The 115343-nt window shown below is 68.8% G+C and carries 100 protein-coding genes (1 of these 100 running past the window's edge); 52 read left to right on the forward strand and 48 right to left on the reverse strand.

Features of this window, described 5'->3' with window-relative positions:
- Positions 1-367: 367 nt before the first annotated feature.
- Entirely contained in the window at positions 368-1762 is a 1395-nt protein-coding gene (locus E6O51_RS08835; protein WP_136384627.1) for a hypothetical protein, read from the reverse strand.
- A 141-nt stretch (positions 1763-1903) separates the two neighbouring features.
- On the opposite strand from E6O51_RS08835, the gene E6O51_RS08840 reads away from it, so the two are divergent.
- Together E6O51_RS08840 and E6O51_RS08845 are read left to right on the forward strand one after the other, a co-directional pair.
- Positions 1904-2698: a thymidylate synthase gene (locus tag E6O51_RS08840; RefSeq protein WP_136384628.1), complete on the forward strand. Its 795-nt coding sequence runs from the start codon at positions 1904-1906 to the stop codon at positions 2696-2698.
- Positions 2695-3201, forward strand: a complete 507-nt coding sequence (locus E6O51_RS08845) for a dihydrofolate reductase (RefSeq protein ID WP_136384629.1) — start codon at positions 2695-2697, stop codon at positions 3199-3201. The genes E6O51_RS08840 and E6O51_RS08845 overlap by 4 nt, the downstream gene beginning before the upstream one ends.
- 51 nt (positions 3202-3252) lie before the next feature.
- Here the strand turns inward: E6O51_RS08845 and E6O51_RS08850 are convergent, their stop codons facing one another.
- The 3 genes from E6O51_RS08850 to apbC all read right to left on the reverse strand — a co-directional run bounded on the left by E6O51_RS08850 (position 3253) and on the right by apbC (position 7413).
- Positions 3253-5502 carry an arginine/lysine/ornithine decarboxylase gene (locus E6O51_RS08850; protein WP_136384630.1) on the reverse strand — a complete coding sequence of 750 codons (2250 nt, stop codon included), beginning with the start codon at positions 5500-5502 and terminating at the stop codon, positions 3253-3255.
- A 143-nt stretch (positions 5503-5645) separates the two neighbouring features.
- On the reverse strand, positions 5646-6212 hold the full coding sequence (gene dcd, locus E6O51_RS08855; protein ID WP_136384631.1) for a dCTP deaminase: 567 nt from the start codon (positions 6210-6212) through the stop codon (positions 5646-5648).
- 109 nt (positions 6213-6321) lie between these two features.
- A complete protein-coding gene (apbC, locus tag E6O51_RS08860) occupies positions 6322-7413 on the reverse strand; it encodes an iron-sulfur cluster carrier protein ApbC (RefSeq protein ID WP_136384632.1) in 1092 nt (363 codons plus the stop codon).
- A 159-nt stretch (positions 7414-7572) separates the two neighbouring features.
- Here apbC and E6O51_RS08865 point away from each other — a divergent pair, with 159 nt between their 5' ends.
- The 4 genes from E6O51_RS08865 (at position 7573) to E6O51_RS08880 (ending at position 12497) form a co-directional block, all read left to right on the forward strand.
- Positions 7573-8133 (forward strand): OmpA family protein, encoded by a 561-nt coding sequence (locus E6O51_RS08865; protein WP_136384633.1) that lies wholly within the window; start codon positions 7573-7575, stop codon positions 8131-8133.
- A 77-nt stretch (positions 8134-8210) separates the two neighbouring features.
- Complete coding sequence (metG, locus tag E6O51_RS08870; protein WP_136384634.1) at positions 8211-10361, forward strand: methionine--tRNA ligase; 2151 nt, start codon at positions 8211-8213, stop codon at positions 10359-10361.
- Positions 10362-10510: 149 nt separating this feature from the next.
- On the forward strand, positions 10511-12202 hold the full coding sequence (locus tag E6O51_RS08875; protein ID WP_136384843.1) for a SulP family inorganic anion transporter: 1692 nt from the start codon (positions 10511-10513) through the stop codon (positions 12200-12202).
- Entirely contained in the window at positions 12195-12497 is a 303-nt protein-coding gene (locus tag E6O51_RS08880; protein ID WP_136384635.1) for an acylphosphatase, read from the forward strand. Before E6O51_RS08875 ends, E6O51_RS08880 begins: the two co-directional genes overlap by 8 nt.
- Before the next feature lie 15 nt (positions 12498-12512).
- Here E6O51_RS08880 and E6O51_RS08885 read toward each other — a convergent pair whose 3' ends face one another.
- Entirely contained in the window at positions 12513-12761 is a 249-nt protein-coding gene (locus tag E6O51_RS08885; RefSeq protein WP_136384636.1) for a hypothetical protein, read from the reverse strand.
- A gap of 86 nt (positions 12762-12847) precedes the next feature.
- On the reverse strand, positions 12848-14929 hold the full coding sequence (locus E6O51_RS08890; RefSeq protein WP_136384637.1) for an LTA synthase family protein: 2082 nt from the start codon (positions 14927-14929) through the stop codon (positions 12848-12850).
- Between the two features lie 209 nt (positions 14930-15138).
- Here E6O51_RS08890 and E6O51_RS08895 point away from each other — a divergent pair, with 209 nt between their 5' ends.
- The 5 genes from E6O51_RS08895 (at position 15139) to E6O51_RS08915 (ending at position 19347) form a co-directional block, all read left to right on the forward strand.
- A complete protein-coding gene (locus tag E6O51_RS08895; protein WP_136384638.1) occupies positions 15139-15810 on the forward strand; it encodes a response regulator transcription factor in 672 nt (223 codons plus the stop codon).
- An 88-nt stretch (positions 15811-15898) separates the two neighbouring features.
- Complete coding sequence (locus E6O51_RS08900; RefSeq protein WP_211091370.1) at positions 15899-16588, forward strand: class I SAM-dependent methyltransferase; 690 nt, start codon at positions 15899-15901, stop codon at positions 16586-16588.
- Positions 16589-16698: 110 nt separating this feature from the next.
- Positions 16699-17391 (forward strand): class I SAM-dependent methyltransferase, encoded by a 693-nt coding sequence (locus E6O51_RS08905; protein ID WP_136384639.1) that lies wholly within the window; start codon positions 16699-16701, stop codon positions 17389-17391.
- Positions 17372-18052, forward strand: coding sequence for a lipopolysaccharide kinase InaA family protein (locus E6O51_RS08910; RefSeq protein ID WP_136384640.1), 681 nt, complete (start codon positions 17372-17374; stop codon positions 18050-18052). The genes E6O51_RS08905 and E6O51_RS08910 overlap by 20 nt, the downstream gene beginning before the upstream one ends.
- Positions 18053-18066: 14 nt before the next feature.
- Positions 18067-19347, forward strand: a complete 1281-nt coding sequence (locus E6O51_RS08915; protein WP_136384641.1) for a HAMP domain-containing sensor histidine kinase — start codon at positions 18067-18069, stop codon at positions 19345-19347.
- Here the strand turns inward: E6O51_RS08915 and dnaE are convergent.
- The 4 genes from dnaE to E6O51_RS08935 all read right to left on the reverse strand — a co-directional run bounded on the left by dnaE (position 19338) and on the right by E6O51_RS08935 (position 28011).
- Positions 19338-22847 carry a DNA polymerase III subunit alpha gene (dnaE, locus tag E6O51_RS08920; protein WP_136384642.1) on the reverse strand — a complete coding sequence of 1170 codons (3510 nt, stop codon included), beginning with the start codon at positions 22845-22847 and terminating at the stop codon, positions 19338-19340. The two genes, E6O51_RS08915 and dnaE, sit on opposite strands and share 10 nt — an antisense overlap.
- A gap of 115 nt (positions 22848-22962) precedes the next feature.
- Positions 22963-24441 carry a mechanosensitive ion channel gene (locus E6O51_RS08925; protein WP_136384643.1) on the reverse strand — a complete coding sequence of 493 codons (1479 nt, stop codon included), beginning with the start codon at positions 24439-24441 and terminating at the stop codon, positions 22963-22965.
- A 192-nt stretch (positions 24442-24633) separates the two neighbouring features.
- Positions 24634-25608: a quinone oxidoreductase family protein gene (locus E6O51_RS08930; RefSeq protein WP_136384644.1), complete on the reverse strand. Its 975-nt coding sequence runs from the start codon at positions 25606-25608 to the stop codon at positions 24634-24636.
- Between the two features lie 105 nt (positions 25609-25713).
- Positions 25714-28011, reverse strand: a complete 2298-nt coding sequence (locus E6O51_RS08935; RefSeq protein ID WP_136384645.1) for an NADP-dependent malic enzyme — start codon at positions 28009-28011, stop codon at positions 25714-25716.
- A gap of 287 nt (positions 28012-28298) precedes the next feature.
- Between E6O51_RS08935 and E6O51_RS08940 the strand changes: the two genes are divergently transcribed.
- A complete protein-coding gene (locus tag E6O51_RS08940; RefSeq protein WP_136384646.1) occupies positions 28299-29078 on the forward strand; it encodes a ParA family protein in 780 nt (259 codons plus the stop codon).
- 3 nt (positions 29079-29081) lie between these two features.
- Here E6O51_RS08940 and E6O51_RS08945 read toward each other — a convergent pair whose 3' ends face one another.
- Positions 29082-31283 carry a UvrD-helicase domain-containing protein gene (locus tag E6O51_RS08945; protein ID WP_136384647.1) on the reverse strand — a complete coding sequence of 734 codons (2202 nt, stop codon included), beginning with the start codon at positions 31281-31283 and terminating at the stop codon, positions 29082-29084.
- A gap of 315 nt (positions 31284-31598) precedes the next feature.
- Here E6O51_RS08945 and E6O51_RS08950 point away from each other — a divergent pair, with 315 nt between their 5' ends.
- The 8 genes from E6O51_RS08950 to E6O51_RS08985 all read left to right on the forward strand — a co-directional run bounded on the left by E6O51_RS08950 (position 31599) and on the right by E6O51_RS08985 (position 39682).
- Positions 31599-31925 carry a hypothetical protein gene (locus tag E6O51_RS08950; RefSeq protein ID WP_136384648.1) on the forward strand — a complete coding sequence of 109 codons (327 nt, stop codon included), beginning with the start codon at positions 31599-31601 and terminating at the stop codon, positions 31923-31925.
- A gap of 208 nt (positions 31926-32133) precedes the next feature.
- The gene (gene leuS / locus E6O51_RS08955) at positions 32134-34767 is read left to right on the forward strand and encodes a leucine--tRNA ligase (protein WP_136384649.1); all 2634 of its coding nucleotides are present in this window, start codon (positions 32134-32136) and stop codon (positions 34765-34767) included.
- A gap of 11 nt (positions 34768-34778) precedes the next feature.
- A complete protein-coding gene (locus E6O51_RS08960) occupies positions 34779-35285 on the forward strand; it encodes an LPS-assembly lipoprotein LptE (RefSeq protein WP_136384650.1) in 507 nt (168 codons plus the stop codon).
- On the forward strand, positions 35282-36289 hold the full coding sequence (gene holA, locus E6O51_RS08965; protein WP_136384651.1) for a DNA polymerase III subunit delta: 1008 nt from the start codon (positions 35282-35284) through the stop codon (positions 36287-36289). Before E6O51_RS08960 ends, holA begins: the two co-directional genes overlap by 4 nt.
- Before the next feature lie 86 nt (positions 36290-36375).
- Positions 36376-37653, forward strand: a complete 1278-nt coding sequence (locus tag E6O51_RS08970) for a glutamate-5-semialdehyde dehydrogenase (RefSeq protein WP_136384652.1) — start codon at positions 36376-36378, stop codon at positions 37651-37653.
- Positions 37654-37675: 22 nt separating this feature from the next.
- Positions 37676-38590, forward strand: a complete 915-nt coding sequence (xerD, locus tag E6O51_RS08975) for a site-specific tyrosine recombinase XerD (protein ID WP_136384653.1) — start codon at positions 37676-37678, stop codon at positions 38588-38590.
- Positions 38591-38679: 89 nt separating this feature from the next.
- On the forward strand, positions 38680-39168 hold the full coding sequence (ybaK, locus tag E6O51_RS08980; RefSeq protein ID WP_136384654.1) for a Cys-tRNA(Pro) deacylase: 489 nt from the start codon (positions 38680-38682) through the stop codon (positions 39166-39168).
- Between the two features lie 136 nt (positions 39169-39304).
- Entirely contained in the window at positions 39305-39682 is a 378-nt protein-coding gene (locus E6O51_RS08985; RefSeq protein WP_136384655.1) for an H-NS histone family protein, read from the forward strand.
- 77 nt (positions 39683-39759) lie between these two features.
- Here the strand turns inward: E6O51_RS08985 and folB are convergent, their stop codons facing one another.
- A complete protein-coding gene (gene folB, locus E6O51_RS08990) occupies positions 39760-40137 on the reverse strand; it encodes a dihydroneopterin aldolase (RefSeq protein WP_136384656.1) in 378 nt (125 codons plus the stop codon).
- A gap of 97 nt (positions 40138-40234) precedes the next feature.
- On the opposite strand from folB, the gene plsY reads away from it, so the two are divergent.
- Entirely contained in the window at positions 40235-40837 is a 603-nt protein-coding gene (plsY, locus tag E6O51_RS08995) for a glycerol-3-phosphate 1-O-acyltransferase PlsY (RefSeq protein ID WP_136384657.1), read from the forward strand.
- A gap of 13 nt (positions 40838-40850) precedes the next feature.
- On the opposite strand, the gene tsaD is transcribed toward plsY, so the two are convergent.
- On the reverse strand, positions 40851-41873 hold the full coding sequence (tsaD, locus tag E6O51_RS09000; protein WP_136384658.1) for a tRNA (adenosine(37)-N6)-threonylcarbamoyltransferase complex transferase subunit TsaD: 1023 nt from the start codon (positions 41871-41873) through the stop codon (positions 40851-40853).
- 137 nt (positions 41874-42010) lie between these two features.
- Here tsaD and E6O51_RS09005 point away from each other — a divergent pair, with 137 nt between their 5' ends.
- Complete coding sequence (locus E6O51_RS09005) at positions 42011-43048, forward strand: HD domain-containing phosphohydrolase (protein WP_136384845.1); 1038 nt, start codon at positions 42011-42013, stop codon at positions 43046-43048.
- Positions 43049-43059: 11 nt separating this feature from the next.
- Here the strand turns inward: E6O51_RS09005 and gloA are convergent, their stop codons facing one another.
- The 5 genes from gloA to ffh are packed head-to-tail and all read right to left on the reverse strand — an operon-like array spanning position 43060 to position 47137.
- Positions 43060-43443 carry a lactoylglutathione lyase gene (gene gloA / locus E6O51_RS09010; protein ID WP_136384659.1) on the reverse strand — a complete coding sequence of 128 codons (384 nt, stop codon included), beginning with the start codon at positions 43441-43443 and terminating at the stop codon, positions 43060-43062.
- Positions 43444-43448: 5 nt separating this feature from the next.
- Entirely contained in the window at positions 43449-44246 is a 798-nt protein-coding gene (locus tag E6O51_RS09015) for a M48 family metallopeptidase (RefSeq protein WP_408003405.1), read from the reverse strand.
- The gene (locus E6O51_RS09020) at positions 44228-44977 is read right to left on the reverse strand and encodes a competence/damage-inducible protein A (RefSeq protein WP_136384660.1); all 750 of its coding nucleotides are present in this window, start codon (positions 44975-44977) and stop codon (positions 44228-44230) included. The genes E6O51_RS09015 and E6O51_RS09020 overlap by 19 nt, the downstream gene beginning before the upstream one ends.
- Positions 44977-45756 carry an EI24 domain-containing protein gene (locus tag E6O51_RS09025; RefSeq protein WP_136384661.1) on the reverse strand — a complete coding sequence of 260 codons (780 nt, stop codon included), beginning with the start codon at positions 45754-45756 and terminating at the stop codon, positions 44977-44979. The genes E6O51_RS09020 and E6O51_RS09025 overlap by 1 nt, the downstream gene beginning before the upstream one ends.
- A 19-nt stretch (positions 45757-45775) precedes the next feature.
- Entirely contained in the window at positions 45776-47137 is a 1362-nt protein-coding gene (ffh, locus tag E6O51_RS09030; protein ID WP_136384662.1) for a signal recognition particle protein, read from the reverse strand.
- Between the two features lie 42 nt (positions 47138-47179).
- Here ffh and E6O51_RS09035 point away from each other — a divergent pair, with 42 nt between their 5' ends.
- From E6O51_RS09035 to E6O51_RS09110, 16 genes are all read left to right on the forward strand, one after another.
- Entirely contained in the window at positions 47180-48010 is an 831-nt protein-coding gene (locus E6O51_RS09035; RefSeq protein ID WP_136384663.1) for a cytochrome C assembly family protein, read from the forward strand.
- A gap of 126 nt (positions 48011-48136) precedes the next feature.
- The gene (gene pilB, locus E6O51_RS09040) at positions 48137-49855 is read left to right on the forward strand and encodes a type IV-A pilus assembly ATPase PilB (protein ID WP_136384664.1); all 1719 of its coding nucleotides are present in this window, start codon (positions 48137-48139) and stop codon (positions 49853-49855) included.
- 16 nt (positions 49856-49871) lie between these two features.
- Positions 49872-51107, forward strand: a complete 1236-nt coding sequence (locus E6O51_RS09045; protein WP_136384665.1) for a type II secretion system F family protein — start codon at positions 49872-49874, stop codon at positions 51105-51107.
- A gap of 54 nt (positions 51108-51161) precedes the next feature.
- Positions 51162-52013, forward strand: coding sequence for a prepilin peptidase (locus E6O51_RS09050; protein WP_136384666.1), 852 nt, complete (start codon positions 51162-51164; stop codon positions 52011-52013).
- 137 nt (positions 52014-52150) lie between these two features.
- Positions 52151-52405 carry an FmdB family zinc ribbon protein gene (locus E6O51_RS09055; protein WP_136384667.1) on the forward strand — a complete coding sequence of 85 codons (255 nt, stop codon included), beginning with the start codon at positions 52151-52153 and terminating at the stop codon, positions 52403-52405.
- Between the two features lie 12 nt (positions 52406-52417).
- A complete protein-coding gene (locus E6O51_RS09060; RefSeq protein ID WP_136384668.1) occupies positions 52418-53044 on the forward strand; it encodes a DUF502 domain-containing protein in 627 nt (208 codons plus the stop codon).
- Between the two features lie 60 nt (positions 53045-53104).
- Positions 53105-54916 (forward strand): aspartate--tRNA ligase, encoded by a 1812-nt coding sequence (gene aspS, locus E6O51_RS09065; protein WP_136384669.1) that lies wholly within the window; start codon positions 53105-53107, stop codon positions 54914-54916.
- 144 nt (positions 54917-55060) lie between these two features.
- Positions 55061-56710, forward strand: a complete 1650-nt coding sequence (locus tag E6O51_RS09070; protein ID WP_136384670.1) for a response regulator — start codon at positions 55061-55063, stop codon at positions 56708-56710.
- 27 nt (positions 56711-56737) lie between these two features.
- Entirely contained in the window at positions 56738-57085 is a 348-nt protein-coding gene (locus E6O51_RS09075; protein ID WP_136384671.1) for a ribonuclease domain-containing protein, read from the forward strand.
- Positions 57082-57483 (forward strand): barstar family protein, encoded by a 402-nt coding sequence (locus tag E6O51_RS09080; RefSeq protein WP_136384672.1) that lies wholly within the window; start codon positions 57082-57084, stop codon positions 57481-57483. Before E6O51_RS09075 ends, E6O51_RS09080 begins: the two co-directional genes overlap by 4 nt.
- Positions 57484-57589: 106 nt before the next feature.
- The gene (locus E6O51_RS09085) at positions 57590-58006 is read left to right on the forward strand and encodes an Hsp20/alpha crystallin family protein (protein ID WP_136384673.1); all 417 of its coding nucleotides are present in this window, start codon (positions 57590-57592) and stop codon (positions 58004-58006) included.
- A 122-nt stretch (positions 58007-58128) separates the two neighbouring features.
- The gene (gene argB, locus E6O51_RS09090; protein WP_136384674.1) at positions 58129-59037 is read left to right on the forward strand and encodes an acetylglutamate kinase; all 909 of its coding nucleotides are present in this window, start codon (positions 58129-58131) and stop codon (positions 59035-59037) included.
- A 13-nt stretch (positions 59038-59050) separates the two neighbouring features.
- Positions 59051-60229 (forward strand): right-handed parallel beta-helix repeat-containing protein, encoded by a 1179-nt coding sequence (locus E6O51_RS09095; RefSeq protein WP_136384675.1) that lies wholly within the window; start codon positions 59051-59053, stop codon positions 60227-60229.
- 101 nt (positions 60230-60330) lie between these two features.
- Complete coding sequence (locus tag E6O51_RS09100; protein ID WP_136384676.1) at positions 60331-61911, forward strand: acyl-CoA ligase (AMP-forming), exosortase A system-associated; 1581 nt, start codon at positions 60331-60333, stop codon at positions 61909-61911.
- 22 nt (positions 61912-61933) lie between these two features.
- Positions 61934-63757, forward strand: coding sequence for an asparagine synthetase B family protein (locus tag E6O51_RS09105; RefSeq protein ID WP_136384677.1), 1824 nt, complete (start codon positions 61934-61936; stop codon positions 63755-63757).
- Complete coding sequence (locus E6O51_RS09110; RefSeq protein ID WP_230976744.1) at positions 63754-65004, forward strand: pyridoxal-dependent decarboxylase, exosortase A system-associated; 1251 nt, start codon at positions 63754-63756, stop codon at positions 65002-65004. The genes E6O51_RS09105 and E6O51_RS09110 overlap by 4 nt, the downstream gene beginning before the upstream one ends.
- Before the next feature lie 113 nt (positions 65005-65117).
- Here the strand turns inward: E6O51_RS09110 and E6O51_RS09115 are convergent, their stop codons facing one another.
- On the reverse strand, positions 65118-65783 hold the full coding sequence (locus E6O51_RS09115; RefSeq protein ID WP_136384678.1) for a tetratricopeptide repeat protein: 666 nt from the start codon (positions 65781-65783) through the stop codon (positions 65118-65120).
- Positions 65784-65915: 132 nt separating this feature from the next.
- On the opposite strand from E6O51_RS09115, the gene E6O51_RS09120 reads away from it, so the two are divergent.
- From E6O51_RS09120 to E6O51_RS21840, 4 genes are read left to right on the forward strand one after another with little or no spacing between them, the layout of a single operon-like run.
- The gene (locus E6O51_RS09120; protein ID WP_136384679.1) at positions 65916-67286 is read left to right on the forward strand and encodes a phenylacetate--CoA ligase family protein; all 1371 of its coding nucleotides are present in this window, start codon (positions 65916-65918) and stop codon (positions 67284-67286) included.
- Positions 67283-68248 (forward strand): polysaccharide deacetylase family protein, encoded by a 966-nt coding sequence (locus tag E6O51_RS09125; protein ID WP_136384680.1) that lies wholly within the window; start codon positions 67283-67285, stop codon positions 68246-68248. Before E6O51_RS09120 ends, E6O51_RS09125 begins: the two co-directional genes overlap by 4 nt.
- Positions 68249-68271: 23 nt before the next feature.
- Positions 68272-70026, forward strand: a complete 1755-nt coding sequence (locus E6O51_RS21835; RefSeq protein WP_168735234.1) for a hypothetical protein — start codon at positions 68272-68274, stop codon at positions 70024-70026.
- Positions 70014-70976, forward strand: a complete 963-nt coding sequence (locus E6O51_RS21840) for a glycosyltransferase family 2 protein (RefSeq protein ID WP_168735235.1) — start codon at positions 70014-70016, stop codon at positions 70974-70976. Before E6O51_RS21835 ends, E6O51_RS21840 begins: the two co-directional genes overlap by 13 nt.
- A gap of 184 nt (positions 70977-71160) precedes the next feature.
- Here E6O51_RS21840 and E6O51_RS09135 read toward each other — a convergent pair whose 3' ends face one another.
- Genes E6O51_RS09135 through E6O51_RS09170 form a run of 8 tightly spaced genes read right to left on the reverse strand, consistent with a single transcriptional unit; the run spans position 71161 to position 78914 of the window.
- On the reverse strand, positions 71161-72219 hold the full coding sequence (locus E6O51_RS09135) for a hypothetical protein (protein WP_136384682.1): 1059 nt from the start codon (positions 72217-72219) through the stop codon (positions 71161-71163).
- Positions 72220-72224: 5 nt separating this feature from the next.
- Positions 72225-73730, reverse strand: coding sequence for a lipopolysaccharide biosynthesis protein (locus E6O51_RS09140; RefSeq protein WP_136384683.1), 1506 nt, complete (start codon positions 73728-73730; stop codon positions 72225-72227).
- Positions 73731-73770: 40 nt separating this feature from the next.
- Positions 73771-74832, reverse strand: a complete 1062-nt coding sequence (locus tag E6O51_RS09145) for a sugar-transfer associated ATP-grasp domain-containing protein (RefSeq protein WP_136384684.1) — start codon at positions 74830-74832, stop codon at positions 73771-73773.
- A 28-nt stretch (positions 74833-74860) separates the two neighbouring features.
- Complete coding sequence (locus E6O51_RS09150) at positions 74861-75946, reverse strand: sugar-transfer associated ATP-grasp domain-containing protein (protein ID WP_136384685.1); 1086 nt, start codon at positions 75944-75946, stop codon at positions 74861-74863.
- Between the two features lie 6 nt (positions 75947-75952).
- Complete coding sequence (locus tag E6O51_RS09155; protein ID WP_211091371.1) at positions 75953-76903, reverse strand: glycosyltransferase family 2 protein; 951 nt, start codon at positions 76901-76903, stop codon at positions 75953-75955.
- 11 nt (positions 76904-76914) lie between these two features.
- Positions 76915-77823, reverse strand: a complete 909-nt coding sequence (locus E6O51_RS09160; protein ID WP_136384687.1) for a hydrolase 1, exosortase A system-associated — start codon at positions 77821-77823, stop codon at positions 76915-76917.
- Positions 77820-78659 carry a hydrolase 2, exosortase A system-associated gene (locus E6O51_RS09165; protein ID WP_136384688.1) on the reverse strand — a complete coding sequence of 280 codons (840 nt, stop codon included), beginning with the start codon at positions 78657-78659 and terminating at the stop codon, positions 77820-77822. Before E6O51_RS09165 ends, E6O51_RS09160 begins: the two co-directional genes overlap by 4 nt.
- A gap of 6 nt (positions 78660-78665) precedes the next feature.
- The gene (locus tag E6O51_RS09170) at positions 78666-78914 is read right to left on the reverse strand and encodes an acyl carrier protein (RefSeq protein WP_136384689.1); all 249 of its coding nucleotides are present in this window, start codon (positions 78912-78914) and stop codon (positions 78666-78668) included.
- A gap of 105 nt (positions 78915-79019) precedes the next feature.
- Between E6O51_RS09170 and E6O51_RS09175 the strand changes: the two genes are divergently transcribed.
- The 8 genes from E6O51_RS09175 to E6O51_RS09210 all read left to right on the forward strand — a co-directional run bounded on the left by E6O51_RS09175 (position 79020) and on the right by E6O51_RS09210 (position 87059).
- A complete protein-coding gene (locus E6O51_RS09175) occupies positions 79020-80183 on the forward strand; it encodes a carboxylate--amine ligase (protein ID WP_136384690.1) in 1164 nt (387 codons plus the stop codon).
- Positions 80184-80189: 6 nt separating this feature from the next.
- The gene (locus E6O51_RS09180) at positions 80190-81053 is read left to right on the forward strand and encodes a hypothetical protein (RefSeq protein WP_136384691.1); all 864 of its coding nucleotides are present in this window, start codon (positions 80190-80192) and stop codon (positions 81051-81053) included.
- 1 nt (position 81054) lies between these two features.
- Complete coding sequence (locus E6O51_RS09185) at positions 81055-82119, forward strand: polysaccharide deacetylase family protein (protein ID WP_136384692.1); 1065 nt, start codon at positions 81055-81057, stop codon at positions 82117-82119.
- Positions 82116-82730, forward strand: a complete 615-nt coding sequence (locus E6O51_RS09190; protein ID WP_136384693.1) for an arsenate-mycothiol transferase ArsC — start codon at positions 82116-82118, stop codon at positions 82728-82730. The genes E6O51_RS09185 and E6O51_RS09190 overlap by 4 nt, the downstream gene beginning before the upstream one ends.
- The gene (locus E6O51_RS09195; protein ID WP_136384694.1) at positions 82727-83686 is read left to right on the forward strand and encodes a polysaccharide deacetylase family protein; all 960 of its coding nucleotides are present in this window, start codon (positions 82727-82729) and stop codon (positions 83684-83686) included. The genes E6O51_RS09190 and E6O51_RS09195 overlap by 4 nt, the downstream gene beginning before the upstream one ends.
- A gap of 12 nt (positions 83687-83698) precedes the next feature.
- The gene (locus tag E6O51_RS09200; protein ID WP_136384695.1) at positions 83699-84925 is read left to right on the forward strand and encodes a carboxylate--amine ligase; all 1227 of its coding nucleotides are present in this window, start codon (positions 83699-83701) and stop codon (positions 84923-84925) included.
- Between the two features lie 179 nt (positions 84926-85104).
- Positions 85105-86277, forward strand: coding sequence for an OpgC family protein (locus tag E6O51_RS09205; protein ID WP_136384696.1), 1173 nt, complete (start codon positions 85105-85107; stop codon positions 86275-86277).
- On the forward strand, positions 86274-87059 hold the full coding sequence (locus tag E6O51_RS09210) for an SGNH/GDSL hydrolase family protein (protein ID WP_136384697.1): 786 nt from the start codon (positions 86274-86276) through the stop codon (positions 87057-87059). Before E6O51_RS09205 ends, E6O51_RS09210 begins: the two co-directional genes overlap by 4 nt.
- 9 nt (positions 87060-87068) lie before the next feature.
- On the opposite strand, the gene E6O51_RS09215 is transcribed toward E6O51_RS09210, so the two are convergent.
- The 19 genes from E6O51_RS09215 to E6O51_RS09305 all read right to left on the reverse strand — a co-directional run bounded on the left by E6O51_RS09215 (position 87069) and on the right by E6O51_RS09305 (position 111752).
- Complete coding sequence (locus tag E6O51_RS09215; RefSeq protein WP_136384698.1) at positions 87069-88547, reverse strand: polysaccharide lyase; 1479 nt, start codon at positions 88545-88547, stop codon at positions 87069-87071.
- A gap of 31 nt (positions 88548-88578) precedes the next feature.
- A complete protein-coding gene (locus E6O51_RS09220) occupies positions 88579-89976 on the reverse strand; it encodes a putative O-glycosylation ligase, exosortase A system-associated (RefSeq protein WP_230976745.1) in 1398 nt (465 codons plus the stop codon).
- Between the two features lie 12 nt (positions 89977-89988).
- On the reverse strand, positions 89989-91131 hold the full coding sequence (locus E6O51_RS09225; protein WP_230976746.1) for a glycosyltransferase family 4 protein: 1143 nt from the start codon (positions 91129-91131) through the stop codon (positions 89989-89991).
- A complete protein-coding gene (locus E6O51_RS09230; protein ID WP_136384699.1) occupies positions 91128-92138 on the reverse strand; it encodes a transglutaminase domain-containing protein in 1011 nt (336 codons plus the stop codon). The genes E6O51_RS09225 and E6O51_RS09230 overlap by 4 nt, the downstream gene beginning before the upstream one ends.
- Positions 92135-93463, reverse strand: a complete 1329-nt coding sequence (locus tag E6O51_RS09235; protein WP_136384700.1) for a nucleotide sugar dehydrogenase — start codon at positions 93461-93463, stop codon at positions 92135-92137. Before E6O51_RS09235 ends, E6O51_RS09230 begins: the two co-directional genes overlap by 4 nt.
- 90 nt (positions 93464-93553) lie before the next feature.
- Entirely contained in the window at positions 93554-94768 is a 1215-nt protein-coding gene (locus tag E6O51_RS09240) for a TIGR03087 family PEP-CTERM/XrtA system glycosyltransferase (protein WP_136384701.1), read from the reverse strand.
- Positions 94765-96690 carry an asparagine synthase (glutamine-hydrolyzing) gene (gene asnB / locus E6O51_RS09245; RefSeq protein WP_136384702.1) on the reverse strand — a complete coding sequence of 642 codons (1926 nt, stop codon included), beginning with the start codon at positions 96688-96690 and terminating at the stop codon, positions 94765-94767. The genes E6O51_RS09240 and asnB overlap by 4 nt, the downstream gene beginning before the upstream one ends.
- A 2-nt stretch (positions 96691-96692) precedes the next feature.
- Positions 96693-97910, reverse strand: coding sequence for a TIGR04063 family PEP-CTERM/XrtA system glycosyltransferase (locus tag E6O51_RS09250; protein WP_136384703.1), 1218 nt, complete (start codon positions 97908-97910; stop codon positions 96693-96695).
- Between the two features lie 3 nt (positions 97911-97913).
- Complete coding sequence (locus tag E6O51_RS09255; protein ID WP_136384704.1) at positions 97914-99848, reverse strand: XrtA/PEP-CTERM system amidotransferase; 1935 nt, start codon at positions 99846-99848, stop codon at positions 97914-97916.
- 14 nt (positions 99849-99862) lie between these two features.
- Positions 99863-101029 (reverse strand): TIGR03088 family PEP-CTERM/XrtA system glycosyltransferase, encoded by a 1167-nt coding sequence (locus E6O51_RS09260; protein ID WP_136384705.1) that lies wholly within the window; start codon positions 101027-101029, stop codon positions 99863-99865.
- The gene (xrtA, locus tag E6O51_RS09265) at positions 101026-102567 is read right to left on the reverse strand and encodes an exosortase A (protein WP_136384706.1); all 1542 of its coding nucleotides are present in this window, start codon (positions 102565-102567) and stop codon (positions 101026-101028) included. Before xrtA ends, E6O51_RS09260 begins: the two co-directional genes overlap by 4 nt.
- Before the next feature lie 10 nt (positions 102568-102577).
- A complete protein-coding gene (locus E6O51_RS09270; RefSeq protein WP_136384707.1) occupies positions 102578-103618 on the reverse strand; it encodes a FemAB family XrtA/PEP-CTERM system-associated protein in 1041 nt (346 codons plus the stop codon).
- A 9-nt stretch (positions 103619-103627) separates the two neighbouring features.
- Entirely contained in the window at positions 103628-104470 is an 843-nt protein-coding gene (locus E6O51_RS09275; RefSeq protein ID WP_136384708.1) for an XrtA system polysaccharide deacetylase, read from the reverse strand.
- Positions 104471-105622 (reverse strand): non-hydrolyzing UDP-N-acetylglucosamine 2-epimerase, encoded by a 1152-nt coding sequence (gene wecB, locus E6O51_RS09280; RefSeq protein ID WP_136384709.1) that lies wholly within the window; start codon positions 105620-105622, stop codon positions 104471-104473.
- The gene (locus tag E6O51_RS09285) at positions 105612-106736 is read right to left on the reverse strand and encodes an XrtA/PEP-CTERM system-associated ATPase (protein ID WP_136384710.1); all 1125 of its coding nucleotides are present in this window, start codon (positions 106734-106736) and stop codon (positions 105612-105614) included. Before E6O51_RS09285 ends, wecB begins: the two co-directional genes overlap by 11 nt.
- Positions 106737-106791: 55 nt before the next feature.
- On the reverse strand, positions 106792-108318 hold the full coding sequence (locus E6O51_RS09290; RefSeq protein ID WP_168735236.1) for a TIGR03016 family PEP-CTERM system-associated outer membrane protein: 1527 nt from the start codon (positions 108316-108318) through the stop codon (positions 106792-106794).
- On the reverse strand, positions 108308-109252 hold the full coding sequence (locus tag E6O51_RS09295; protein ID WP_136384712.1) for an XrtA-associated tyrosine autokinase: 945 nt from the start codon (positions 109250-109252) through the stop codon (positions 108308-108310). The genes E6O51_RS09290 and E6O51_RS09295 overlap by 11 nt, the downstream gene beginning before the upstream one ends.
- A 305-nt stretch (positions 109253-109557) precedes the next feature.
- Positions 109558-111102 carry an XrtA system polysaccharide chain length determinant gene (locus E6O51_RS09300; RefSeq protein WP_136384713.1) on the reverse strand — a complete coding sequence of 515 codons (1545 nt, stop codon included), beginning with the start codon at positions 111100-111102 and terminating at the stop codon, positions 109558-109560.
- Between the two features lie 53 nt (positions 111103-111155).
- On the reverse strand, positions 111156-111752 hold the full coding sequence (locus E6O51_RS09305) for an XrtA/PEP-CTERM system exopolysaccharide export protein (protein ID WP_230976755.1): 597 nt from the start codon (positions 111750-111752) through the stop codon (positions 111156-111158).
- A gap of 207 nt (positions 111753-111959) precedes the next feature.
- Here E6O51_RS09305 and E6O51_RS09310 point away from each other — a divergent pair, with 207 nt between their 5' ends.
- A complete protein-coding gene (locus E6O51_RS09310) occupies positions 111960-112721 on the forward strand; it encodes an N-acyl amino acid synthase FeeM domain-containing protein (protein ID WP_136384714.1) in 762 nt (253 codons plus the stop codon).
- A gap of 13 nt (positions 112722-112734) precedes the next feature.
- On the opposite strand, the gene E6O51_RS09315 is transcribed toward E6O51_RS09310, so the two are convergent.
- Complete coding sequence (locus E6O51_RS09315) at positions 112735-114060, reverse strand: DUF1302 family protein (protein WP_211091372.1); 1326 nt, start codon at positions 114058-114060, stop codon at positions 112735-112737.
- Between the two features lie 14 nt (positions 114061-114074).
- Positions 114075-114821, reverse strand: coding sequence for an ABC transporter ATP-binding protein (locus tag E6O51_RS09320; protein ID WP_136384716.1), 747 nt, complete (start codon positions 114819-114821; stop codon positions 114075-114077).
- A 45-nt stretch (positions 114822-114866) separates the two neighbouring features.
- Here E6O51_RS09320 and E6O51_RS09325 point away from each other — a divergent pair, with 45 nt between their 5' ends.
- Positions 114867-115343, forward strand: the 5' portion of a protein-coding gene (locus E6O51_RS09325) for an outer membrane lipoprotein-sorting protein (RefSeq protein WP_136384717.1). 294 nt of this gene lie beyond the right edge of the window; 477 of the gene's 771 nt are visible here — the first part of the coding sequence; it begins with the start codon at positions 114867-114869; its stop codon lies off the right edge, out of view.

Consider the following 115343-nt stretch of genomic DNA (forward strand, 5'->3'; position numbering starts at 1 on the left):
TCGATTGTCCAGGTTTTTAAAGAACCGCTGCGCGGGCAGCGAAGAAGCGAAAGTTTGACCCATACAACTACTCCCGTCAACCCCCTCCAGCGCCCCAACTCACCACCCAGACACCGGAAGTACCGCTTCCTCCCCCACCCCGCTCGCCGCCTCCAGCACCGCCGGAAACCGCACCACAGCGCCAAAGAGGCGCGAATTATAAAGACCTCGAATGGACTGTCAATGCCCCGATGGAAGAAATTTTCCGCCCTCGAAGGAAAACCCCCATGGCGCGCCCCGAAAAGCTCGCAGGATCAAGGAGAAGGGTGCTGCGGCCAACGCTCGCACGAACCACGGTCGGGAGCCGCCTCGCCCCCGACCGCCCCGTTCAAAGCACCTGGTAGACGCGCAATTCGAAATCGCCGCCGCAGGCGACGGCGTCCAAGGGTTTGAGCTTCTGTATCGTGCCCTTGAAGGTGAGGAACAGGGGCACACTGGCGGTCAACGTGTCGAGGGGGGCCAACAGGCGCACGGCCTCCCCTTTCAGGATGGGGTCGCAGAGCAGCACTTCCGCGGCACGGCGGCCGTCATCGACGGATACGACCTCGGGCTTCTGCGACAGCGTCTCGACCCCGACCAGCCGTTCGCTGCCCGCTGCCCGCTTGCGCCGCACGATACCCAGGTGCCAGGTCTCGCTCTCGGCCGCCCGCAGACCGACCAGGTCGCCCGCCTGGACTTCGCCTGCCGCAGCCGCGGACACCAGGGCGCCAACACCGCCGCGGCACACGTCGTGCATGAGCCAGTCGCGTCCGGCCGGACGGGCACCGCTGCCGATCAGCTTCTTCAGCTCTTCGAACCCGCACACAGCGGTCAGCCGCCCGTCGAGCAGATGGCGGCGGAAGCGCCGCACCGGCGGCCGGTCGGACCACTGGCGCAGCAGGGTCTGCACCGCCACGGTCAGCACATCGTCCGTCTGGGCGGCGCCCAATCCGGCCGGCACGACGCCGTGGGCCAGTTGCGCGGCGAGGCCGGCGAGGATTTTCGCCGCCACGCGGGTGGCGAAATAACGCCCGCCCTCGGGCAGATCGCCGCCCTGCACCATGCGCCGCGGCGCAAGGCCGGAAGCCGGCGCGAACAGATAGGGCACGCCGGCCTCCGGTTTGCGCACAAGATCCAGGTGGGGGAGCACCAGGGTGATCAGACGATCGGCCGCGATGACCGAGGCAATGGGCAACTGGTCCAGGCCGCCGCTGAAGTAGGCCAGCGCGCGCAGGCACTCGCGGGCCGCCGCGCTGCGCTCCCCGGCGTGCGCCCACACCGCCCCGAGGGAGCGCCACAACGCGGGATGCTCCGGCCCGCAGGACAGCACCTCCCATTTCACGCGCTGGGCGGCCGCACCCGCCAGCCGCACATCCACCTCGGCGCGCCCGTCTGCGGGCAGATCGTTGGATGCGGACAGGCCGACGTAGGCATCGAGCAGGGCGCCGAACACCGCGCACACTTCGTCGGCAAAGCGCGCCCAGCCGGCCATGCCATGCACGGGAATGCGTTGCGGCTCGGCCAGCACGCGCGCGATGCTGTCGCGTGCATCGTCTTCGAGCTGCTTGATCAGCGCCAGGCGGGCGCCGGCAGGAAGCTGATCCGGCACCGCCAGGCCGCGCAGCGAGGCAGCCACGGCCTGCAGGCCCGCAATGGCGTGACTGACGCCCGGCGCAGCCATCTCCGTGCGCCAGGCGGTCTCATGACGCCCGTCGTTGCCGGCCGGGTGCGTTTCCTTTTCCATCTGCAAGCTCCCCGCATGACGGGTACCGGGTAGACGGCAGGGACCGCCGGCCGGCACGCTGCACCCCAGATTGTCAATCGGGGCAGGTTAGCATGGGCAGACCAAGCTAAAATCGGGACTTCCGCACACAGGAATCAATTCATGCGCCAGTACCTCGAACTCATGCGGCATGTGCTGCAGCACGGTCATCGCAAGACCGACCGCACCGGCACGGGCACCCTGTCGGCATTCGGCTGGCAGATGCGCTTCAACCTGGCGGAGGGCTTCCCGCTGCTGACCACCAAGAAGCTGCATACGCGCTCGATCATCCACGAGCTGCTGTGGTTTCTGCAGGGCGACACCAACATCCGCTACCTGAAGGAGAACGGCGTCTCCATCTGGGACGACTGGGCGGACGAGAACGGCGACCTGGGACCGGTGTACGGCAAGCAGTGGCGGCGCTGGGAGGCCGCCGACGGGCGCACGGTGGACCAGATCGCGCAACTGGTGGAAGGGCTGAAGAAGAATCCCGATTCGCGCCGCCATCTGGTGTCGGCCTGGAATCCGGGCGAGGTGAACAACATGGCGCTGCCGCCCTGCCACGCGCTGTTCCAGTTCTACGTGGCGGACGGCACCCTGTCCTGCCAGCTCTACCAGCGCAGCGCGGACATCTTCCTCGGCGTGCCCTTCAACATCGCCTCCTACGCGCTGCTGACACAGATGGTGGCGCAGGTGTGCGGCTACAAAGCGGGTGACTTCGTGTGGACCGGCGGCGACTGCCACCTCTACCTGAACCATCTGGAGCAGACCCGCCTGCAGCTCGGACGCGAGCCGCGCGCCCTGCCGACCATGCGGCTCAACCCGGACGTGAAGGATCTCTTCGCCTTCCGCTTCGAGGACTTCACGCTGGAAGGCTACGACCCCCATCCCCACATCAAGGCGGAGGTGGCGGTATGAACGGGCGGCCGGAACTGGTGCTGATCGCGGCGGTGGCGCGCAACGGCGTGATCGGGCGCGAGAACGCCCTGCCCTGGCGCCTGAAGGCGGACCTGGCGCACTTCAAGGCCGTCACCACCGGCCACCCGGTGCTGATGGGACGCAAGACCTGGGAATCCCTCGGCCGCCCGCTGCCGGGACGGCGCAACCTGGTGGTGAGCCGCGATCCGGCCTGGCAGGCGGCCGGCGCGGAGCGCTTCCCCAGCCCGGCCGCCGCGCTGGCCGCGGCCAAGGGCGCGGAGAGGGTGTTCGTGATCGGCGGCGCCGACCTCTACCGCCAGCTCATCGACCAGGCCGACACGGTGATGCTCACCGAGGTGTGGGCGGACGTGGAGGGCGATGCCCGTTTTCCCGAATTCGACCGCCCGCAGTTCGAGGAACTGGCGCGCGAGTCGCGCCAGGCCGATGCGGACAACGAGTTCGGCTTCGACTTCGTCACCTACCGCCGCATCCGCGGGGAGTAAATCGAAGGGCCGCACGCGGCGGCCCTTCCCTCTTGCAAGCCTGGACTCCGCTCAGTCCTGGCGCACGCAATCCACGTAGTACTTCAGCTCGCCGTTTTCCTCGCGCACCAGGCCGTGGATGTCGGTCTCGAAGCCGGGGAAGGCGGCGTTGAAGTCGCGGGCGAACTGCAGGTAACGCACGATGGTGGCGTTGAAGCGCTCGCCCGGGATCAGCAGCGGAATGCCCGGCGGATAGGGGGTGACCAGCATCGCGGTGACCCGGCCTTCCAGTTCGTCGATGGGCACGCGTTCGATCTCCCGGTGCGCCATCCTGGCGAAGGCATCGGCCGGCTTCATCGCCGGCACCATGTCCGACAGATACATCTCGGTGGTCAGGCGCGCCACGTCGCGCGCCTTGTAGAAGCTGTGGATGCGTGCGCACAGGTCCTTCAGGCCCACCTTCTCGTAGCGCGGGTGCTTGGCGATGAAATCCGGCATCACGCGCCACAGGGGCTGGTTGCGGTCGTAGTCGTCCTTGAACTGCTGCAGCTCGGTCACCAGGGTGTTCCAGCGCCCCTTGGTGATGCCGATGGTGAACATGATGAAGAAGGAGTAGAGCCCGGTCTTCTCCACGATGATGCCGTGCTCGGCGAGATAGCGGGTGAGGATGCCGGCCGGGATGCCCCAGGCGGCGAAGTCGCCCTCCACGTCCAACCCCGGGGTGATCACCGTGGCCTTGATGGGGTCCAGCATGTTGAAGCCTTCCGCCAGGTCGCCGAAGCCGTGCCAGCGCTCGCCGGCCTTCAGCATCCAGTCCTCGCGACTGCCCATGCCTTCCTCGGCGAGGTATTCCGGCCCCCACACCTTGAACCACCAGTCTTCGGCGCCGAAATCGGTCTCCACCTTGCGCATGGCGCGGCGGAATTCGACCGCTTCCGCAAGGGACTCCTCCACCAGCGCGGGCCCTCCGGGGGGCTCCATCATCGCCGCGGCCACGTCGCAGGAGGCGATGATGGCGTACTGCGGGCTGGTGGAGGTGTGCATCAGATAGGCTTCGTTGAAGATGTCCCGGTCCAGCCTGCGGGTCTGGGAGTCCTGCACCAGAATCTGCGAGGCCTGGCTCAAGCCCGCCAGCAGCTTGTGGGTGGACTGGGTGGAGAACACCATGGACTCCCGGCAGCGCGGACGGTCCGCGCCGATGGCGTGATAGTCGCCGTAGAAGTCGTGGAAGGCCGCGTGGGGCAGCCAGGCCTCATCGAAGTGCAAGGTGTCGATCCGGCCGTCCAGCAATTCCTTGATGGTCTCGACGTTGTACACCACGCCGTCGTAGGTGGACTGGGTGATGGTCAGGATGCGCGGCTTCTTGTTCTTCGCCTCGCGGGCGAAAGGGTTGGCCTCGATCTTCTTCTGGATGTTCTCCATGGAGAACTCGGCCAGCGGAATCGGCCCGATGATGCCGTAGTGGTTGCGCGTCGGCGTCAGGAACACCGGCACCGCACCGGTCATGATGATGGAGTGGAGGATGGACTTGTGGCAGTTGCGGTCCACCACGACGATGTCGCCGGGCGCCACCGTGGTGTGCCACACCATCTTGTTGGACGTGGACGTGCCATTGGTGACGAAGTACAGATGGTCGCAGTTGAAGATGCGCGCGGCGTTGCGCTCGCTGGCCGCCACCGGGCCGGTGTGGTCGAGGAGCTGGCCGAGTTCCTCCACCGCGTTGCACACGTCGGCGCGCAGCATGTTCTCGCCGAAGAACTGGTGGAACATCTGCCCCACCGGGCTCTTCAGGAAGGCCACGCCGCCCGAGTGCCCCGGGCAGTGCCAGGAATAGGAGCCGTCCGCGGCGTAGTGGGTGAGCGCACGGAAGAAGGGCGGGGCCAGGGAATCCAGGTAGTTCCTGGCCTCGCGCACGACGTAGCGGGCGATGAACTCCGGCGTGTCCTCGTACATGTGGATGAAGCCGTGCAGTTCGCGCAGCACGTCGTTCGGGATGTGGCGGCTGGTACGCGTCTCGCCGTGCAGGAAGATGGGGATGTCCGCGTTGCGGAAGCGGATTTCCTCGACGAAGGCACGCAGCCCGGCGATGGCGTTCTCGGCCGCCTCGGGCGAGGAGAACTCCTCGTCGTCGATGGACAGAATGAAGGCCGAGCCGCGGCTCTGCTGCTGGGCGAAGGAGGTCAGGTCCCCGTAGCTGGTGACGCCCAGCACCTCCATGCCCTCGTCCTCGATGGCCTTCGCCAGCACGCGGATACCCAGTCCCGATGCGTTCTCGGAGCGGAAATCCTCGTCGATGATGATGACCGGAAAATGGAAGCGCATCCTTCTCTCCAGCATCTGCCCCAGGGTGCGGAGCAGGAAAGTGGGCATGATACCCGTGTGGTGTTTGCCGTCGCGTTACTGCCGAAAAGCACAAGGGGGCCGAACCGGCCCCCGGATTCCTGCCTGCCGCGGCGCCCGCCCGCTCAAATCTTGGGCAGGGTCACGCCGGTCTGGCCCAGGTACTTGCCGCCCCGGTCCTTGTAGGAAGTTGCGCACACCTCGTCCGACTCGAAGAACAGCATCTGCGCCACGCCCTCGTTGGCGTAGATCTTGGCCGGCAGCGGGGTGGTGTTGGAGAACTCCAGCGTCACGTGGCCTTCCCATTCGGGCTCCAGCGGGGTGACGTTGACGATGATGCCGCAGCGGGCATAGGTGCTCTTGCCCAGGCACACGGTGAGCACGCTGCGCGGGATGCGGAAGTACTCGACGGTGCGCGCCAGGGCGAAGGAGTTGGGCGGGATGATGCACACGTCGCCGGTGAAGTCGACGAAGCTGCGCGCGTCGAAGTCCTTGGGGTCGACGATGGTCGAGTTGATGTTGGTGAATATCTTGAATTCGTTGGCACAGCGCACGTCGTAGCCGTAGCTGGAGGTGCCGTAGGAGACGATCTTGCCGTGCTCGTTGGCACGCACCATCTCGGGCGCGAACGGCGAGATCATGCCGTGCGCTTCTGCCATGCGGCGGATCCACTTGTCGGACTTGATGGACATCGGGCGCGGGTTCCTTGGCTGCGTGCCCGGCACGGGGCCGGCGCTGAAAAATCCGCGTAGTGTAGGGCAAGCGCAGCCGAATCGAAAGCGCTGTTTCAGGCGCCCTCGCTCAGGTGTTCTGCACCACGATGCTGGGGAATTTGTGGGTCATGTCCTTGGCCTTTTCGGCCACGCGCACGGCCACCTTGCGGGCGATCTCGCGGTAGATCGCGGCGATGCGCCCGTCCGGGTCGGCCGCCACGGTGGGGGTGCCGCCGTCGGCCTGTTCGCGGATTTGCAGGTCCAGCGGCAAGGCCCCCAGGAAGGGGATGCCGTAGTCCGCACAGAGCTTCTGCCCGCCGCCGGCGCCGAAGATGCGCTCCTCGTGGCCGCAGTTGGAACAGATGTGGATGCTCATGTTTTCCACCACGCCGACGATGGGCACGCCCACCTTCTCGAACATCTTCAACCCCTTGCGCGCGTCCAGCAGGGCGATGTCCTGGGGCGTGGTGACGATCACCGCGCCGGTCACCGGCACGCTCTGGGACAGGGTGAGCTGGATGTCGCCGGTGCCCGGCGGCATGTCGATGACCAGGTAGTCCAGGTCCTTCCAGTTGGTTTCCTTGAGCAACTGGTTGAGCGCCTGGGTGGCCATCGGCCCGCGCCACACCATGGGCGTCTCCACGTCCACCAGAAAACCGATGGACATGGCCTGGATGCCGTGGGCTTCCAGCGGCTCCATGCTCTTGCCGTCCAGCGACTGGGGGCGCTCGTGGCCGATGCCCAGCATCTGCGGCTGGGACGGACCATAGATGTCCGCATCCAGGATGCCCACGCGCGCGCCCTCGGCGGCCAGCGCCAGCGCCAGGTTGGCCGCGGTGGTGCTCTTGCCCACGCCGCCCTTGCCGGAGGCCACGGCGATGATGTTGCGCACGCCGGGCAGCAGCTTCACACCATGCTGCACCGCGTGGGCGACGATCTTGCTGTGCACCGCCACGTCCACGCCTTCCACGCCCGGCAGCGCGGCCACCGCGTCGGTCAGCAGCTTGCGGATGGGCTCGATCTGGCTCTTCGCCGGGTAGCCCAGTTCCACCTCGAAGCGCACCCGGCTGCCCTCCACCGCCAGGTTGCGGATGCAGCGGGTGGTGACGAAATCCTTGCCGGTGTTCGGATCGAGCACGGACTTCAGGGCTTCGTTGACGGATTCGACGCTTACGCTCATTTGCACTGTCCTCGGAATCTGGAAGGCCCGCCGCGGCGGGCGCGATGCGCACGATGATACCGGAGCGCCGGATGCCGCTCACCCTCTTCGTGGGCAGGGTTTCTTCGTCCGGGGCGCGACGCGGTAACATCCCTCGCCTTGTTTCGACCCTCAGTTCCCATGCCGAATTTCCGCCGCCTGCTCTGTCTCGCCCTGCTGCCCGCCCTGCTCGCCGCCTGTGCCACCCCGCCCCACGCCCCGGCTGCGCCCGCTGCGCGCGGAACCGAGGTCAAACCCCGCCCGGCCATAGACTGGGCGCAAGTCGGCGCCGCGCTGACGCGCGACCTGGGCGCCCTGCCCGGCGTTTCCCTCACGCCCCGCGACGACGGCGCGCTGAAGCTCGCCATTCCGGCGGCCGAGGGTTTCGCCACCGGCGAGGCCGATCTGCGGGCCGGACTCGCCGGCAAGCTCGACCGCATCGCACCCGTGCTGCAGAGCCAGCCCCTGGCGGCCGTCCACGTCATCGGCCACACCGACGGCATGGGCAGCGAGCTTTTCAACCTGCAACTATCCATCGCCCGAGCCGAGGCGGTCATGGAGCACCTGCGCAGCCGCGGCATCGCCCTGCTGCGCCTGTCCGCGGACGGCCGCGGCGAGGCCGAGCCGGTCGCCGACAACGGCACGCCCGAAGGCCGGGCCGCCAACCGGCGGGTCGAACTGATCCTGCGCCCGCTGTATTGAACTGCAGGCAACCGAAAGGGCCGCGGGCGGGCCCCCGCGTTTGTTAAGATTCAACTTTTGGTTGATCCCTCAACATCATGTCCCGCAAGATCCTCGTCACCAACGCCCTGCCCTACGCCAACGGCGACATCCACCTCGGCCACCTGGTGGGCTACATTCAGGCCGACATCTGGGTGCGCTTCCAGCGCATGCGCGGCAACACGGTGCATTACGTGTGCGCGGACGACACCCACGGCACGCCGGTGATGCTGCGCGCCGAGAAGGAAGGCATCACCCCGGAACAGCTCATCGACCGAGTGCACGGCGAGCACCTGCGCGACTTCACCGAATTCGGCGTCGCCTTCGACCACTACCACTCCACCCACAGCACGGAGAACCGCGCCTACGCGGAAGACTTCTACGCCAAGCTGAAGGCGGCCGATTTCATCGACACCCGCGCCATCGAGCAATACTACGATCCGGTCAAGAACATGTTCCTGCCGGACCGCTTCATCAAGGGCGAATGCCCCAAGTGCGGCGCGGCCGACCAGTACGGCGACAACTGCGAGGTGTGCGGCGCGGCCTACGCCCCCACCGAGCTGAAGAACCCCTACTCCGCGGTGTCCGGCGCCAAGCCGGAACTGCGCAGTTCGGAGCACTACTTCTTCCGCCTCTCCGACGAACGCTCGGTGGCCTTCCTGCGCGAATGGACGCGGGGCACCAATGCCGCGGGCCAGCGCCGCCTGCAGGCCGAGGCCGCCAACAAGATGAAGGAATGGCTGGGCGAGGAAGGGGAGAACAAGCTCTCCGACTGGGACATCTCCCGCGACGCGCCCTACTTCGGCTTCGAGATCCCCGGTGCGCCGGGCAAGTACTTCTACGTCTGGCTGGACGCGCCCATCGGCTACCTGGCGAGCTTCCGCCATTACGCGGAGAAGCGCGGGGACGTGGCCGTCGACGACTACACGGACGCCACCCGCGCCGCGGCCGCCGCCACCGAGATGGTGCACTTCATCGGCAAGGACATCCTCTACTTCCACGCCCTGTTCTGGCCCGCCATGCTGCAGTTCGCCGGCTACCGCACGCCCACCCAGCTCTGTGTGAACGGCTTCCTGACCGTGGATGGCGCCAAGATGAGCAAGAGCCGCGGCACCTTCATCACCGCGCGCTCCTACGTGGAGCAGAAGCTGGACCCGGAATGGCTGCGCTACTACTTCGCCAGCAAGTCCAACGGCACCATGGAGGACGTGGACCTCAGCCTGGACGACCTGATCGCCAAGGTGAATTCCGACCTGGTGGGCAAGTACGTGAACATCGCCAGCCGCTGCGCCGGCTTCATCGCCAAGCGCTTCGGCGGCAAGCTGGGCGCCAGCGACCCGCGCGCCACCGGCGAATTCGAGACCGCCTACGAGGCCGCCATCATCGCCCGCGCCTACGAGGAGCGCGACTACGGCCGCGCGCTGCGGGAGATCATGCGCCTGGCGGATCTGGCCAACCAGTACGTGAACGACCACAAGCCGTGGGAACTGGCGAAGCAGGAAGGCGGCGAAGAGCATCTGCACACCGTGTGCAGCACCGCGCTGACCCTGTTCCGCGACCTCACCCTGTACCTGAAGCCGGTGCTGCCGGCGCTGGCGGCCAAGGTGGAGGACTTCCTCGCCATCGAAGCGCTGACCTGGAACGCCGGCTGGCATCCGCTGCCCGCGGGCCACACCATCAGGGACTACCGGCACCTGATGACGCGCGTGGAGCGCAAGCAGATCGACGCGCTGCTGGAAGCCAACCGGGAATCCCTGGCCCCGGCCGAGTCCGCCAAGACTGCCGCGCCCCATTCCCAGCAGCGCCATGCGGAGAAGCAGCAGCACGCCGCCCAGTCTTCCGAGACTGCCTCCGCGCACATTTCCATCGACGACTTCGCGAAGGTGGACCTGCGCATCGCCCGCATCGTGGACGCCCAGCACGTGGAAGGCGCCGACAAGCTGATCCGTCTGCAGCTCGACATCGGCGAGACGGACGAAGCCGGCAACCCGAAGCCGCGCCAGGTGTTCGCCGGCATCAAGTCGGCCTACGACCCGGCCGCGCTGGTCGGGCGGCTCACCGTCATGGTCGCCAACCTCGCGCCGCGCAAGATGAAGTTCGGCCTCTCCGAGGGCATGGTGCTGGCCGCTTCCGATCCCGACGGCCAGACCGGCGGGCTCTACATCCTGTCGCCGGACGCGGGCGCCGAGCCCGGCATGCGGGTCAAATAAACCGCGCGTCAGGCCCCCGTCAGAAACTCGCGCTTTCATGCCTCTGACCGCTTCCAAGCGCTGGATCGCGCATCAGCGTGACGGCTTCGGGCGAATTGCCCGTGCCGTTCCCGCCCGCATGCGCATCCCGCTGGAAGACCTTCGGAGGCATCATGATCTCGTTTCGCCCCAAGCTGCTTGACACCCTGCCCGGCTACGACCGGGCGGGCTTCACCGCCGACCTCTCCGCCGGCATCACCGTGGGCGTGCTGGCGCTGCCGCTCGCCATGGCCTTCGCCATCGCCAGCGGCATGAGCCCGGCGGCCGGCATCTGGACCGCCATCGTCGCCGGCTTCCTGATCTCCGTGCTGGGCGGCTCGCGGGTGCAGATCGGCGGCCCCACCGGCGCCTTCATCCCCATCATCTACGCCATCGTCGCCGACTACGGCGTGCAGAACCTGCTCATCGCCACCATGATGTCCGGCGTGCTGCTGTTCGCCCTGGGGGCGTTCAAGCTCGGCAACATGATCCGCTTCATCCCCCTGTCGGTGGTCATCGGCTTCACCAACGGCATCGCGGTGGTGATCTTCATCTCCCAGATCAAGGACTTCCTCGGCCTGCAGATCGACAACCTGCCGGGCGAGTTCTTCGCCAAGATGGAAACCCTGGCCGGCCACCTACACACCCTCCGCGTGCCCACCGTGCTGCTGGCCGTGGTCTCGCTGGCCGTGCTGCTGGGCTGGAACCGCCTGGCGGCGAAGGTGGCCTGGATGCGGCGCATCCCCGGCCCGCTGGCGGTGCTCATCATCGCCACCGTCTTCAATGCCCTGTTCGCCCTGCCGGTGGACACCATCGGCAGCCGCTTCGGCGGCATCCCCCAGAGCCTGCCGGATTTCGGCCTGCCGGAACTCTCCCTCTCCACGCTGGGCAAGCTGATCGCCCCGGCGGTCACCATCGCCCTGCTGGGCGCCATCGAGTCGCTCCTCTCCGCCCGCGTGGCCGACAGCCAGATCGACGACCGCCACGACCCCAACCAAGAACTGATGGCCCAGGGCATCGCCAACGTGGCCGCGCCGCTGTTCGGCGGCTTCGCCGCCACCGGGGCCATCGCCCGCACCGCCACCAACATCCGCACCGGCGGCCGCACCCCGGTGGCCGGCATCCTGCACGCCGGCGTGCTGCTGGCCGTGGTGCTGGCGCTGGCCCCGCTGGCGAGCGCCATTCCGCTCGCCACCCTGTCGGCCATCGTCGTCGTGGTGTCCATCAACATGGGCGAATGGCACGCCTTCGCGCCCAAGGAACTCGCGCGCTACTCGGTCAATTACCGCACCATCCTGCTCGGCACCTTCTTCGTCACCGTGGTCTTCGACCTGACCCTGGCGGTGGAGCTGGGCATGGTGCTGGCAAGCCTGTTCTTCATCTGGCGCATGTCGGACCTGACCCGCATCGAGCGCATCCCGCTGGAGGACCACTACGGCGTCGCCGCGCTGTCGCGGGAGGACGGCACGCCGCGCATCCTCGCCTATCGTGTATACGGCAGCCTGTTCTTCGGCGCCGCCAACAAGCTGGAAAACCTGCTGCTGACGCAGCACGGCCACCCGGACGTGGTGATCCTGGACATGGAAAAGGTGATCAACATCGACACCACCGGCCTCGACATCCTGCAGACCCTGCACCGCAACCTGGGCAAGCGCGGCGCGGAGTTGATCCTGTGCGACCTCAACGCCCAGCCCGCTTCCCTGGTGCAGCGCTCCGGCTTCTTCGAGCGCCTGGGCGCCGCCAACGTCGCCGCCAACCTCACCGAGGCGCTGATCCGCGCCCAGCGCACCGGCGGCCACGAGCCGGAGGTTTCCTATGCCTGAGGCGGGGGCACCCGGACCGGTGGTCGCCCACCGGCTGCTGATCGTCGGCCGCGTGCAGGGCGTGGGTTACCGCGCCAGCGCCGCCACCGAGGCGCTGCGCCTGGGGCTCGCCGGCTGGGTGCGCAACCGCTTCGACAGCAGCGTCGAGGCCCTGGTCGCCGGGCCGCAGGCGACCGTCGAACAGTTCATAACCTGGGCGCGCCGGGGGCCACGGGCAGCGCGCGTCGACCATGTCGAGATCAGCGCCGCCGAGGCGCCTGCCGACGACACCTTCCGGGTGCTGCCCAGTGCCTGACCGGAAAAGTCCGTCTCAATCCTTCCTGCCGGCCGCGGCTTCGTCCCGCGCCACCGCCTGCAGATCGCGCAGATACCAGGCGGCGTAGCCGAGGCCCGCCAGCGCCACCAGCGCCGTAAACACCAGCGTGCCGTCGAACGGCCTGCCTTCGGCGAGATTGGCCAGCACCACGTAGCCGAGATAGAGCGCGGCGACGAGGCCGCCGAGGATGCGGGTGAGGGCGAAGATCTTGCGCTGGCGCAGGGTGGGCGTGGCTTCGGGCATGAGTGTTTCCGTTGTGAGGATGGCGCGACTGTCGCGGCAGGCCCGATTCTCGCAGAGATCGGCGGCGCCCTGCCACGGCACTCGCCCTACGGAACGTTTGCGACGCCCGCGCTGTTGTCGAGCAGGCTGCGCGTGGCCGTCTGCAGGAAGGACTGCAGCCGCGTTCCCATCGCCGCTTCCGCCGTGGCGTCCCGGATGCGTTCGCTGCCCGGCCGGGCGCCGAGCTGGTAGGCGTAGAGCCGGGGTTCCAGGTCCCTGGGCTGGACGAGAATGCGTCCGCCCTCGACGATGGCCACGGTCTGGTCGCTGCCCGAGGGTTTGATGACGCCGCGGCCCTCGTCGCCCGCCGGCAGGCCGAGCAGGTCGCGTCCCCAGCACTGGTGGCGGACCTCGCCGCCGAGCCGCCCCATGATGGTGGGCACGATGTCGAGCTGGGTACCCACGGTGTCGCGGCGCTCGCCGAAGGTCTCCCGGATGCCGGGGCCGATCAGCAGCAGCGGCACGTGGAAGCGGTGCAGGTCCATCTCCGTCAGTTGCCTGTCGGTGCCGAAGCCGTGGTCGCCCACCACCACGAACAGGGTGTCCCGGAAATAGGGCGACCGGCGTGCCTCATCGAAGAAGCGGCCGAGGGCCCAGTCGGAATAACGCATCGCAGTGAGGTGCTCGTCGAGCGCGCCGTGGCCGGTCACCGGCTCCACCGGCAGCACCGCGGGCAGCGCGTAGGGCGTGTGGTTGGACAGGGACTGCAGCAGCGCGTAGAAGGGCCTCCCGCCGAAGCCCCGGGCCAGTTCGGCAGCGCCGCGCTCGAACATGTCCTGGTCGGACACGCCCCAGGTGGGATCGGAGACGGCCGGGTTCTCGTAGTCGCCGCGGCCGACGAAGCGCGTCATCCCCTGGTTGCTGAAGAAACCGGCCTGGTTGTCCCAGGCGAAGTCGCCGTTGTAGACGTAGAGGTCCTCGTAGCCGCGCGCGCTCAGGAGCTGCGGCAGGCCGGAGAAACGGTGCCCGCCTTCCGGCATCTGCATCAGGTACTCGAAGCCCGGCAGGTTGGGAAAGCAGGCCATGGTGGCGAACATGCCCTGGTGGGTGTGGGTGCCGTTGGAGAAGAAGCGGGTGAACAGCAGCCCCTCCCGTGCCAGGCGGTCGAAGTGGGGCGTGATGCCGTCGGCGTTGCCGAGCGCGCCGACGTAACGGCCGGCGAAGCTTTCGAGCAGGATCACCACCACGTTGCGGACCGGCGGCGTGCCCTGAGCCGAAGGCGTGCCTTGAGCCGGCGGCGTGAAGTCGCGACGCACGGCGGCGACGTCGGCGTCCACCAGGCGGTCGGCCGGCGCCAGCAGCATGTCGCGCACGACGCGCGTCGCCTCGTCCTGCGGCAGCCGGGCTTTCCAGATCTTGTCGCCGGACACGAAGTAGCGCGCTTTGGCCGCGGCGATCAGGGTCAGGCTGCCGTTGAGCCCGAGCTGGTTGGCGAACATGGACTCGGTGGTGTAGGCGTCGCCCCAGCGCAGCGGCGGGCCCTGGCGCAGCGTGCCGCGCGCCGCCGCCACCGCGGCCACCAGGCACAGCGCCAGCGCGAGCCAGCGCCGGCCTGCGGCGGAATGGTCACCGGTGACGGTCGGCCGCGTGCGCGCGTCGATCCACGCGAAGGCCCGGACCATCAGCCACGATCCGACCGCCCACACCAGCAGGTAGCGCAGCACCGGGAAGCCGTGCCAGAGCATGCTCATGACGGTCTGCGGGTCTTCCCCGATGTACTGGAACACCAAGCTGTTCAGGCGCTGGTGGAACTCCCGGTAGAAGTCGAACTCGATGAGGCCGAGGAACAGCGTGACGCTCGCGGCGAACGACAGCCACGCGCGCAACGCCCCGCGCGCCGCCATCGCCCGCAGGCTGCCCAGGGACAGCAGCAGCGGCAGGCAGAGATAGACCGCCAGGCGCAGGTCGAAGCGCAGGCCGTTCCCGAAGGCCTCGACGAAGGCGGCCGCGGGCGCCTCGCCGATCTGGGCACGGTTGTAGGCCAGCAGGCCGAGCCGCAGCAGCGCGTGCATCGCCAGCAGGGCGAGCACCGACAGGCCGGTGAAGGCCAGATGGGCACGGATGCCCGGCGAGAGGATGGCGGCGGAGGCGGTGCGGGGCGGCTCGGCCGCCGCAGTCGGTGCGTACATGCGTTGGGGGCTCCATGGACCCGAATGCCGCGCGCGGCAGGTTCGAGACCGGGAATGCTAGGCAAGCCCCCGTGAATTTTTCGTCAAGGGCCCCGCCGCCGGAAGCCGCCCCGGCCGGAACCCGTTGCGCGCGCTATCATTCGCGCCGGGCACCACCCCCTGCCGCAACCAGGCCCGCCCACGGCGGGCCGCCTTTCACGGGACGATCCATGCGCCTGCTGGTCATAGAGGACAACCGCGACATCCTGGCCAACATGGCCGACTACCTGGGCATGAAGGGCTACGTGGTGGATTGCGCCGCCGACGGCCTCACGGGCCTGCACCTGGCCGCCACCCAGCATTACGACCTGATCGTGCTCGACGTGATGCTGCCGGGCATGGACGGCTTCGCCCTGTGCGAACGCCTGCGCAGCGGCGAGCGCAAGGACGTGCCGGTGATCATGCTGACCGCCCGCGACGCCCTGGACGACCGCCTGCGGGGCTTTCACCTCGGCGCCGACGACTACCTCACCAAGCCTTTCGCGCTGCCCGAACTGGCCGCGCGCATCGAAGCGGTGCTCAAGCGCAGCCACGGTGGCGCACGGCGCGAACTCTCCATCGGCGACCTGCATTACGACCTGGACACGCTGGAGGTGAGCCGCGCCGGCACCGTACTGCACCCGGGCCCCATCGGCCTGAAGCTGCTGGCCGTGCTGATGCGCAAGAGCCCCGCGGTGGTGCGCCGCGAAGTGCTGGAGGAAGCCTTGTGGGGCGACAGCCCGCCCGACAGCGACGCGCTGCGCAGCCACATCCATGCCCTGCGCCAGCAGATCGACAAGCCTTTCGACCGGCCCCTGCTGCACACGGTGCATGGCATCGGCTACCGCCTGGCCGAATCCTGAACGGCTTTCACATTTTTTTCACGTCCTGGCAACCATTCCTTGAACCTGCCCTGATTATTTTAGGGACTCCGCACCCATGGAGTCCGCGATGTCCTATGACATCACCCCCGTCATCGAACTGCCCTTCAGCGCCGCGTATGACGTGCAGCACTCGCGGGCCTGCCTGGAAAAGCACCGCGACGGCCTGCGCCGCCACCTGTCCGACCTGCGCGAACAGCAACTCGCCCGCCGCGCACTGGCCATGGCCGGCGAGCCGCGACAGGTGCTCGACCTGTCCCGCACCGCCGGCCGTTTCTGGAACACCCTGGCCGAGCACCCGACCCGCGAAATCATCGCGGCCGACGACTCGGTACCCGCGCTCGACGTGGCCATGCACTACTACGCACCGCAACTCGGCGGACGCATCCGCCCGCTGCGCACGTCGGCCTTCGCCATCGACCTGCCCGACGGGTCGGTGGACAGCATCTTCTGCATGGACCTGCTGCACCGCGCCGGCGAACCGGACCTCCGCCTGGCGCTGCTGCGGGAACTTCACCGGGTGACGCGGGATACGCTCATCGTCTCCCTGTGGGTGGACGGCAACTACCAGGCCTGGCGCCGGCAGTGCCGGCACAGGCGCCGCCTGCTGGACGGCGAGGAACTCGCCCCCACCCGCTTCGTGCTGCCCCGGGCCACGGCGGATGCGGAATTCGCCGGCGCCGGTTTCCGCATCGTCGGCCATCTCGACTTCCTGCCCCTGCACTCGATGCGGCGCGTCTACGTACTGCGCCGCGCCTGAGCCGCCCGGCGGAAGCCCGGGGCACTTTACGTTTCCTTCACACCCGCACGACTTTTCCTTGACCCGGCCCTGATTACCCTGCGGGGACTCTGCATCGGATGGAGTCCCCCATGTCCCGCAACACCGTCCCGGCCGGCATTGAGCTGCCGTTCAGCGCCAAGTACGACGCCGAGCATTCCCAGGCCTACCACGACAAGCACCACGGCGACCTGCGCCGCCGCCTGTCCAACTGGCGCGATCAGCAACTGGCGCGCCGCGCCCTGGCCCTGGCGGGCGAGCCGCCGCAGGTACTGGATCTGCCCTGCGGCGCAGGGCGCTTCTGGGAAACCCTGGCCGAGCGCCCGGAGCGCCGCATCATCGCCGCCGACAACTCCGCCGCCATGCTGGAGGTGGCGTTGCGCCACTGCCGGCCGGCACTGCTCGAACGCATCCGCCCGCTGCACACCTCGGCCTTCGCCATCGACCTGCCCGACCAGTCGGTGGACAGCATCTTCTGCATGCGCCTGCTGCACCACATCGGCGAGTCCGAACACCGTCTGGCGCTGCTGCGCGAATTCCACCGCGTCACACGGGACACGGCGATCCTGTCCCTGTGGGTGGACGGCAACTACCTGGCCTTGCGGCGCGGACGGCAGGAAGCGCGCAGGCACCGGCACGGCAGGAACGGTTTCCAGAACCGCCACGTGCTGGCGCGCTCGGCGGCGGAAGCCGAGTTCGCCCTTGCCGGCTTCGCCATCGCCGGCCATCTCGACTTCCTGCCCCTGCATTCGATGTGGCGCGTCTATGTACTGCGCCGCGCCTGAGCCGCCGACGGGACTCGCGACACCCGGCAAGGACGGCTTCGAGTACTGGTGGACGCTGCCGGGCAACTGGGTGGAAGAACCCAACGAGCGCCGCAACGGCTGGAGCGGCGTGATCCGCGGCAGGGCCGGAGACGCCCTGGTCTACGTCAAGCGCCAGCGCGGCCACCTGTGCCGCAGCCTGCGCCATCCCCTGGGCTGGCCCACGGCGGGCCGCGAGTGGCACTTCCTGCAGCGCTTGCAGGCGCTGGGCATCGCCGCGCCGCGCCCGCTCTTTCACGCCATGCGGCACACCAGCGCCGGCGTCGAGGCGGTGCTGGCCACCGCGGCGCTGGAAGGCTACCGCGCCATGGGCGAGCTGGGCGACCTGCCGCCCGCCCGGCGCGCCGCCATCGCCGGCGCGCTCGGCCGAGTGCTGGGCCGCCTGCACCGGGCGCGCCTGCAACACGGCTGCCTGTACGACAAACACGTTATGATCCGCGTGCACGGCGACGCCCCGCCCGAGGTCGCGCTGCTGGACCTGGAAAAGATGCGCCGCCGCCTGAGCCGGTGCCGGGCCGCACGCCACGACCTCGCGCAGTTGCGCCGCCACCAGAACCTGTTCGACGATCACGACTGGAAACTGCTGCTCGCCAGCCACGCCCGTGCCCTGGCCGGCCCCTGACCCCTGCCCGCCCGATGAAGGCTTCCCTCTCCCGCCGACTGTTCCGCACCATCTTCGCCGTCGGGCTGATCAACGTGCTGGTCACGCTGATCGCGGTCGAGTTCATCTACGAGGACATGGAGGACACCATCCTGCGCCTGGAACTCGCGCAGGAACGCGCCTACCTGGAACAGGGCATCGGCGAGGCGGGGCGGCAGGGATGGCACTCCTCCCTGCTGACCGCCGTCTACCACCCCGACGGCGCCACCGACGAACTGCCGGAGATCTTCCGCGGCCGGCCGGTGCCCTTCTCCGCCGAGGTCATGATCGGCGACAAGACCTACCTGATCTCCATCGAACGCACCGCAAACCGGGCCGGCGTGCTCTACCTGGCCCAGGACATCAGCCTGCTGGAAAGCCGCGAGGACGTGATGCAGGTCGGCATGACCCTGCTCGGCCTGTGCATGCTGCTGCTCTGTTTCGCCCTCGCCCGCGTCGGCACGCGCCGCATCGCCGGACCGCTGCACGGCCTGAGCCGGCACATCGCACACATCCACCCGGGCACGGCCTTCACCCGCATCACCGCCCACTACGACGACGAGGAACTGGCGGACATCGCCGCCACCCTCAACCACCTGCTCGACACCCTGGAAGCCTACGTGCAGCGGGAGAAGTCGCTGGTCAGCCTGGCCAGCCACGAACTGCGCACGCCGGTGGCGGTGATCGCCGGCGCCCTGGACGTGCTGGAGCAGCGCAACTCCCTGGGCGAGGCGGACCGCCGCACCGTGGCGCGCATCCGCCGCGCGGCGGACGAGATGCGCGCCGACGTGGAAACCCTGCTCAAACTGGCACGCCGCTCGGGCGCGGACGACGAAGCCGAGGACGTCGCGCTGACCGAGAGCGTGCGCGAGGTCGTGACCGAACTGGAAAGCGGCGCCCCCGAGCACGCCGGACGCATCACCTGCTACGCCACCGGTCCCGCGCCGACGGTGCAGGCGGACCCGGCGCTGGTACGCATGCTGCTGCGCAACCTGATCCAGAACGCCATTCGCCACACCCCGGACCGGGTAAACATCCACATCGGCGCGGACAGCCTGCGCATCGTCGACACCGGTGCGGGCCTGCCGGAACACGTGCGCGCCCGGCTTGCGGATGGCAGCGACCGCCGGGTGCCGGAGGACGGCCTGGGGCTCTTCATCGTCCGCCTGATCTGCGAGCGGCTGCAATGGCGGCTGGAAATCCGGCGCAGCGACGAGGGTGGCACGGTCCTCGAACTGCTGTTCGCGCCGCCCGGCGCACCGCCCGTTCAGGGATAGATGACGTCCACCGCCTCGGGCGGCAGCCATTCGCGCAGGCTTTCCAGCAACGCGTCTTCCGGGCGCACCCGCCAGCCCTCGCCGAAGGGCAGGTCGGCCTCGGCCTCCCCGTTGCGGTAGCGCACCCGCACCGTGCAGCCGCCGTCGCGGAAGGGCGCGAGCAGGTTCTGCAGGCGGTCGGCCGCGGCCGCCGCGCCGCCGGCCTCGGGCACTTCGCCGTTGATGCAGATCTGCAGCGCGCGGGCGTGGCGGGCGCGGGCCTCGCCCAGCGTGGCCAGGCGGTCGGCGATGATGCGCACGCCGTTCTCGCCGTTGAAGTCGTCCCGGCTCACCTTGCCTTCGACCACCAGCACCTCGTCGGTGACGATCTTGCCGCGGCTGGCGTCCAGCACCTCGGAATACACGGTGACTTCCCGCGGCTGGGTGCCGTCGTCGAGCTGCACGAAGGCCATCTTGCCCCGGTTGCCCATCTTGGTGCGCACTTCCATCACCACCCCGGCCATGGTCACCGGATCGCGCGAGGGTTCGAGCTGGGCCAGCGTGCGGCGCACGAAGCGGCGCACCTCGGCCTTGAAGGCGTTGAAGGGGTGGCCGGAGAGGAAGAAGCCGATGGCGGTCTTCTCCTCCTTCAGGCGTTCGCGCTCGGACCAGGGCCGCACGCGGGCGAACTCGGGCGCGGCGCCGGCCGCCTCGGGGATCAGGTCGAAGAGCCCGCCCTGCATGGCATTGGCCGCGGCCTGCTCGGCGGCGTCCATGGCCAGGCCCACGGTGGCGAGCATCTGCGCCCGGTCGATGCCGGCATGGCCCGGCAAGGTATCCAGGGCGCCGCCGCGGATCAGCGCCTCCACCACGCGGCGGTTGACCAGGCGGCGGTCCACCCGCGCGCAGAAGTCGAACAGGTCGCGGAAGTCGCCGCCGTCCTTGCGGGCGGCGAGGATGGCACGCACCGCCGGCTCGCCGCAGCCCTTCACCGCGCCCAGGCCGTAGCGGATGGTCTTGCGGTCCACCGGCACGAAGCGGTAGTCGGAGGCGTTCACGTCGGGCGGCAGCACCTGGACGCCGTTGGCCACCGTGTCCTCGTAGAACACCTTGATGGTGTCGGTGTTGTCCAGGTCCGCGGACATGGTGGCGGCCATGAAGGCCGCGCAGTGGTGCGCCTTGAGCCAGGCGGTGTGATAGGTGACGACCGCGTAGGCCGCGGTGTGCGACTTGTTGAAGCCGTACTCCGCGAACTTGGTCATCAGGTCGAAGAGCTGCTCGGCGAGCGCCGGGTCGTAGCCCTTCTGCTTGGCGCCGTCGGCGATGGTGGCGCGGTGCTTGGCCATCTCCTCCGGCTTCTTCTTGCCCATCGCGCGGCGCAGCATGTCGGCGCCGCCCAGGGTGTAGCCGCCGATGATCTGGCTGATCTGCATCACCTGTTCCTGGTACACGATCACGCCGTAGGTCGGTTCCAGGCAGGCTTTCAGGTCGGGATGGAAGTAGTCGATCTCCTGCTGGCCCTTCTTGCGCAGGATGAAGTCGTCCACCATCCCCGAGCCGAGCGGGCCGGGACGGTAGAGGGCGAGCACGGCGATGATGTCCTCGAAGCGGTCGGGCGCGAGCTTCTTCAGGAGCTTCTTCATCCCGTCCGATTCCACCTGGAAGATCGCCGTGGTGTTGGCGTCCTTCAGTATCTGGTAGGCGGCGGGGTCTTCGAAGCCCAGGCTCATCAAATCGGGCCGGCTGCCCTCCTGGCGCTCCACGTATTCCAGCGCCAGCTCGATGATGGTGAGGTTGCGCAGGCCGAGGAAGTCGAACTTGACCAGGCCGACGGCTTCCACGTCGTCCTTGTCGAACTGGGACACGGGCGTGGCGTCGTCGCCGTCGGCGATGTAGAGCGGGCAGAAATCGGTGAGCTTGCCCGGCGCGATCAGCACGCCGCCGGCGTGCATGCCGACGCCGCGGGTCAGGCCCTCCAGCGGCTCGGCCAGCTTCCACAGTTCCTGCACCGATTCGCCGTCGTTGCCGTCGGCCATCATCTCGCCGATCTGCGGCTCCATCTCGTAGGCCTTGGCGAGCGCCACCGGCTTGGCGGTTTCGATGGGGATCAGCTTGGAAAGGCGGTCGCACAGGCCGTAGGGCAGGTCCAGCACGCGGCCCACGTCGCGCACCACCGCCTTGGAGGCCATGGTGCCGAAGGTGGCGATCTGGCTCACCGCGTCCTTGCCGTAGCGCTCGCGCACGTACTCGATGACGCGGTAGCGGTTGTCCTGGCAGAAGTCGATGTCGAAGTCGGGCATGGACACCCGCTCCGGGTTCAGGAAACGCTCGAACAGCAGGGCGTAGGCGAGCGGGTCCAGGTCGGTGATCTTGAGCGAATAAGCCACCAGCGAACCGGCGCCGGACCCCCGCCCCGGACCCACCGGCACGCCGTTGTTCTTGGCCCACTGGATGAAGTCGGCCACGATCAGGAAGTAGCCGGGGAAGCCCATCTGGATGATGGTGTCGGTCTCGAACTTGAGCCGTTCCTCGTAGCGCGGGCGCTGGCGTTCGCGCTCGTCGGCGTCCGGGTAGAGCTGGGCGAGACGCTCTTCCAGGCCCTTTTTCGCCTCCAGCACGAGGAAATCGTCCAGGCTCATGCCGTCCGGGATCGGGAAGAGCGGCAGGAAGTTCTTGCCGAGCTGCACCGTCAGCGAGCAACGACGGGCGATTTCCACCGCGTTCTCCAGCGCCTCGGGGAGGTCGGCGAAGAGCTCGCACATCTCCGCCTGGCTCTTGAAGTACTGCTCCCCGGTGAAGTTCTTCGGCCGCCGCCTGTCGGCCAGCACATAGCCTTCGGCGATACACACCCGGGCCTCGTGGGCGCGGAAGTCCTCCGGCTTGAGGAACTGCACCGGGTGGGTGGCCACCACGGGCAGGCCCAGCCTGCCGGCGAGCTGCACGGCCTGGCGGATGTAGCTTTCCGTGCCGGGGTGTCCGGCGCGCTGCAGTTCGACGTAGAAGGCGCCGGGGAAGAGCCGCGCCCAGTCCGCCGCCAGTTGCTCGGCCAGGGCCGGGTTGCCGTTAGCCAGCGCCACGCCCACGTCGCCCTGCAAGGCGCCGGACAGGCACAGCAACTGACTCGCCGCGCCGCCCTCGAACCATTCCCGGCGCAGTTCGGCGCGGCCGCGGTACTTGTTCTCCAGGTAGGCACGCGTGAGCAGTTCGCAGAGCTGGCCGTAGCCCTCCCGGTTGCGGCAGATCAGCAGCACCCGGCCGGGCTTGTCCCGCTCGGCGTCGTTGGTGATCCAGACGTCCACCCCGATGACGGGTTTCAGACCCCGCCCCCGCGCGCCCTTGTAGAACTTGACCATGCCGAACAGGTTGCCCAGGTCCGAGATGCCCAGCGCCGGCATGCCGTCGGCGGCGGCGGCCTTCAGGGCCTGGTCGATCTGCACGATGCCGTCCACTACCGAGAACTCGGTGTGCATGCGCAGGTGGATGAAGCGGGGTTCGGAGGGACTGGGAAGCGGGGCGTTCATGGGACTGAATTCTACCCGACCCTGCCGGGACCATCTGCTGCACCTCGTGTTTGCCCGGCGCAAAGAACAGGGCCGCCGCGGTTACCCGCGGCGGCCCCGGAATACGGACGGTGCGTCAGTCCTTGGACGCCTTGTCCTTGCGCAGTTGCGCCAGCCAGTACTCCATCTGCCGGCCGGCTGCCTCGCGCCCGCCCAGGCCGAAGGACAGCGCTACCGCCACGGCCACCGCGCCCAGGGTCAGGCCGAAGGCCAGATTGACGATGTCGTCGGCGATGCCCATGGCGCGCAGGCCCATGGCGATGACCAGACCCAGGATGGCCACCCGCGCCACGCCGGCCAGGCCGCTGGTCTGCTCGCCGCTGGCGCGGTTGATGGCGGCGTAGGCGAGATTGGCGAGCCAGAAGCCGATCACCAGGATCACGCCGCCGAGCAGGATGTCGCCGCCGAACTGGATGAACAGGGCCACGATGTCGCTGACCTGATCGAAGCCGAGGCGGTTGGCGGCCTCCACGGTGGCGAACAGCATGGCGAAGAACAGCACCACGCGGCCGGCCAGCACCGAGGCGGTCAGCTCGCCCTTGAAGGCGTGCTCGAAGCCCAGCCGCGCCGGCAGCAGGTCGAAGCCCACGCCCGCCAGCAGCTTGGCCACCAGGCCGGAGGCGAAGCGGGCGACGAACCAGCTCACGGTCAGGATCACCGCGGCGGCCAGGATGTGGGGCACGGCGCCGAAGAACTGCTCCAGCATGCCGATGGCCGGCCCGGACACGGCCTCGATTTCCAGCGCGTCGAGGGCGGCGATCAGCGACGGCACGAAGACCACGATGAACACCAGGATGCCCGCCAGGCGCGACACCTTGACCTCTTCGGCCAGCCCCAGCTTGCCGCCCAGGCGATCCGCGCCGGCCGCGGCGAGCAGGTTGCCCACCAGCCCGCGCAGCACGCTGGCCACCAGCCAGCCGACGAAACCGATCACCGCCGCGGCGAAGATGTTGGGCACCATGCCCAGCGCCTCGTCGATCATGCCCTGCACCGGTTCGAGCAACCCGTGCAACTGGAAGGCGCCCAGGATGGCGGGCAGGAAGAGCAGGATCACCAGCCAGAACAGTACGTTCGCCAGGTTCTTGCTCATGGGTTCCATGCCCGCCTCGGCGGCCAGCCTGTCGTCGATGGAGGTCGCCGCCAGCAGCTTGGCGACGAGGGAGCGCAGCAGCGTCGCGGCGACCCACACCACCAGCGTGAGCGCACTGCCCGCGAGCAGGTGCGGCAGATAGGTGGTGATGCGTTCCAGCAGGGCCGCGAAGGGGGCCGAGACGGTCTGCAGGTCGAGTGCGTTGAGGGCGGCGATCAGCGTCACCAGCAGGATCAGCCAGAACACCGCCAGCGCCCCGGCGTTCTCCAGGTCCAGGGCCTGCCCGGTGCTGTCCGCCAGACGCTGGTTGACACCCAGGATACGCAGCAGGCGGCGCACCGCCGCGCGCAGGCTGACCGCGACGAACCAGCCGAGCGCCAGAATCGCCAGTGCGCCGAAGATGGTCGGCAGGCTACCGCCCAGAGTGGCGCCCAGCGCGCCCCACATCGATTGTTGTTGTTCCATGCCTTGGATCTCCCATGAATACGGACGCCGGCACCCGGGATGGTGTCCGACCGCTGCCTGGGCGGCGCTCGGGAAAACCCCGCCCAGACAACTGCGTATTCATTCTAGGTCCGAAAATGCGCCGGAAATGCTTCGGCCCGATATTTCTGCTGCCATGCAACAAAAAATGCACGCGCCCGGCGGCCGCGGCCGTCAGGGCAGCAGAAGAGTGGAGCCGGTGGTACGCCGCGCTTCCAGGTCGCGATGGGCCTGGGCGGCGTCCTTCAGCGCGTAGCGCTGGTTGACCTCGATCCTGACCTTGCCGGCGGTCGCCACGTCGAACAATTCGGCCGCCATGGCCAGCAGGTCGGCGCGTTTGGCCGTATGGGTAAACAGCGTCGGACGGGTGAGGAACAGGGAGCCCTTCTGCGCCAGCAGGCCGATGTCGAAGGGCGGCACCGGGCCGGAGGCGGCGCCGAACAGCACCAGGGTGCCGAAGGGGCGCAGGCAGCCCAGCGAATCCATGAAGGTGTCGGCGCCGATGGAGTCGTACACCACCGGTACGCCTTCGCCGCCGGTGATCTCGCGCACGCGCCCGGCGAACTTCTCCCGGGTATAGACGATGGGGTGGTCGCAGCCGTGGGCGCGCGCCAGCGCCGCCTTCTCGTCCGAGCCCACGGTGCCGATCACGGTGGCGCCCAGGGCCTTGGCCCATTGGCAGACGATGAGCCCCACTCCACCGGCAGCGGCGTGGATCAGGATGGTGTCGCCGGGCTGCACGCGGTAGGTGCGGCGCAGCAGGTATTGGGCGGTGAGGCCCTGCAGCATCATCGCCGCGCCCTGCTCGAAGGACAGCGCCGCGGGCAGCCGGACCAGGCGGTCGGCGGGGATGTTGCGCAGTTGGGAGTAGGCTCCGAGCGGGCCGCCCGCATAGGCCACGCGATCGCCCACGGCCACGTCGGCGACGCCCTCGCCCACCGCCTCGACCACGCCCGCGCCTTCCAGGCCGATGCCCGAGGGCAGCGGCACCGGGTACAGGCCGGTGCGGTGGTAGGTGTCGATGTAGTTCAGGCCGACGGCGTGGTGGCGGACCTGCGCCTCGCCGGCGGCGGGCGGCGGCACGGCCACCTCGTCCCATTGCAGGACTTCGGGGCCGCCGGCGTGGTGGAAGCGGATCGCATGAGGCATGGGGAGTCTCCTCGGTCAGGGGCTGGTTCCGGGTTTTCGATTATGGTTGCCCGGCCGCGTCCGCCGCCACCCGCGGAAAACCCGCGGGTGGCGGCGGGACGGTCCTCAGCCCTGGGCCTGCCGGCGCTGTTCGGCGGCATCCACCACCGCCACCGCGGTGATGTTCACCAGCCGGCGCACGGTGGCCGACGGGGTGAGGATGTGCACCGGCTGCGCGGCGCCCAGCAGCATGGGTCCCACCGAAACGCCGTCGCCGTTGGCGATCTTCATCAGGTTGAAGGAGATGTTGGCGGCGTCCAGGTTGGGCATGACCAGCAGGTTGGCTTCGCCCTGCAGGGTGGATTCCGGATTCACCTTGGCGCGGATCTCGGTGCTGAGCGCGGCGTCGCCGTGCATCTCGCCGTCGCAGATCAGACCCGGGTCGGTGGCGCGCAGGATGTCGCTGGCCGCGCGCATCTTGCGTGCCGAGGCCGACGAGGAACTGCCGAAGTTGGAATGGGACAGCAGGGCCGCGCGCGGCTCCACGCCGAAGCGGCGCAGCTCGTCGGCGGCCATGCGGGCGATCTCGGCCACTTCCTCGGCGCTCGGGCTCTCGTTCACATAGGTGTCGGTGATCGCCAGCGTGCGCTTGGGCAGCAGCAGGATGTTCATGGCCGCGAACTGCTTGCAGCCGGGCTTCAGCCCGATCACGTCCTGCACCTGCTTGAGGTGGTAGTCGTAGGTGCCGAAGGTGCCGCACACCAGCGCGTCGGCGTCCCCGGTGCGCAGCAGCATGGCACCGATCAGCGTGGTGTCGCGGCGCATCTTGGCCTTGGCGATGTCCGGGGTGACGCCGTCGCGGCTCATGAGGCGGAAGTATTCGTTCCACAGGTCGCGGTAGCGGGGGTCGGATTCGGGATTGACCACCTCGAAGTCGCGCCCCGGCACCAGGGAGAGGCCGATCTTCTTGATACGCATCTCGATCACGCCGGGGCGGCCGATGAGTATCGGACGCGCCAGTCCCTCGTCGATCACCACGCGCACCGCGTGCAGCACGCGCGGGTCCTCGCCTTCGGCGTACACCACACGCTTCTGTTCCATGGGCACGCGCTTGGCGGCCGAGAACACCGGCTTCATGATCACGCCGGACTGGTAGACGAAGTCCGTCAGGCTGGCGGTGTAGGCCTTCAGGTCCTCGATGGGCTTGGTGGCGACGCCGGAATCCATCGCCGCCTTGGCCACCGCCGGCGCCACCGTGACGATGAGGCGCGGATCGAAAGGCTTGGGGATGATGTATTCGGGGCCGAAGGACAGGTCCGCGCCGCCGTAGGCCGAGGCGACCACGTCGCTCTGCTCGGCCTGGGCCAGTTCGGCGATGGCCTTCACGCAGGCGAGCTTCATCTCCTCGTTGATGGTGCTGGCGCCCACGTCCAGCGCGCCGCGGAAGATGAAGGGGAAGCACAGCACGTTGTTCACCTGGTTCGGATAGTCCGAACGGCCGGTGGCGATGATGCAGTCCGGACGGGCGCGCTTGGCGTCTTCCGGCAGGATTTCGGGATTGGGGTTGGCGAGCGCGAAGATCAGCGGCCGGTCGGCCATCTTCTCGACCATCTCGGGCTTGAGCACACCCGCGGTGGACACGCCCAGGAAGACGTCGGCCCCGGCGATGGCGTCACCCAGCGTGCGCGCGGAGGTGTCCTGCGCGTAGCGGGCCTTGTTGGCCTCCATGTTCTCGTCGCGGCCCTTGTAGATCACGCCCTTGGAGTCGCACACGAAGACGTTCTCGCGCTTCAGCCCCAGGCTCACCATCAGGTCCAGGCAGGCGATGGCCGCCGCGCCCGCGCCCGAGCACACCAGCTTGACCTGGCCGATGTCCTTGCCGACGAGCTTGAGGCCGTTGATCAGGCCGGCCGAGGAAATGATCGCGGTGCCGTGCTGGTCGTCGTGGAAGACCGGGATCTTCATGCGCTCGCGCAGCTTCTTCTCGATGTAGAAGCACTCCGGCGCCTTGATGTCCTCCAGGTTCACCCCGCCCAGCGTGGGTTCCAGGGAGGCGATGATGTCGATCAGCTTGTCCGGGTCGTTCTCCGCCAGCTCGATGTCGAACACGTCGATGTTGGCGAACTTCTTGAACAGACACCCCTTGCCTTCCATGACCGGCTTGGCCGCCAGCGGGCCGATGTTGCCCAGGCCCAGCACCGCGGTGCCGTTGGTGACCACGGCCACCAGGTTGCCGCGGCTGGTGAGTTCGCGCGCCTCGCCCGGGTCGGCGACGATGGCGTCGCAGGCCGCGGCCACGCCCGGCGAATAGGCCAGCGCCAGGTCGCGCTGGTTGGTGAGGCCCTTGGTCGGCACGACCGAAATCTTGCCGCGCGTCGGTGCACGGTGATAATCCAACGCCGCGGCGATGAAATCCTGATCCATGATTCTCCCTCTCGGAATAGGTGCGGAAATGCTCGTCAGGCGCAATGGTGGGCACACGGCGGCGCCTCGCCTATTGCGAACATCCGCAGCGTGTTCGGATTTTTGATCGGCGCCGGCTACCCGACGCCCGCCGCGGACCGGGCCGCCCAGGCCCGCATGACGCCGGCTTCGGGGAGTGGGCCAGGGCGTGCATGACTGACGAAACCGAAGTTTAGCGCTGCGCCACGGCGCCGTACAGCGCCGCCCATTTTCGGCATAATCGCACCAGCCAACCGGGAGGGAAGACGATGCGACGCGTGGTATTCAATCAGAAGGGCGGGGTCGGCAAATCCACCATCACCTGCAACCTGGCGGCCATCGGCGCGCACAAGGGTCTGCGCACGCTGGTGGTGGATCTGGACCCGCAGGGCAATTCCACCCAGTACCTGCTCGGCACCGACGGGGCTGAGCTGGATGCGACGCTCGCCGACTTCTTCGACCAGACGCTGAACTTCAAGCTCAACCCCAAGGCAACTTCCGATTTCATCGTCGCCTCGCCCTTCGAGGGCCTGCACGTGATGCCCTCGCATCCGCAACTGGAGGAACTGCAGGGCAAGCTGGAATCGCGCTACAAGATTTACAAGCTGCGCGACGCCCTCGACGAACTGGCCGAGGACTACGACTGCGTGTGGATCGACACCCCGCCGGCGCTCAACTTCTACACCCGCTCGGCGCTGATCGCCGCCAACGCCTGCCTGATCCCCTTCGACTGCGACGACTTCTCCCGCCGCGCGCTGTACGCGCTGCTGGAAAATGTGGAGGAGATCAAGGCCGACCACAACCGGGACCTGAACGTGGAAGGCATCGTGGTGAACCAGTTCCAGCCCCGCGCCAGCCTGCCGCGCAAGGTGGTGGAGGAACTGCTGGCCGAGGGCCTGCCGGTGCTGGCCCCCTACCTGTCGTCCTCGGTCAAGATCAAGGAATCCCACGAGCAAGCGAAACCCATGATCCACCTGGACCCGCGCCACAAGCTGGCGCAGGAATTCCTCGACCTGCACGACAGCCTGGCGCGCCGCTACGGCACCTGAAGCTCAGCAGGGCTCCAGCTTCGCCACTGCCAGCTTCAGCCACTTGATTCCGCTGGCGCCGAAATTGACCTGCACGCAGGCATTCGCGCCGCTGCCTTCGGCGGCGACGATGACCCCCTGGCCGAAACGGGCGTGGGACACCAGTTGCCCGATATGCAGGCCGCCCTCCTCGCGCCGGCTTGGCACGGCGGGCGCGGCCGGCCGGGTGGCGAAGGCGCCCCGCGGCGGCTCGTAATAGCCGCCGAAGCCAGTCGCCGCGTTGCCGCGCGGCTTCGGCGGCGTGAGCCAGCGCGTGAGCGGCTCCGGGATTTCCTCCAGAAAGCGCGAGCGCAGGTTGTAGCGCGCCTGGCCGTGCAGCATGCGGCTCTGGGCGAAGGACAGGTACAGCCGCTTGCGGGCGCGGGTGACCGCCACGTACATCAGCCGGCGCTCCTCCTCCAGCCCCTCGGCTTCCAGGATGCTGTTCTCGTGGGGGAACAGCCCCTCCTCCAGGCCGGAGAGGAACACGGCATCGAACTCCAGGCCCTTGGCCGCATGCACGGTCATCAACTGCACCGCGTCCATGCCTTGCTCGGCCTGGTGCTCGCCGGCCTCCAGCGAGGCGTGGGCGAGGAAGTCCGCCAGCAGCGCGTGGTCTGCGGCCAGCGCCTCGGGGTCGGCCTGGGATTCGGCGACGAAGTTGGCCGCCGCACCGATCAGCTCGTCCAGGTTCTCCAGGCGCTCGCGGCCTTCCTTCTCGGCCTTGTAGTGGTCGCGCAGGCCGGAACGTTCCAGCACGTGATCCACCAGTTCCGGCAACGGCAGGCGGGCGGTTTCGCGGCGCAGATCCTCGATCAGGCGGACGAACTGGGCGAGCGTCGTGCCGGGCTTGCCGGTCAAGTGCGGCACGGTGGCGTACAGGCTGGTGTTGTACGTGCGCGCGGCGTCCTGCAGTACCTCGATGGAGCGCGCACCGATGCCGCGGGTGGGGAAGTTCACCACGCGGGCGAAGGCGGTGTCGTCGTCCGGGTTGGCGATCAGGCGCAGATAGGCCAGCGCGTGCTTGATCTCCTGGCGCTCGAAGAAGCGCAGGCCGCCGTACACCCGGTAGGGGATGCCGGCCGAGAACAGGGCGTGTTCCAGCACCCGCGACTGGGCGTTGGAGCGGTACAGCAGGGCGATGTCGGAGCGCAATGCGCCGTCGCGCACCAGTTGCTGGACTTCCTCCACGATCCAGCGCGCCTCGTCGGCGTCGGAGAAGGCCTCGAACACCCGGATCGGCTCGCCTGCGCCCTGCTCGGTCCACAGGTTCTTGCCCAGCCGCCCGGCGTTGTGGCGGATGATGGCGTTGGCCGCATCCAGGATGTTGCCGTGGGAGCGGTAGTTCTGCTCCAGGCGGATCACGTTGGCCACGTGGAACTCGCGCTCGAAGTCGCGCATGTTGCCCACTTCCGCGCCGCGGAAGCGGTAGATGGACTGGTCGTCGTCGCCCACGCAGAACAGGCAGGCGGGCGGATCGCCCCCGGCGAGCAGCTTCAACCAGCGGTACTGCAGGCGGTTGGTGTCCTGGAATTCATCCACCAGGATGTGGCGGAAACGGCGCTGATAGTGGCGCCGCAGCGGTTCGTTGCGCTCCAGCAGCTCGTAGCTGCGCAACAGCAACTCCGCAAAATCCACAACTGACTCGCGCTGGCACTGTCCCTCATACTCCCGGTAAAGCTCCACCCTGCGCCGGGTGTAGTCGTCCCAGGCCTCGACCGCGTCGGGCCGCAGGCCGGCTTCCTTCTGCGCATTGATGAAGTGCTGCAGTTCGCGTGGCGGGAATTTCTCGTCGTCGATGTTGAGCGTCTTCAGCAGGCGCTTGATGGCGGCGAGTTGGTCGGCCGAGTCGAGGATCTGGAACAACTGGGCCAGCCCGGCGTCCCGGTGGTGGGCGCGCAGCAGGCGGTTGCACAGGCCGTGGAAGGTGCCGATCCACATGCCGCGGGTGTTGATCGGCAGCATGGTGGACAGGCGCGCGAGCATTTCCTTGGCGGCCTTGTTGGTGAAGGTCACCGCGAGGATGGCCGCCGGGTCGCACTGGCCGCTGCTGATCAGCCAGGCGATGCGGGTGGTGAGCACCCGGGTCTTGCCCGAGCCGGCGCCCGCCAGGATGAGCGCGTGTTGCGGCGGCAGGGTGACGGCCTGGAGTTGTGGGTCGTTGAGGTTGGCGAGCAGGTCGGACATCGGGACTCCTTGTGTGGTCCCATTTTACCCGCCCGCGGCAAGCGCCGAGCCCGGCCGCGGAGGAAGGCACCCGCAGGAGACGTTGTTGCAGCGCAACAACAAAAGGCTTGCAGTGGAATGCCTGTTGGGCTATTTTGCGATTGTGCGTAGCAACAATCTGTGACGAACGGAATACTTGTAAACCGGTAATTAAACCTAAAATCAGCTACATAAATTTTCGTTGCAGTGCACACCCCTGACAGATCGCGCCCACCCATGGCCCACAAGGCCCGGCAGGCGCAAGAGGCCGCACAAGGCCGATAGGAGAATGAATCTATGAAGACGCCCAAACTACTTCCGTGGTATGCCCGCAAGGCGGGCGTTTCCGAAGAGCGTGCCGCCGTGCTGTGGCGCAAGGCCGTGCGCAAGGCCACTGCCGAAACCGGCTGGGTCGGCAATTCCGAATACTGGGGCGCGGCCATGGCCAATTTCCAGCGTCTGCTGGAAGAGGAACAGGACACCCTCTGTGCGCCGCGCGTCACGCCGCTGGTGCGCAGCCAGAACCGCATGCTGCGCCTGCCGCTGACCGCCATGGAAGACGTGCTTTGCGCCTTCGCGGCCAGTTGGCAACGCAATCTCGACATTTTCCGCCGGGCCGCCTGACGGCCCCGCAGCGCCGGGCCCGCTGGCCCGGCCACCGTCTCCCTCCTCTCCTTCAATAGGAGTTCGGCATCCGGCGCAATCCGGGTGCCGTTTTTTTTGTGCCCCCGACCGGCGCACCCCTGGCCTGGCGCGGCGGTGTGGCGCTACGTGGGGCACCGCCTTCGCGCTATACTTGCGCGTTCTATTCGCGCCGAACAACAGAGCCCTCATGCAGGACAGATACCAGCCCGCCACGGTCGAAACCGCCGCCCAGCAGCACTGGGAAAACACCCAGGCCTTCCGCGTCGCCGAAGACGCCGGCCGTCCCAAGTACTACTGCCTGTCCATGTTCCCCTACCCGTCGGGCAAGCTGCACATGGGCCACGTGCGCAACTACACCATCGGCGACGTACTGGCACGCTTCCACCGCATGAAGGGCTGCAACGTGCTGCAGCCGATGGGCTGGGACGCCTTCGGCATGCCGGCGGAGAACGCCGCGATCCAGAACAATGTGCCGCCGGCCAAGTGGACCTACGCCAACATCGAGTACATGAAGGGCCAGTTGAAGCGACTCGGCTTCGCCATCGACTGGTCGCGGGAAGTCGCCACCTGCACGCCCGAGTATTACCGCTGGGAGCAGTGGCTGTTCACCCGCCTGTACGAAAAGGGCCTGATCTACAAGAAGCTGGGCACGGTGAACTGGGACCCGGTGGACGAGACCGTGCTCGCCAACGAGCAGGTCATCGACGGCCGCGGCTGGCGCTCCGGCGCGCTGGTGGAAAAGCGCGAAATCCCCATGTACTACATGAAGATCACCGCCTACGCCGACGAACTGCTGGCGGCGCTGGACGATCTGCCCGGCTGGCCGGAGCAGGTCAAGCTGATGCAGAAGAACTGGATTGGCCGCTCCGAAGGCGTGGAAGTGCACTTCCCCTACGACCTGTCCACCATCGGCGCCTCCGGCGTGCTCAAGGTGTTCACCACCCGCGCCGACACGCTGATGGGCGCAACCTACGTGGCCGTGGCCGCCGAACACCCGCTCGCCACCCGGGCCGCGGCCGGCAACGCGGAACTCGCCGCTTTCATCGACGAATGCAAGCACGGCGGCGTGGCCGAGGCCGACCTCGCCACGATGGAAAAGAAGGGCATGCCCACCGGCCTGCGCGTGGTCCATCCCCTCACCGGCGAATACCTGCCGGTGTGGGTCGCCAACTACGTGCTGATGGGTTACGGCGAGGGCGCGGTGATGGCGGTACCCGCCCACGACGAGCGCGATTTCGCCTTCGCCGCCAAGTACGGGCTGCCGATCAGGATGGTGGTGCGCTCCACCCACGACGCCTACGACAACGTCGCCGCCCCGTGGACCGACGCCTATGCCGAGCACGGCAAGCTGGTGAACTCCGGCAAGTACGACGGCCTGCACTTCCAGGACGCGGTGGATGCCATCGCCACCGACCTCGCCGCGAAAAACCTGGGCGCCAAGCGCACCCAGTACCGCCTGCGCGACTGGGGCATCTCGCGCCAGCGCTACTGGGGCTGCCCCATCCCCATGATCCACTGCGAGGACTGCGGCGACGTGCCGGTGCCGGACGAGCAACTGCCGGTGGTGCTGCCCGAGAACGTGGAGATCACCGGGCGCGGCTCGCCGCTGGCGAAGATGCCCGGGTTCTACCGCTGCACCTGCCCGAAATGCGGCAAGCCGGCGCGGCGCGAAACCGACACCATGGACACCTTCGTCGAGTCGTCCTGGTACTTCCTGCGCTACGCCTGCGCCGACAACGCCACGGCGATGGTCGATGCGCGAGTGAATTACTGGGCGCCGGTGGACCAGTACATCGGCGGCATCGAGCACGCCATCCTGCACCTGCTGTACTCGCGCTTCTTCACCCGCGCCATGCGCGACGAAGGGCTGGTGAACGTGTCCGAGCCCTTCACCAACCTGCTCACCCAGGGCATGGTGGTGGCCGAGACCTATTACCGCGACCAGACCGGCGGCAAGAAGCTGTGGATCAACCCGGCCGAGGTCCAGGTGGAACGCGACGACAAGGGCCGCGTCGTGGCCGCGAAGCTTGCCGCCGACGGCCAACCGGTGGTCATCGGCGGCACCGAGAAGATGTCCAAGTCCAAGAACAACGGCGTGGACCCGCAGGCCCTGGTGGACCAGTACGGCGCGGACACCGCGCGCCTGTTCATCATCTTCGCCGCCCCGCCCGACCAGCAGCTCGAATGGTCGGACTCCGGCGTCGAGGGCGCCGCGCGCTTCCTGCGCCGGGTGTGGCAATTCGGCCACGCCTTCGCCAGCGACATCCGCCCGGTGCTGCCCGCCGCCCGCCGGCTCACCGCCGGCAAGCTGCCAGCTCTGCTTGCCGACGTGCGGCGCGAAATCCACACCCATCTGAAGCAGGCCAACTACGACTTCGGCAAGCACCAGTTCAACACCGTGGTCTCCGCGGCGATGAAGATCCTCAACGCGCTGGAGAAGGCCCCGCGGGAAGATGGCACGGAAATGCGAGCCGCCCACGCCGAGGTGGCCGAGGAAGGCTTCGCCATCCTGCTGCGCCTGCTGTCGCCGATCACCCCGCACATCTGCCACGTGTTGTGGCAGGACTGCGGCTTCGGCACCGACATCCTCGCCGCCGCCTGGCCGGAGCCGCTGGAGGCTGCCCTCGCCCAGGATGAGATCGAACTGGTGGTGCAGGTCAACGGCAAACTGCGCGGCAGCATCAAGGTGGCCGCGGATGCGGGCAAAGCCGCCATCGAAACCGCCGCGCTGGCCTCCGAGGCCGCGCAGAAGTTCATGGAAGGCAAGCCGCCGAAGAAGGTGGTCGTCGTGCCCGGCCGTCTGGTCAATATCGTGGTGTGAGGACCCGAACGATGACATCCCTCTCCCGCCGCCGCCTTCTCGCCGCCGCCAGCGTGCTGCTCGCCGGCGGGCTCGCCACCGGCTGCGGCTTCCGCCTGCGCGGCCCGCAACCGCTGGCCTTCTCCACCATCCATCTGGGCATCAGCGAGAACAACGAACTGGGCGCCCTGTTGGCGCGCCGCATCCGCGCCTCCGGTGCCACCGAAGTGGTCGCCGATCCGGCCCAGGCCGAGGCACGCCTGCAGATCCTGCGCAACGCTTCCCTGCGCGAGATTCTCAGCCTGACCGGCGCCGGCAAGGTGCGCGAATACCAGCTCACGCGCGAACTGGGCTTCCAGTTGCTCGACAATCAGGGCAATGCGCTGATCCCGCCCACCATGCTCACGGCGCAGCGGGACTACACTTTCCAGGACGAGCGCATTCTCGCCAAGGAACAGGAAGAAGAGCTGCTGCAGCGCGACATGCAGGAAGAACTCGTGCGCCAGCTCATGCGCCGGCTGGCCGCCGTGCGCCAGTGAACCTGCGCCCGGACCAGTTCGCCGCCCAGTTGGAGCGCCCGCTCGCGCCGCTGTGGCTGCTGCACGGCAACGAGCCGCTGCTGGTCCTCGAAGCCGCCGACGCCATCCGCGCCGCCGCCCGCAAGCAGGGTTACGAGGAACGTGAAACCCTGGTGGTCGGCCAGGGTTTCCGCTGGGACGCCCTGACGCTGGCGGCCGGCAACATGTCGCTCTTCGGCGGCAACAAGCTCATCGACCTGCGCATCCCCACCGGCAAGCCCGGGCGCGACGGTGGCGACGCCCTGCAGCGCCACGCCCGGGCGCTCCCCGAAGGCACGCTGACCCTGATCACCTTGCCCGAACTCGACTGGCAGACACGCAAGAGCGCGTGGTTCACCGCGCTCGCCCAAACCGGCAACGTGCTGGAACTCAACGCCCCGGAACGCGAACGCCTGCCCGAGTGGATCGCCGGCCGGCTCGCCGCCCAGGGCCAGACGGCCGAACGCGAGGCGCTGCAGTTCATCGCCGACCACGTGGAGGGCAATCTCCTCGCCGCCCACCAGGAAATCCGCAAGCTCGGCCTGCTGCACGGCGAAGGCCGGCTGACGCTGGGCGAGGTGCAGGACGCGGTGCTCAACGTGGCCCGCTACGACATCGACAAGCTGCGCCAGGCCGTGCTGGAAGGCGACCCGGCGCGCTGCGTGCGCCTGCTCGAAGGCCTCGCTGGCGAAGGCGCCGCGCCGCCGCTGGTACTGTGGGCGCTGGCCAATGAAATCCGCACCCTGGCCACCCTCAAGGCCGGCCAGGACGCCGGCCAGCCGCTGCCCATGCTGCTGAAGGCCGAGCGCGTGTTCGACGAGCGCCGCAGGCAGGCCGTGACCCGCGCCCTGCCGCGCCTCACCGGCGGCGCCCTGCGGGCCGCGCTGCTGCACGCGGCGCGCATCGACCGCATGATCAAGGGGCTGGTCGCCGGCGACGTGTGGGACGAATTCCTGCAACTCGCCCTGCGCCTCGCGCGGCGCTGAGGTCCGCACGCCAACGCCCACAAACGCGGCGTTCGATGCTCTAATCCTCCTTTGCCTCGGCCACACGCGTTCCCACGATTCCGACGATGGACATCCAGCACTACATGCACACCCTGGGCCGCCAGGCCCGCGCCGCCTCCCGCACCGTGGCCGCCGCTTCCACGGAAGCCAAGAACGCCGCCCTGCAGGCCATGGCCGTGGAGATTCGCGCCCGCCGCGAGGCCCTGCTGGCCGCCAACGCCCGCGACCTGGAGGAAGCCCGCGCCGCCGGCCTGGAGGCCGCGCTGATCGACCGCCTGACCCTGGGCGAGAAGGGCATCGAGGCCATGGCCGCCGGCCTCGAACAGGTCGCCGCCCTGCCCGATCCGGTGGGCGAGATCACCGACGTCAAGCGCCGCCCGTCCGGCATCCAGGTGGGCAAGATGCGCGTGCCGCTGGGCGTCATCGGCATCATCTACGAGGCCCGCCCCAACGTCACCGCGGACGCCGCGGCCCTGTGCCTGAAGGCGGGCAACGCCGCCATCCTGCGCGGCGGCAAGGAGGCCCTGCACAGCAACCAGGCCATCGCCGCCTGCGTGCGCGCGGGGCTCGCCGCCGCCGGCCTGCCCGAATACGCGGTGCAGGTGGTGGACACCACCGACCGCGCCGCCGTCGGTGAACTGATCGCCATGCCCGAGTTCGTGGACGTCATCGTGCCCCGCGGCGGCAAGGGGCTGATCGAGCGCATCTCGCGGGACGCCCGGGTGCCGGTGATCAAGCATCTGGACGGTAATTGCCACGTCTATATCGACGACGAGGCCGACCCCGCCAAGGTCGTGCCCATCGTCGAGAACGCCAAGACCCAGCGCTACGGCACTTGCAACACCGCCGAATCCCTGTTGGTATCCCGCACCGTGGCCGACCTCTTCCTGCCCGAGATCGGCCGCGTACTGGCGGGCAAGGGCGTGGAGATGCGCTGCTGCGCCGAGTCCCTCGCCCTGCTGCGGGAGGCCGGCATCCCTGCCGATCGCCTGCGGGAAGCCACCGAGGCCGACTGGCGCGAGGAATACCTGGCGCCCATCATCGCGGTGAAGCTGGTGGACGGCCTGGATGAGGCCATCGCCCACATCAACACCTACAGCTCCGGCCACACCGAAGCCATCGTCACCGAGAACTACACCAGCGCCATGCGCTTCCTGCGCGAGGTGGATTCCGCCTCGGTGATGGTCAACGCTTCCACCCGTTTCGCCGACGGCTTCGAATACGGCCTGGGTGCGGAGATCGGCATCTCCACGGACAAGATCCACGCCCGCGGCCCGGTGGGCCTGGAAGGGCTGACCAGCCAGAAATGGATCGTCTTCGGCAACGGCGAGGTGCGCCGCTAGACGCGGCTCCCACCGCCCGGCCATGAGCGCCGACGCCGCCCTGCCGGCCGCCGAACGGGCCGAACTGGACGCCTTTTGCGACGCCATGTGGCTGGAGCACGGCTTGGCGCGCAACACCCTGGCCGGCTACCGCAGCGACCTGGCGCTGTTCGCCGTCTGGCTGGCCGAACGGGGCAGCCGTTTGCCCACGGCCACCCACGCCGAGCTGTCGGCCTATCTGGCCGATTTCTACAACCGCTCCAAGCCGGCCAGCCAGCGCCGCCTGCTGTCGGCCTGGCGGCGCTACTACCGGCACCTGCTGGCCAGCGGCCAGCGCAGCGACGACCCCACCACCCTGCTCGACTCACCCCTGCCCGGACAGCGTTTCCCCAAGACCCTGTCCGAGGCCCAGGTGGAATCCCTGCTCGATGCCCCCGACCTGGACACGCCCCAGGGCCTGCGCGACCGCTGCATGCTGGAAGTGCTCTACGCCACTGGGTTGCGTGTGTCCGAACTGGTCGGCCTGCACGGTTTCTCGGTGGGGCTGGCCGAAGGCGTGGTCAGGGTCATGGGCAAGGGCAGCAAGGAACGCCTGGTGCCCCTGGGCGAGGTCGCCGTGGACTGGATCGCCCGCTACACGCGGGAAGCACGCCCGATACTGCTCGCCGGAAAAACCAGCGACCACCTGTTCGTGAACCGTTTCGGCGGCGGTCTGAGCCGGCAGATGTTCTGGCGCATCGTCAAGCGCCATGCGCTGACGGCGGGCATCGCTCCGGAACGCATCTCGCCGCACACGCTGCGCCACGCCTTCGCCACCCACCTGCTCAATCACGGCGCCGACCTGCGCGTGGTGCAGATGCTGCTCGGCCACGCGGACATTTCCACCACCCAGGTCTATACCCACGTCGCACGCGAACGCCTCAAGGCCCTGCACGCCCGCCACCACCCGCGCGGATAATCGCGTAGTGGAAAACCAGCGGCGATATTCGCTGTCGCAGATTCATCGGCCCGGCAGCGTGTACCCGGACCGTAATCAAGGAAACAATCATGAGCAAGAACGATCCGCATGCGCCGGAAACACCCGCCACCCGCTTTCTGCGCCAGCACGGCGTCGCCTTTTCCAATCACCCTTATGCGTACGAGGAACACGGCGGCACGCGCGTATCGGCACGGGAATTGAACGTGCCCGAACATGCCGTGGTGAAAACCCTAGTCATGGAGGATGAAAAGGCCAGCCCCCTGATCGTGCTGATGCACGGCGACATGAAGGTATCGACCAAGGAACTGGCGCGCCAGGCAGGACGCAAGCACATCGAACCGTGCAAGCCGGAGGTGGCCAATCGCCACACCGGTTTCCTGATCGGCGGCACCTCGCCCTTCGGCACCAAGAGGAAGATGCCGGTATTCATGGAAAAGACGATACTCGATCTGCCGCTGGTCTATATAAACGGCGGCCGACGGGGTTTTCTGGTCGGTGTGCACCCGCACGACATCCTGCGCGTGCTGCAGCCGCAGATGGTACAGGTCGGGCAATAATCTTTTTTTCAATAAGAAGGCTTTGTTATCGGGATTGATTGCTGGCAGAATGTGCGGCATCACGCGAATGCATACTTCGGCATTCATTCCGTGGCGGTGATTCCAAATACAACCCGAATCGAATAGAGGAGTAACCATGGAGCTTTCCACACTGTCGCTGACAGAACTGCGCCGCCTGCAAGGCAAGGTTGAAACCGAAATCCGCCGCCGCAGCGATACGGCCCGCCGTGATCTGCTCAAGAAAATCCAGAAGCTGGCGGCCGAAGAAGGCCTGTCGCTGTCCGACGTTCTTCAATCCGGCACGGCCGAGAAGAAGGCCAAGCCCGCGGCGCCGAAGACCCGCCGCGCCGCGAAAGGCGCAGCAAAGAAACCCGTTGCGCGCGTACCGGCGAAATACCGTCATCCGGAAGATGCCGCGCTGACCTGGAGCGGTCGCGGCCGCAAGCCGCTGTGGGTGGAACGCTGGCTGGCCGAAGGCAAGGCGCTCGAAGCGCTGCTCATCCAAGCCGCCTGAGCGCTGGCACACAAGGATGAAGAGGGCGGTGAATCATCACCGCCCTCTTCGCATTCCCGGCGTATGAAGCGCGCGGCTCAGCCGGCCGTATCCGGCAGGGAATGCCCTTCGCGGCCACGCTGGATGAACACGCCCACGCGGCGGACGTCTTTCATCACTCCCATCTTCGCGATACGGATCTTTACCCACGGCGCGCGGAATTCATCGAACAGCAGCTTCACGACGAATTCGCCCAGGGTTTCGATGAGGTTGAAATGGCGCTCGGCCAGCTCGCTGCGGATACGCTCGATCACTTCGGCATAATTGATCGTGTCCGCAATGTCGTCGTGCTCGGCCGCGGCATCCGGAACACCGAAGGTCAGGTTCAGCTCCACCATTTGTGGTGCCGCCTTTTCGCGCGCATAGATGCCGATCCAGGCCCGTACGCGCAATTCTTCGATAAATATGAAATCCATGACGCCAACCCGTTAGAATCCCGCAATCCGCGGTCGATTGTATCCTGATCGGCCCGCTGCACCGGCCCTTCCCGTTTTCCCGAATCCCGTACTTCCGATGGATCTATTCCTGCTGCTCGCCGCTGCCTACCTGCTCGGCTCCGTGCCCTTCGCCATCATTTCCAGCCGCCTGTTCGGCCTTGCCGATCCGCGCAAGTATGGCTCGGGCAATCCCGGCGCCACCAATGTGCTGCGCAGCGGCAACAAGGCCGCGGCGCTGCTGACGCTGGTCGGCGACTGCCTGAAGGGCAGCGCCGCCGTGTGGCTGGCGGGAGCGCTGGGGTTCTCCGGCACCGAGGCGGCCCTTGCCGGGCTGGCGGCCTTCTTCGGCCACGTATTCTCGCTCTTCCTGCGCTTCAACGGCGGCAAGGGCGTGGCCACCGCCCTCGGCGTACTGCTGGGCATCCACCCGTGGCTGGCGCTCGTCTGCCTCGGCGTGTGGCTGGCCACGGCGGTGCTGAGCCGCTATTCGTCGGCCGCCGCGCTCGCCGCCGCGCTCGCCGCCCCGCTGGCCGGCTACCTGTTGCTGGGCACACCGGCCATCGTCGCCACCCTGCTGGTGATGGCCGCCACGCTGATCTGGCGCCACGCAGCGAACATCCGCCGCCTGATCGCCGGTACCGAGGGGCGCATCGGCGATAAATCCGGCAAAGCGGGCTGAGCCCGCGCCACGCTCAGACCGGCTTGACCAGTTCCGTGAGCGGCCAGCGCGGGCGGATGCGGATCTCGCCGTCGCCCGCAACCCGCTCCCCGGCCGCCAGCCGCAACGCGCCGGCAAAAGCGATCATGGCGCCGTTGTCGGTACATAGCTCGGGCTCCGGGTAGTACACCCGCCAGCCACGCCGCCGCGCCGCCTCGTCCAGTTGCGCGCGCAACTGCCGGTTGGCCCCCACCCCGCCGGCCACCACCAGATGCCGCAGACCGGTGCGGCGCAGGGCCGCGAGCGCCTTCCTGACCAGCACCTCGACCACCGCCTGCTGGAAATCGGCGGCCAGATCGACCGCATCCACGGCGTGCCAGCCGGGCGCGGACACCACGTTGAGCACTGCGGTCTTGAGGCCGCTGAAGCTGAAGTCCAGATCCCCCGAGTTGAGCATCGGACGCGGCAGGCGGAAGCGCCCTGTGGTGCCCTGTTCGGCGAGGCGGGCGAGTTGCGGCCCGCCCGGGTAGCCCAGGCCGAGCAGCTTGGCGGTCTTGTCGAAAGCTTCGCCGGCGGCGTCGTCGAGGGATTCGCCGAGCAATTCGTACTCGCCCACGCCGCTCACCCGCATCAACTGGGTATGACCGCCCGACACCAGCAGCGCGACGAAGGGAAACGCGGGCGGATCGGCCGCCAGCAGCGGCGACAGCAGATGGCCTTCCAGGTGATGCACCGGCAGGGCCGGCACGCCCAGCGCCATGGCGAGCGCCTCGGCCATGCCGGCGCCGACCAGCAGCGCGCCGGCCAGTCCGGGCCCGGCCGTGTAGGCGAGCGCATCGAGTTCCCCGAGCGCGCAGCCCGCATCGGCCAGCGTCTCGCGCACCAGCAGCGGCAGGCGGCGGATGTGGTCGCGCGAGGCGAGTTCCGGCACCACGCCGCCGTAGGCCGCGTGCAGGTCGATCTGCGAATGCACGCGATGGCCCAGCAGGCCGCGCTCCGTGTCGTAGAGCGCGACGCCGGTTTCGTCGCAGGAAGACTCGATGCCCAGTACCTTCATGTTCCCAGTCCGTTCGTCGGAGGCGGCATTCTACTGCAGCGCCGCAGGCGTGCCGGCAGCCCGCCGTGTCGCAGTTGGCCCCGGGCGGAATGCAAAGTACCTACAATGCACGACGAGGCAACGCATGGGCCGTGCTGATGAAGATCGCCATCGTCGACGACACCCCCCTCAACCTGGTGCTGATGGAAAAGCTGGTCGGCCATCATCCGGGGTGGACGCCGCTGCCCTTCAGCCTGCCGGAGCAGGCCCTGGCCTGGTGTCTGGCCAACGAGCCGGACCTGATCATCGTCGATTACATGATGCCGGGCCTGGACGGCCTCAGCTTCATCCGCCGCGTGCGCGCCGAGCACGCACGCGACGACGTGCCCATCCTGATGGTCACCGCCAGCGACGAGCGCAAGATCCGCTATGACGCACTGGAGGCCGGCGCCAACGACTTCCTGATCAAGCCCATCGACGCCCACGAGTTCAACCCGCGCGTGCGCAACATGCTGATGCTGCGCGAGGCGCACCTGGCGACCCGGCAGCGGGCCGAAGTCCTGGCCGACGAGGTGCGCCGCGCCACGGCCGAAATCCAGGCGCGCGAACGCGAAACGGTCACCCGGCTGGCGCGCGCCGCGGAGTTCCGCGACCCGGAAACCGGCGCCCACATCCTGCGCATGGGCCACTACTCGGCGCTGATCGCCCGCCACCTGGGCCTGCACCGCGACTACGTGGACGCCATTCTGCTGGCCGCGCCCATGCACGACGTGGGCAAGCTCGGCATCCCGGACTACATCCTGCTCAAGGCCGGCCGCCTGACCCCGGAGGAAACGACGATCATGCGCCGGCACCCGGTCATCGGCTACGACATCCTCAAGGGCTCGGGCTCGGCCATCATCCAGCTCGGCGCCAGCATCGCCCTGTCGCACCACGAGAAATTCGACGGCAGCGGCTATCCGCGCGGACGCGCCGGCACCGACATCCCCCTCGAAGGGCGCATCGTCGCCGTGGCCGACGTGTTCGATGCGCTGACCTCGCCCCGCCCGTACAAGCCCGCGTGGCCGCTCGAACGGGCAGTCGCCTGGCTGAAGGAAGGGCGCGGCGGCCATTTCGAGCCGGCCTGCGTCGATGCGCTGCTCGCCAACTGGGACGAGGTGCTGGCCATCCGCGAACGGTTCGGTGCGGAGAACTGATCCGCGGGCGTTCAGGTGTGTTGGATCAGCTCGATCTTGTAGCCGTCCGGGTCCTCGACGAAGGCGATCACGGTGCTGCCGTGCTTCATCGGCCCGGCTTCGCGCACCACCTTGCCGCCGCGGGCGCGGATCTCGTCACAGGCCTTGTAGGCATCCGGCACCGCCAGCGCGATGTGGCCGAAGGCGTTGCCCAGCTCGTAGGCCGCGGTGTCCCAGTTGTGGGTCAGCTCGATCACCGCGCCGTCGGCCTCGTCCTGGTAGCCGACGAAGGCCAGCGTGAAGCGGCCTTCCGGGTAGTCCTGGCGACGCAGCAGACGCATGCCGAGCACCTCGGCGTAGAAGGCGAGGGAACGCTCCAGGTCGCCGACCCGCAGCATGGTATGGAGAATGCGCATGATGTTCAGTCCTCTTCGGTAATGGCTGTTTCGTCGCCGGCGGCAATCACCGGCAGCGTCGCGGCGGCCTCGCGCAACTGCCGGCGCGCGGCACGCCAGTCCGGGTACAGGGACTCGACCACGGACCAGAAGCGCGGCGAGTGGTTCATTTCCGCCAGGTGGGCGACCTCGTGGGCGACCACGTAATCCACCAGCGCCGGCGCCAGATGGATGAGCCGCCAGTGCAGGCGGATGCCGCTGTGCCGGCTGCAACTGCCCCAGCGCGTGCGCGCCGAACTCAGCCGCACGGTTGGCACCGGCACCCCCAGGCGATGGCAGTATTCCGCGACACGACCGGGGTACCAGGCCAGCGCGCGCCGGCGCAGCGCCCGCTCCAGCGCCGCAGCGGTATCGACCGTGGCCACCGGCAGCAGCAGTTCGTCGATGCCGTCGGGCGCGACGCGCCAGCGCACCGCCCGTCCGCTGCCACCCAGGTTCAGCCGGCAGGGCCGGCCCAGCAGGGGGAATTCAGCGCCGTCGACGGCCTTGAACGGCACAACCGCCGGCCGTGCGGCCAGCGCGTCGAGCTTGTCCAGGAGCCACTGCGTGTGGGTAGCGATGAAGCGCTCGACCTCGGCCGCGGGACAGTGCAGGGGCACCGCCACCTTGACGCCGCGCGCATCCACTTGCAGGGCCAGAGTCCGGCGCGCCGAGCGGCGCAGCGTGTAGCGCACCCGCCGCCCGCCGAGGACGGTTTCGCAGGCTTCCTCGCGCGGCGCCGTCCGCCGCCGCAGCAGACGGCCTATCAGTTGCGCGCCTCCCACGGGTGGCCGCGGCGGTCGAGTTCCGCCTCGATGCGCGCCATGGCCTCCGCCACGCGCGCCGCGGGCCCCTTCATGCCCAGTTCCAGGCTGCGCCGCTCGCCGGGGCCGGCCAGCGTGGGCAGGCTGAACAGGGCGGCGTCGGGGAAATCGGCGGTGATCGCCTGCATCAGGTCGATCAACTGGCCCTCGTAGGCGTCCCACACGGTGATCGCCTGCTCCACGTAGTCGTCCGCGTGGTGCAGGTGGGCGTAGTGGGTGTCCAGCACCCACTCGACCATGGGCCAAGCCATCTGCGGAAAACCGGGTGTGAACCAGTGCCCGCGGATGGCGAAGCCCGGAATGCGGTTGTAGGGGTTGGGGATGATGGCGCTGCCCACCGGGAACACGCCCATCTGCAGGCGCTCAGGCGTGATCTCGGCGCCGAAGCGGGCGCGGATCTCGGCCTCCGCCTCCGGGTGCAGGGCCAGTTCGATACCCAGCGCGGCGGCGGCCGACTGGCGGGTGTGGTCATCCGGCGTGGCGCCGATGCCGCCGAAGCTGAACACCACGTCGCCGGTGGCGAAGGTCTGGCGCAGGGTCTCGGTCAGGGCCGCGCGGTCGTCACCCGCGTAGCGCGCCCAGGCGAGCCTCAAGCCCCGCGCGCCGAGCAGTTCTATCAGCCGGGCCAGATGTTTGTCGCTGCGCCGGCCGGAGAGGATCTCGTCACCGATGATCAGGGCACCGAAGGCCATCATTTGCTCCCGCTGGTGGAGGTCGGCATGGGCAGCGGGTCGAGGATGGACACGCCGCGTTCGGTCCGCTCGCGCCGCAGGGCCTCGAGCAGGTAATGGACGAAGGCCAGGCCGCAGAAGGCCGGCGCCACGATGTTGACGAAGGGCACGTAGGCGAGCAGCGCGCACAGACCGCCCAGCAGCAGCATGGGCGGGCGCAGGTCGCGCCGCAGGGTCTGCATCTCGATCGTGTCTGCATGCAGCATCAGCGCGTCATAGCCGAAGGCTTTCTGGTTGAGCCAAGCCGTCAGCGCCACCGAGGCCACCAGGCCGACGCCGGGAATCAGCCAGAACGGCAGGGACACCAGCAGCCCGACGATGAACAGCACGGCGGCGAGCACCGAGTTCCACGCACTGCCCAGATTGGAGCCGCCGCGGCGGCGTTCGAGCTCACCGTATTCCCGCAAGGCGACCCTCTCCAGAATGATGGGCAGCGCCACCACGCCCACCAGCACCGCCGCAGTGACGTAGATCAGCGGGATGAAGAGCAGGAACACGAGGACCTTGGCAAGCACCAGCAGCACGCCGCCGGCCAGTTCGGATTCACCGATCCAGGGGCCGACCCAGGAGAGGCCCTCAACCCAGGCGACCAGGCTTTCCACCAGGGTGGCCCAGCTCAGAATCCCCACCACCAGCCACAGCACGGCGGCGGCCAGGCCGGGCCAGATCAACTGCCACAGGATGCCGCGCTGCCCCAGGCTGCGCAGGGCGCGGGCGAGCGAGACGAAGATCGGCTGCATGGCGTAAGGGGCGGCCGCGTCAGCGCATCATGCCGCCGGGCAGCACGCCCTTGAGGCTGCGCATCATCTTCTGCATGCCGCCCTTGGAGAACTGCTTCATCATCTTCTGCGTCTGCTCGAACTGGTTGAGCAGGCGGTTGACCTCCTGCACGCTCACCCCGGCGCCGGCGGCGATGCGGCGCTTGCGGCTGGCCTTGAGTATCTCCGGCTTGGTGCGCTCCTGGGGCGTCATGGAATTGATGATGCCCTCGATACGGCCGATGGATTTTTGCTCGGTCCCGCCCTGCAGCTTGCCGGCGGCCTGGGCGAACTGGGCCGGCAGCTTGTCGAGCATGGCGCCGATGCCGCCCATGCTGCGCATCTGGCCGATCTGCTCCTTGAAGTCGTTGAGGTCGAAGCCCTTGCCGGTCTTGAGCTTGTGCGCGAAGGCGCGCGCCTTCTCCTCGTCCACGCCGCGACGCGCCTCCTCCACCAGGCCGAGGATGTCGCCCATGCCGAGGATGCGGCTGGCCATGCGTTCGGGGTGGAACTCCTCCAGCCCGGAGAGCTTCTCGCCCACACCCGCGAACTTGAGCGGCTTGCCGGTGACGTGGCGCACCGAGAGGGCCGCACCGCCGCGCGCATCGCCGTCGAGCTTGGTGAGCACCACGCCGGTGAGCGGCAGCGCCTCGTTGAAGGCGCGGGCGGTATTGACCGCGTCCTGGCCCAGCATGGCGTCCACCACGAACAGGGTTTCCACCGGCTTGACCGCCGCGTGCAGGTCGCGGATCTCGGCCATCATGGCTTCGTCGATGGCGAGCCGGCCGGCGGTGTCCACCAGCAGCACATCGAAGTAGTGGCGGCGGGCGTGGTCGAGGGCGGCCAGCGCGATGTCCACCGGCTTCTGCTCCGGGCTGGACGGGAAGAAGGCGATGCCGGCCTGGCCGGCCACGGTCTTCAACTGCTCGATGGCCGCCGGGCGATAGACGTCGGTGGACACCGCCAGCACCTTCTTCTTCATGCGCTCGTGGAGCAGTTTGCCGAGCTTGCCGGTGGTGGTGGTCTTGCCGGCGCCCTGCAGACCGGCCATCAGGATCACCGCCGGCGGCTGGGTGGCGAGGTCGAGCCCGGTGTGGGTACCGCCCATCAGCGCCTTCAGTTCGTCGTGCACCACGCCGACCAGGGCCTGCCCGGGCGACAGCGAGCCGACGACTTCCTGCCCGACCGCCTTCTCCTTCACCCGCGCGATGAAGTCCTTGACCACCGGCAGGGCGACGTCCGCCTCCAGCAGCGCCATGCGCACTTCGCGCAGGGCGTCCTGGATGTTGTCCTCGGTAAGGCGGGCCTGGCCGCGCAGGGACTTGACGACCTGGGACAGGCGTTGGGTGAGATTGTCGAGCATCGGTGTATGGGGATTTGCGCGTTGGGGTAAACTGCGGATTCTATGGCCTCGATTCTACTTCATCTCGTTCCCGCCTCGCTGTACGGTGCCCTGGGCCTGTATTTCTGGCGCATCTGCTGGGCCGGCAGCGGCGATGCCGCCGTGCGGCAGTGCATGTCCACGCGCGAACGCCTCGTGCTGCTGGCGGCCCTGGTGGTACACGGCGCGGCGCTGCACGCGGCGCTGTTCCCCGGCGGCGAGATGCGCTTCGGCTTCGGCGTGGCGGTGTCGCTGATGATCTGGCTGGCGATCTGCTTCTACTGGGTGGAAACCCTCTACGCCCGCCTGGACGGCCTGCACGCGCTGGCCATGCCCGCGGGCGTGATCGGCGCCCTGCTGCCGGCGCTCTTCCCGGGCGAGCACGTGCTGACCAATGCCGGCTCGCCGGCCTTCCGCGCGCATTTCATCATCGCCATGCTGGCCTACAGCCTGTTCACGCTGGCCGCGCTGCACGCCATGCTGATGGCAGTGGCCGAGCGCCAACTGCACCATGCCCGCTTCACCCGTGCCCTGGCCAACCTGCCGCCGCTGCTCACCATGGAAGCGCTGCTGTTCCGCCTGATCGGCATCGCCTTCGTGCTGCTCACGCTGACCCTGGTTTCCGGCGCCGTTTTCTCCGAGTCGCTGTTCGGCCAGGCCTTCCGCGTCGACCACAAGACCGTTTTCGCCTTCATTTCATGGCTGCTGTTCGGCATCCTGCTGGCCGGACGGCACATCCGCGGCTGGCGCGGGCGAGTGGCGCTGCGCTGGACGCTGGCGGGCTTCGTCACGCTGCTGCTGGCCTATGTGGGCAGCCGTTTCGTCATCGAAGTGCTGCTCGCACGCGCAAACTGAAACCGGCATGCGCGATCGTCCGTGCCGCTTTTTGCGGCAGCGCGCGCGGGACCTCGGCCTGTCGGGCCTTTACAAGGCGGACGGCGGCGTGACAAGATCGAATGTCAGTTAGCTAAGCGCGTTGAAATGGCCGCCAATCCCCAAACTGCCCTGAGCGGGCTCGCCCGCGCCCTGGTCCAGCACGGACGGCTGTCCGAAGCCGACGCGCTGTCCTGTGCCGCCGGCACCGGGAACGGTTCCACCAACGGCTTCCTCATCGAACTCGCCCAGCGCAAGCTCATCAGCACGCGCGAGGTCGCCCGCTTCGCGGCGGAGACCTTCGGCTATCCGCTCCTCGACGTCGCCGCGCTCGACAAGTCCTTCGTCCCGCGCGACGCAATCGACCGCAAGCTCACGGGCAAGCATCAGGTGGTCGCCCTGGGCAAGCGGCAGAACCGCCTGGTGGTGGCGATCGCCGACCCGTCGAACATGCGGGTGCTGGACGAGATCCGCTTCCAGACCGGCCTGCAGGTGGACCTGGTGGTGGCCGAGGCCGACAAGCTGGCCAAGCTGGCCGAATCGTTGTCCGAATCCACCGAGCAGACGCTCAAGGATCTGACTGGCGACGAGTTCGACATGGACATGCTCGACCAGGAGGGAACGACTGAGAGCAGCAGTGACGATGCGGCATCCGAGGTGGACGATGCGCCGGTGGTGCGCTTCATCCAGAAAGTGCTGATCGACGCGATCAACGAAGGCGCCTCGGACATCCATTTCGAACCTTATGAAAAGTACTACCGCATCCGCGTGCGCACCGACGGCGTGCTGCGGGAGATCGCCCAGCCGCCGCTGGTGCTGAAGGAAAAGATCGCCGCCCGCATCAAGGTGATCTCGCGCCTGGACATCTCGGAAAAGCGCGTCCCCCAGGACGGCCGCATGAAGCTGGTGCTGTCCAAGACCAAGGCCATCGACTTCCGGGTATCCACGCTGCCCACGCTGCACGGCGAGAAGATCGTGATGCGTATCCTGGACCCGTCCTCGGCCATGCTGGGCGTGGACGCCCTGGGTTACGAGCCGGACCAGAAGAAGGCGCTGATGGACGCAGTCGAGCGCCCTTACGGCATGATCCTGGTCACCGGCCCGACCGGTTCCGGCAAAACCGTGTCGCTCTACACCTGCCTGAACATCCTCAACAAGGCCGGAGTCAACATCTCGACCGCGGAGGACCCGGCCGAAATCAACCTGCCGGGCATCAACCAGGTCAACGTCAACGACAAGGCCGGCCTCACCTTCGCCGCAGCGCTGCGCGCCTTCCTGCGCCAGGATCCGGACGTGATCATGGTCGGTGAAATCCGCGACCTGGAAACCGCCGAGATCTCTGTCAAGGCCGCCCAGACCGGCCACCTCGTGCTGTCCACGCTGCACACCAACGACGCCCCGACCACGCTCGAACGCCTGAAGAACATGGGGGTGGCGCCCTTCAACATTGCCTCCTCGGTGATCATGATCACCGCCCAGCGCCTGGCCCGTCGCTTATGCACCTGCAAGCAACCGGTAGACATCCCCATCGAGGTGCTGCTGCAGGCCGGCTATTCCGAAGCCGACCTCGACGGCAGTTGGCAACCCTACGGGCCGGTCGGCTGCGAACGCTGCAAGGGCAGCGGCTACAAGGGGCGGGTCGGCATCTACCAGGTGATGCCGATCAGCGAGGACATCGCCCACATCATCATGACCAACGGCAATTCCATGGACATCGCCGAGCAGGCCCAGCGCGAAGGCGTGCGCGATCTGCGCCAGTCGGGACTGTTGAAAGTCAAGCAGGGCGTCACTTCGCTCGAAGAAGTGCTGGCCACGACCAACGAGTAAGACAAGGAACACTGACATGGCGACTGCAACCCAAGCTGGACGCGCCGTACGGACCGGCCCCAAGGAACTGCTCTTCAACTGGGAAGGCAAGGACAAGACGGGGAAGATCGTACGTGGCGAGATGCGTGCCACGGCTCAATCGGTCGTCCAGGCCACCTTGCGCCGCCAGGGGGTGATGGTCACCAAGGTCAAGCAGCAGCGCATGTCGCGGGGTGGCAAGATCACCGATAAGGACATCGCTCTGTTCACCCGCCAGCTCGCCACGATGATGAAGTCCGGCGTACCTTTGCTGCAGGCTTTCGATATCGGCATCAAGGGCTCCGGCAACCCTGCCTTGGCACGCCTGCTGAACGACGTGCGCAACGACGTGGAAACCGGCTCCAACCTGTCGCAGGCATTCAGCAAACACCCCGTCCATTTCGACAAACTTTTCTGCAACCTGGTCGCTGCCGGCGAACAGGCCGGCATCCTGGACAACCTGCTCGACCGCATTGCGACCTACAAGGAAAAGATCCTCGCCATCAAGAGCAAGATCAAATCGGCGCTGTTCTACCCGATCGCGGTGGTGGTGGTGGCCACGCTGGTGATCGCGGTGATGATGCTGTTTGTGATCCCCGAGTTCAAGAACGTATTCGCCAGCTTCGGCGCCGACCTGCCCGCCCCGACGCTGATGGTCATCGCCATGTCGGACTTCTTCGTCGAATACTGGTACGTGATATTCGGCATCATCATCGGCACGGTGCTCGGGATCAGCTATCTGTACAAGCGTTCGACCGGCATGCAGATCGCTGTCGACCGCATGGTGCTCAAGCTTCCGGTGATCGGCGACATCATCCGCAAGGCCACGGTGGCGCGCTGGGCTCGTACGCTGTCTACCATGTTCGCCGCCGGCGTGCCGCTGGTCGAAGCGCTCGATTCGGTGGGCGGCGCTTCGGGCAACTACGTCTATCTGACCGCCACCAAGCAGATCCAGAATGAAGTCAGCACCGGTACCAGCCTGACCGTGGCAATGCAGAACGCCTCTGTATTTCCCACCATGGTGGTACAGATGGTCTCCATCGGCGAAGAATCCGGCCAGCTCGATTCCATGCTCGCCAAAGTCGCCGACTTCTTCGAACAGGAGGTCGACGACGCGGTGGCCGGTCTTTCCCAACTGCTCGAACCGATCATCATGGTCTTCCTCGGTACCGTCATCGGCGGCCTCGTCGTGGCCATGTACCTGCCGATCTTCAAGCTCGGCGCCGTAGTCTGATCGAACCCCACCGCCCGGCGGGATGTCCGCCGGGCGGCTCCTGCGCATCCCCTCATGATCGAATTCCTCCACGCGCCGCTCGCCTTCACGACGGCGGCCGCTCTGCTCGGCCTGTTCGTCGGCAGTTTCCTCAACGTCGTCATCCACCGCCTGCCCCGCATGATGGAACGCGACTGGCAGGCCCAGGCAGCCGAACTGCGCGGCGAGACGCCGCCCGAACAGGAACGCTTCAATCTCGCCACGCCGCGCTCGCGCTGCCCCCACTGCGGCCATCTGATCACGGCGCTGGAGAACATCCCGGTAGTCAGCTACCTGCTGCTGCGCGGGCGCTGCCGCCATTGCGGCGCGCCGATCAGCGGACGCTATCCGGTGGTCGAATCGCTGTCGGCGGTGCTCGCCGGCTATGCCGCCTGGCACTTCGGCTTCGGCCTCGCGGCACTCGGCGCGATCATCTTTCTGTGGATGATGATCGCGCTGGCCTTCATCGACCTGGATACCCAGTTGCTGCCGGACGATCTCACCCTGCCGCTGCTGTGGATCGGCCTCGCCTTCAACCTCGGCGGCACCTTCACCGACCTGCCGAGCGCGGTGATCGGCGCCATGGCCGGCTACCTCGCCCTGTGGTCCGTGTATTGGCTGTTCAAGCTCACCACCGGCAAGGAAGGCATGGGCTACGGCGACTTCAAGCTGCTCGCGGCGATCGGCGCCTGGCTGGGCTGGCAGTTGCTGCCGCTGACCATCCTGTTCTCATCGCTGGTCGGCGCGGCGGTCGGCATCGCCCTGATCGTCTTCGCCCGTCACGGGCGCAGCGTGCCCATCCCCTTCGGCCCCTACCTCGCCGCTGCCGGCATCCTGGCCCTGTTCTGGGGCGAATCCCTCACCCGGCTCTATCTCGGCGCTTTCTGACTGCAGACACCCCGGCTTGAAAGTCGCGCCCTGCGCCCCCAGATCGGCGCGAGGCGGCGCGCGTACGCGCCCCCGGCTTTCTTTTCCCTCATGCTGCATTGCGCTAGACTTACGCGCTTGCCTTTCCGGAGGTCGTCATGCCCATTTACGAATATCGTTGCGAGAGCTGCGGGTTCCAGAAGGAACACATGCAGAAGATGAGCGATGCGCTGCTCACCACCTGCCCGTCCTGCGGCAAGGAAACCTACGTCAAGCTGTTGTCCGCGGCCGGCTTCCAGCTCAAGGGCAAGGGCTGGTACGCCACCGACTTCAAGGGCGGCGGCGCGGCGGCGAAGCCGGCGGAAGCAGCCCCCGGGGGCTGCGGCGGCAACTGTGCCTGCCATCCGCACTGACCGCCCCTCTCCGTGAAGAAGTACTTCATCACCGGTCTGCTGATCTGGATCCCGCTGGTCATCACCTTCATGGTGCTGGCCTGGATCGTAGGCACGCTGGACCGGATCATCGAATGGCTGCCCAACGGCCTGCAGCCGCGGGCTGCACTGGGCTTTCACATCCCCGGCGCAGGGTTGGTGGTCAGCGTGCTGATCGTGCTGGCCACCGGGCTGGTGGCGGCCAACGTGCTCGGCCAGCGCCTGGTCGCCTACTGGGAAGCCCTGCTCGCGCGCATTCCGGTGGTCAAGTCGCTCTACTACGGCGTCAAGCAGGTCTCCGACACCCTCTTCTCCAGCAGCGGCCAGGCCTTCCGCAAGGCCCTGCTGGTGCAGTACCCGCGCCAGGGTTCGTGGACCATCGCCTTCCTGACTGGACGCCCGGGCGGTGACGCCGCCCACCACCTGCACGGCGAATACGTCAGCGTGTACGTGCCGACCACCCCCAACCCGACCTCGGGCTTCTTCCTGATGATGCCCCGGGACGACGTCATCGAACTGGACATGAGCGTGGACGAGGCGCTCAAGTACATCATCTCGATGGGGGTCGTGGCGCCGCCCACGCGCAAGCTCGCCCCGCGTCCCGCCCTGCTCGACGAATGACCTGCGCCGCCCGCGCGGCGCGCCAACCCTGACATTGCCTCTAGCCGGAACACCGACACCATGCGAACCCACTACTGCGGCCAGGTAACCGCCGCCGACCTCGACCAGACCGTCACCCTGTGCGGCTGGGTGCACCGCCGCCGCGACCACGGCGGGGTGATCTTCATCGACCTGCGCGACCGCGAGGGCCTGGTGCAGGTGGTGTGCGATCCGGACCGCCCGGAGATGTTCGCCACCGCCGAATCGGTGCGCAACGAATTCGTGCTGAAGATGAGCGGCCGCGTGCGACGCCGCCCCGCCGGCACCGAGAACCCCAACCTCGTCTCGGGCGAGATCGAGGTGCTGTGCCAGGACATCGAGGTGCTCAACGTGGCGGCCACGCCGCCCTTCCAGCTCGACGACGACAACCTGTCCGAGAACGTGCGCCTGACCCATCGCGTCATCGACCTGCGCCGCCCGCAGATGCAGAAGAATCTGATGCTGCGCTACAAGGTGGCCATGGCCTTCCGCCGCTTCCTCGACGCTGCCGGCTTCATCGACGTGGAAACGCCCATGCTCACCAAGAGCACGCCGGAAGGCGCGCGCGACTACCTGGTGCCCTCCCGCGTGCATCCAGGCCAGTTCTTCGCCCTGCCCCAGTCGCCCCAGCTCTTCAAGCAGTTGCTGATGGTGGCCGGCTACGATCGCTACTACCAGATCACCAAGTGCTTCCGCGACGAGGACCTGCGTGCCGACCGCCAGCCGGAATTCACTCAGGTGGACCTGGAAACCTCCTTCATGGACGAGCATGCCATCACCGCCCTGGTGGAGGAGATGATCCGCTTCGTGTTCCGCGAATCCCTCGCGGTGGAACTGCCCTCCCCCTTCCCGCGCATGACCTACGCCGAGGCCATGCGCCGCTACGGCTCGGACAAGCCCGACCTGCGCGTCACGCTGGAACTCGTGGACGTCACCGACGCGGTGCAGGACGTGGCCTTCAAGGTGTTCTCCGGCCCCGCCACCAGCGGCGGACGCGTGGCGGCCCTGCGCGTGCCTGGCGGCGGCGCGGGCGACAAGGCCCTGACCCGCGGCGAGATCGACGAACTGACCAGGTTCGTCGGCATCTACGGCGCCCGGGGCCTGGCCTACATCAAGGTCAACGACGCCTCCAGTCCCAACGAAGAAGGCCTGCAGTCGCCCATCGTCAAGAACCTGCACGAGACCGCCCTGCGCACCATTCTGGAACGCACCGGCGCGCAATCCGGCGACCTGATCTTCTTCGGCGCCGACAAGACCAAGGTGGTCAACGACGCCCTCGGCGCGCTGCGCGTCAAGCTCGGCCACGAGAAGGGCTACGTCACCGGCGACGCCTGGCGCCCGGTGTGGGTGGTGGACTTCCCCATGTTCGAGTACGACGAGGAAGACAAGCGCTGGGTGGCCTGCCACCACCCCTTCACCAGCCCCAAGGACGGCCATCTCGAACTGCTCGGGAGCAACCCGGGCGAATGCCTGGCCAAGGCCTACGACCTGGCGCTCAACGGCTGGGAGATCGGCGGCGGCTCGGTGCGTATCCACCGCGCCGACGTGCAGGCCCAGGTGTTCGAGGCGCTCAACATCGGACCCGAGGAGCAGCAGGCCAAGTTCGGCTTCCTCCTCGACGCGCTCAAGTACGGCGCGCCGCCCCACGGCGGCCTGGCTTTCGGCCTGGACCGCATCGTCACGCTGATGACCGGCGCAGAATCGATCCGCGACGTGATCGCCTTCCCCAAGACCCAGCGCGCCCAGTGCCTGCTCACCGACGCGCCGTCGGCGGTGGACGAAAAGCAGTTGCGCGAACTGCACGTGCGCCTGCGCCAGAAAGTGGAAACCCAGGTGGAAGTCGCGCGCAACTGAATCCGCTACACACGGATATGGCAAGATGGGCGGACGGACGAACGTCCGCCCTTTTGCCGTTTACCGAAGCCCTTTCTCAAGGGTGGCAGCGGAACGGCCGTTAAACACGGTACTCCGTTCCTCTTGCCCGCCCTACCGCGCACCATGGCCGATCTAGCAAGCGTTTCCGTACTGGTCATCGACGCCAACGCCAACATGCGCAACCAGTTGCGCTCCATGTTGGGGAGCTTCGGCGTCACCCAGGTCCAGTTCGCCCCCAACGCGGCCACGGCCATCCGCAAGCTGCGCGAGGCGCGCTTCGACATCGTGCTGTGCGAGCTCAAGCTGGGCGAGGGCCAGGACGGCCAGCACCTGCTCGAAGACCTGCGCCACAACGACATCATCCCGCTCGCCACGCTGTTCATCATGGTCACCGGCGAGCGCAACTACGAGCGCGTGGTCGGCACCGCCGAGCTGGCCCCCAACGACTACGTGCTCAGGCCGCTGGCGGCCCACGCCCTGCACCACCGCCTGCAGCGCGCCCTCGGCAAGCGCGACGTCTTCCTGCCCGCCTACCGGCGCATCGAGATGGGCGATCCGCTCGGTGCGGTCGAGCTTCTCCGCGCCGCCGAACGGGAACACCCCCGCCATCTGGCCGATCTGCTCCGCCTGCAGGCGGAACTGCACCTGTCCATCGGCCAGACCGACGAAGCCGAGGCTGCCTACGCCAGGGCGCTGCGGGACAAGGACCTGCCCTGGGCCAAGCTCGGCCTCGCGCGCCTCATGATGCTGCGCAAGCGCTACATGGAAGCCGAGGAAGTGCTCACCGGCCTGGTCGCCGAGTACGACAACTACATCGACGCCTACGACCTGCTGGCGCGCTGCCGGGAAGAAGGCGGCCGCCTGAACGAAGCCCGCGACGCCCTGGTGGCGGCCACCAACCGCTCCCCGTACCGCGTCGGACGACTGCGCCACCTGGGCGAGATCGCCCTCGAACTGGGCGACCACAAGCGCGCCGAGCAGACCCTGGCCGAGGTCGTGCGCAAGGGCAAGGCATCCGATTTCCGTGATCCGGAGGACCACGTGCGGCTGGTCCAGGCCCAGCTCGGCCAGGGGCGCAGCGCGGAGGCGCGCGCCACCATCCGCGACCTGGAACGCAGCATGCTCGGCCAGGCCAAGACGCCCATGTGCGCCGCGCTGGCCCGCGCGCTCTACCATACCGGCATCGGCGAACCCGACAAGGCGCGTGCCGTACTGCACGAAGCGGTCGCCACCGGAGCCGACAGCAGTTCCCTGTCCATCGGCCTCAAGCAGGAACTGGTCAAGGCCTGCTTCGACAATGACCTGGAAGCCGAAGGCAGCGAACTGGTGCTCGACATCCTGCGCAACGCCCCCGACGAGCGCACCGTGGAAGTGACCCGCGACGCCCTGCGCGAGCGCGGCCGGGAACTGCTCGCCGAGGAGCTCGAAGGCCGCACGCGCGAGGAGGTGCGCAGCCTGATCGCGCGCGGCGCGGACAAGGCCAAGAGCGGCGACTACGACGGCGCGGTGAGCGAGATGATGAGCGCGGTGCGCAAGATGCCCGGCAATCCGCACGTGCTGTTCAACGCCGCGCTCGCCCTGCTGCGCCACGTGGAGCACCGCGGCTGGAACGAACGCTTCGCCAGCCAGGCGAGCGCGCTGATCGTGCGCGCGCGCCGCTTCGACCCGGCCAGCCCGCGCCTGGCGGCGATCTCCGCCTTCATGCACGGCCTGTTCAAGAAATACGCCATCCAGCCGCGCGAGCGCACGCGCAACGGCTCCGATGCGATCTGAGCGCGCCGCGCCCCGGTAGTTCTCGCCATGAAACGCTGGCTGCTCGTCCTGCTGCTCCCGCTGCTGGCCGCCTGCCTGCCGGCTGCGGACGAGGCCCCACGGGGCGGCGGCCTGCCGTCCGAAGCCCACGCCACGCTCGCGCTGATCCAGGCCGGCGGCCCCTTCCCCTACCGCCAGGACGGCACCGTGTTCCAGAACCGGGAACGCCTGCTGCCGGAACGCCCGCGCGGCTACTACCGGGAATACACCGTGCCCACGCCCGGCGCGCGCGACCGGGGCGCAAGGCGCATCGTCACCGGCGGGCAGCCGCCCGAGGTGTTCTACTACACCACCGACCACTACCGCAGCTTCCGCCCCATCGAGCCCCGCCGATGAATGCCGCCTCCCTCTTCGACGCCGCCGGCGTCCGTCCCCTGCCGCGGGGTGGCCTGCGCGGCCTGGAAGCCGCCGCCCGCGCGGCCGGCGTCCCGCTCCACCGCGTGGAACTGGCCGCCTGCCGCGACAAGGCCGGCCTGCTGCGCGCCATCGCCGCCGCGCTGGCCTTCCCGTCCTGGTTCGGCCACAACTGGGACGCCCTCTCGGACTGCCTGGGCGACCTGTCCTGGCTGCCCGGCGACTGCGTCGCCGTGGCCTTCGCCGGCAGCCGGCCCCTGCGCGCCGCCGCGCCGGAGGACTACCGCAGCGCGCTGGAAATCTTCGCCGAGGCGGCCGCGGAGCTGGCGCGGGACGGCCGTCGCCTGATCCTCTTCGCACCTCTCCCCGCCCGGCCCTGAGCGCTGCCGTCCGGTTCCCGTCGGCCGCTTGAAAACGGTCCGCCCGAACCTATATTCATAGCAGCCCGATCCATCCGACCCACCCAGCGTGAAAGGAGGCATCATCATGGCCAACATCATCAATCGCGATCCCTTCGAGGATCTGCTGCGCGGTTTCTTCGTCCGCCCGGTCGAAGTCGGCAATCTGCAGGCCGAAGCGCCCCAGGTGAAGGTGGACGTGAAGGAAGACAACGACGCCTACCAGGTGCATGCCGAACTGCCCGGCATCAGGAAGGAAGACATCCACGTCAACATCGACGGCCCGGTCGTGTCCATCAGCGCCGAACGCAAGCAGGAGAAGGAAGTCAAGGAAGGCGAGCGCGTGCTGCGCACCGAACGCTACTTCGGCAAGGTCTCGCGCAGCTTCCAGCTCGGCCAGGACATCGACGAGGGGCGCGCCACGGCGAAGTTCAACGAGGGGGTGCTGGAGCTGACCCTGCCCAAGAAGGCCGCCGCCCAGGCCAAGCGCCTGACCATCGATTAGGCCCAGCGCCCGCTTTCACCGGACCTTTCGCCCGACCGGCACCCGCCGGCCGGGCGAAATTCTTTCGGCACGCCCGGCGCGGTAGAATCCGCCGCACATTCCCACCCCAGACGGATGCCCCCATGACCGACTCCACCCGCGCCGACACCAGCAGCGTCACCCCCGCCCTCAAGGCCGCCGTCCTGGCCGAGGCCCTGCCCTACATCAAGCGCTTCTTCGACAAGACCATCGTCATCAAGTACGGCGGCAACGCGATGACCGATCCGCACCTCAAGGACTGCTTCGCCCGCGACGTGGTGCTGCTCAAGCTGGTCGGCCTGAACCCGGTGGTGGTGCACGGCGGCGGCCCGCAGATCGAAAGCCTGCTCACCCGCATCGGCAAGAAGGGCGAATTCGTCCAGGGCATGCGGGTGACCGATGCGGAGACCATGGAAGTGGTGGAGATGGTGCTGGGCGGCCAGGTGAACAAGGAGATCGTCAACCTCATCACCCAGCACGGCGGCAAGGCCGTGGGCCTGACCGGCAAGGACGCCGGCTTCATCCGCGCCAAGAAGCTGCTGATGCAGAAGAAGGACGCCCCGGCGGGCGACGTGGTCGACGTGGGCCAGGTGGGCGAGATCACCGGCATCGACCCCAGCCTGATCGCCTTCCTGGACCAGGGCGACTTCATCCCGGTGATCGCCCCCATCGGCGTGGGCGAGAACGGCGAGACCTACAACATCAACGCCGACGTGGTGGCCGGCAAGCTGGCCGAGATCCTCAAGGCCGAAAAGCTGGTGCTGCTCACCAACACCCCGGGCGTGCTGGACAAGGCCGGCAACCTGCTCACCGGCCTCACCCCGCGCCAGATCGACGAGTTGGTGGAGGACGGCACGCTCTCCGGCGGCATGCTGCCCAAGATCGGCTCGGCACTGGATGCGGCGCGGAACGGCGTGAAATCGGTGCACATCATCGACGGCCGCGTGGAGCACTGCCTGCTGCTGGAAATCCTCACCGACCACGGGGTGGGGACGATGATCAAGAGCAAGTAAGGGCGTGGCAGGCATGGGCAGGAAGCGCCGGGCCTGCCTCGCCTTGCTCTGCGGACTGCTGACCGGCACCTCGGCCGCTGCCGCCGTGCTGGTCGTCGGCCCCGGCGAGGCCATCACCCGCATCGGCGACGCGGCCCGGCTGGCGCAGGACGGCGACACGGTGCTGATCCTCCCCGGCACCTATCGCGGCGACGTGGCGGTGTGGACGCAGAAGCGCCTGGAAATCCGCGGCATGGAACCGCGGCCGGTGCTGGAGGCCGCCGGCAAGAGCGCGGAAGGCAAGGCCATCTGGGTGTTCCGCAACGGCAGCTTCACCGTCTCCAACCTCGAATTCCGCGGCGCGCGGGTGCCGGACGGCAACGGCAACGGCATCCGCTTCGAACGGGGCGAGTTGTCCGTGGAAGACTGCGTGTTCGACGACAACCAGACCGGCATCCTCACCGCCAACTTCAACGACTCCCGCCTCTCCGTGCGCCGCAGCGTCTTCGCCAACGCGCCGCGGGACGCCCGCCTGCCCCATCTGCTGTACGTGGGCCGGATCGCCCATTTCAGCGTGGAAGGCAGCCGTTTCCACAACGGCTTCCGGGGCCACCTCATCAAGTCCCGTGCCCAGGTCAGCGAGATCCGCTACAACCTGATCGTGGACGGTCCCGGCGGCGGCGCTTCCTACGAGATCGACCTGCCCAACGGCGGCGACGCGCTGGTCGTGGGCAACGTCATCGGCCAGAGCGCCGCCACCCAGAACCCGGTGGTGGTCGCCTTCGGCGCGGAAAGCCATGCCTGGCCCGGGAGCCGGCTGCGGCTGGCCCACAACACGCTGCTCACCGAAGGCTGGCGCCCGGCCTGGTTCCTGCGCACCTGGCCCGGCCGGCTGCCCGCCGGCACCACGGTGGAAACCCGCAACAACCTCACGGCCGGCTTCGGCACGCTGACCACGCTGACGCGGGGCACGCATGGCGGCAATGTCCACCTTCCCCCCTGGATTCTCGATCCGGGCACCTTCGACATCACCCTCGGCCAGTCTTCCATCCTGCGCGGCTGGGCCGGCCTGCCGTCCGCGCCTGCCGGCCCCCTGGCCCCCACGGCGGAATTCGCTTTTCCCCTCGGCACCCGCAGGCTGGAAGCTCCCGCGGAATGGGTTTCCGGGGCCTTTCAGAGCACCGAACTGCCGCTGGACGGCAGTTCCGACTGAACGGCCGCAGTCCTGCCGGCCGGATGTCACGGCGATATGCGTGCAAATCCACTAAACTCGCCGCATCCGCAACGACTCTTGTCCACGACCGGCTCCCACGCATGCAGCAGAGCTACGCCCTCCACCACCTGATCGGCGCTTCCGCCGAACGGAACCCGGACGCCGCCGCGCTGACCTTCTCCGGCGTCACGCAGGATTACGGCCAGTTCCACGCATCGGTGCAGTCCTTCGCATCCGGGCTGATCGCCCTCGGCCTCGATCGCGGCGAGCGCGTCGCCATCTACCTGGACAAGCGCTTCGAGACGGTCATCGCCAGCTTCGGCGCCACCGCGGCCGGCGGCGTGTTCGTGCCGGTCAACCCCATCCTCAAGCCCGAGCAGGTGGGCTACATCCTGCGCGACTGCAACGTGCGCGTGCTGGTCACCAGCCCGGAACGCTACGCCCCCCTGCGGGAGACCCTGGCCGCCTGCCACGACCTGCGCCACGTGGTGCTGACCGGCACGCCGGGCGACATGGCCCCGCTGCCCGGCACCTCCGTACACACCTGGACCGACCTGCTCGCCGCGCCGGCGGCGGTGGGCCATCGCATCATCGACACGGACATGGCGGCCATCCTCTACACCTCCGGCAGCACCGGTCGCCCCAAGGGCGTGGTGCTGTCCCACCGCAACATGGTGGCCGGGGCGAAGAGCGTGGCCCAGTACCTGGAAAACCGCGCCGACGACACCCTGCTGGCCGCGCTGCCCCTGTCCTTCGATGCCGGCTTCTCGCAACTGACGACGGCCTTCCATGCCGGCGCGCGGGTGGTGCTGCTCAACTACCTGCTGCCGCGGGACGTGCTCAAGGCCCTGGAACAGGAGCGTGTCACCGGGCTCACCGCCGTGCCGCCCCTGTGGATCCAGCTCTCGCAGCAACAGTGGCCGGCAGGCATCGCCGAACACCTCCGCTACATCGCCAACACCGGCGGGCGCATGCCGCTGGAAACGCTCACCCGGCTGCGCGCCGCCCTGCCGCGCACGCGCCCCTACCTCATGTACGGCCTCACCGAAGCCTTCCGCGCTACCTACCTGCCGCCGGAGGAAGCGGACCGCCGCCCCGACTCCATCGGCAAGGCCATCCCCAACGCGGAAGTGCTGGTGCTGCGGGAGGACGGCACCGAATGCGCACCCAACGAGCCGGGCGAACTGGTGCAGCGTGGCGCGCTGGTGGGCATGGGCTACTGGAACGACCCGGAGAAGACCGCGGAGCGCTACAAGCCGCTGCCCGCGGGCATCGCCGGGCGCGAGACGGGCCTGATGATCCCCGAACTGGCGGTGTTCTCCGGCGACACGGTACGCCGCGACGAGGAAGGCTTCCTGTACTTCATCGGCCGCCGCGACGAGATGATCAAGACCTCCGGCTACCGCGTGAGCCCCAACGAGGTGGAGGAAATCCTCTACGCCACGAAGCTGGTGGGCGAATGCGCCGCCTTCGGCGTCGCCCACGACACCCTGGGGCAGAGCATCGTCGTCATCGCCACGCCACCGGCAGGCGGTACGCTGGACGCCGCGGCCCTCCTCGCCGAATGCCGTGCGCGCATGCCGGCCTACATGGTGCCCGGCCGCATCGACGTGCGCAGCGGCCCCCTGCCCCGCAACCCCAACGGCAAGATCGACCGCAAGACGCTGGCCGGCGAAGTCTGACGCCGGCACCACGGAGACGACTGTGCTCGAACAGTTCAGCGGGATTCTTTACGGCGACACCCCTGCCCCCGATGCGGCAGCCCCCTCGCCCCAGGTGGCCCGCCTCGATTTTCCGGGGGGCACGCTGGCCTTTCGTCCCGGCGTGACGGTCTTCGAAGACGGCGGCGACCTCTGCCTGGCGCTGGGCACGCCCCGCTTCGACGACACGGCCCTGCAACAGACGAACCTCCAGCACGGGGCCGCAGCGGCCTGGGCGCAGGCCTTCCGCCGGCATGGCGACGAGGCTTTGCAGCAGGTGCGGGGCCGCTTCTGCGTGGTGCTGATCCGCGCCGGCGGCCGCGAGGCCCTGCTGGCCACGGACCGCTTCAGCACCTGGCCGATCTGCTACGGGGAACAGGATGGCCGGCTGGCCTTCTCCGACCGGGCCGACACCCTGCCCGGCATCCCCCGGCGTGTGTCTTCCCAGGCCGTGCTCGAATACCTCTTCTTCCACATGATCCCGGCGCCGACGACCATCTTCGCCGGCGTCTCGCGCCTGCCCGCCGGCCACCTGCTGAAATGGCGCAACGGTGAGGCCGAATGCGTGCGCTGGTGGCAGCCGGTCTTCGAAGAACACACGGCGCACGGCTTCGACGACGCCAAGGCCCGTTTCCTGCAAATCGTCGAGGACAGCGTGCGGCGCGAGGCGGAAGGGGCGAACGTGGGCTGCTTCCTGTCCGGCGGCACGGACAGCTCCACCGTGACCGGCATGCTGTGCAAGGTCTGGGGCGAGCCGGCGCGCAGCTACTCCATCGGCTTCGACGCCAGCGGCTACGACGAGATGGAGTACGCCCGCCTCGCCGCCCGGCGTTTCGGCGCCGACCACCAAGAGTACTACGTCACCCCCGACGACTTGGTCGCCGGCATTCCCCGGGTCGCCACCCATTACGACCAGCCCTTCGGCAACTCCTCCGCCCTGCCGGGCTGGATCTGCGCCACCCGCGCCCGGGAGGACGGCATCGGGAAGATGCTCGCCGGCGACGGCGGCGACGAACTCTTCGGCGGCAACAGCCGCTACGCCAAGCAGCGCATCTTCGGCTGGTACGAGGGCATCCCCGGCCCGCTGCGCCGCGGCCTGCTGGAACCGGCCCTGGCCCTGCCGGGCATGGACCGCATCCCGGTGGTGAAAAAGGGCGTCAGCTACGTGGAGCAGGCCCGCGTGCCCATGCCGGACCGCATCCACATGTACAACATGCTGGTGCGTCTGGGCACCGATACGGTGTTCGAGCCGGACTTCCTCGCCCGTGTGGACATCGGCAGCCCCGCCCGCGGCCAGCGCGCGGTGTGGGCGTCCACCGCGGCCCGCTCCCACATCAACCGCATGCTCCACTACGACTGGAAGTACACCCTGGCCGACAACGACCTGCCCAAGGTCATCGGCACCACCGGGCTTGCCGGCATCGACGTGGCCTTCCCGCTGCTCAGCGACGAACTCACCGACTTCTCCCTCACCCTGCCGCCGGCGTGGAAGCTCAAGGGCCTGACCCTGCGCTGGTTCTTCAAGGAAGCCCTGCGCGGTTTCCTGCCCGACGAGATCATCGCCAAGAAGAAACACGGCTTCGGCCTGCCCTTCGGCGTCTGGGCCTGCCGCCACGCCCCCCTCAAGGCGCTCGCCGCCGACGCCCTGGGCGGTTTCAAGGGCCGCGGCATCGTGCGCCCGGCCTTCGTCGACGAACTTCTGTCCACCCACCTGCCGGCCCATCCGGGCTATTACGGCGAAATGGTGTGGATCATGATGATGATGGAGTTCTGGCTGCGCGGGCACGAGACGAACGGCCCACTCCCATGGACGACCCCCTCCCCATGACCAATCCCCTCCCGCCCAAGGCGGCGCCCGCCCACGCCCCCATGACCCGCTTCCCCGTCGCAAATGGCGAACTGCTGGTGGGCGGCATCCCCCTCTCCCGCGTCGCCGCCCGGGTCGGCCGCACCCCGTTCTATGCCTACGACCGCAGCCTGCTCACCGCGCGCGTGGAAGAGCTGCGCGCCGCCCTGCCGCCGGCCGTCAAACTGCACTACGCCATGAAGGCCAACCCCATGCCGGCGCTGGTGTGCCACATGGCCGGACTGGTGGACGGCATCGACGTGGCCTCGGCGGGAGAACTGCGCGTGGCGCTGGACGCGGGCGCCGACCCGCGGGACATCAGCTTCGCCGGCCCCGGCAAGAGCGAGGCGGAACTGCGCCAGGCCGTGGCGGCGGGCATCCTGGTCAACGTGGAATCCTTCCGCGAAGTACCCATCCTGGCCGCCGCGCAGCAGGCCCTGGGCCTGCCGGCGCGGGTCGCGGTGCGCGTCAACCCGGACTTCGAACTCAAGTCCTCGGGCATGAAGATGGGCGGCGGCCCCAAGCAGTTCGGCGTGGATGCGGAAGAAGTGCCCGCGCTGCTGGCCGAAATCGGCCGCGTGGGGCTCGCCTTCGAAGGCTTCCATCTCTTCGCCGGATCGCAGAACCTGAAGCCCGAAGCCATCGCCGAAGCCCAGCAGAAGAGCTTCGCCCTGGCCCTGCGCCTGGCCGAGCACGCCCCGGCAACCGTCAGGACCCTCAACCTGGGGGGCGGCTTCGGCATTCCCTATTTCCCGGGTGAGCAGCCCCTGGACTTGGCGCCCATCGGCGACAACCTCGCCGCGATCGCTGCCGAGGCCGCGGCGAGGCTGCCCCAGGCCGAACTCGTCATCGAACTGGGCCGCTACCTGGTGGGCGAAGCCGGCCTCTACGTCGCCCGCGTGATCGACCGGAAGGTCTCCCGCGGCCACACCTATCTCGTCACCGACGGTGGCCTGCACCACCACCTGTCCGCGTCGGGCAACTTCGGCCAGGTCATCCGCAAGAACTACCCGGTCGTGATCGGCAACCGCATGGGCGCCGAGGCCACGGAAAACGTCTCCGTGGTCGGCCCCCTGTGCACACCCCTGGATCTGCTGGCCGACCGCATGAATCTCGCCGCGGCCCAGCCGGGCGATCTGGTAGTGATCTACCAGTCCGGCGCCTACGGGGCGAGCGCGAGTCCGCAGCAATTCCTCGGCCACCCGCCCGTGACCGAAGTGCTCGTGTGAAGACACCTGTGGGAGCGGGCTTGCCCGCGATAGGGCAGTTCCGGGTGCAAAGGACGCCGCATCGCGGGCAAGCCCGCTCCCACCCCGATGGCTGCCGGCGTTCGATTGCCGCTTCAGTTGGTGGCGGTCTGCTGCTCCGGCTCGCTCCAGCGCCCGGCCCGCTTCAGCTTGTCCCGCAACCCCGGCAGCGAGAATCCGCCCCGGTAGGCGGAATGGGCGCTGGCGAGCGCCTTGTCGAAATCCCCCACCTCGAAGTAGGCCAGCCCCAGGTTGTAGCGCAGGTTGGGGGAGTCGCCGCCGTTCTTCAGCGCCGCCTCGAACTGGGTGACGGCAGCCTGGTGCCTGGCCTTGCGGAACAGGTAGATGCCGTAGGCCATGCGCACCATGGGATCGTCCGGGCGGAAGCGGACGCCGCGCTCGAACCAGCACTCCACCGTGTAGCGCGTGCCTTCGGGGGGATTGCGGCCCGAGCGCATGGACCACTCGGCCATGGTCATCAGCGCCTGGGGATGGTTGGGATAGACGTTGAGCGTATAGGCGATGTCGCCGGCAAGGTTCTTGGTCGAACTCCCCTTGCGCATCATGCGCACGTCCTCGGTGAAGTGCCGCCCCTCGACCATCGCCCTCTTGTCCGCGGTCGTGGTGCGATAGTCGTAGGGTCCGTTCGACGTCTTCGCGAAGGGATCTCCGCAATCCATCTCCTGCGCATGGGCGCCGGCAAGCACGGCCAGCCCGCCGCACACCAGCAATACCCTCGATACATGCCGTCTCAGGTCCATAAGCTCGATCCGTAACACCGGGTTCTTGCCGCAACGTCCGCAAGCGTGCGCTTCGCCACGGGCGGCAGACAAGGAAACATCACACAATAGAGAGCCATTCCGCCACGCTGCCGGCATCCTGACAAAGACGAGATGAGCCTCTACACGCCCATCGTCGCAAACATCCTGTTCCCGCTCCACGAGCGCCTCAAGGGACACGACACGACGCGCATCCTGCGGGAACTGGAGGCGACCCAGTGGTACGCCCCCGACCGGCTGCGCGCCCTGCAGGCCGCACGCCTGAAGGCGCTGCTGCAGGCGGTCGCCGGCAGCGTCCCGTTCTACAGGGACCGCGTGGGCGACCCCGCCGCCGCGGCGAAGACCGATGACCCGCTCGAACTGCTGTCCACGCTCCCCATCGTAGACAAGACCCTCATCCGCAGCCACGCCACGGACTGGTGCGCGCGTGGCGCGGACAGGCTGATCGCCCTGCAGACCAGCGGTTCCTCCGGCGAGCCCCTGCACTTCAGACTCGGCCTGCATCGCATCAGCTTCGACATCGCCGCCAAGTGGCGCGCCACGCGCTGGTGGGACGTGGATGTCGGCGACCGGGAAATGGTGCTGTGGAACTCGGCGCTGGAGAACGACGCCCAAGACCGCGTGCGCCGGTTCCGGGACTGGCTGTTCCGCTCCCGCCTGGTCCCCACCCGCGAGCTCGGCCCTGCCCAATTGGATCGGGTCCTGGACGACATGCGCCGCTTCCGCCCGAAGATGCTGTTCGGCTACCCCTCCGCCCTGGCGCGGCTCGCCTGGCGTGCCCTCGACAAGGGCCGCCCGCTGAACGACGTCGGCGTGCGGGTGGCCTTCTGCACCTCGGAAGTGCTGCGCCCCGAATGGCGGCAGGCCATCCACGAGGCTTTCGGCTGCGGCATCGCCAACGAATACGGCGCCCGCGACGCGGGCTTCATCGCCCGCGAATGCCCCGCGGGCAGCCTGCACGTCACCGCCGAGGAGGTGATCGTCGAGGTCGTGGACGCCCAGGGCAGGCCCGTGCCGCCCGGCGTCGAGGGCGACATCCTGGTCACCAACCTGGTGGGGCCGGAATTCCCCTTCATCCGCTACCGCACCGGCGACCGCGGCCGGCTGGCCGCCACCCCCTGCGCCTGCGGCCGCGGCCTGCCCGTGCTGGAGGAAGTCGCCGGCCGCAGCAACGACGGCCTGGTCGGCGAGAACGGCGCGTGGATCCACGGCAGCGCCATCAACCACCTGATGCGGGAGATACCCGGCCTGAAGGCCTACCGCATCGTCCAGGACGCTCTACAATCCCTGGAAATCCTGCTCGTGCTCGACCAGCCCCTCGCCGAGTCCGTGTCCACCCGGCTCGCGGGCCACGTGCGCCGGCTGCTCGGCCCCGGCACCGGCACCCGCATCCGGCAGGTGGACGACATCCCGCCCCTGGCGAACGGGAAATTCCGCCACATCGTGTGCAAGGTCAGCCCCCAAGACGGACGGCAAACCCCATGAAGCCCCTGCACCCCTTCACCCTCGGCGCCGGCCTCGCGTCCCCGGGCGGCCGGCGCGGCAAGCTCTCCATCCTGATCTTCCACCGCGTCCTGGAGCGGCCCGACCCGCTGCTGTCCGGCCTGCCGGACGTGGCACGCTTCCGCTGGCAGATGAAGCTCCTCGCCGACCACTTCCGCGTGCTGCCCCTGCGGGAAGCGGCCCGGCGGCTGCAGGACGGCAGCCTGCCCGCGCGGGCCGCCTGCATCACCTTCGACGACGGCTACGCCGACAACTACACCACCGCGCTTCCCGCGCTGCAGTCCTTCGGCCTGCCGGCCACCTTCTTCGTCGCCACCGCCTTCCTGGACGGCGGGCGCATGTTCAACGACACCCTGATCGAACTCGCCCGGCGCCTCCCGGAAGGCCGCCACGACTTCGGCGACGAGGGTCTCGGCACGATCGACATCCGCACGCTGGCCGACCGCCGGGCCCTGATCGGCAAACTCATCGGCCACTTCAAATACCAGCCCCCCGCCCAGCGCCTCGCCGCGGCCGAAGCCCTGGCCCGGCGCTTCCGGGTGGACCTGCCCGACGACCTGATGATGAGCACAGACCAGTTGCGCGCGCTGCACCGCAGCCCGGACGTGGAGATCGGCGGCCACACCCGCAGCCATCCCATCCTGACCCGCCTCGACGACGACGAAGCCCTGGACGAGATCCGCGCCGGCAAGGAAAGGCTGGAAACCCTGCTGGAAGCGCCGGTCCGCAGCTTCGCCTACCCCAACGGCCGCCCGGAGAAGGACTACGCCGACCGCCATGCGCAGATGGTCCGCGACTGCGGCTTCGAGCTGGCCGTGAGCACGGCGCCGGTCGCCGCCGCCGGGCGGCACGACCCCTTCCAGCTCCCCCGTTACACGCCGTGGGACAACACCCCGACCCGCTTCATGCTGCGCATGCTTCGCACCCTGGCCGGCGCGCACTGACCATGCCCGGACACATGCCTTCCGTGCCGGCGGCCGTCGACACCCTGCTCGACGGGCTCGCCGCCGCCCTCCGCGCCCACATCGACCCCGAGCGCGGCCTGCTGGACCCCATCCGGCAGGCGCCCACACCGCCCGACCACTACGGCAACACCGCCGCCGCCCTGGCCCTGTTTGTGCGCGGCGCCGACGACTGGCCCCGGGCCCGGCAAGCATTGCAGGCCTGGATCACCACGGACGATGCCCGACTCGGCCATCTGCCCTTCAATCGCCTGCTGCTGGTCCTGCTCGCCCAGGTCATGGAGCAACGCCGCGCCGACGCCAGCGAGCTCGGGCAAGTCCGCGCCGCGATCCGGCGTTGCCGGTTGCGCGCGACCTATCCCTCCAATAACTGGACCCTTCTCGCCCAGACCTGCCGCCTGCTCGAAGCACCGCCCGACAGGCGGGAGCGGGAATCCGCCCGCCTGTGCAAACTGTTCGAACGCTGGACCACGCCCGCGGGCGGGTTCATCGACTTCCCCGAACGGCCGACGGAACACCTCGCCACGCCCCTCGCCTACCACCACAAGGCCCTGTTCCTGGCCGCGCTGGCGAGCCGCTTCCACGACGCCCCCGCCCTCGCCGACCACGCCCGGCGCCTGCTGGACTGGGCCGCCCGGAGCTGGAACCCAGCCGGCTACGCGGGCGGGCTGGGGCGTAGCAACCACGCCCTGTTCGGCGACGCCTGCCTGCTCGCGGCGATGCTCCTGCTCGGCGTACACGAATCCGCACCGGAATCCGTCGCCGCCCTCGCCACCCGCCTGTCCGCCCAGCGGCGCCCCGACGGCCTGCTGTGGCTCACTCCCGGCGGCGCGCAATCGGGCACCGCGAGCTGGGACGGCTACATGCACCTGTCGGTGTACAACGCTTGGGCGGCGGCCGTCGTCGGCATGGCCTGCCATCTCGCGGCGCTGAAACCCCGGACCGGCGACTTCATCTGGCGAAAGCCGGACCCCGGCTGCTTCCACGATGCGCAGGCCGGCCTCCTGTCCTGGCATTCTCCCCGCGGCACCCATGCCCTGCTCACGACCCGGGGCCAGCCGCCCCAGTCCTTCAGCCGCAACGCGGCGGACCTGCGCTACGCGGGCGGCGTGATCCTGCACCTGGCCGGCACCGACGGAGCCCCCCGCGTTCCCCCGCCGCTGCGGCTGAAGAAGGCGAACCTGCTGGCAAACCCGGCATTGGCCGGGTGGACGCCGATCTTCGACGTGGCGGGCGAACTGCATGCCCTGTCGGACTTCGACACGGTGACTGTGACGCCCCTGGAAGACGGCGTGCGCATCGAACTGGAAGGCCAGCCGCGCATCGTCTTCCGCCCGCCCGCCCGCTCCCTGCTGGAACGCGCGATCTCGGCGCTGGACTGGCGCCTGTTCCATGGCCGCTTCGGACGCCATGCAAGCCTCCACCGCAAGGCCGCGGCCGGCCTGCGGGCACGGCTGTCCCTGGACGTGAGCGACGCGCCCGTGCTGCGCATCGCCTCCACGCTGGAAATCGCGGCAGCCCCCGACGCCTCCGCGATCTACCTGAACCCCCTCGGCCACGCGCTGACCGCCCCCCTGCCGGCGGCATCCGGCATCCGCTGCACCCCGTTCCACTCCAGCCTGCCCGACGGGCACGCCTGCGCCGGGGAGCCGATTGCGCTTCAGGCCGGCACGCAATCCTGGTCCTTCGTGCTGCCCCTGGGCGCGGCCCACCCCGAACTCGACGCAGAGCACCCAGGAGTCCCCCCGTGTTCGCCGTAATCATTCCCTACTTCCAGCGCCAGCCGGGCATCCTGGCCCGTACCCTGGAATCGGTCGCCCTGCAGGACGTGGCAGAGCCGGTCCATGTCTATGTGGTCGACGATGAATCGCCCGCTCCGCCCGAGCCCGAAGTCGCCCAGGTGAGTTGGCCGGCCCATTTCAGCGTCCGCATCCTGAAAAAGAGGAACGGCGGCCCGGGCTCGGCGCGCAACCTCGGCCTCGACCATCTGGGTGAGGAACGCTACGTCGCCTTCGTGGATTCGGACGACTGCTGGGCCCCCTATCATCTGAGCGCCGCCAGGTACGCCTTCGACCACGGCTACGACTTCTACACCGCCGACTGGTGCATTGATGACAAGGGCACCCGCGCCCATGGGCATTTCTACGGCGATGCGCTGAAAACCAGAGCCATCGCCGGCGTCGACTGGGCCGTGGAACTGGACGACGACTTGATCAACTACACCGTTTACGGCCCGATCGGCTCGACGTGCTCGATGGTATTGACGCGCGAACTGGTGAGCGGCATCCGTTTCGCCGGCGGGTTGCGCACGGCCGGCGAGGACGGCCTGTTCGCCACCACCATCGCCGCCCGCCGCCCCCGCGTGTTCATCTCGCGCCGCATCGACACGCATCTCGGCCGGGGCGTCAACATCTTCTCCTCGGGCGGCTGGAACTCGCGCCAGAGCCTCATGCGCAGCATCTATTTCCTGCGTTCCCGGCTGCTGATGAAACCCCTGGTCTCCGGCCACCCGGTCGCCGCCGAACGCCTGCAGAAAAAGATCGCCGGCGCCCGGCGCGCAGTGTGGCGGGGGCTGCTGTCCACCCTCAAGCGCCGGGAACTCCCGCCCCGGGAGTTGCTGTCCCTGCTCGCCGCCGACCCGCCCCTGCTGCTCGGTGCCCCGGCACACATCCGCGCGATCCTGCGTAGCCGGGCCGAAGGGGGCCATTAACCCGGCAATCAAATACACGTAATGGTCCGGATGGTTTGTTCCTCCCCCTTCAAGGGGGAGGTCAGGAGGGGGATGGGTTTCGGTTCAGCCCGTCGATAGACCCATCCCCACCCCAGCCCTCCCCTTGAAGGGGAGGGAGCAGCGGCGCCGTACTTCACTTGACATCACCTGATTGATTGCCGGGTTAATGGAACACGCTACGGTGGCGATACACCAACGCCCCGCTCTCGTGCAGCCACAGGATCACGCCGTATTCGTCGATGGGGATGGGCACCATGCCGGCCCCGCCCGGGCTGTAGCCGAAGGGCCAGGTGATGGCGTTCCATTCGGCCGCGAGGCGCCATTCGTCCCGCTCCGGGTCCAGTTCGTACATCACCCTGCCCCCCGACCAGAACACCAGGTAGTTGCCGGAAACCGGGTCGTAGCTCAGGTCGGTGTTCTTGATGAGCATGTCGAAGGGCGCGTCGCGCAGGTGGCGCACCGTCCCCTTGCCGTCGATGAGATCCACCTTGCGCGGGCTGTCGTTGCCGCCGGCCACCAGCATGTCGCCGCGTTTGGCGTTGAAGCGGGCCAGCGAATGGTAGCCGTCCACGGCCGAACGCCCCATACGGGTCCATTCGCCGTCGCGAAAGGCGAACAGATGGCCGCCCCGCCCCAGCGCCACCAGCCTGTCGAGCCCGTAGTGCCATTCCATCGGGACGAACCCGGTCACCGGCGCGCCGGGCAGCGCCTCCCAGCGCTCCTCGTCGATCAGGTAGCGGTAGAGACCCGCCTCCCCGCCCAGCCGGTAATAGTGGCCGCGGCGCCAGTCCAGGGCGGTCCTGCCGTAGATGTGCCCGAACTGCTCGTAGCGCGCCGGCGCATCCCCCTGCCAGCCCAGTTCGAGCCATGCACCGCGGCGCTCGTCGAAGCAGATGAACTTCAGGTAGCGGCGCAGGCCCAGGAAGTACGCCCGCTTGCGCTTCGGGTCCCAGTGTCCCGAATCCGACCAGCCGTGGATCGCCAGGGATTTGCCGTCCTCGGTATCGACCCGCAACAGTTCGCTGAAGCTTCCCGTTCCCGCCGGCAGAGGCGCGTCGAAACGCCGGAAGGTGCCCGCTTCGGTCTGCCGGGCCAGGCTGGCGAGCGCGTCCGGCGCCGCCTCGGCTGCGCCGCCCCCGGCGAAGCACCCGAGCGCAAGCGCCGCCATGCACACGAACCGACGCCAGAACGACCGGGAGCCGCGGCCGGGCCGGGCGTTCATGCCTTTCACTTCGGCAGGATTCTGCGCACCAGCGCAGCGATGCGGGGCCACCGGCCCAGCAGGGCGAGGGCCGAATACTCGATGCCCCGCGGCCTTCCCGCCACCAGCCAGAACGCGCCCAGGGCAACCAGATAGACCAGGGCGCCGAGGGGTACCAGCGCCGCCAATGCCAGCGCCGCCCCGCCTTCGTCCGGCGCAAAGTCCAGACTGCGGCCCACGAGCCATACCGCGAGGCTCATCGCCCCGCAGGCCAGCACCGGCCGCCACACCGTGCCGAGGAAATCGCGCCCGCTCATGGCCACGACCGAACACACCAGATACACGCCCAAGGGCAGGATCACCAGCGACGCGATGACTTTCGCCCACCCCACCATCACCACCTCACCGCCGTTCAGCAGCCAGTAGAAGATCAGCGGGAACATGACGGTCACCTCCAGCAGGCCCAGCGCCGCGAGCCAGGACGGCTTGCCCTTGGCGACGAAAAGCGCGTTCCGGTTGCCCTGTAGCAGCCGGGTGATGCCGTACAGGCCCAGCACCCGGACCAGCGGCACCGCCTCCCCCCAGCGGGGCCCGAGCAGCAGGAGCACCAGCGGCTCGGCGAGCAGGACGAGTCCGACCGTGACCGGCAGCACGATGGTCGCGATGCTCGCCTGGGTGGACAGATAGACGCTGCGCAGGGCTTGCGGATCGTCGACGATCTTCGCGTAGCCGGGGAAAACCGCCCGCATCACCGGCAGGTACAACTGGGTCGTCGGCAAGGATGCCAGCTCGCTGCCCACCCGATAGGCGCCGAGGGCCTGGGCGGGCAGGAACTTGCCGACCACGAAATCGGAGCCGCGCTCGCGGATGAAGGAAATGATGTGGTCGATGGACATCCAGACCGAGAACCCCAGCATTTCGCGCCAGGCCCCCAGGGAGAACCCGGGGCGGTAGGCGTGCATCACGTAGCTCAGCAGCACGCCGACGATGGCCGACGCGAGCATGCCGAAGGCCAGCGCCCAGTAGCTTCGAAAATAGAGGGCCAGCGCCACCGTGGCAACCACGCTGATCAGCTTCTTCATCAACTGGAAGCGGAACTCCTGGTCGAAGCTCAGCTCCTTGCGGAAGTTGACGATGCCGATGTTCTCGAAGGCGCCGACCAGGGAGACGAGGGCGAAAACGTACAGAATCTCCCGGATGCGCGGCTCGTCGTAGAAGGCGGCGACCGCGGGTGCCGACAGGTAGAGGATGAGGGCGGTGGCCCCCTTGAGCAGAATTCCCAGGGTCCACGCCGTGTCGTAATGCACCCGGTCGGCCGCCTTCTTGCGGATCAGGGCTGCATCGAAGCCCAGGAAACCGATCAGCTCCACCAGCGCGTAAAAGGCCAGGGCCATGGCCACGAGGCCGAAATCCTCGGGCAGCAGCAGGCGCGCCAGGACGACGGTGCTGATCAGCCCCAGGCTGCGCTGCAGCAGGCGCAACCCGACCATCCAGGCGGCACCCCTGACGATCTTGGAGGATACGTTCGGCATGTTCTTCTTTCGTCACCCGGTCATCGCGGCCGGGAATCGGTCATTGGGTTTCGAAGCCGGAAAAGAGCGTCCCGTGCGGCACATCGAAATGGGTCGCGCCCCGCTGGTTGGCCTCCACGTTGTATTCCACCACCAGCGGCCCTTCACCGGTCACGGCGATGTCCATGCCGGAGAAACGCGCTCCCGGCAGCACGCGCAGCGCCGTGCAGGCCACCTCGACGCACTCCTTCCAATATGGAATCTGCAATCCCTGCAGGGGTCGCCCGGAATCCGGATGGCACAGGTGCTCGTTGCGTTCCAGGGTCAGGTCCAGCGCACGCACGATCACGCCGCTTTCCAGGTCGATGGCGCAGGCCAGCCCCCCCGCGGCCGTGTTGTCCACCACGCTGCCGACGCGGCCCACGCGCAGGAAGGCACCCACCACGTGTACGCCGCCGCAATCGTGTACGACCCAGATGCGCAGCGTATTCACCGAACTGGGATTCAACTGTGCCAGGGCCTCGTGCTGCGCGATGGTGCGCTCGACGACATACCCCGCCGGGGACGACAGCAGGCGCTGCTCCAGTTCATCGGCACTCACGGCTGCGCCGGAAATCGGGTCCGAGAACAGCAGGCGCTCGCCGTCCACCACCGTATCGAGGGCGAACACGCCCCGCCCGCTGTCGCCTTCGGCCGGCTTGAAGAAGAATCCGCCGCCACCGGCTTCCTTCAGCACGGCTTCCAGTTGCGCGACCGTGGTCAGCGGCCGGCCGGCCACGGCATGGCCCTGCCGTGGATGGAAGAGGCCCATCAGCGGCGTGGTGGGAATCCTCAGCCCCGCCAGCAGACATTTCTCGCTGAGCTTGTTCTGGGAAATCTTGAAATAGGCCGGATCGTTGATGCGATGGACGAAGCGGAGGAATTTGCGCCCGTTCCAGTGCTTCGCCTTTTCCGCAAACGGCAGCTCCGGGCGCCAGAAGCGGGCCATCAGGTAGTAGCCCGGCCCCAGGCCACGGAAGACATAGAGCCAGGCCATCTCCGCGAGCTGGCGGGAGAAGGGCAGCCCGCCCGCACCGGCCTTGCGCGCCATGACGGCCGAGAACGAACGCAACCGGGTCAGCACGATGGGACCGGCTCCGCTTTTCCGGCGCTCATGCCCGTGCCTCCAGAATGGCGGACAGCTCCCTGCGCATGCCCCGCTGTTCGGCGACCTGGTGGAGTTCCACGCCGTAGCCGGCGTTCGCCTCGACGATGAGCGGCCCGCCGTCGGTCAGGGCCACGTCCCAGCCCAGGGTGGGCGCTTCGCGCAAGCCCAGTTGAGTGCGGCGAATCAGGCCGATGGTGTCGTCCCAGAACGGCAGTTGGAAGCCGGAAATCCTGCACCCCGTGTCGGGATGGCGATCCAGGGTCACCATGGTCGGCCAGTCCCGGTGTCGGGACATCACACCGGCGCCCAGCGTCCCGGTTTGCAGATCGACGGGCACAACGAGGTTGCCGCTCGCACCTTCCGAAAAATTGTCGGTGACGCTGTCGCCCACGGGAATCTTCAACAACCCGGCCAACAGATGTACGGTCCCACCCCGCAGCAGGGTCACGATGCGCACCGTCCCCAGCGCCCGCGGCATCAGCCCGGCGGCCAGTTCCGCGCAGGGCCGGATCAGCGGCTGCACCAGCCAGCCCGAATGGCCGGCGGGATGCGCCATGCAGTGCTCGAAGAGATCCGCCGCCGTCCCCTCGCGCCCGGCGAAGCACCAGCCGCTCCCGCGCCGCACGGCGGGAAAGGCGCCATCCCCGTGGGCGCCGTCCACCGTCTTGAAGAACAATCCGTCGGGAAAGCCGTCGGCGGCCCGGCCGAAGGACTCCGCATCCGAAAAGACGGCGAACCCTTCCGCAGACGGCGACGCTCCCGGCCCGGCCAGCACACCCAGGATGGGGATCGTCGGCACCCCGGCCGCCGTCAGCCAGGCATGGAACTGCAGCTTGTCCGTGACCAGCCGCTGCCCCGCGGCGTTCATCCTGCGGGTGCAGGCATTCACCTCGACGCTCTCCACGAAGCTTCCCCAGGCCCCGGCGGGCACCCGGTACAGGGAGAACTGGGCGTAATAGAACGGGCCGAAGCCATGGACGAGCCGGGCGTACAGCACTTGCGCCCAGGCGACCGGGACGGACTTTCCGCCCAGCTTCACGGCATCGGCCACCGCCCGCCGGTAGCCCGCGATGAGGGTGCCCAGGCTCATGGGAGGCTACGCATCCCGCGCCGGACGCAGGGCGCACAGCGCCAGATACAGCCAGGGCTTGAGGCTGAAGGGCTTGAGCTTCACGGCCTCCCGGAACTCGTTGCGGGCCTTGGCCGTGCGGCCCTTGTGGTACCAGCCGTAGCCGGCGCGCACGCGCATGCCGAAAAGCCGGGCGGACAACTCGTCCTGCGAGATCGCCTCCCCGTTCGGGCTCGCCAGCCCCCAGCGCTGCACCGCGGCCTGGATGATCTCCACCGCGTGGTTCGTGCCGGGGCTCCCCCGCCCCCGCGCGGTGGCGCTGGCGTCGTGGCGCCGGTACAGGGCCATCACCGCGCCGAGGCGATGGATTTCCGTCTCCCGCGAAGCGCGCAGCCAGTAGTCGTAATCCTGCCCCAGCCGCAGTTTCTCGTCGTAGCCGCCGATGCGCTCGATCAGGGCGCGGCGCATCACCACGGTGGAGGTCCATACGAAGTTGCTCAGCAGCAGCTTGTGGTAGACCCAGCCGGAGTTCTCCGCCTCGGGCGGGGCTTCGCCCACCGGCGGAAACAGGGTGTCGGGGTCGGGAAAAGAACCGTCCGCATCCGCCGTCCAGAAGGAAAAACCGCCGCACACCAGGCCCAGGTCCGGATGGGCGTCCAGGTAATCGATCTGCGCCTTCAGCTTGCCGGGCAGCCAGACGTCGTCCGCGTCCAGGAAGGCCACGTACTCGCCGCGCGCCTCGCGCATCCCCAGGTTGCGCGCCGTGGCCGCGCCGCCGTTGGCCTTGCGGAACAGGCGCACGTCCGGGAACTCGGCGCCCACGTGGTCGGCGGTGCCGTCGGTGGAGCCGTCGTCCACGACGACGATCTCCAGATTGCCGTAATGCTGCGCATGGATGCTGCGGATCGCCTCGCCGATGTGCTCGCGCACGTTGTACGCGGGGAGGACGACGGAGACGAGGGGTTGCGGTGCGTTCATGGCTTCTGCGCTCATGCTGCGTCCGGCTGCGCGCACGGCTCGCGCAGCGGCGATGGATGCGGCCGGGATGCCGCGACCGTGCCCAGCCACTGCAGCGTGAGGTCGGTCAGGCGGGCATTCCACTCGGGCCGCGAGAAAGTGTGATCGGCCTCGGCGACGACGTGCAGGGCACCGCCGCCCTCTTCCGGGAAGGGCTGCCACGACGGCGTGCTGCGGGCGTGGTGGAGGAACTCCGCCGCCGTGAGGTCGTTGCCGCTCAACACGAACAGCACCTTGCCCTGCAGATGTTGCCAGCCGATGGCCATGCGCTGCTGGAAACCCGCCGGCCTCTTGCCGGCCGGCGACCGCTTCGACGACCGGGCACGCAGCACGCGCCACACCGATGTGGCCGCATCCGCCAGGGAACTCCGCCAGGCGAAATCCCCCGACACCAGCTTGCGCCACAGGGCGGGATCGAACAGACGCCGGGCGTAATAGTGGCTGACGCGTGCCTGGGCCAGCGTGGCTTCGCTGCGCACCCAGGGATTGACCGCGACGATGCCGCCCACGCGGGAATCGGCGGGGGCATACATCAGCGCCGCCGAGGCCCCGTCGCACAGCCCCCACAGCACCACGCCACCGAGTTCCGGGCATTGCCCCAGCAGCGCGTCGATGGCGGCCCGGATGTCCTCGTCCACCGCCTGGAAATCCCGCCGGGGTGCGGCGCTGTCGCCCATGCCCCGGTAGTCGAAGCGCAGGCAGGGGAAACCGGCGCGGGCCAGCTCGCGGCCCAGCAAGGTGAACTGGCGATGGCTGCCGGCCCGGTACTGGGGTCCGCCCACGACGACGACCACGCCCACGCTTGCCGGCTGCACGGGCCGGTGCAGCACGCCCACCAGGAGCTCGCCCGCGCACGGAAAGACGAGGGGTGTCTCGCTCATGCGGGACGCCTCGCCGCATCGATGCCGGCCGCCATCAGCGCCCGCGTGCGGGCGAGCAGTTCGGAGACTTCCTCGATCTCCTGCGTCTGCCAGAAGGGCGGCCCCTCCACGGCGGCGAAGGAAACGGGCACTTCCCGGGCCGTCCACGCTTCATGCAGGCGCGCGAAGGCGGGGGTCGGCTCCAGCGCTCCGGGGGCACCGATGTGCAGCCAATGCACCGCGGGCACTGCCGCGACGGCGCTCAGGGCGGCGTGCTGCATGCCGCCCGCCAGCGCGGGAGAAATGGAATAGCCGGCCACCTCGGCGGGCTCGCCAGCATCGAGCCGCTGTTGGGGCGAACGGGTCTCGTCCACCGCCTTGCCGACGATCCGAGCCGCTTTCCACAGGCGCAGGAACTGTTGCAGATGCTGCTTGCCGCTGGTCACAGGCTGCCACAGCAGCAGGCCGCAGCGCAGATCGAAGCGGCGGACGGCCTCGGCGGCGAGCAGCCCCCCCAGCCGCAGGCCCCACAGCCAGATCTCGCCCACCTCCTGGCCCCGCATCCAGTCCACCGCAAGCTTCACGTCGGCCAGCCAGGCGTCCCAACCTGCGTCGCCGAAGTCGCCGCTGCTGTCGCCGGTGCCGAGGGGGTCGATCTGCATCACCAGCCAGCCGTCGGCGGCCAGCAGGTCGGCCTGCAGCGCCACCATGCGGCGGGACCTGTTCATCTCCTCGCCGAAGGCCGGGATGTGCACCACCCCGCCCTTGCGCTCCACCCCTGCGGGCGGCGCGCGCAGGACGCAGAACCGGAAACCGTCCGGCACCGGCAGGTGAAAAGCCTGGATGCCGGACGTCACCGCAGTTCAGCCGAGCTTGGCGGCCACCGTATCGACCAGCGACCCGACGGTGGCAAAGGATTGGCCATCGATCTCGTCGTCTTCGAACACGACGTCGAAACGCTCCTCGACCGCGGCGATGATCGCCACCACGGCCATGGAATCGAGTTCGGGAATGGCGCCCAGCAGGGGGGACTCGCGCTCCATTCCCGCAGTGCGGCCCTGCAGGCTGAGCGTGTTGTCGAGAATCGTCAGTATCTGTTGTAGCAGGTCCAATGCTGTTCTCTCTTCGTGCCACGGCAACGCATGATTCGTGGATTATATGTGCAGTAGGGGTGCCGTCCTCGTGACAAAATGGGTGCAATGACACGGAACTTGCCCATGATAGATCCTGCCCATCCGCCCGCGGTGGTCGTCGGACTCTGCGCGCATGGCCTCGGCATTGCCCGCGCCCTCCACGGTGCCGGCGTGCCGGTGCATGCCCTTGAAGCCAATCCCCAGCTTCCCGGTTTGCGCACGGCCTGCGCACGCATCCATCCGGTGGCGGACATCAACGGCGAGGGCTTGGTGGATGCGCTGCTGAGGCTCGCCCCGGAACTGGGCGATGCCGGCAGGCCGGTGCTGCTCCTGACCAACGACCGCATGGCCGAGACCATCGGCCGCCACGTGGACGAGATCGAACGGCATTACGTGCTGAGCTGGGGCCACGCCGCCGCGAGGCTGTTGCCCCTGCTGCACAAGCAGCACATCGAGGAACGCTGCGGACAGACCGGCATCGCCTATCCGCGCACGGTCCTGGTAAAGAATCTCGAGCAGCTCGCGCAACAGCTCGCCGGCCTGCGCTTCCCGGTGATCGCCAAACCGGTACGCCCCGTCTCCGCCTTCAAGACCATCGTCGCCCACTCCGCGGCGGAACTGGACGCGGCACGGCCCCGCCTGGCCCAGAGCATGCCGGTGATCGTGCAGGAATTCATCCCCGGGGACGACGGCCACATCCGCTTCGGCGCCCTGTACCTGGACCGCGGCCGGGTCGTCGCCCGCTTCGAGGGCCGCAAGCTGCGCTCGCGCCCCATGGGTCACACCACCATCGCCGTGTCCGAACCGTCCGACGAGGTAAACGAGCTCGCGGTGCGCTTCTTCGAAGGCCTGGAGCTGTCCGGCCCGGTCTCGCTGGAACTCAAGAAGGATGCGGACGGTACCTCCTGGGTCATCGAGCCCACGGTGGGCCGGACGGACTTCTGGGTGGGCCTGTGCATCGCCAACGGCGTGAACCTGCCCCTGATCGAATACCGGGTCGGCGCCGGGCTCGGCGCCCAGGCCGGCACCCAGACGGGCAAGGGCCTGTGGATCAACGGCGAACGCGATCCGGCGGCCCTGGGCTGGCTGCTGCTGCACCATCCCGCCTTCCTGGTGGGACGGCCCATCAAGGGCGTCTATGCGGAACGGACGGACCCCGCCCCCTTCGCCCTCACCGTCCGCCGCCGCCTGCGCAAGCTCCCCGGGCAGGCCCTGCGTGCCGTGCGCCGCCTGCTGCCGGCCCACTGAGCCCCCATGAACGCCCCGCCGTCCCCCGACATTCCTGGCGTGCGCGACCGCGCCGCCAGACTGTGCGAGACGCTCGCTTCCCGTCTCGCCGCGGACTGGCCGGACCTGTGGCAGGCCTGCGAGGCGGGCCGCCCCCTGCCGGCCACCGCAATCCCGCCCGCGGCGGCCGATCCACTCGCCCGCCACGAACTCGCCTCGCTGCTGCGGGAGGCGGGTCCGGAACGCGCCCCCATCGCGCTGCCCGCCTCCGTCACCGCACTCTACGCCGCGGAGCACGAACGCATCCTCGCAGCCCTCGAAGACGAAGGCACCCCGGTGGCCCCCGCCGCCGACCGCTGGAAGAAGAACCACGCCATCCTCACCGGGCAGCTCATCCCGGTGGGCGCGGAATTCGCGCAGCCTGCCTCCGGCATCCCCCGCAGCCTGCTGCTGCGAGGAGGCTTCGCCCAGCAACTGCGGATGCTGCGCACCGTGGCCCTGGAGACGGGCGGTTTCCGCCCCCTGCTGGAACTGCATGCCCATCCGGACAGCCTCGCTACCTTCCACGAGGAAGGCTGGCGCGCCACTTACCATCGCCTCGCCGAAATCCTGCAGCTCAATCCCGCGTACCGGGGTGTCATGGCATCGAGCTGGTTCCGCGATCCCGCGCTGCGGACCATCAGCCCCCGGCTGGGCTATCTCCGCGACTACCCGGAACGGCACGGCGCGCGCATGTTCCTGACCGGGGTGGACAGGGTCGGCACGTCGGGGGCGCTGGCCCGCTCGCCCACGCGGCAGCGGCTGTTCCGGGAAGGCGCCTACGTCCCCCGCATCCACATGATGGTCTGGCCGCGCAAGGCCCTGCTCCGCTGGCACGAGGACGACCGCTGACATGGCCCCCGGACTCAAGGAAACCGCCCTGCGGGCCGCGAAGGCGGCGGGCCTGTTCGGATTCGCCCGCCGGCTGACCGCGGACCGCCTGCGCATCCTGTGCTACCACGGCATCTGGCTGGCCGAGGGGCAGCCCAACCCCTTCAACTTCCTCTACATGCAGCCCGGGCGCTTCGCCCGGCGCCTCGACCTGCTGCGCGCCTGGGGCTATCCCGTGCTGCCCCTGGGCGAGGCCCTGCAGCGGCTGGACCACGGCACGCTGCCGCCCGCCGCGGTGGCGATCACCATCGACGACGGCTGGTACGGCAGCTACCGCCACATGGTGCCGGAACTGGTGCGCCGGGGCCTGCCGGCAACCATCTATCTGACCACCTACCATGCCGAGAAGCAGACCGCGGTGTTCGGCGTCGCCCTGCAGTACCTGCTGCAGACGGGTCCGCAGCGCACCCTGGACTGCGCCCGGCTGCCGCTCCCCTTCGGCGGGCGGGTGGACCTGGACGATGCCACCGCGCGGGAAGAGGTGCAGGCGGCGATCCGCGATCATGCCGCCGCCCATCTCGATGCGGCGCAGCACGACAACCTGCTCGGCTCGGTGGCGGAGGCCCTCGGCACCGACTGGCCGGCCATCCGGGACGGCCGCTTCTTCCACCTGATGAGCCTGGACGAGGCGGCGCAATGCGCTGCCCAAGGCATCGACTTCCAGTTGCACACCCACCGCCACCGGGTCACGGCTGGCGGCAAACCCTGCATCGCCGAGGAGATCGCGGCGAATCGCGCCCGGCTGGCGGCCGTCACCGCCACCGCGGCGACCCACTTCTGCTACCCCAGCGGCGAGTGGGAACCCGAACACCTGCCCCACCTGCGTGCGGCCGGCGTCGTCAGCGCCACCACCACGGACAACGGCCTGTGCGCGCCCGGCCACGAACGCCTGGCCCTGCCGCGCATCCTGGACGGGGACCGCGTCTCCGAACTCGAATTCGAGGCCGAACTCTCCGGCTTCATGGAAATCAAGCGCCTGCTGGCCCCCCGCGCCCGGCGGAAAACGACGGCCCCACGACCCACATGAACGCAATCCCGCCCGGCGTGCGCAGACGGTTCGCGCGCATCCTCCACCTGATCGAGACCAACCACGGCACGCACCGGGGCTGGGTGCGCTACCTGCTGGGGCAGATGGAAGGAGTGTTCGGCCCGCGGGAGCGCTTCCGCCACATCGAGCCGGCCGCGGTGGAACGGCTGGTCTTCGTCTGCCTGGGCAACATCAACCGCAGCGCCTTCGCCCACGCCGTGGCCGCCGCGGGCAAGGCCCGCTGCGCGTCCATCGGGCTCGCCACCACCACCGGCGCCCGCGCCACCGAGATCGCCCGCGGCATCGCGCCGGAGTTCGGCATCTCCCTGGACGGGCACCGGGCCACGGACATCGGCGACTACGAACTGCAGCCCGGCGACCTGCTGCTGGTCATGGAACTGCGCCATGCCCACCGCCTCGCGGCGCGGGGCATCCCACCCCGGCAGATCGCGCTCCTCGGCCACTGGGCGCGGCCCATCCGCTACCACATCCACGACCCCCACACCCTGTCGGTGGAGTACTACCGCAGTTGCTTCGCCGTCATCCAGCCCGCCGTCCGCCGCCTGGTGGCCGAACTGGCCGCGGCCGACAGCCCGAGCACGCGCCCATGAACGTCTTCCTCACCTTCGATATCGAGATCTGGTGCAACGACTGGAACGCGCTGGACGAGCGCTTCCCCGCGGCCTTCGAGCGCTACGTCTACGGGCGCTCGGCGGCGGGGGAATATGCCCTGCCCAGGACGCTGGAACTCCTCGCGGCCCACGGCCTGAAGGGGGTGTTCTTCGTCGAACCCCTGTTCTCGGCCCGCTTCGGCGCCCGCCACCTGGAAACCATCGTCGGCATGATTCAGGACGCCGGGCAGGAAGTGCAGCTCCACCTGCACCCGGAATGGACGGACGAAATCCGCCCCGCCGTCTTCCCGGACAAGCCCTACAAGCGCCAGCATCTCTTCCACTACTCCCTGGACGAGCAGACCCGGCTGATCGCCCTGGGCCTGGACCTGCTGCGCGGGGCCGGCGCCCGGGATGTGAACGCCTTCCGCGCCGGCAGCTTCGGCGCCAACCGGGACACCCTGCTGGCCGCCGAAGCCTGCGGGCTGCGCTACGACTCCAGCCTGAACATGTGTGCCTCCGTTTCCGGCCGGGACATCCGCGACGCCGAGCCCTTCCATTTCCCGCGCCCCCACGGCGCGCTGCAATTGGTGCCCATGACCGTCTTCCGCGACGGCCGCGGCCGGCTGCGCCCGGCCCAGGTGGGCGCCTGCAGCTTCGCGGAGCTGAAGGATGTGCTGGCGGATTCCGCGGCCCGCGGACACGGGTGCGTCACCCTCCTGTCCCACAATTTCGAGATGCTGCGGGCCGGCAGCAGCAAACCCGACAAGGTGGTGGTGTCCCGCTTCGAAGCCCTGTGCCGCCACCTGGCCCGGCACCGGGACACCCTGCCCACGCGGGGCTTTCACGACGCGCTGGAGTGGACGCCGGCACCGCCGGATGGCGCCCTCGCCCGCAGCGGGCGCCTGGCGACCGGGCGGCGCCTCGTGGAGCAGGCGTTGCGCCGGCTGAACTGAACGAGGATTTCCGTGACAACGACGGCCCCGCCCTCCCCGCCCTGCCTCGTGCTGGGCATCGACACCCAGATCGGCCTCGGCGTGATCCGCGAACTGGGCCGGGCCGGCATTCCCGTGATCGGGCTCGCCAATCGCGCCAACTCCATCGGCCTTACGTCCCGCTACCTGCACCGGGGCCTGGTGGCCGGCCCCCGGCGGGACGAAGCGCTGGTGGCACGCATCCGCGCCCTGGGAGAGGAGTACGGCGAGGCGGTCCTGCTGGCCATCTCGGAAACCGACCTCACCTGGCTCATCGCCAACGCCAACCGCCTGGGCAGGGTCCGCGCGGTCACGCCGCCGCCGGAAGCCTTCCGCAGCGTGCTGGACAAAACCCGCACGCTGGAACTTGCCCGGCAGGTGGGCATACGGGTGCCCGTCAGCGTCCATTGCGAGACTCTTGCCGACTGGCAGCGGGCGGCCGCTTCGGTGCGCTACCCGGTGATCGTCAAGTGGGCCGACCCCATGAGCGCCGCCCGGCGGCTGCAGCCCCTGAACCTGAAGCCGCGCAAGCTGGAATACGCCCTGGACGCGGACGCCCTGCTCGCCATCGGCAGGCGCTACGAGGCGGCCGGCGTCTGGCCCCTGGTCCAGGAATACTGCCCGGGGCGCGGCCTGGGGCAGTTCTTCTTCATGCACGAGGGCCGCGCCGTGCGCCGCTTCCAGCACCTGCGCATCGCCGAATGGCCGCCGGAAGGGGGTTTTTCCAGCGTCTGCGACGCGGTGCCCCTGTCGCAGCACGCCGATCTGCAGGAACGCTCCATCGCCCTGCTGCAGGCCCTGGGCTGGGAAGGCGTGGCCATGGTGGAATACCGCCTCGACGAGGCCACCGGCGAGGCGGTGCTGATGGAGATCAACGGGCGCTTCTGGGGCAGCTTTCCCCTCGCGGTCCATGCCGGCGCCGGCTTCGCACTCCTCGCCTACGGCCTGCAGGGCCTGGGCCGCATGCCGGAACTGCCCCCGCTCGCCGACGACCTGCGCTGCCGCATGGGCAGCACGGAACTGAAGCGCCTGGCCCGCATCCTGTTCCAGCCCGGACGCATCGCCGACCCCCATTTCCGCCGCCGCCCGGCCCATGAGGCCTGGCGCTACCTGCGGGATTTCCTGCGCCCGAAGGTGCGCTACTACCTGTGGAGCGGCGACGACCCCCGGCCCTTCTTCGCCGACCTGCGCAACGTCGTGCGGAAACTGCTCCCGTCCTGATTACGTGCCGCGGGGCGACGATGGCAAGCCGCCGGCCTGAATCCGGACGACGCAGTTCTTCTCGAAAAGTGTCGCGGGAACGATGCGGTTCTGAATCATGGTAAAAGGCCCTGTCTGAATGTCCAGGCCGCCAACTCGTTGAACCGGCGGCCGAATGCGCCACCGTCGCGCACCCGCCCATGTTCCGCTCCCCGCCGCTCCCCGCCCCGATCCAGCCCCCCGCCGGCACGCGCGACCTGCGGCTGGACTTCTTCCGCGGCCTGGCGCTGTGGTGGATCTTCCTCGACCACATCCCGGACAACTTCTTCAGCTGGCTGACGGTGCGCAACGTCGGCTTCTCCGACGCCACCGAGATCTTCGTCTTCATCTCCGGCTACGCGGCGGCGCTCGCCTACCGCCGGCCGCTGCAGCAGCAGGGTTTCGGTTTCACCACGCTGCACGTGTGGCGGCGCTGCTGGCAGCTCTACGTCGCCCACCTCATCCTGTTCCTGTTCTACACCGCGCAGATCAGCTACGTCGCCGAGCACTTCGGCAACCCGATGTACATGGACGAGATGAACGTCACGCGGCTGCTCGACGCGCCCCACCTCGCCCTGCTGGAAGCGCTGCTGCTCGAATTCCGGCCGGCCAACATGGACGTGCTGCCGATGTACATCGTGCTGCTGCTCGGCTTCCCGCCCCTGCTGTGGCTGCTGCTGCGGCGGCCGTCGGCGGCGCTGGCGATCTCGCTCGCGCTCTTCGTCGCGGTGCGCTTCACCGAACTCAACCTGCCCGCCTACCCGCCCGGCAACGGCTGGTACTTCAATCCCTTCGCCTGGCAGTTCCTGTTCGTGATCGGCGCCTGGTGCGCCCTCCATCCGGCCGTCGGCAAGTGGCCCGCGGGCTGGCGGCGCGCGGTCGACGTGGCGGCGGCGGTTTACCTCGCCGCCGCCGCGGTCGTCGTCGCCAGTTGGAGCGTCCCCGCGGTCGAGGCCTGGATACCCGGCTGGCTGGCCGACTGGATGTACCCCATCGACAAGACCAGCCTCGACACGCTGCGCCTCGCCCATTTCCTCGCGCTGGCCCACCTCACGCTGCGCTGCGTGCCGCGCGACGCCCACTGGCTCGCCCGGCGCTGGGTGCGGCCGCTGATCGTGTGCGGGCGGCATTCACTGCACGTATTCTGCCTGGGCATCTTCCTGTCCTTCGCCGGCCACCTCGTGCTGATCGAATTCAACGGCAGCGTGGCCGCGCAGTTGGCGGTGAGCGTCGCGGGGATAGCCGCGATGTGCGCGCTCGCGTATGTTCTGAGCTGGTATGGCGGCCGGGTGCGCAGTGCGGCGCTACGGAAACGGGAGCTGGAGGCACGATGAAACGGGTCGGATACGCGGCACGCCCGCGGCGTTTCGTCCATCGGCTGATCGCCGCGGCGCTGGCCTGCGCGCTCGGCGGCGCGCCCGCGTCCGCCGCCGCGGAGGAAGCCGAAGCGCCGCCCTGCGGCGTGCCCGCCGAGCTGCTGCAGCACAACCCGCCGCTCGCCAACAGCGCGCGCGCGCTCGGCGGCGGCAGGCTGACGGTGGTGGTGTGGGGCACGCGCTCATCGACCGACGGCGCCAGCGGCACCAGCCAGGCCTATCCCGCCCATCTGCGCGCCAGCCTCGCGCGGCACTATCCCTCCGCCGACATCCGCGTCGAGGTGGTGTCGCAGCCCGGCCATACCGCCGTGCGGATGCTGCGCAACATCGGCGCGGTGCAGGCGCTGCGGCCCGACCTGGTGATCTGGCAGACCGGCACGGCCGATGCCGTGCGCAACGCCTCGCTGCAGCAGTTCGGCCGTGCGGTGGCGCGCGGCCTGAAGAGCCTGCGCGAGCGCGGCGCCGACGTGATCCTGATGGACATGCAGTACGGCCCCTACACCGAACTGCTGACCAACGCCAAACCCTACCGCGGCTATCTGTGGTGGGTGTCGCGCCGGGAAAACGTCGGGCTGATGCCGCGCTACCAGGTGATGGAGCACTGGTCCGAACAGGGCCGCTTCGACCTCGCCACCGAGGACCGCGACCTCCAGCGCGCCAACGCCGACGCCATCCATGCCTGCCTGGGCGAGACGCTCGGCTGGATGATCGCCGACGCGGTGGAACGGGCGCGCCCCTGATTCAACCTGTCAAGGGTGCCTCGGCGGCCCAATGTACTCCCGGGCGATGACCAGGTTGTCGATGTAGAGCGACATCTCCTGCGGCGTGGGCTTGGTACCGCCGTGGTAGACGTTCAGCCACAGGGTTTCGATCCTGAGATCGGGCACGTCGCGGAAGCGCAGGTCGGTGCGCTCGAAGGCGAGCCGGCCGTCGATCCACGCCCGCAGCACGCCGTCCTTCCTACCCGGCGTGTTCATCCGCACGTACTGCTCCACGCTGTACCAACGGTTCTTCTCCAGCGCCCCGGTCGGCCCCAGGTTCCATCCCCAGGTCGCGCCATAACCGGATTTCTTGTCGGCGTGATAGACATAGGAACCGATGCCCCGCAGCCGGCTCACCGCGGAACCGTGGTCCCGGGCCTGGAAGAAGGTGCCCCGCGCCGACCAGCCGTTGGTGCCGTCGGCGTGCCGCCCGCCCCAGCCGCCGCGGTTGTAGGTTCCCGCAAAGCCGGGCATCTTGCCGCCGGAGATGTGGGGATCCCAGTCGTCGCCGAAACGCAGCGCGTAGCGGAAGTACATCTCCTCCGGCTCCTGCCCGGTCTTTTCCTTGAAGCGGTACAGGGCGTTGAGCCCCAGCAGGCTTCCCTTGGGAACCGTGACTTTGAGCGCCCGGCCGTCGAAGGGCTCGAAGCGGCCCTCCCGCGCAGATCCCGAGAGCGCCGCATGACTGGTCCTGGTGACGCTGGACAGGCGCGACTTCCAGCCGTCGTCCTCGAAGCTCTCGGCGAACACGACGGCGGGATGCCCGGCGATGCCCCGGTCCCCGGGATAGGCGCGGGAGAGGCCGGGCTCCACCTCCTGCTTCTCCGCCCGCGGCAGCAGCGGGCGATAGAGGGCGACCATCGCCCCGCCGCCGTACTGCTTCTGCACGGTCAGCACCAGTTCCGCCTGCTCGATGCCAGCCAGGCCTTCCCGCGGGAAAGGCAGCGCGAGGATGGCGTTGGAGTCGGGGCCCACGGTGATGGTCTTGGCGGTGCCGAGGCTCTTGGTGGTGGTGCAGTTGAGCGTGCTGTCGGCCGTCGGCTCGAATTCGGACGTCCTGCCGCCGGCCTGCCGCAGCACCAGCTTCGGCCGCGCCCCCCGGTCCGCGCTCTCCCGGCTGTGGAAGCGGGCCCGTCCGGATTCGCCGCCGGGCGGCACGGCCAGGAAGACCGCCCCCACCGGCTCCGTTCCCTGCATCCACGCCCGGGCCAGGCGGGTGACGTCGATGCGGACCGTCTGCCCCACGGCGCCGGACGCAACGTAGGTTTCCGCGTAGGCTACCGTGCCGAAGGGTTTCGAATCCGCATCCACCCAGTCCCCGCCCTTGCGCTGCCAGGCCATGTGGGCAGCGGAAACGAAGGCGCCGCAGGTCATGCCGTCCAGCGCATCGGAGATCGGCGCCTGGGCGGCGGCAGCGACCGGCAGCAGCGCCAGCAGGCTTGCGAGAACGGGGGCGCGGGACATCATCGGAGGAAACTCCTGCCGGAAAGGCGGCTGGTTAGCCGGAAACGCCCGGATTCGCCGCCCGCGCCGCCTCCCGGCCGGCGTGCCGGCCTTTGCCGTCGCCCAACCCCGGGCGTTTGGGGACGAGCCTGTCGCCGAAGAACAGGGGAATCTTCATGAAACGGCCGTTGGGCTCGAAGGCGGGCTCCCGCTCCCATCCCCGCGACTGGACCCAGTAGCGGGCGGCGACGGTCAGGGCCATCACGTTGTAGGGCAGGTCGAAGTAGGCCAGGCTCAGGAAGGCGCCGCCGATGGCGAAGCCGACGATGGAAACCTGGACCATGGCCCCCAGGTGCGCGCACCACATCGTTTCCGGCTGCGCCTTGCCGTGCTTGCGCAGCCATCCGGCGCAGCGCCAGACCGAGAACCAGAACAGCAGGTAGATGGTCAGGCCGATGAAACCGTGCTCGCCCAGCATATGGAAATAGATGCTGTGGGCCGAGACGATGAAGGTCGGGTCGGGCGCGTAGGCCGCATAGACGCCGGGGTTGTAGATGCTGAAACCGCCGCCGAGGAAATTGTCCCTGGCGATGTTGTACGCCATCATCCAGGCGTTGATCCGCCCCTGCGCGGAGCGGTCTTCCGGCGCGGCGATGGTTTCCATCCGCTCCCACCAGCGCTCGGGCATCATGGACAGGGCCAGTGCCCCGCAACCCAGGATGACGAGGCCGCTCATGAACTTGTTCCGCCCCCGCCACCACAGCACCGCCAGCATGCCGCTGACGGCCAGCAGGGCGCCGCGGGAGTGCGACCCGAGGATGGACACGCCGCACAGCACCATGCCCGCGGTCATGGCGTATTTCTGCCATTTCTCCATCAGGGTGGTCTGCAGGAAACGCAGCAGCGGCACCGTCATGATCAGGGCCACGGCCAGGGCGTTGTTCTCGAAGATGTAGGAGCCGGGCGGCCCCCACACCCGCGAACCGCCGCCGGTCACCAACGTGAAGATGCCCCCCTTCACGCCGTAGAAGGCGATGGACAGGGCGATCACCCAGGCGAAGACCATCATCTCCCGCTTCGTCCGCAGCAGCATGATGGTGATCAGCACCATCAGGTCGATCTTGAGCACCTTCTGCAACTGGCCGAAGCTCGCTCCGGGATCGAATGCGAACAGCGTGGTCAGGCACATCCAGCCGATCAGGATCGCCAGCCAGACGGTGGGCGCCCCGATGAAGGGGCTGGGGCGTTTTTCCTTCGTCAGCAGCACGCCGATCAGGGTGCACAGGCCCAGATAGGCCGCCACAGGCGCGTCGTACATGAAGCCCCATGCCAGGCGGTGGGGGTTCATCATGCTGATCCAGGTCCACAGCATCGCGCCCACGAAGGGATGCCGCAGGGCGATCAGCCCTCCGGGCATGACGATCAGGAACAGCAGCAGGTCACGCATGGACATCGCAATCCTTCCTCATCCCGTCGATGCCGCCCGCGCGGCGAGCCGGCGATACACCGCAAACCACTTCTCGCGCACGGCCGGCCAGGCGTAGGCGGCCACGGCCTCTCCGCCGGCGGCACGCAGGCGCCCGGCCAGCGCCCGGTCCGCCAGCACCCGCAACGCCTGTTCGCCCAGGGCCTCCGCGTCGCCCACCGGCACCAGCAGCGCCGATACCTCGTGCGCCACCATGTCCGGGATGCCGCCGGCGCGGGTGCTGACCACCGGCACGCCGCTGGCGAGCGCTTCGAGGATGGAGATGGGCATGTTGTCCACCGTGCTGGGATTCAGCATGCAGTCGGCCGAGGCATACAGGGCCGGAATCTCCGCGTTGTCGATGCGACCGGTATAGCGCACGCAGCCCTGCAGGCCAAGTTCGGCCGTGAGCGCCTCCAGCGCCGTGCGCTCCGGGCCGCTGCCGGCCACGGTCAGGCGTGCGCCCGGCCAGGCGCCGCGGACGCGGGCGAAGGCCCGGAGCGCGGTGGGAATGTCGTAGATCGGCTCCAGGTTGCGGGTGACGATCAGGTGGGGCGCGTCGCCGAAATCCCGCGGCGGGGCCGGACCGAAGCGGGACAGATCCACGATGTTGGGCACGATGGCGGCATCCAGCCCGTGGCGCGCGAAAACCCGCTGCAGGAAGGGCGAGGGCGTGACCCGGGCATGGGCCAGGCGCAGCGTGGCCAGCACGTGGCGGGGGGCACGGGAGAAGAAGGCGTCGGCGTTTCCGCCCCGGTAATTGACGATCACGCGCGCACCGCGCAGGCGCCCGATCCAGACGGCGGGTGCGGCGAACAGGTGCCAGGCCCAGCCGGAATTGGCGAGCACGTGCATGACCTGCACGCGCCCCGCCGCGCCCCACAGCCGCGCCAGATAGGGCAGCAGGCGGAACACCGCGCGCAGGCCCGGAACGCGGGCGATCCACTGCGGCGCGTAGGGCGGATTGTTGCGCACCAGCTCGACCTGGACGCCTTCCTGCCGCAGCAGGCGCAGCAGTTGTTCGCACTGGTTGGCCATGCCGCCCGAAGGCGGCGGCAGCGGGCCGACGATGCACACAGGCGGCACCGCCTCGGCCCGGGCTTCGGTGCCGGCCGGCATGGAAAGGGGCGCGGGCGCATTCACGGCTGCCCCCTGCGGCGCACCAGCAGCCAGCCCGCCAGAAAGACGACCGTCGCCCCACCGAGCACGACCACGGCGAGCAGCCGCACGCGTAGCCACCGGATGGCCTCGCGCTGGTCCTGGTTCTCCGGCAGCGCGAGGACGCGAATCTGCGGATGCACGCCTGCCGCCACGCCGCCCAGTTGTTCCAGCGCCCGATGCACACCGCCGAGGGTGCGGACCACGGGCGAGCGGTCGTATTCGAACACGTTGTTGCCCCACCACATGTACCACTCCGGCAGGCCGCGGCGGTAGTAGTCCAGCGCCTTGTCGTCGTGGCGGAAGCCGGGGCTGGCCGTGGGGTCGACGGGCACCAGCTTCAGGTGCGGCGCATCGCGCAGCAGCGCCTCGCGGAAGGCCATGGCCGACAGGGGCGTTCCGGCACCGTCGGTGACGTAGAAGTTGTTGAACACGTCGATCATGACCCATCGCCCGCGCCCGCTGTCCCACACCTCGTTGAAGATGTGGCCGCGGCCGCCGAAGCCGTCGAAGGAGAAGGCCCACGGCCGCGAGAACAGGCCGGCGGCGGTGGCGAGCCCGGTGAAGCTGTCGGCGTAGTCGCCGCAATAGCCTTCGCCGCCCCGGGTGATGCGGGTGTAGGTGTCGGCGAGATCGGCCTGGATCGGCCCGCCGCTGCGCCGGCCGTCGGGCAGCAGGTGGCGGCCGATGGCCAGCGCGGTGGCCCAGTCGTCCTGCCTCCCCTCGTCGCCCGTCACCTTCAGCCCGTGGCGGGCGACGGTGTCGGCGTAGAGAGGCAGCGGCGGAGTCGTTTCCAGCGCGAAATCCGCGGGGACGGCGGCCGGCGTCCACTCATGGACCGCCGGCTCCGCCTGCACCAGCAGGGCGTTGCGCATGCGCACCAGTTCGGCGGAATCCCGCAGGTGGGGCAGCAGCGAGGCGGCTACGGTCAGCGCCACGACCGCGCTTGCCCAGGACAGCCGCAGCCAGAGCCGGGCCGCGCCGGATTTCACCAGCAGAGCCCCTCCACCTGCGCCCGCAGCGTGCCGGGGCCGGGCAGATTCACCAGGTCGAGCACCTTCTGCTCCGGCCGCGCCCGGGTCGCCAGCGCATCGAAGATGGCCGGGCTGGACACGCCGACGACGAGCACTTCGGCCTCGTCGATGATGGCGTGGAGGTCGGGCTTGAGCAGGTCGCCGATGTGGGGCAGTTGCGTCTCGATGAAGCGGCGGTTGGCGCCCAGCAGGCGGGAGAGCTGCACGTCCGGGTCGTAGATGGACAGTTGCACGCCCTTGCCGATGAGCTGCTCGGCCAGCACCACCAGCGGGCTTTCCCGCAGGTCGTCGGTGCCGGTCTTGAAGGACAGGCCCAGCATGCCCACCTTGCGGCAGCCGGTTTCCAGCACCTTGGCGATGGCGCGGTCGATGTGCTGGCGATTGGACAGCATGATGCCGCCCAGCATGGGCAGTTCCACGTCGTGCATCTTGGCCAGGTAGGTGGAAGCGCGCAGGTCCTTGGGCAGGCAGGAGCCGCCGAAGGCGAAGCCGGGCTTGAGGTAGGCGGGCGAGATGTTGAGCTGGGTGTCCTGGCACACCAGTTCCATGACCTCGAAGGGATTCACCCCCAGGGCTTCGCACAGGCGCGCGGTCTCGTTGGCGAAGGTGATCTTCAGCGCGTGGAAGTTGTTGCAGGCGTACTTCATCATCTCCGCCGAGCGCACCGAGGTGCGCAGGAACTTGCACGGCAGGTGGCCGAAGAGTTCGCGCAGGCGCTCCAGCGGGTAGTCGTGGTTGGCGCCGACGACGGTGAAGGGCGGCTTGTCGTAGTCGCGGATGGACGAGCCTTCCCGCAGGAATTCGGGCTGGAAGCAGGCGTGGAAATGCTCGCCGTCCCGCAGGCCGGATTCGGCCTCGACGATGGGCACCAGCGTGCTCTCCACCGTGCCCGGCACCAGCGTGGAGCGGAACACCAGCACGTGGGGCGCGGCACCGCCGGCAGCCTTGGCGGCGATGGCGCGGCCGAGGTCCTTGGCCAGACGCAGCACCGCGCCCTGGTCCTGGCTGCCGTTGGAGGCCGAGGGCGTGCCGACGCAGATCAGCGAAATGTCGCTGGCGCGCACCGCCTCCGCCACGTCGGTGGTGACCTGGACCCGCCCGCCGGCGGCCACGGCGGCCATGAGGTCCACCATGCCCTCTTCCACCACCGGGGTGGTGCCGGACTTGATGAGGTCGAGCTTGGTCTGGTCGATGTCGACGCCGATGACCTGGTGGCCGTCCCGCGCGAGGCAGGCGAGCGACACCGCGCCGACGTAGCCGAGGCCGAAAATGCTGATCTTCATTGCTATGCTCCCCGTTTACCGAAATACCGTTCGGGCTGAGCCTGTCGAAGCCCTCGCATGGGGGGCTTCGACAGGCTCAGGGCGAACGGGTCATCTGGACGGCATTGCCCGTTTGCCGTGGAATTCTTCGACGCAGCGGCCGATGATGGCGTCCAGCCGTTCCATCGAGCGCGGCCAGGCGTGGTGGGACAGCATGCGTTCGCGCCCCGCGTGGGCCAGGCGCGCCCGTTCGGCCGGCTGGTCGGCGATGCTGCAGATGGCCTCAGCGTACTCTTGCGGGCTGTCGGCCACGAGGAAATGTTCCCCACCCACGGCATCGACGCCGCCCGCGGCGATGGAGCTGGACACCACCGGCACGCCCATGGCCATGGCCTCCAGGATCTTGTTCTGCGTGCCGCGGGCGATGGCCAGCGGCGCCACCATGGCGGCCGAGCGCAGGATGAACGGCCGCACGTCCGGCACCGAGCCGGTGACGGTGATGCCCGGCCGCTCGGCGAGCTTCCTCACCGCCGGAATGGGGTCGGCGCCGACGATCAGCAGCTTCATCCCGGGCCGGCGTGCCCGCAGCAACGGCCACACCTCGTCGCAGAAGCGGAACATGGCCTCCTGGTTGGGGTAGTAGTCCATGCGCCCGATGAAGCTGATGGTGTCCGGGTCGTAGCCCTCGCCGTCGGGCTTGAAGAACTCCGTATCCACGCCGTTGGGGAACCAGTCGGAGGCCACGCCGGTGCGGTAGGACTCCAGGGTTTCCCATTCGGCGCGGGTGGTGGCGGTGCACAGGTCGAAACGGCGGGCGAGGCGCTTTTCCTCCCGCTCCATCTTCCGGCCTTCCAGCCAGTAGCCCATCTTCAGGGGGAAGGGCTTGTAGTTCACGTACTCCAGCCACTTCTGGGAATCCATGTCGCCGAAGTCCAGGATCTTGGGCACGCCGGCCACCTTCTCCACGTACTGGGCCACGGAGGAGCAGTGCACGAAGACGAGGTCGAAGCGCTCCCGGGCCAGCAGGCCATCCACCTTGCGCGCCAGTTCGGGGGAATGGAAAAAGCCCATGGACGAGGGCACCGGCGTGGGGAGCCGCGCCACCATGCGCGCGGTCTGCACGGGGTTGGACACCACCGCCATCTCGAAGCGCGCGCAGTGGGGCGCGATGCCCCGGCCCTCCTCGGCCTCGGCTTCCGAGCGCGCGAGGGAACACACCGTTACCTCGTGGTTCTGCGACAGGTGGCGGATCATGTTGAAGGGGCGGATCTTGCCGCCGCGCTTGGGCGGGAAGGGGAAACGGTGGCAGACGTAGAGAATCTTCATGCGATCAGGCTCTTCAGTTCGGCGGTGACGTCGTCGGGGGAACGGCCGTCCAGGTAGAGCCGGCTCCAGATTTCCAGGTTCATCAGGGCGAGCAGCGCGTCGGTGCCGTCCATGCGAGCGGCTTCGTGGTCGGCCACCAGGCGGGCCACCACGTCGGCGTCGAAGAGGCCCCGGTCGCGCACCACGTCGCGGGCGAGCAGCCGCCGCAGCACGGGGGCCAGGTCGCGCTTCAGCCAGGCACCCATGGGCGTACCGAAGCCGCGCTTCCTGCGGTCCAGGATGTCGGGCGGCAGCACGTCGGCCAGCGCCTGCTTCATCAGGTGCTTGAGGCGGCCGTTCTTCACCTTGAGGGATTCGGGGATGGCCGCGGCGAGTTCCACCAGCTCCAGGTCCAGCAGCGGCACCCGGCATTCCAGCGACACGGCCATGCTCATCTTGTCCGTGAGCAGCAGCAGGTCGTCGGGCAACTGGGTTTCCGCATCCACGGCGAACATGCGGTTCAGGGCGTCCTCGTCGCCCGCGGCGGCGAAGGCCGCGTCCAGCGCATCGCCACCGGCCGCACTGCGGGTCAGCGCGGCGACGGTGCCCCGGTCCAGCACCTGCAGGTAGCTGCGGTAGCGCTCGTCGGGCGACAGTTCGGCCGAGGCGAGAAAGCCGCGCGCGAGGCGCAGGTGGTTGAGCAGCTTGGAATGGCGGTCGCTGGGCAGTTGCCCCGCCACCCGGGACATGAGCCGCCGGGACCAGCGCGGCAGGCGCTGGAGCTTGCGCACGTAGTGGTCGCCCAGGTAGCGGCGGTAGCCGCCGAAAAGCTCGTCGCCACCCACGCCGGAGAGGATCACCTTCACGTCCCGGCGGGCGAATTCGGACACGAGATACGTGGTGATGAAGGCCGAATCCGCCACCGGTTCGTCCATGTGCCACAGCAGCTTTGGCAGCAGGCCCACCACGTCGGGTTTCACCACGATCTCGTGGTGCTCGGTGCCGAGCAGACCGGCGACGCGGCGGGCGTAGGGCAGTTCGTTGTACAGGCGCTCGGCCTCGCCGCCTTCGAAGCCGATGGCGTAGCTGCGGATGGGCCGGTCGGAATGGCGCGCCATGCAGGCCACCACCGCGCTGGAATCCACGCCGCCGGACAGGAAGGCGCCGATGGGCACGTCGGACACCATCTGGCGATGCACCGCGGCATCCATGCCGGTGCGGATGCGTTCCACCCATTCGGCTTCCGTGGTGGCCCGGTCGATGCGGGACGGCAGGCGCCAGTAGCGCCATTCCTTCACCTCCCCGTTCTCCACGGCGAGCAGGGTCGCGGGCGGCAGCTTGCGGATGCCGGCCAGCATGGATTGCGGCGCCGGCACATAGCCCAGGTGCAGGTAGTCGGCCAACGCGTCCCGGTTCAGTTCCGCGGAGAGGCCGGGCAACTGCAGCAGGGCCTTGGCCTCGGTGGCGAAGCCCAGCATCGTGGCCGACCGGTGCACGTACAGGGGCTTGACGCCCAGGGGATCGCGGCCGATCAGCAGGCGCTTGCGGCGCTCGTCCCACAGGGCGAAGTTGAACATACCGTTGAGGCGGTGCACGAAGTCGTCGCCGTGCAGGTCGTACAGGTGCAGCAGCACCTCGGTGTCGGAACCGGTCTTGAAGCGGCAGCCCCGTTCCTGCAGCTCGGCGCGCAGTTCGCGGAAGTTGTAGATCTCCCCGTTGCACACCACCCACAGGCGGTCGTCCGCGTTGGAGATGGGCTGGTGCCCGCCGGCCGGGTCGATGATGGACAGGCGCCGCATGGCGATGCCGCAGCGCCCGCCCGGCGCTATGTGCAGGCCTTCGTCGTCCGGCCCGCGGTGGCGGGTGATGTCCCCCATGGCCGACAGCAGGGCCGGGGCGACGGGCTCACCGTCGAAGCGGTACAGGCCGTGGATGCCGCACATGCTCAGCGCGCTCCGGCGAGGACGGATTCCCGCCCGCGGGTGGCCAGCGCGCGGCGGTACACCTCCCGGTAGCGCGCCACGCTGTTGGCCCAGGTGCGCTCCCGCTCGACGAAATCCCGCGCCTGCCGGCGGATGGCGGGCCAGCGCTCGCGGTGGTCCAGCACGTCGGCGATGGCCGCCGCCAGCGCATCCGCGCAGCCCGCCCTGCAGAGAAAACCCGTTTCCCCGTGCCGCACCAGTTCCCGGTGTCCGCCGACGTCGGAGGCGACGAACATGCGTCCCTGGGCCATGGCCTCCAGCGGCTTCAGGGGCGTAACCAGCTCGGTGAGGCGGATGGGCAGGCGCGGATAGGCCAGCACGTCGATGAGTTCGTAGTACTTCTGCACCCGCTCGTGGGGCACGCGCCCGGTGAAGATCACCCGGTTGGCCACGCCTTCGGTGGCGGCCTGCCGGCGCAGGTTCTCTTCCTGCACGCCACCGCCCACCAGCAGCAGGCGGATGCCCGGGTAGCGGGCGGCCAGCCGGGCCAGCGCCGACACCAGCAGGGCCAGCCCTTCATAGCCGTAGAAGGAGCCGGCGAAGCCCAGCACCGTGCAGCCGTCCAGACCGAGTTCGCGGCGCAGCTCCGGGTCGGCTTCAGCGCCGAACTGGAAGGCTTCCGCGTCCACCGCGTTGGGAATCACGGTGACCTTGTCGGCGGGAATGCCGCGGCACTCGATGTCCCCGCGCAGTCCTTCACAGATGGTGGTGATCTGGTCCGCCCGGTGGAGGGCGAAGGATTCCAGCGCCCGGGACAGGCGGTAGCGCAGGCTGCCTTCGGTAGTGGTGCCGTGGTCCACCGCGGCGTCCTCCCAGGAGGCACGCATTTCGTACACCACCGGCACGCCCCGGCGCCGGCCCACCCATTCGGCGGGCAGGGCGTTGAGCACGGGGGAGTGGGCGTGGATGAGATCGGGCTGCAGTTCATCCACCAGCCGGTCGAGCCGGCGGGCGGTGAGCCGCATCTGGGCCACCAGGCCGGTGCCGGCTGGCGCGGGCGTGCGGAAGAAGCACAGGCCGGCCGCCTCTTCCGCCTCGGCGGGCGACGGCCCCTGCTTGGGCGTGGTCAGGTGGAAGGTCTCCCAGCCCAGCGCCCGCTGCTCCCGCAGGATGGCCGCGGTGCGGAAGGTGTAGCCGCTGTGCAGCGGCAGGGAATGGTCGAGGACGTGGAGGATGCGCATCGCTCAGGCCGGCACCGATTCGGCCGCCCGCGCCACGCCTGGCGCGCCGGCTTCCAGATTGCGCAGGAAGGCGTCGAACATCATCACCGTCCACAGGGGCGAGCTGTAGTCCCGCGCGCCGGACTGGTGGGCATCCACCAGGTGCTGCAGGAAGGCCCGGTCGAACATGCCGGTGGCCGCAAGCCGGTCGCCCAGCACGACCTCCCGCACCCGCCGGGCGAGGGGGCCGCGGAACCACTGGGCCAGGGGCACCGCGAAGCCTTTCTTGGGCCGGTACAGCACGCCGTGGGGCAGCAGGGGCTCCAGGGCCTTCTTCAGCAGGTACTTGCCCTCGTTGCCCTGGATCTTGAGGGCGGACGGCAGGGTCGCCAGCCACTCCACCAGTTCGTGGTCCATCAGCGGTTCGCGCACTTCCAGGGAATGGGCCATGCTGGCCCGGTCCACCTTGGTGTTGATGTCGCCCACCAGGTAGGTCTTCAGGTCCAGGTACTGGATCAGGGCCAGGGGATCATCGGTGCGGGCGTTGCCGGCGTGGCGGCGAAACACTTCCAGTGCGTCGTAGCCGCCGAGTTGGCGCCGGAAATCCGCTGAGAACAGGCGCCGCCGCAGGTCGCCGCGCAGGATGGACACGCTGTGGAAATAGGCCTCCACGGCATCCCGCGCCAGGGCCTGGAAGGTGGTCTTGGCGCGCAGCGGGCGCGGCGCCCAGTCGGCCTTGGGATACATGCGGCCGAGCAGGCCGAACACCGGGCGCCGCAGGCCGTGGGGCAGATGGTCGCGCCAGCGCTGCTCCATCAGGTGGGAGCGGTAGCGGCGGTAGCCGCCGAAGCTCTCGTCGCCCCCGTCCCCGGACAGGGCCACGGTCACGCGCTTGCGGGCGAGCTGGCAGACTCGGTAGGTGGGAATGGCGGAGCTGTCCGCATAGGGTTCGTCGTACAGGGCGGCCAGGGTGTCGATGAGGTCGAAATCGTCGGACTTCACCGTCTCCACGTAGTGCCGCGTGCGGTAGCGCTCGGCCACCTGGCGGGCAAATTCCGCTTCGTCGAACAGGGGGTTGTCGAAGGAAATGGAGCAGGTGTTCACCGGCTCCTGCGACAGCCCCGCCATGGTGGCGACCACGGCGCTGGAATCCACGCCGCCGGACAGGAAGGCGCCCAGGGGCACTTCGGCGATCATGCGCAGGCGGATGGATTCGCGCAGGCGCGCGGTGAGTTCGTCGACGGCGTCGGCCAGGGACAGCCGGTTGTCCAGGGTGAAGCGCACGTCCCAGTATTGCCGCGGTTCGGGCAGGGACCGGCCACGACGCACGCACAGGGTTTCGCCGGCCCCGAGCTTCTTCGCCCCGGTGAAGATGGTGCGCGGCTCGGCCACGTAGCCGAGGGCGAAATATTCCTCCACCGCGAGGGGGTCCAGGGTGCGGCGGAAGGCGGGGTGCTGCAGCAGCACCTTCAGTTCGGAGCCGAAGGCCAGGGTGCCGTCGTCCAGCAACGCATAGAACAGCGGCTTGACCGCGAGGCGGTCGCGGGCCAGGAAGAGGATTTCCCGGTTGCGGTCGTACAGGGCAAAGGCGAACATGCCGCGGAAGCGCCCCACGCAGTCCTCGCCCCAGGCCTCCCAGGCATGGACGATGACCTCGGTGTCGCTGCGGGTGTGGAACACGTGGCCCAGGGCTTCCAGTTCCGGCACCAGCTCCTGGAAGTTGTAGATCTCGCCGTTGAACACCACGGCCACCGAGCCGTCCTCGTTGAAGAGCGGCTGCTGCCCGGTGGCGAGGTCGATGATGGACAGCCGGCGGTGGGCCAGCGCCGCGCCGGGTTCGAAGTGATAGCCCCCTTCGTCCGGCCCGCGGTGGAACTGCACGTCGTTCATCCGGCGCATCAACTCCCGGTCGAAGTCGCGCCTGCCGCGGGTGTCGAAAAGGCCTGCAATGCCGCACATGCTGGAATCCCTGGTCAGGCCGACAGGCGCGAGGGCGCGCTGGCGGCCAGTTCGTTGCGGTACATCTCCGCGTAGCGGGCCACCATGCCGTCCAGGCTGAATTCCGCCTCCACGCGCCGCCGCCCTGCCACGCCGTGAGCATGCCGCAGTGCGGCATTCCGCGCATAGGCGCACAATTCACGGGCCAGCGCATCGGGCGCCGCGGGCGGCACCAGGCGGCCCGTTTCGTCCGCCACGACCAGCTCGCCGTTGCCCCCCACGTCGGTGGCCACCACGGGCAGGCCGCTGGCCATGGCTTCCAGGATGGTGTTGGAGATGCCTTCCGCCCGCGACGGCAGCACGAACACATCCAGCGCCCGCATGGCCTCCGGCACGTCGCTGCGTTCGCCGGCCAGCCACACCCGGTCGGCCAACCCCGCGGCGCGGATTTCGTCCTCGACGGCGCCCCGCAGCGGCCCGTCGCCCACGATCACCAGGCGCAGGGCGTCCGCAGTCCCGCCCTCGCGGCAGGCCAGCGCGAAGGCGCGCACCAGGTTGAGCTGGTCCTTCACCGCCTGCAGGCGGCCCACCGTGCCCACCCGGATCAGGCCCGGCTCGCGGAAGGGGCAATCCGGCAGGGCCGTCTCGCCGGCCGCGGCCGGACGGAAACGCAGGGTATCGACCCCGTTGCAGATGCGCTCGATGCGGTGGGCGCCGATGCCGACCCGGTCGGCGAGGTAGGCCTCGATCTGCCCCGACAGGGCCACGTAGCGCCCCACGAAGGGACTGTACAGGCGGCGGATGAACTGGAACTTGCGCCGCAGGCCCTGGGGGTCGGACACGTCCCAGCCGTGCTCGCCGTGGATGCGCACCGGCACGCCCGCGGCCCGCGCCGGCACGGCCGCTTCCAGCGCAGCCAGGTTGCGCGTGTGCACCACCGCCGGACGCTGCTCGCGGAACAGGCGGTAGAGCTGGGGATAGAGCCGGACCCCATGCCCGGCCGGTTTGTGCAGGGACACGAAGCCCACGTCCGGGCGGGTGATGCGGGCGGAAAAGGCGGGTTCGCACTCGGTCAGGGCGACCACCGCGTGGCGGAACCGGTCCGGCGGCATGCGGTTGATCAGGTTGACCACCCCGTTCTCCAGCCCGCCCACGCCGAAGCGGAACACCACGTGCATGACCAGCGGCGGCAGACCGTTCACCGGCCCTCCCCGGCCTTGCGCAGCATGGCGTCGATGTCGTCCCCGTAGGTTCCGATGAAGTCCCGCGCCGCCGCATCGGCCTCGGGCGACGCCGCAGGCACGAGGACGAGGACCGCGGCCGAATCGTCGCGCCGCCCGGCCAGGCGGTCGAAGGCCAGCAGCGCCTTGGTGACGTAGCCGTTGTCCCCGACGCGGCCGTTCACCCAGTACCAGCCCCACTGGGTCAGGCGTTCCCCGCCCCGGATCAGCACGCTCTTGCGTACCTTGCCGACGGGCAGCGTTTCGCCCGACAGGCGCCCCCTGTGCCAGCCGCCGGCCTCGATGCCTTCCAGGGTGTTGCCGTGCATGACCAGTTCCTCGCCCTTGCGCTGGTCCGCGAAGAATGCGGCATAGAGTCCGACTTCCACACCATCGCCACGGCGATAGAACTGTAACAGTTCGCCACGCTGGCCCTTGAACGAGGGCCGGTAGTCGAACGCCCCGTCCGTCACCAGCACCCAATCCCCCAGCTCCGGCGGCGCCTGCAGCGTCGCCGCACGCCCTTCCACTTCTCCCTGCAGCGTGCCGGCGAGGAGGGGAAACAGCGCGGCCAGCGCCGCGGCGACCGCGACCACCCATCCCCTGCGGGACGACACCTGGCCGGCTTCCACGACACCCGCAGCCGGCGTCGGCGCTTCCTCGCGCCAGCCGCTGCCGATCCAGAACATCAGCACGATGACGATGCCGAAGAAGACCCAGCCGTAGACGATGTGGATGAAGCCGGCGACGAACTCGGAGCCGAAGTGATAACCGATGCGGACCGTGATGTAGGCGCGAAGCCAGTTGGCGACGATGGGCACGAGCAGGGCCACGAGCATGAACAGCAGGCGCCGCTTCAGGCTGACGTAGTTCAGGTAGGCGTAGAGGGCGCCGACCATCAGCGAGGCCACCAGGTAGCGCAGGCCGCTGCAGGCTTCCACCACCGACCAGCGCCCGTTGGGGATGACGAAGTGCAGGCCTTCCTGATACACGGGCACGCCCGTGGCACGCAGGGCGAACACGGTGAAGTCGGCCGTATGGCGCATCAGCACCGGCAGCAGGAACTCCCCGGCGGGCACGCCGAAGAACAGGAACAGCAGGGGAAACAGCAGCACGCGGGCGATGCGCCAGCCGCACACGGTCACGAAACCCGCCACCAGCACCAGGGCGAGGCTGAAGTGGCTCAGCACGGCGGCACTGACCGTCTCCCCCGCCAGCCAGCCCAGCCCCCCCAGCGCCAGTACCGGCAGCATCGCCGCCGCCGGGTGCGGCGCGAGCCCTGCCAGCGCGGCACGCTTGCGCCACACCAGCCAGGCGAACAGCGGCAGCACGGCCAGGCCGTGGGCGAAGGTGTCGGAACGCCACCAGATGCCCGCGATCTCGGCGGCCGTTCCCCAGTACCAGCCGACCACCCAGGCGAAGGTCAGCGCCAGCAGGCCCGCCACCAGGGCGAAACGTCCGCCGCCCCGGCCCGGCGTCGCACCGGGCGGCGACAGCAGAGCTTCCGCGTCCTGCTTCATGTCCCGCCCCTCAGCCCAGGTTGCGCACGATGTGCGGCCCGAGGGCGTTGGCGACGGACAGCGGCAGCCGCTTCCATGCCGCGATGAAGAGCCGGTATTTCGGGTTCATCGGGTTGTTCTGCGGCACCCCGTCGCGCTTGTAGAGGCGGTATTCGTAGGACAGCGGCTGCGGCTCGAAACCCCAGTTCTTCTTGAAGGAATACGGACCGGTGCCGATCTTGCTGCGGCCGTAGTCGAACAGGCGGTCGCCGCGCTCGCAGGCGCGGCGCATCAGTTCCCAGTACTTGAAGTCGTTGGCGGCCAGCGCCCGGGCGGCCGGGGCGTCGCCCGCGTAGTAGGGCAGCACCTCGCCGCGGAAGCGGAAGCCCAGCACCGAGGACAGCGCCCGCCCGGCCGGGTCGGTCACGGTCAGCACCTCGCAGGCGTCGCCGAAGTCCTCCCGCAGGCGGGCGAAGAAGCGTTTCGGCAGGGCCGGCGTGCCGTGGCGGCGCACGTTGTCCGCGTAGAGGGCGAAGAAGCGTTCCACGTCGTCATCGAAATGCCCGGCGAGGCCGTTGGCGATGCCCTTGCGCACCATGGCGCGCTGCTTGCGCGGTATGGCGAGCATGTTGGCCTCCACCTCGGGCAGGATTTCCTTGCGGAAGGTGACGTAGAGCTCCTGCCGCGGCCAGTCGGGGTGGCGCGGGCCGAGGTTGCGGTATTCCAGATGGGCGACCCCCAGCCGGCGTGCCAGGGTGTCGGCCTCGGCCTCCAGCAGGGCCACGGCCTCCGCGTCCTCCCCGGCGACGCCGCCATAGACGCAGAAAGGCAGCGAGGCCAGGGAATGACCGAACAACCTGCTCCTGACCTCGGCCAGCGGCAGCACGGCGACGATGGCGCCCGCACGGCGCGCGTACAGAAAATACGTGCGGTGGCGGAAGACTTCTTCCATGAGCCCCTGCCAGGCCGACAGGTGGAAGAAGGTGGCCTGCGAGCTCGCCTGCACGAAGGCGTCCCACTCGGGCCGGTCGGCGGCCGCGAGGGCATGGACCGTGACGGCGGCCGCTTGCATGGGCATTCCTCAGGCGGCGTCGCGGAACACGGCGTCCGCCCGCCCCCAGGCGAAATCGGCCAGCAGGCGATGCAGGCGGGCTTCGGTACGCTCCAGATTCACATAGTGGCGGAAGCGCGCCTTGGCGGCGGCTTCCTGCACCCGCGGCTGCTCCGGGTCCACCTCCCAGGGATGAAAGTAGAAGATGGCCGGGCGGCGGTCGTGGCGATTGACGCGGGCGATCTGCCAGCGCGACACCGCATAGGGCAGCAGGCGGAAGTAGCCGCCGCCGCCCGCCGGCCAGTTGCGCCCCAGCCAGCGCACGGTGCTCACCGGAATCTCCAGCAGTCCGTTGGGCAGGCGCCACGGAAAGCGCGGCGCATCCGGCATGCCGTAGTGGTCGTGCTGCACCGGATAGACGCTGGAACTGTAGCGGTAGCCGGCCTCGGCGATGCAGTCGTGCGCCCACGGGTTGCCGCGCCCGATGGAGAAGCTGGGCGCGCGGTAGCCGCTGACCGCCTGGCCGGTGATGTCTTCCAGCACCGCCTTGGCGAGCCGGATGTCGGCGAGAAAGGCCTCCGGGCTCTGGGCGCTGGCCCGCTCGTGGCCGTAGCCGTGGCTGGCGACCTCGTGGCCCCCGTCGGCGATGCGGCGCACCAGTTGCGGATAGCGCTCGGCGATCCAGCCCAGCGTGAAGAAGGTGGCGCGCGCGTCGTGCGCTTCGAGCAGCGCCAGGATGCGTTCCACGTTGGCCTCCACCCGGCACGGCAGCGCATCCCACTGGGCGCGCGGAAAGTGCGGCGCGAGCGCGGAGACCTGGAAGTAGTCCTCCACGTCTATGGTCAGTGCGTTGGTGATGGATGGGGAAGGCATTCAGGACAGTCGCTCGTGTTGGTCCAGCCAGCCGGCCAGGTGGGCGGCGATGCGCTCGGCGGCGCGGCCGTCCCACAGTTCCGGCACCCGCCCGCGCTTGCCGCCGCGGGTCAGGATGTCGTCCACGCCGGCCAGCAGCGCCTGCGGGTCGATGCCGACCAGGGTGTTGGTGCCCTGCTCCACGGTGATCGGCCGCTCGGTGTTCTCGCGTATCGTCAGGCAGGGCACGCCCAGGGCCGTAGTTTCTTCCTGCATGCCGCCGGAGTCGGTGAGAACCATCACGGCGCGGGACATCAGGCCGAGCATCTCCAGGTAGCCCTGGGGCGGCAGCACGAGCAGGCCGGGCGCATCGAGGCCGCCCAGCAGGCCGAAGCGTTCCAGGTTGTTGCGCGTGCGCGGATGCAGCGCGAGGATCAGGGGCAGGCGGCAGGCGACCTCGCGCAGGGCCTCCAGCAGGGGCCCCAGCACCTCGGCGCGGTCCACGTTGGACGGCCGGTGCAGGGTGACCACGCCGTAGCCGTCCCCGATGATGCGCGGGTCCAGCCCCGCCTCCCGCAGCAGGTTCCCGGGCGGCACCGCGCGCGGCAGGCTGGCGAGCAGGCTGTCGATCATGACGTTGCCGACGAACACCGCACGCTCCGCGGGCAGCCCTTCCCGCGCCAGGTTGTCGTGGGCGCTGCGCTCGGTGGTGTACAGCAGGTCGGCGAGCTGGTCGGTGAGCACCCGGTTGATCTCTTCCGGCATGCGCCGGTCGTAGCTGCGCAGGCCGGCCTCCACATGAATCACCGGAATGTCCCGCTTGGCCGCCACCAGGGCGCAGGCGAGCGTGGAATTGACATCGCCCACCACCAGCACCGCGCGCGCACCATGCTGGTCGATGATGGGCTCGAAGCGTTTCATGACTTCCGCGGTCTGCACCGCGTGGCTGGCCGAACCGACGCCCAGGTTCACGTCCGGCGCGGGCAGGTCCAGGTCGGCGAACAGGCGGTCGTTCATGGCCGCGTCGTAGTGCTGGCCGGTATGCACGAGCAGGGTGGGCAGGCGCGGATGCTGGACGGCGAAGGCGCGGATGATGGGCGCCATCTTCATGTAGTTGGGGCGCGCGCCGACCACGCACAGGATGGGCGCGCCGGCCCCGGTCTCAGTGCTCATGCCGATGTCCTTCGTCGGGGGTTCCAGGGGTGCCTGGGGTTTTGGGGCGCACCGCCTGCAGCAGCCGGTTGAGCACGCCGAGGGTGGCGGACACCGACTGTTCGAGCCGGGTCAGGCGCGCCTCGATGCGCTGCAGGTCGGTGCCGGCAGCCAGCGCCTCCACCTCGCGCGCGAGTTCCGCGCCGATCTTGAGCCGCGCCGGATCGAACGACCCGGCGTCGAAGCCCTCCGCCACCGGGTGCGCGTGGCCGTTTCCATTGCCGCGGGCCGCGGCGCCCGGTGCCGGCTGCGCGGCGGGGGCGCTCATCTCCTGATGCATTTCCTCGACCACCTCGTGCACGTCGGCCTCGCCCACGGTGTGGCGCTCGCCGAGGAAGGCGGCGAGCATGAGGCGGTCGCACAGGGTGTTGATCTGCCGGGGAATGCCGGTGGTCGCCGCATAGATGGCGCGGAAGGCCTGGGGCGAGAACTGGGGGTCGTCCTGCCAGCCCACGTGGTGCAGGCGGTGCTCGATGTAGGCGCGCGTTTCGCCGGCATCGAGCGGACCGAGGTGGTAGGAGGCGATCACGCGCTGGCGCAACTGCTGCATGCGCGGGCTCTGCATGATGTCGCGGAATTCCGGCTGGCCCACCAGGAAGCTCTGCAGCAGGGCGTGGTCCTCGAGCTGGAAGTTGGACAGCATGCGCAGTTCCTCCACCGCCGCGGGGCTGAGGTTCTGCGCCTCGTCCACGATCAGCAGCGCGCGCTTGCCGGCCGCCGCGGTGGACACCAGGAAGGTTTCCAGCGCCAGCAGCAGATCGGCCTTTTCCAGGTGGCGCGAGGGCACGCCGAAGGCGGTGGCCACCATGCGCAGCATGTCGGCGGCGTCGATCTGCGTGCTCACCAAATTGGCCGCCACCACCTTGTCGGCATCCAGGCGTTCCAGCAGGCTGCGCACCATCGTGGTCTTGCCGGCGCCGATCTCGCCGGTGATGACGATGAAGCCTTCGCTCTGGTGCAGGCCGTAGTCCAGATAGGCCATCGCCCGCCGGTGCCCGCGGCTGCCGAAGAAGAAGGCGGGGTCCGGGTTGAGCTGGAAGGGCTTGCCGCTGAGGCGGTAGTAGGATTCGTACATCGGCTTTCCCGTGGGGCGGGCCCGGCGCACGGCGGCGCGCTCGGGGCGCACCGGTTCAGAAGCGCATGAACACGCTGGCGGTGATGGCGTTCTCGGTGAAGGAGCTGCTGCCCGCGGACTTCTGCCGGCGGTAGGCGAGGCTGCCGGTGGTATCGGGACTCAGTTGGGTACTCAGCCCGAGGGAGAACAGGGTGCGCCGCGTATCGATCCTCCTGATGCCCGCGCCACGGGCCTCGGTGCGGGCAAGTCCGGCGTTGAGCGAGCTTTTCCCCGACAGGCGATGGGTGAACCTCAGCGCGGCGGTCTTCTCGCGGACCTCGTCGAACACCGACAGGTCGTCCTGGGGATTGACCATGGCCACTTCACCCAGGCGCTCGCGGTGGGAGCGGGTGAACGACAGGCTCAGCACGTTGCGCACGCCGATCAGCGAGAAGCCGGCCTGCAGGCGGCGGTCCAGGAAGTAGTTGTTGGCGATCACGGCGTCGCGCAGGCCCACGTCGCCGTAGCCGAGCGCCTGCAGCAATTCCCGTACCGCCTGCTCCCGCTCGAGGGGATCGCTGATGCTGGCGGCCAGGGCGTCGTAGAACAGGCGGAAGAAGGGGTCCTGGTACAGCGTCGCCAGCGTCTGCAGCGAGGAGGTGATGTCCCGCGACCAGCCCAGTTGGAAGGCCGAACGGGCCCGCCGGTAATCGATGCTGACGTTGTGGCCGCGGCCGAAGATGCGCTTTTCGGTGGTGGCCGAAATGTTGGTGCGCGGGTTCGGGGTCCAGTCGAAACCGGCGCCGGTGATGCTGCCGCTTTCGCCCTTGCGCACCGCATAGTCGTTGGATTCGTGCCCGCCGATCAGGCGCAGGCGCAATTGCGGCGTGGCGTTGATGAAGAGCGTGGCGCGCGCGATTTCCTGGGTCACGTCGGGGCTGTCGCTGTCGCCGTAGGCAGTATCCGCGTGGCTGTAGCTCACCCCCCAGCCGAGATAGCCGAAGGCGGTGGCATTGCCGGCGTCCAGCGTCCACTGGCCGAGGCGCTGGCGGTCGAACTCGTCGGCGCCACCGTCGAGCCAGCGCGCGATGTAGCGCAGGGTGGCGGCGGTATCGCCGTGGCGCAGTTCGAGCCGCGGCGCGACACCGAAGCTGCGCGTTTCGCTGTCGCTGTCGGTGTTGAGGGCGTCACCGCGCGCACGGCCGGCGAAGAGGGACAGGTTGTCGCGGGTGACGGAGGCATCGAGATCGAAGAAGAGCAGCTTTTCCAGCGCCTCGACGCTGCCGCGGCCGACCAGGGACAGGAAGGACGTATCTTTCCCGCGACCGGAAAAATCCACCTGGTTGCGCAAACGGGCGTTCAACTGCCCGCTGACCCGTCCGCCTTCCCGCGAGACGGCCACGCCGGGCGACACTTCGGCCACGAAGCCGCTGCCCTTGTCCCGCCTGTCCGCGCCCACGTTGTCCGACCAGGTCAGACTGCCCGTCAGCGATGGTTCGATGAACGCCTGCTGCGCCGCGGCCGGAGCACTCCACCAGGCGGCCAGCGCGCACAGCACGGCGGCTATGGACGCCCCCCTCGCTTCCCCGCGCTCAGGCCGCATCCGGACGTGCCTCGTTGCCGTAGCCGTAGCCATATCCATACCCGTAGTAGCCGCCCGGCCCCCGGTCGCCGGACTTGTTGAGCACGAGCAGCTTGACCGGGCAGTTGTCGATGGCCGCCAGCGCCTGCTTGACGGCGGCGTGCGTGGTGCGGTTGGCTTCCACGACCAGCACGACCTGGCCCATGTGCGTGGCCAGTTCGTGTGCCTCGGTCGTGATCAGGAGCGGCGGCGAGTCGAACACGATGACCCGCTCGGCGTAGCGCGTGGCCATTTCCTCGAGCAGCCGGTTCATGGCCTCGGAGGCGAGGAGTTCCGTGGCACGCGGCTGCGGCATGCCGGCCGGCAGGACGGTGAGTTTCTCGACGTTGGTGCGCAACAGCACGTCCTGGAGTTCGGCGCCGCCGGTCAGCACGTCCATCAGCCCCTTCTCCGGCGCCAGCCCGAAGCGCTGCAGTACGGACGGGCGCGACACGTCGGCATCGACCAGCAGCACCGTATGGTCCAGCTCCATGGCGATGGAAAGCGCCAGGTTGATGGCGGTGAAGGACTTGCCTTCGCCCGGCAGGGCGCTCGACACCATGATCAGGTTGCCGTTGTCGATGTCGGCGGCACCCTTGCCCTGCAGGTTGCGCAGCAGCGGGCGCTTGATGACGCGGAACTCCTCGGCGAGGGCCGAGCGCGGCTTGTCCGGCGTCACCATGCCGACGCGCGCCAGCATGCCCAGGTCTATCGACACCTTGCGCCCGCCCGGGCGCAGCGGCGGCACCGCGATCCCGGCCGGCCCCGCACGCTCTGGCGCCACCGCAGGCGCGGAGGCCGGCGATGGCGCCGCGGGCGCCGGGGACGGCACCGCCCCGTCCGCTTCCTGCGCCGGCAGGCCGCCGGCCTGCTTCAGCTTTTCGAGCCGCTCGGCGGCCTTTTCGATCAAGCTCATCGACTGCCTCCGCCTGGGGTCCGTCTGGGCATGCGCCTAGGGTCTGTTGACATACGTTTCATGGGTCGCGCTCGGCCGAGTGGGCTTCCAGTGCAAGGCGCGGCGACGCGGATTGGGTGGCCCCCAATCAAGGAGCCGCAACGCGGCAATGGGGGCCCACTCGGCCGAGCCCTTCGGGTTGTGTCCAAACGCCCCCGCTACGGCGTTGCGCTCCTTGTCAAGGGGGCCGCCCTTGACGGCGTCGCGCGCCTTGTAGCGAGAGCGTTTGGACACAACGCGACCCATGAAACGTATGTCAACAGACCCTAGCCTTGCAACATCTTCAACGCCGCGGTCACCACCGCCACCGCGCCGGCGTAGCCGGCCACGCCCCCGGCGAAGGCGTAGCGCCCGCGACGCTCGCTGGCCTCGCGGCGGGGATCGCCCAGCAGCGACACCGTGCCGAGTACCGGCAGGCCCGTCACCTCGCGCAGCGAGCGCCCGTCCGCGAAGGAAGGTCGCAACTGGCTGATCAGGAAGGTCAGCGCGGCACCGGCGCCGATCGCGGCGACGCTGGCGGCGAGCATCAGCAGCGCACGATTGGGCGCGGCGGGCTTCAGCGGCAGGCTGGGCGGATCGATGACGCGGAATTCGGCGATGCCCGAGGTCGCGCCCATCTCCACCGAGATGTTGGCCGATTCGCGGCGCTGCACCAGGGTTTCGTAGTTGCGCTTGTGTACGTCGTAATCCCGGTTGAGCTGGGCCAGCTCGGCGTCGATCTTGGGCAGCAGCTCGGCCGATGCCCGCAGTTCCGCGAGACGCGCCTCGTGGGAACCCACCCGCGCCTGCAGCGAGGCGATGCGCGCCTCGGTCTCGGACAGCACCAGCTTGAGCTGCTGGTAGACCGGGTTGGCGTTGAGCGAGCCGAACTGCCCGGGGCCAGCCTCGCGGCGCATTTCGATTTCCTTGAGCTTCTGCGCCTCCAGGTCCTCGATCACCCGCCGCGTGCCGATCACGTCGGGGTGGGATTCGGTGTAGCGCTGCAGCAGGGCGTCCAGCGTCTTGCGCATGGCGTCGATGCGGCCGTCGATTTCGGGGATGGACACGCCCGCGGCATTGGGCATCTGCGGCAGCAGCACCGGATCCTCGCCCTGCAACTGGCGCTGGGTCGCGTCGCGGGAGTTGATCGCCTCGCGCAGCTCCAGGCGGGCCTGTTCGAGCTGCGCGCTCACGGCGGCCAACTGTCCCACGTAGTCGCGCCCGCCGGCATCGAGCAGGGCCATGTTGCGCAGGCGGAAATCCTTGAGGCGGTTTTCCGCGGCGGTGAGCTTTTCCTCGTAGTTGCGGATCTGCTCCTCGATGAAGCGGCGTGCCGTATCGGTGTCCTGGCGCTTGCTGACCAGCCCGGATTCGACGAACAGCGACATCAGCGCCTGCACCACGCGCTGCGCGCGCTTCGGGTCGCCGTCCCGGTAGGCCAGCGTGAACAGGTTGTCGCGCCCGGTGCCGCCTATCCTGAGCCCGCTCATCAACTCGCCGACCAACTGCTCGCGCTGGGGGCCGGAGGTCACCTCCAGGTTCAGATCGGCCATGTTGATCAGTTTTTCGACGTTGGGCCGGGTGATCAGCGTGCGGCTGAGAATGGCGATCTGCTGGTCCAGGTTGGGCTGCACCGCCAGGCCGGACATCAGCGGACGCAGCACCGACTGCGTATCCACGTAAACGCGCGCCGTGGATTCGTAACGGTCCGGCATCGTGTAGATGACCACCGCGGCGGCGGCCCCCACCACCCAGGTCAGCGCCAGCCCCCACCAGCGGAAGCGCCACATGCTGCGCAGCACGCCCACAGCCTGTCGGAGGATATCTTCCATTGCTCAACCCACCAGCAAATTGCGCGAGGCCCGCATGCGCGGCCGGAGTCTCATCAGAACCAGCTCTGCGGGATGATCAGCACGTCGCCCGGACGCACTTCCACGTTGGCCGACACGTCGCCGTCCTTGAGCAGGTCGTCGATGCGCACACTGTACTGCTTGTTGCCTTCGCTGGTACGCAGGATGGAGGCGCGGTTGCCGGCGGCGAACTCGGTCGTGCCGCCGACCGCGATCATCACGTCGAGCAGCGTCATCTTCTGCACGTAGGACAGGATCTGCGGCTTGGCCGCCTCGCCCACGACGCGGATCTGCTCGCTGTAGGGGCCGACGAAGCTGGTCACGATGACGGTGACCACCGGTTCGCGGATGTACTTGCCCAGCGCCTGCTCGATGTCGCGCGCCAGGGTGGTGGCGTCCTTGCCCAGAGCGGGCAGATCCTCGACCAGCGGCGTGGTGATCTTGCCGTCGGGGCGTACCGGCACGGTCATGGACAGTTCCGGGTTGCGCCACACCACGATGTTGACGCTGTCGCCCGGCCCGATCACGTAGTTGTACTCGGAATCCGCCGCGCTCGCCGGCGCGGGCGGGTAGCTCGACGCACATCCCGCGGCCATCGCCGCCGCAAGTACCGCCAGCCAGACTCGACGCATGGAGGCCGCGAAGCCGGATGGAAACATGATCATGGTCAACTCCCCTCTCAGGCCAGAACGATATATTGCGCCCTGCATATTGTGGTCATGCTAAGGGGCGATTGAACACCCCCAAAGGAACAAATACACAACCGCTTACAGCGCCGGCATGGGTCGCCCGGTACAGTCCGATGCATTTCTACAATAACTTTCGCCAGGGAGGCGACGATGAAGCCAGAACACGCCCTGCTCGAGCCCCGAGCGCGCGTATTGCCTGCGTTTGCTTCTTCTCCGGCCCATGCCCAGGACGACTTTCAGCCTAGCACCTTCGATCAGCATTTCACGATCGACTGCGACGGCTACCAGATTCGCCTTGCCGACCATTCCGACACCTTGCGCACGCGCATCAGCCTGCTCATCGAGAAACTGTATGCCTGGCGCGGCCTGCAGGCCAGCCATGCGAACGTGGCGCCGCTTCCGCATCAGACCACGCTGGTGGCCTGCCGCGACGACCACCATCTGTTCGGCACCGTCACGCTCGGGCTCGACTCGTGCGACGGGCTGATGGCCGACGGGCTGTACCAGGACGAAATCGACGAAATCCGCCGCAGCGGCGGCCGCGTGTGCGAAGTCACCCGGCTCGCCATCGACCCCGAATTCGGCTCCCACCGCGTGATGGCCCAGCTCTTCCACCTGGTCTTCATCCTCGCCCGCATGGTGCACGGCATGACCGACCTCTTCGCCGAGGTCCATCCGCGCCACAGCGACTACTACCGCCGCATGCTCGGCTACCGCCTCGCCGGTCCCGAAAAGGTGTGCCCGCGGGTCGGCGCGCCGGCCGTGCTGCTCCACATCTCCCTGGCGGACGTGGAACGCCACATCCGCGAACGCGGCGAGGGGCGCACCCTGTACCGCCATTTCTTCCCGCTCGAGGAGCAGTGGCGGCTGTTCGACCAGTTGCGCGAGCCGCTCAGCCAGGCGATTTCCTGACCACGGGCCGGACTCAGAACCAGCGCCGCAGTTCGATATAGACCCGGTCGCGCTCGTCGTAGCGGCCGAAGATGCCGTCCGTGCGCCCGCCGAACAGGTCCGCACCGAAAACGCCGCGCCATTCCGGCGCGATCCGCCACACCAGCTTGGGCCGCAGCATGTAGTCGCTGCGGTTGAGGCTGGCCACGTAAAGCAGTTCCGCCTCCAGCGCGTCGCCGAAGCTGCGGTTGACCAGAAAGGTCATGCCGCCCTCGTGGCGGTCGTTGGGCATCAGGCGCTCGTGGTCGTAGAACACCCGCTCGTAGTACTGAAGGTTGAAGCGCCACACGTCGCGCACCGGGATGTCCAGGCCGACCACGTAGTCCAGCGTGTCCGAATCGTGCAGGCCGTAGCGCGCTGCCGGGTCGGTGGTGGAGAAGCTGCGCCCCCCTGTATAGACCGCCTCGCCCTTGAGCACCAGGCTGCCGAGGTCCTTGGACAGGGTGAAACCGGTCTGCTGGATGCGGTCGTGGCGCAGTTCGAAGCGCGTGCCGCCGTCCAGCGCGTACAGCGTGGGTGACACGTCGCGGCTGCGGTAATGGTATGCGGCCAGGTCCCAGCCGTCGATCAGGCGGGACAGGCGCAGCCCCCAGTTGGTGTTCGACAGGGTGGCCGATGTGTCACGCTCCTTGACCCGCGTGCCGGCCGGCAAGGGGAAAGGGTAGAAGTCCGCCCCGGGCTTGCCCACCTCGTCGAAGCTCGGCACCGGAATCCACAGCAGTTCCAGGTGCGTGTCCTCGCCGAAGTGCTCGGCCCGCACGGCCCACTGGGGCGTGCGCAGGGCCTCGAACTCGGGCAGGTAGAATTCGCGCAGGTCGCGGGCGGAAACCACGTCGGCGAAGAACAGGCCCACCATCTCGCCCCACACCACGTGCTGGCGGCCGAGGCGGAATTCCCAGTCGCCGGTGCCGAAATCGGCGTAGGCCTCGCGGATCATGAAGCCGCTGCGCTGGTCGCGCCGCACCGCGCGCGGGTAGTAGCCATCCTCCAGGTCGTAGGCCGCGTCCACGTCGGCGCGTGCGGACAGCTTGTAGCGGCTGCGCGGCCCCAGGCTCGCGCCCACCCCCAGTTCCAGCCGGCCGCGCAGCTTGGACCAGTGCCCGTCGTCGGGCCAGGTGTAGGCCGCGCCGAACTCGGCATGGCCCGAGACGCGCGGGCCGGACGCCTGATCCGCCCCGGACGCGGCAGCCGGATCGGCGTCCAGGTCGAACAGATCGTCGAGCCCTTCGTCGGCGGCCGTGGCCGCACCCGCACTCAGGCCCAGGACAAGCAGCAGCGGGAGGAGTCGCTTCGGTCGCATGGGGGATGGCTCCATCAGATCTCCGGTTCCTCGTCGGTGGTGCGGCGGTCCTGCACGAACACCCACTTGTCGCCCGCGCGCATGCCCAGCGCATTGATCTGGCCGTCCTCGATGCGCACCAGGCGGTCGGCCATGTTCATGACCCGGCGGTCGTGGGTGGAAAAGATGAAGGTGGTGCCAGCCTTGCGGTTGATGTCCTTCATCAGCCGCAGGATGCCCTCGCCGGTCTTGTGGTCCAGGTTGGCGGTGGGCTCGTCGGCCAGCACCACCTTGGAATGGGTCGCCAGGGCACGGGCGATGGCCACGCGCTGGCGCTGCCCGCCGGAGAGCTGGTTGGGGCGGTGGGTGGCATACTTGCCCAGGCCGACCATGGCCAGATAGTGCTTCACGCGCTCGCGCCGCTCGCTGCGCGACAGCTCGCGCAACTGCAGCAGCGGGTATTCCACATTCTCTTCCGCGGACAGCACCGGCAGCAGGTTGAAGGTCTGGAAGATGAAGCCTATGGTGCGCGCGCGCAGATCGGCGAGTTCGTCGGGCGTCTGCCCGGAAACGTCGCGCCCGTCGATCAGAACCCGTCCGTTCGAGGGCGTGTCTATGCAGCCGATGATGTTGAGCAGGGTAGACTTGCCGCTGCCCGAAGGCCCCGCGATGGCCAGGAAAACGCCAGGTTCGACCGAGAGGCTGATGTCGGTCAGCGCCTGGACCTCCTGCTCGCCGAGGAGGTAGCGCTTGTTGACGTTTTCCACCTGTACGATCGCCATTTCGCGGGCCACACTGGGGACGAGACTGCCATAAGGATAGCACCCATGACGCACAGATCACCTTCCCGCCGCCGGTTTCTCGCGCTCTCCGTGCTGGGCATCACCACGCCCACGCTGCTCTTCGCGGCGGAAAGCGACGAGGTGGACCCCGCCCGCCGACTGGTGGCCCATGCCGACGAGATCCGCTTCCCCCAGGCAAGCTTCCAGACCGACATCACCGTGCGCAATTTCAGTAACGGCCAGGCCGGCGACGAACGCAAGTACCGCGTGCTGTCGCGCGGCAACGAGAACACCATCGTACTGACCATGGAGCCGGCCTCGGAACGCGGCCAGGCCCTGCTGATGCGCGGCCGCGACCTGTGGATCTTCATGCCCTCGGTGTCGCAGCCGGTGCGCCTGTCGCTGGCCCAGCGCCTCACCGGCCAGGTGGCCAACGGCGATCTGGCGCGCGCCAACTTCGCCGGCGACTACAACCCCACGCTCACCGGCCGCGACGTGGTGGACGGCCTGCCCTGCCAGGTG

Source organism: Pseudothauera rhizosphaerae (assembly GCF_004801305.1).
Lineage (GTDB): Bacteria > Pseudomonadota > Gammaproteobacteria > Burkholderiales > Rhodocyclaceae > Pseudothauera > Pseudothauera rhizosphaerae.

Bases quoted from the DNA above. Each gene is read 5' to 3' on its own strand.
- E6O51_RS08835 (WP_136384627.1), bottom strand. From the start codon at position 1,762: ATGGAAAAGGAAACGCACCCGGCCGGCAACGACGGGCGTCATGAGACC.
- E6O51_RS09080 (WP_136384672.1), top strand. From the start codon at position 57,082: ATGAATGCCGCCTCCCTCTTCGACGCCGCCGGCGTCCGTCCCCTGCCG.
- E6O51_RS08940 (WP_136384646.1), top strand. From the start codon at position 28,299: ATGCGACGCGTGGTATTCAATCAGAAGGGCGGGGTCGGCAAATCCACC.
- E6O51_RS08885 (WP_136384636.1), bottom strand. From the start codon at position 12,761: ATGCCCGAAGCCACGCCCACCCTGCGCCAGCGCAAGATCTTCGCCCTC.
- apbC (WP_136384632.1), bottom strand. From the start codon at position 7,413: ATGAGCGTAAGCGTCGAATCCGTCAACGAAGCCCTGAAGTCCGTGCTC.
- E6O51_RS08900 (WP_211091370.1), top strand. From the start codon at position 15,899: ATGTCCTATGACATCACCCCCGTCATCGAACTGCCCTTCAGCGCCGCG.
- wecB (WP_136384709.1), bottom strand. From the start codon at position 105,622: ATGAGCACTGAGACCGGGGCCGGCGCGCCCATCCTGTGCGTGGTCGGC.
- E6O51_RS08945 (WP_136384647.1), bottom strand. From the start codon at position 31,283: ATGTCCGACCTGCTCGCCAACCTCAACGACCCACAACTCCAGGCCGTC.
- E6O51_RS09175 (WP_136384690.1), top strand. From the start codon at position 79,020: ATGATAGATCCTGCCCATCCGCCCGCGGTGGTCGTCGGACTCTGCGCG.
- E6O51_RS09005 (WP_136384845.1), top strand. From the start codon at position 42,011: ATGAAGATCGCCATCGTCGACGACACCCCCCTCAACCTGGTGCTGATG.
- E6O51_RS09135 (WP_136384682.1), bottom strand. From the start codon at position 72,219: ATGAACGCCCGGCCCGGCCGCGGCTCCCGGTCGTTCTGGCGTCGGTTC.
- E6O51_RS09120 (WP_136384679.1), top strand. From the start codon at position 65,916: ATGAGCCTCTACACGCCCATCGTCGCAAACATCCTGTTCCCGCTCCAC.
- E6O51_RS08925 (WP_136384643.1), bottom strand. From the start codon at position 24,441: ATGGAACAACAACAATCGATGTGGGGCGCGCTGGGCGCCACTCTGGGC.
- pilB (WP_136384664.1), top strand. From the start codon at position 48,137: ATGGCCGCCAATCCCCAAACTGCCCTGAGCGGGCTCGCCCGCGCCCTG.
- E6O51_RS09320 (WP_136384716.1), bottom strand. From the start codon at position 114,821: ATGGCGATCGTACAGGTGGAAAACGTCAACAAGCGCTACCTCCTCGGC.
- E6O51_RS09155 (WP_211091371.1), bottom strand. From the start codon at position 76,903: ATGAACGCACCGCAACCCCTCGTCTCCGTCGTCCTCCCCGCGTACAAC.
- xerD (WP_136384653.1), top strand. From the start codon at position 37,676: ATGAGCGCCGACGCCGCCCTGCCGGCCGCCGAACGGGCCGAACTGGAC.
- tsaD (WP_136384658.1), bottom strand. From the start codon at position 41,873: ATGAAGGTACTGGGCATCGAGTCTTCCTGCGACGAAACCGGCGTCGCG.
- E6O51_RS09310 (WP_136384714.1), top strand. From the start codon at position 111,960: ATGAAGCCAGAACACGCCCTGCTCGAGCCCCGAGCGCGCGTATTGCCT.
- E6O51_RS09240 (WP_136384701.1), bottom strand. From the start codon at position 94,768: ATGAAGATTCTCTACGTCTGCCACCGTTTCCCCTTCCCGCCCAAGCGC.
- E6O51_RS08960 (WP_136384650.1), top strand. From the start codon at position 34,779: ATGACATCCCTCTCCCGCCGCCGCCTTCTCGCCGCCGCCAGCGTGCTG.
- E6O51_RS08840 (WP_136384628.1), top strand. From the start codon at position 1,904: ATGCGCCAGTACCTCGAACTCATGCGGCATGTGCTGCAGCACGGTCAT.
- E6O51_RS09300 (WP_136384713.1), bottom strand. From the start codon at position 111,102: ATGGAAGATATCCTCCGACAGGCTGTGGGCGTGCTGCGCAGCATGTGG.
- xrtA (WP_136384706.1), bottom strand. From the start codon at position 102,567: ATGAAGCAGGACGCGGAAGCTCTGCTGTCGCCGCCCGGTGCGACGCCG.
- E6O51_RS08970 (WP_136384652.1), top strand. From the start codon at position 36,376: ATGGACATCCAGCACTACATGCACACCCTGGGCCGCCAGGCCCGCGCC.
- E6O51_RS08910 (WP_136384640.1), top strand. From the start codon at position 17,372: ATGTACTGCGCCGCGCCTGAGCCGCCGACGGGACTCGCGACACCCGGC.
- E6O51_RS08880 (WP_136384635.1), top strand. From the start codon at position 12,195: ATGCCTGAGGCGGGGGCACCCGGACCGGTGGTCGCCCACCGGCTGCTG.
- E6O51_RS08915 (WP_136384641.1), top strand. From the start codon at position 18,067: ATGAAGGCTTCCCTCTCCCGCCGACTGTTCCGCACCATCTTCGCCGTC.
- ybaK (WP_136384654.1), top strand. From the start codon at position 38,680: ATGAGCAAGAACGATCCGCATGCGCCGGAAACACCCGCCACCCGCTTT.
- E6O51_RS09205 (WP_136384696.1), top strand. From the start codon at position 85,105: ATGTTCCGCTCCCCGCCGCTCCCCGCCCCGATCCAGCCCCCCGCCGGC.
- E6O51_RS09180 (WP_136384691.1), top strand. From the start codon at position 80,190: ATGAACGCCCCGCCGTCCCCCGACATTCCTGGCGTGCGCGACCGCGCC.
- E6O51_RS09115 (WP_136384678.1), bottom strand. From the start codon at position 65,783: ATGGACCTGAGACGGCATGTATCGAGGGTATTGCTGGTGTGCGGCGGG.
- ffh (WP_136384662.1), bottom strand. From the start codon at position 47,137: ATGCTCGACAATCTCACCCAACGCCTGTCCCAGGTCGTCAAGTCCCTG.
- asnB (WP_136384702.1), bottom strand. From the start codon at position 96,690: ATGTGCGGCATCCACGGCCTGTACCGCTTCGACGGTGAGCCCGTCGCC.
- E6O51_RS09295 (WP_136384712.1), bottom strand. From the start codon at position 109,252: ATGAGCTTGATCGAAAAGGCCGCCGAGCGGCTCGAAAAGCTGAAGCAG.
- E6O51_RS09305 (WP_230976755.1), bottom strand. From the start codon at position 111,752: ATGCGTCGAGTCTGGCTGGCGGTACTTGCGGCGGCGATGGCCGCGGGA.
- gloA (WP_136384659.1), bottom strand. From the start codon at position 43,443: ATGCGCATTCTCCATACCATGCTGCGGGTCGGCGACCTGGAGCGTTCC.
- E6O51_RS09235 (WP_136384700.1), bottom strand. From the start codon at position 93,463: ATGAAGATCAGCATTTTCGGCCTCGGCTACGTCGGCGCGGTGTCGCTC.
- plsY (WP_136384657.1), top strand. From the start codon at position 40,235: ATGGATCTATTCCTGCTGCTCGCCGCTGCCTACCTGCTCGGCTCCGTG.
- E6O51_RS09185 (WP_136384692.1), top strand. From the start codon at position 81,055: ATGGCCCCCGGACTCAAGGAAACCGCCCTGCGGGCCGCGAAGGCGGCG.
- leuS (WP_136384649.1), top strand. From the start codon at position 32,134: ATGCAGGACAGATACCAGCCCGCCACGGTCGAAACCGCCGCCCAGCAG.
- E6O51_RS09045 (WP_136384665.1), top strand. From the start codon at position 49,872: ATGGCGACTGCAACCCAAGCTGGACGCGCCGTACGGACCGGCCCCAAG.
- E6O51_RS09275 (WP_136384708.1), bottom strand. From the start codon at position 104,470: ATGCCTTCCCCATCCATCACCAACGCACTGACCATAGACGTGGAGGAC.
- dnaE (WP_136384642.1), bottom strand. From the start codon at position 22,847: ATGAACGCCCCGCTTCCCAGTCCCTCCGAACCCCGCTTCATCCACCTG.
- E6O51_RS09020 (WP_136384660.1), bottom strand. From the start codon at position 44,977: ATGGCCTTCGGTGCCCTGATCATCGGTGACGAGATCCTCTCCGGCCGG.
- E6O51_RS09055 (WP_136384667.1), top strand. From the start codon at position 52,151: ATGCCCATTTACGAATATCGTTGCGAGAGCTGCGGGTTCCAGAAGGAA.
- E6O51_RS09125 (WP_136384680.1), top strand. From the start codon at position 67,283: ATGAAGCCCCTGCACCCCTTCACCCTCGGCGCCGGCCTCGCGTCCCCG.
- E6O51_RS08935 (WP_136384645.1), bottom strand. From the start codon at position 28,011: ATGGATCAGGATTTCATCGCCGCGGCGTTGGATTATCACCGTGCACCG.
- aspS (WP_136384669.1), top strand. From the start codon at position 53,105: ATGCGAACCCACTACTGCGGCCAGGTAACCGCCGCCGACCTCGACCAG.
- E6O51_RS09250 (WP_136384703.1), bottom strand. From the start codon at position 97,910: ATGCGCATCCTCCACGTCCTCGACCATTCCCTGCCGCTGCACAGCGGC.
- E6O51_RS09215 (WP_136384698.1), bottom strand. From the start codon at position 88,547: ATGATGTCCCGCGCCCCCGTTCTCGCAAGCCTGCTGGCGCTGCTGCCG.
- E6O51_RS09255 (WP_136384704.1), bottom strand. From the start codon at position 99,848: ATGTGCGGCATTGCAGGCCTTTTCGACACCCGCGGCAGGCGCGACTTC.
- E6O51_RS08845 (WP_136384629.1), top strand. From the start codon at position 2,695: ATGAACGGGCGGCCGGAACTGGTGCTGATCGCGGCGGTGGCGCGCAAC.
- E6O51_RS09190 (WP_136384693.1), top strand. From the start codon at position 82,116: ATGAACGCAATCCCGCCCGGCGTGCGCAGACGGTTCGCGCGCATCCTC.
- argB (WP_136384674.1), top strand. From the start codon at position 58,129: ATGACCGACTCCACCCGCGCCGACACCAGCAGCGTCACCCCCGCCCTC.
- E6O51_RS09270 (WP_136384707.1), bottom strand. From the start codon at position 103,618: ATGCAAGCGGCCGCCGTCACGGTCCATGCCCTCGCGGCCGCCGACCGG.
- E6O51_RS08985 (WP_136384655.1), top strand. From the start codon at position 39,305: ATGGAGCTTTCCACACTGTCGCTGACAGAACTGCGCCGCCTGCAAGGC.
- E6O51_RS09075 (WP_136384671.1), top strand. From the start codon at position 56,738: ATGAAACGCTGGCTGCTCGTCCTGCTGCTCCCGCTGCTGGCCGCCTGC.
- E6O51_RS09315 (WP_211091372.1), bottom strand. From the start codon at position 114,060: ATGCGACCGAAGCGACTCCTCCCGCTGCTGCTTGTCCTGGGCCTGAGT.
- E6O51_RS09050 (WP_136384666.1), top strand. From the start codon at position 51,162: ATGATCGAATTCCTCCACGCGCCGCTCGCCTTCACGACGGCGGCCGCT.
- E6O51_RS08850 (WP_136384630.1), bottom strand. From the start codon at position 5,502: ATGCGCTTCCATTTTCCGGTCATCATCATCGACGAGGATTTCCGCTCC.
- E6O51_RS09150 (WP_136384685.1), bottom strand. From the start codon at position 75,946: ATGAGCCTGGGCACCCTCATCGCGGGCTACCGGCGGGCGGTGGCCGAT.
- E6O51_RS09220 (WP_230976745.1), bottom strand. From the start codon at position 89,976: ATGTCCATGCGTGACCTGCTGCTGTTCCTGATCGTCATGCCCGGAGGG.
- E6O51_RS09160 (WP_136384687.1), bottom strand. From the start codon at position 77,823: ATGAGCGAGACACCCCTCGTCTTTCCGTGCGCGGGCGAGCTCCTGGTG.
- metG (WP_136384634.1), top strand. From the start codon at position 8,211: ATGTCCCGCAAGATCCTCGTCACCAACGCCCTGCCCTACGCCAACGGC.
- E6O51_RS09085 (WP_136384673.1), top strand. From the start codon at position 57,590: ATGGCCAACATCATCAATCGCGATCCCTTCGAGGATCTGCTGCGCGGT.
- E6O51_RS09290 (WP_168735236.1), bottom strand. From the start codon at position 108,318: ATGCGGCCTGAGCGCGGGGAAGCGAGGGGGGCGTCCATAGCCGCCGTG.
- E6O51_RS08895 (WP_136384638.1), top strand. From the start codon at position 15,139: ATGCGCCTGCTGGTCATAGAGGACAACCGCGACATCCTGGCCAACATG.
- E6O51_RS09195 (WP_136384694.1), top strand. From the start codon at position 82,727: ATGAACGTCTTCCTCACCTTCGATATCGAGATCTGGTGCAACGACTGG.
- E6O51_RS09110 (WP_230976744.1), top strand. From the start codon at position 63,754: ATGACCAATCCCCTCCCGCCCAAGGCGGCGCCCGCCCACGCCCCCATG.
- folB (WP_136384656.1), bottom strand. From the start codon at position 40,137: ATGGATTTCATATTTATCGAAGAATTGCGCGTACGGGCCTGGATCGGC.
- E6O51_RS09070 (WP_136384670.1), top strand. From the start codon at position 55,061: ATGGCCGATCTAGCAAGCGTTTCCGTACTGGTCATCGACGCCAACGCC.
- E6O51_RS08950 (WP_136384648.1), top strand. From the start codon at position 31,599: ATGAAGACGCCCAAACTACTTCCGTGGTATGCCCGCAAGGCGGGCGTT.
- E6O51_RS09035 (WP_136384663.1), top strand. From the start codon at position 47,180: ATGGCCTCGATTCTACTTCATCTCGTTCCCGCCTCGCTGTACGGTGCC.
- E6O51_RS09095 (WP_136384675.1), top strand. From the start codon at position 59,051: ATGGGCAGGAAGCGCCGGGCCTGCCTCGCCTTGCTCTGCGGACTGCTG.
- E6O51_RS09025 (WP_136384661.1), bottom strand. From the start codon at position 45,756: ATGCAGCCGATCTTCGTCTCGCTCGCCCGCGCCCTGCGCAGCCTGGGG.
- E6O51_RS08865 (WP_136384633.1), top strand. From the start codon at position 7,573: ATGCCGAATTTCCGCCGCCTGCTCTGTCTCGCCCTGCTGCCCGCCCTG.
- E6O51_RS09140 (WP_136384683.1), bottom strand. From the start codon at position 73,730: ATGCCGAACGTATCCTCCAAGATCGTCAGGGGTGCCGCCTGGATGGTC.
- E6O51_RS09285 (WP_136384710.1), bottom strand. From the start codon at position 106,736: ATGTACGAATCCTACTACCGCCTCAGCGGCAAGCCCTTCCAGCTCAAC.
- E6O51_RS08930 (WP_136384644.1), bottom strand. From the start codon at position 25,608: ATGCCTCATGCGATCCGCTTCCACCACGCCGGCGGCCCCGAAGTCCTG.
- E6O51_RS08890 (WP_136384637.1), bottom strand. From the start codon at position 14,929: ATGTACGCACCGACTGCGGCGGCCGAGCCGCCCCGCACCGCCTCCGCC.
- E6O51_RS08905 (WP_136384639.1), top strand. From the start codon at position 16,699: ATGTCCCGCAACACCGTCCCGGCCGGCATTGAGCTGCCGTTCAGCGCC.
- E6O51_RS09210 (WP_136384697.1), top strand. From the start codon at position 86,274: ATGAAACGGGTCGGATACGCGGCACGCCCGCGGCGTTTCGTCCATCGG.
- dcd (WP_136384631.1), bottom strand. From the start codon at position 6,212: ATGTCCATCAAGTCCGACAAGTGGATCCGCCGCATGGCAGAAGCGCAC.
- E6O51_RS09100 (WP_136384676.1), top strand. From the start codon at position 60,331: ATGCAGCAGAGCTACGCCCTCCACCACCTGATCGGCGCTTCCGCCGAA.